This is a genomic window from Psychrobacter sp. CX16 (genome assembly GCF_057396245.1).
Window position 1 is genome coordinate 1 of the sequence record NZ_JBXYJF010000012.1, and the last position, 93237, is coordinate 93237.

Genomic DNA, 93237 nt, shown 5'->3' on the forward strand with positions numbered 1-93237 from the left:
CATTTGAGTTTGAATATGAGAACGCCTTTCGAGTTTCATCAAAGTTATGGGTGTTCTGCATAGAAAAAACCAGATACACGGGGTATCTGGCTTGTTTTAAATCATCAACCTATTTTAGGACGAGACATACAGTATCAAATCAGTATAGATAAAGGCTTAGTAAGTGCCTTCTTCTTCAATGATAACCATCTCGATTCGCTCATCTTCTGGCACTTTCATCGGCTCTTTTGGCTCTTGCGGTTTTGCAGGCTTGCTTGGTGTATTTAACCCTACAACTTCGTTGTCATTGTTGTCTGTATTACGCTTTGGAGTATTAATCGGAGCCGGCGCTTCTGCCCTTGGATTAGGCTCTGGTTGCGGCTCACTATGCTGCTGAGCCGGCGTGTGTTGTCTTTGCTCAGGCTCAGGACGGACTCTTGGCTCTTGACGTAATCTTGGCTCTGATGGTAATGCAGGCTCAGATCTTGGCTTAACCGTTGCAGGACCAGCACGACTCGCATCTAGCGCAGATTGGAACTGGGATCTGGCGATAATATCAGATGCCGCTGTCAATATCGCAGGCTGTCCAACCACACGTGCAGCAGACTGACCGCCTTGCATACCGACCACGTAGTTGAAGTTATTGCTAACGAGCATATTGTTGTTCAAAGTAATATTTTGAGACTGCAAATAGCTACCTAAATCGCCGTCGCCTTCTAATCTCTGATACGCTTTATTAGCACGAATCACATCTTTATTAGGTACCGTTAAACTAAGGCTTGCATTACAAGTGACCATACCGTTGGCATTGGCACCTTGTAGCATAGTCGGATTGGCCACATCAATTAAGATAGAACCCACAGCATTGTTTGCATTTGAATAGCTTAAACTTGCATTTGCACGCTCAGCATAGCTATTAAATAGTGCTTGAGTTTGCGAGCCAACGCTGGCTTTGACAGATTGGGTTAGCTGAGTTAATGCGATGGGGTCATTACACAGAATAGCAGGAGCAGTATCTGCTGCGTTTTCATTTTCAGCAACGACAACTTGATTCTCATCTGAGCTCGCCTCTTGCTTTTTGCTACAAGACACTGCTGTAATACCGCAAAGTAATGCGACACTTACCAGACCAGTGTGACGAGAAACACTATCAAAACTTAACTTCATCATAACCTCTTAGATTATTCGCATATAAAGATGCCAATAACTCAATTTATCAATAACTCATTTGTGATTGTTCAAACATGAACGGAGCACTCGATTGGCAGTTGCTCAATAACTTAGGATAACGCAGGGTTAGTCCATTATTACGTTAGTCGCTCAACAACAATCTTAAACATTAAAGCGTACACGTTTGGGGATAAAGTAGGTATATTACCCATATCGAGCCGTATTATACGCCAAATAAATAGCTTTTGTTAATTAGTATTACTGTAAGCGTACTTAAATTCGCCATTCTGTATCTTTATATTAACTCGCAGTAAATTCAATCAACTCATCCTCTATTTCAATCCATTTAAGAGTTCAAAATGTCTACCCTATCGTTAAATCAGATGCTTGATATCTATCCCTCTTTCCTATTAGGTCATCGCGGTGCACGTGGAGAGAGGTTCGAAAATAGTTATCTTGGGTTTGAATACACACACCGCTTAAGTCAATTTTCAAAGAATAAACTGATTGGTATTGAGTTTGATGTTCAATTAACCAAGGATAATAAGTTGGCGGTTTTTCATGATGACTCTCTGCTTAGGCTATTTAAACGACAAGCTTGGGTCAATCAGTCTGCTTATAATGAGATAAAGCGTTTAACGGCAGGTCCACATGCCATTATTCTTCTTGACGATATTCTGCCAGTATTGAGCGGTTATAAACGGGTTGAGCTTGAGATTAAGACCCATCACCGTACGCATCATAGTGAGTTGATAAAGGCACTAAATCAAACTCTAAGCCAACCCCATTTTAATGAAACAGCCCTTACCTTGACCAGTTTTGATATTAAGCTGCACGAATTAATGAGCACTCATAGATTTTTAAAGCATTTTTCTCGTGGGTTATTGGTTGAGCTTGATGAGCGTTATGCAAAAAAGCAGGCTAACGAGCTTTCCTGCCAGCTGCCAAACCCAGATACGCTTGATTTGAATATGCCCACCTCTACATTACAGCCCTTAAATCAAACCGCAAATATTGCTAGGCGCCTTGGCTGTACAGGTGTGGGCTTATATCATCCTTTATATAATGACAAGATGATGCATCTTTTTAAACGTGCGAACTTAACCACCAGTGCATGGACGGTAAATAGTATCGATGAAGCCAAACGCCTGGTTACATTGGGCGTTAACTATATTATCACCGATTATCCGACTTTGTTTTTGGCATCTTAAAGCAAGTGCTTGTTTGTTACGGCTCTTTGTAACTGGCGTATATAACACGTAAAAAATGAGCTAAGTTTTAAAATACCAGTGAATGAGTGTTCACTTTAATATTATTATCGGGTATTCTATTAGCATACCACTCATCTATATCTATAATGGTTACTTCTAGATTTAAGACAGCACTATAAGCGATTGATTGCTGATTGCCCTTAGATTTAGAGTTTACCGCTATAAAGCAAGGAATGCCTCGAAAATGTACCACAACACGTCTACCGCCCTAACTCCCTTACACAAGCTACGTAACCTCCGTGATTTATCTCTAAATGTAGCCAGTAAGGCAATATATCAAAGTGGCCAAGTATTACAGCAGTTACCGAATCTCATCGATACGTTACGCACCCACGTCTCTTTTTCCAATACTCAGCCTTTAGCGTCGCGCCTAGGCTCTGATCCAAAGAGCACGGCAGATGCGTTAGGTGTTGACCCTGAACAAGAGCGTGCCTTTCAACAAGCACCTATTAACTGGGTACCGGCCATCGTCTTGACGGCCACCCCGATTGCAGCAGCGATTATCACACCTTGGTATCTGGCAACGCATCGTGTCAGCGCACCCACTTGGGGCGTCTTTGCAGCGGTCGGTGTTTGGACCGGCCTGAGTATCACTGCAGGCTATCACCGATTAATGTCGCATCGCACCTATAAAGCGCACCCTATCGTTCGCAACTTCTTTTTGGTGGGTGCAACCCTGGCTGTTCAAGGCTCTGCTTTTGACTGGTGCTCGGGGCATCGTACCCATCACCGCCATGTCGATGATCCGATGGATGATCCGTATTCGGCCAAACGCGGCTTTTGGTTTAGTCACATTGGCTGGATGTTAAAAAACTACCCAAGCGGACAGTTTGATTATAAAAATATTCCAGATTTAACCAAGGATAAGGTGCTGCAAATTCAGCATAAATATTATGGTCTATGGGTCGTCGCTGCAAATGTGGGACTGATTGGCACTATCGGTTGGTTAATCGGTGATGTCTGGGGTACGCTGCTACTGGCTGGACTGTTGCGCTTGGTGATTAATCATCACCTTACCTTCTTTATCAACTCTTTATGCCATATGTATGGTACCCGCCCTTATACCGACACCAATAGCGCCCGTGATAACTTCTTATTGGCTATCCCAACGTGGGGGGAGGGCTATCATAATTACCATCACTTCTTCCAATACGACTACCGGAATGGTGTGAAATGGTGGCAATATGATCCAACTAAATGGGTCATCGCAGCTTTAGCAAAACTTGGCTTAGCCTCTGACTTACGTGTCGTTGATGACACAACCATTAAGCATGCCGAGATCACGATGAAGTTTAAGCAAGCACAGCAAAAGCTTGCGCCGATTACTGATGAAAAAGGCTTGCTGATTGACAACAACTTACCACGCAGCTTACAACGCTTTAGTGACCGCATTAAGTTTGAGCAAGACTTATTTAAACAAACCGTCCAAGAATGGCAAGCTTTAAAAACCAAAGCGGTTCAGATGAAAAAGGGAGAATTTTCTGACAGATTGCATGAAGTCGATGAGATGCTAAAACATCAGTATCAATTGATTGAGCAGCGTATTAAAAAGCATGACCGAAATCTTAAAAAAACTTTTCACAGCATTGGTTATACGCCTGCTTAAAGTGCTTTATGCATCAAATAACTATCCTTATAAGAAATAATAAGATTAGCAGTATTCTGACTTAAGCTATGTGACTTATAGATAGGTAGTAAATACCACCTTACCCTTTGCCTGACTTATGGTCAGGTTGAAGGGTTTTTTTATGACCTCATTTCACAGCAAACTCTGTTACCACAATACTAAAATAGAACGTAGCGTAGATTTAAATGGGTGAAAACCATCACTTTTCAATTGTTTGCTGACGCTATATAACAATAACATTCTACCCCTACTTGTTACTGCCAAGCTTTGTTATCATCTCTCTCAATGCTACTCTTTACTAAAAATAATTTGTTTATTCAACAACTTACTTTTGCTATCACACGCACATTGCCAATCAATATATCCTACAAAAGCTGATATAAATATTATGAAATTTGAAAACAGTTACGCCAAACTTGACCCTCGCTTGTATAACAAACAACCACCTACCCCACTTAGTAACCCCAAAGCTGGACACTTCAATCCAATAGTTGCAAGCCAAATTGGCTGGGATGACGACCAAGACTTAATAGATAATTGGGTCAATATCTTGTCAGGTCATTATGTACCGGATGGATTTGAGCCATTATCTATGGCCTATGCTGGGCATCAGTTTGGTCAATGGGCAGGTCAGTTAGGTGATGGTCGCGGCTTATTGATGGCTCAAGTTCGTAATAAACAAGACCAATTGACTGATTTACATCTCAAAGGCGCAGGCCTTACCCCCTACTCTCGTATGGGAGATGGCCGAGCGGTTTTGCGCAGTACCATTCGTGAATATTTATGCGGCCATGCCATGTCATCACTGGGTATTCGCTCATCAAACGCACTGGGCTTTATCACCTCAGATACACCGGTACGCCGAGAGACTATGGAACAAGGCGCTGCATTAATGCGCGTGGCAGATACACACATTCGCTTAGGTCATGTCGAATGGATTGCAAGCTTTGCGCCAGACTTATTAGGCGGCTTTACCAAGTATATGATTGAAACATATTATCCTGAGCTGACCGATTCTGACACACCAGTAACAGACTTTATCTCTGCTGTGGTCAAGCGCACCGCGGCTATGATTGCCGATTGGCAGTTACTTGGTTTTGCGCATGGTGTAATGAATACAGATAACTTATCAATCACTGGCACCACGATTGATTATGGGCCTTTTGGTTTCTTAGAACGCTTTGATCCAGGCTGGATTAATAACCACTCAGACCATACAGGACGTTATACCTATCAAAATCAGCCAGCTATCGGGCATTGGAATTTGAATGTGTGGATGATGCATTTTATGCAGCTATCTGGAAAAACTGTCATTGGCGACAAACAAGAGACCATTAGTAGAGAGACCTTGGCAGACTGTTTATCGCATTATGAAACAAGCTTTATGCAGCATTATCAGCAAGGCGTGTGCCGTAAAATGGGCTTGCCTTGGGAAGGCTTAAATGATGCAAACAGCCCAGATTATCTGTCTTTAGAACAGTCGAATGCAACTCCAGATGCGGATGATATTAATGGTACATTAAGACTGGCCTTTGACTTCTTACAGTTTGTAGAAGATAACAAGCTTGATTATACCAACAGCTTTAGAGCGCTGATTGCTGTTCTTGATGCAGACAATCATGCTTATGAAGCTCAGCTACTAGCAAATATCAACCATGAACTTGATGCTGAATCATTACAAAAATGGCAGCAGTGGCAAGATAAATATACCGCTCATGTGAGTCAGCAGATTAGCAAAACAGGCTTGCTACACGATTCAAACGATGTGGTTATTAATATTCTAAAAAACAATAACCCAGTGTATGTGCTGCGTAATGCGATGGCACAGCGGGCGATTACACAGGCAGAATCAGGTATTTTTGCTGAAGTGGACCGCTTATTTCAGTTACTGACCACACCTTATGAAGTGCAAGACACAGCAACGGATGCGGATATCACACCACCGACTAAAGATGCAAGACCTATAGTGATTAGCTGCTCTTCTTAATCATAAGCAATCGCTAGAGAAGATAAGTGCGGATTATCCATAAAAAATCTAATTGACATCGCACTTTCCTATTAAAGCCGTCCATCTGTACTATAAACAAGGGTGGTATGGACGCTTATAAAAAAACTTAATTGACGAGGCGTGCTTTAAACGCTAAGGTAACTAACGTTATCAAACCCACTACATGGGTGACGTACACCGATATATCACCCAGATGTAGCGTATTAGTAATGATGATGATTTAAATGCGCTTTGGTTCTATGGTTTACACCTATAATAATGCTAAAATACAGTGGTTAAGTACACCACTTTTGAGTCTCCATTCGTGGATTTCCTTTTTCAAGATATAATTGGTCTTAAACATGAGCGACAATACTTCTAATACCCCATCAATGCCTGCAGAGAATGACTTCAATGCGATGAATCAAGAGCAGTTTGAACAATCTGCCTTGCATTACCATGAATTCCCTGTCCCTGGTAAAATCTCTGTCACACCTACCAAACAAATCGCTAACCAGCATGATTTAGCACTGGCTTATTCGCCTGGTGTGGCTGTGCCATGTTTAGAGATTCAGCGCGATCCTAAGCTTGCTGCAAAATACACTGCCCGTAACAACCTAGTTGGTGTGATTACAAATGGTACTGCAGTACTTGGTCTGGGTAATATTGGCCCATTGGCATCGAAGCCTGTCATGGAAGGTAAAGGCGTATTATTCAAAAAATTCGCTGGTATCGACGTTTTCGATATCGAAGTTGCCCAAAATGATCCTGATAAGTTCATCGAAGCCGTTGCTGCCTTAGAGCCAACTTTCGGTGGTATTAACCTAGAAGACATTAAAGCCCCTGAATGTTTCAAAATTGAGCGTGAACTGCGTGAGCGTATGAATATTCCGGTATTCCATGATGATCAACATGGTACCTCTATTATTGTTGGTGCGGCCCTAATTAATGCACTACAGCTTATTGATAAGAAAATCGAGGACATTAAAGTTGTGTGTTCAGGTGCCGGTGCAGCAGCCATCTCTTGTCTAGACCTAATCTGTGCCTTAGGTGTACAACGCTCAAACATCTACGTTGCAGACTCGCGCGGTATTATTTCAACCAAACGTGAAAACCTAGACGAAACCAAACAGCGTTATGCGCGTGACACAGACGCCACATCAATCAATGATGTGATGGACGATGCGGATATGTTCCTAGGCTTATCAATGCCAGGTCTATTAACCGCAGATATGGTGAAGCGTATGGCGCGTGACCCAATTATCTTTGCGTTAGCCAACCCAACGCCTGAGATTATGCCAGAACTTGCTCATGCCATCCGTGATGACATAATCATGGCCACTGGCCGCTCTGATTATCCTAACCAAGTTAACAACGCCTTATGTTTCCCCTATATCTTCCGCGGGGCGTTAGATGTTGGCGCGACTACCGTTAACGAAGAGATGAAGATTGCGTGTGTACATGCTATTGCAGCTATGGCACATGTTGAAGCAACACCGCTACAAGGTCAAAAATACGTCGATACCAGCAAGAGTTTTGGTAGAGAATATCTAATCCCTGGACCACTTGAGCCAAATCTAATCATTGAAATTGCATCTGCTGTTGCTAAAGCGGCGATGGATTCTGGCGTTGCTACTCTGCCAATTGAGAACTTTGCGGCCTATCGTCAGAAGCTGTCTGCCTTTGTATACAACTCTGCATTTGTCATGAAGCCTCTATTTGCTCGTGCCAAAGAAGATCCAAAACGCATCGTATACTGTGAAGGTGAAGATCCAGACGTTCTACGTGCGGTTCAAGTTGTGGTTGATGAAGGCCTAGCCAAACCAATTCTAGTAGGTCGCCCTGCTATCATTGAATCACAAATTAGTGCCTTGAGCCTACGTTTAAAAGCTGGCGATAACATTGAAATCGTTAACCAAGATAACGATCCTCGCTACAGAGATTACTGGCAGTTCTACTACGAGCAAAACAAACGCAAAGGTGTGAGTATTGAACTGGCTCGTCGTGATGTCCGCCGTAAGACAACTCTTATTGGCTCTTTATTGGTCGAAAAAGGCGATGCAGATGGTATGATTTGTGGTACGTTCAGTCACTACAATCTACACTTAGACTATGTACGCCGTGTGATTGGCCGTCTAGATGGTGTGAGCGACTTCTATTCAATGAATGCGGTATTGATGCAAGATCGTAGTCTATTCATTGCTGATACTTACATCCACGAAGACCCAACTGCAGAACAATTGGCTGAAATGACCGTATTGGCCGTGAATCAAATGCGCCGCTTCGGTATCACGCCACGCGTTGCGCTATTATCACATTCAAACTTCGGTACCTCTAGCCGTGACAGTGCAGTGAAAATGCGTAAAGTGTTTGAGCTGTTGACTGAAATGGACGTTGACTTCGAATTTGATGGTGAGATGCATGGTGATGCAGCACTTGACGATGTGATTCGTCGTCATGACTTCCCGCACAGCGTATTAAGTGGCCCTGCTAACCTTTTGATTATGCCAACGCTAGATGCGGCTAACATTGCCTTTAACCTAGTTAAAACTGCAACCAGTAGCGCATCAATTGGACCTATCTTATTGGGTGCAAGCAAACCAGTTCATATCTTAACGCCTTCAGCAACAGCACGCCGTATCGTGAATATGACAGCACTTGCGGTTACTGAAGCTCAAGATATCGAAGCAGATGCGAAAGAGTAAATGATTGAATCGACCGACAAGTAGTTGAATACAAAGAAGCCAGCCTTGTTGCTGGCTTTTTTTAAACTTTATTTTGCTAGAGCTAGAGGCTAAATATGCAAGTATATGTTGTTGGCGGCGCTGTCCGAGATAAGCTTTTAAAACGTCGATATACCGATAAAGACTTTGTGGTAGTCGGTGCAACACCTGAGCAAATGCTTGATGCTGGATTCATTCAGGTGGGTGCAGACTTCCCTGTGTTTTTGCATCCAAAGACAAAAGAAGAGTACGCCTTAGCGCGCACTGAGCGTAAGTCGGGTAAAGGCTATAAAGGCTTTGAGGTCTATGCTGCACCTGAAGTGACTATAGAGGAAGACCTACTGCGCCGTGATTTAACCATCAATGCTATGGCTATTGAAGTCAATGGACTCAATGATGACACCCCAAAGACGGGTGAAGTCATTGACCCATATGGCGGCGTGGAGGACATAAACAATAAAGTACTGCGTCATGTCTCTGAGGCCTTTAGTGAGGACCCATTGCGTGTATTACGCATTGCTCGGTTTTACGGCCGCTTTTATCAGCCGCAGGCAGAACAAAAATTTAGTATCGCTCCTGAAACATTGGCGTTGATAGACAGCATTAATCAGACAGATGAGCTACATCACTTAACGGCTGAGCGAGTATGGCAAGAGACCAGTCGTGCGCTTATGCAGGGTAGCCCGCAAGCGTATTTTGACTGCCTGTATCAAGTAGGCTCCCTGCCCCATGTCATGCCTAATCTTGCTGCTGCTTGGCAACATGATGAAGCGACTAAACAATTTATCTGCCGTGCTTTAGCACTTTCAGGACAGTTAAATCTGCCTTTGCATCAGCGCTGGACACTATTAATGTTATCTTTTGCCGCGGATACTATAACCAGTCCGTTATACAAACAGCTAGGCGTACAGGCCAATATGTCAGATATTTTAGAGCACACTGCTACGGATATTAGTGCATGGTCTGACAAGCAAAAAGCGGTGGGCAATCAATTAAAAGTACCGAAGAAAGTGACTCAATTCGCGCAAACGTATAACCAATGCTATCCCTATTTGCTTAAGTATAATCAGCTTACGGCAGAGAATATTGCAGCACTTATTGGCATGACCAAAGCCGATAAAGATATGAGTACCCTATCTGAGATATTGGCTCTACATCATGTTGCCAAAACTGCCTATCAGCAGTTTGAGTTTGAGACGTTTGTTGAAGCGTATAAGCAAGTGACGATTCAAGATATTGATAGCAGTCTGCAAGGCAGCGCTATTGGTGAAGCGCTAAATGTGGCTCGGATTGATTCTATTGCGAAAAATTTATAAAAAGTTGCACTAAATACTCATCTTACCCTTGCAAATTTATAATTTTCGGGTAATATAATGCGTCTAATCAAGCAAGTTCAAATGCTTACTATTAGGGCCCATAGCTCAGTTGGTTAGAGCAGAGGACTCATAATCCTTTGGTCGTAGGTTCAAGTCCTACTGGGCCCACCAAATTTTGATTCAAGGCTTACCGTCATATTCGGTAAGCCTTTTTTTATGGGTGTTTCGTGGGATTAACGAGTATATAAGGGTATGGTGAACAATATAGAAAGTTAGTATATTTGTTGGTATAAGCAAAACAGACTAATCGAACCATTTATTGCAGGTTCTACAGCAAGAACAGCAGTAAGCTTAGTCGATGTCAACAAAACCACAGCCAGTTATTACTTTCTTAGGCTAAGACTGCATATTTACAAAAATAGCCAAGAGCCTGGTATATTCGAAGGTGAGACCAGATAGCATTGTCTGCACTGATTCATTTAAAAGCTATAACGCATTAGACATCAGTGAATTTACTCATTATCGTATAAACCACTCTAAAACCTATGTTAATAATAAGAACCATATTAATGGCATAGAGAATTTATGGAACCAAGTTAAACGGCATTTACGTAAGTTTAATGGTGTTCCAAAAGAGCATTTTCACCTCTATTTAAAGGAGTGTGAGTGGTAATTCAATCACAGTGATCTAAAGTCGCAATTATTGAAATTAAAACAATGGGTTAAACAGGGTTTGTTAAGCAAGATAGATACAGGCATACCATATTAATTCTAGGTAGATTAAAGAATGATTATGTTTGAAACTGAAAATTTATTTTTAAGATCATTTACTAAAGAAGATTTAGATGAAGCTATTTCGCTATTTCATGATAGGGATTTCATGGTATTTTCACCTAATGGAGCTTTAAATATTGAAGACGCTACAGACCGTTTTTATGAAATTTTAGAACATTATGAAAAATATGGTTTTGGAAAATTAGCCATTATATCTAAAAATACGAGTAAGATTATTGGCTACTGCGGTTTTGAGGTATGTATACTAGATGGAAGAAATGAAGCAGAATTAGGGTTTAGATTAATCAAAAGCGAGCGACGTAAAGGATATGTCATTGAAGCGGCTTCTAAATTAATAGAAGATATGAAAAATAGGGGCTTTCAGAATGTATTAGCTTTCTCCGAAGAGCTAAATTATCCTGCTCATAATCTTTTAAAGAAACTAGGATTTAATAAAACATTCTTATCTAATTTTCTTAATATGAATGTTGTCTTCTTTAGTAAGAGCCTCTAAATCATTTCCATTCAAATGATGCTAGTTATATGAGCAAACAAAAAATATTTTTTAGTGGAGGGTTGAGCCTTAATTTATAGGCTAATGGCCTTAGTATACTAACTTGCTGAAATAGTCTAAATTCAAGTAACTCGACTTCACCATCGAAGCTTTCATCAGCTTCAAGTGATAGATAATAATCAATAACAAGTCTTATCTTTCGATAGAATAATATAGATGAATTTGGTTGTATACCGAGTATATCAGCCGCTGAACGGTCTGTTATTTCAAGTACTAAATATTCAATTAGCCTTAACTGTACTTTTTTACTTAATTTACAACGGGTTAACTTCATTGTAGTAGTCTAAAACATAGTGCTTATCTACTACAGCTCCAAATACACTACTTATCGTTTTTTTGCAGTATTTTTACTTATGGGTTTAAGAGAATACCTGTGCAAAAAATGATTGTTTATATTTAGCGGGAGCTATTGTCTTCCTAAAATCAAATATCAAATAGCTTCTTATGGTGCACATTATGGTACACAATATTTATATTTGGTATTTAGTTGTCATCATGTATCAGCAGATGACTTAAACCGATTAGGTGCTATCTTAGATACCATCATGACTACAACCAGTGTTCATATTGTGGCAATGACTGGCTCCTACTTCCGTGGCGACTCCGTTCCCATCTTGTCAGATAAAAATGACTTATTTCTTTGTTAACAGCCAACCCATATAAATCGTTGATTGAAAAAACCGTATCGGCGTATCAAAACCTGCTTCCCTACACAGCTCAGTAAACCGCTGTCCGGATACGTGATGCAGCTTGTTCTCAAGACGGTCTAAACGAAATGCTATGACGTCTTTATCCATATCGCTAGGTAGCAGCTTTTTTAGAACCGATAAATTCTGTTTGATATGATTTTGGTCACCATTGATATCAAAAACAATCAACGGTGCTTGTGGTTTAAGCCGAGTGGCTATGTCTCTTAATAATACCAACTTGTCGCCGTTGTCCTCCAAAAAGTGTAACACTAGTAATAATGTAGCGGCATCGTACTGTTTAGCATCGACCTCAACACTAGCACTTTGTAAGTCGGCAACCACGCCTTCGACTATACTGACGTTAGGATAATCTGCTAGTTTTTGTCTCGCCTGCGCTACCATGTCTGGAGACGGGTCGATACCTGTGAGTTGCCAATCTGATGACGCCTCAGCCAATACTTTGATTTCATTACCCGTGCCACAACCTGCTATAAGAACCTCATTATGACCTATTTGATGAGAACGTAATAAGTCTGGCAGTAAACTAACAAATTTGTGATAGCAAGGTATCCATGTCTCCACAAAATTATCATAGTGCGTGGCTCTATCGCCTTCAAATACTTCGACGCTATTCATTACTATGTCCTTTTTTAAGTGACTTGAATTTAGGATAAGGAAGCTTTCTATTGGCGCTTTATCATATGAGAGAGGATAAGTAAGTGTCTGAGGACACATAACCGAGTGCATGGTGGAAGGCTATGCCTGTAGAGGGTTGCCACGACGTTACATTGAGCCTATGAATTCATGTTTTTGGATTATTTTACGATAATTATTATTACAGTATTGACTGCTCTATCTGAATGTACGATAAGCACGTTTGTTACTAATCACCATCGTTAAGGCCTTACACACCAAATTAGCCATCATGCGCTTATTCATGGCGTAACCGACCACTTCTTTGGTGTACAAATTTTTTACTCCAGCCAAATACAACCAGCCCTGCTGTGTTCAAACGTAGGTGAGAGATGTTGAAGTAGCAACTCACTCGAACACAGCTCTCGTCTGGCATTGCTACCTAACTGAAGTAAAACTCTTTCCGTTATAGTCGGGACGGTTTAAATATCTCATGCTTATATCTTTCGAACTATTCATTGGCTTGTAATATACGGAAATCCATAATTTTTAGTGCCGACTTTTGTTAGGTAGCGGCGAGAAAGCTAGAGCTTGTGCAATTAGAGCAACTGTTTCATGAGCATATCCATTACTAGAATAATGAGCGTACTCGACTCAAATTAAAAGGACTGAGCCTGTGTAATACAGAACTCAGTCCTTGTTTTAAATTAAAACGACCAACATTTGTAGGTCAGTTCATCACCGCCCTCTTTTTTATGAATAATCTCAATTAAGATTAGTAGTCGATGGTATAACTGATACCATAAGTCGTACCTTGTGAGGGTAGACGGTTCATAGCTCCATAGGTCGTCTGATGATAAACGTTCAAGTAGTCTTTATTTAGTAAGTTGTATACCCCGTAATCGACTGTGCCTTGTCCTTTAGGCAGTTTCACCTGACCTACCAAATCAAAGGTAGCATAGCCTGATACTTCATTTGCCTTGGCATCAGGGTCTTTGCGCTGATCTTTATAAGCTTTGTCTGTGCCATCAATAGCCAGTGCTTGCAAGCGGATATTACTGCCATTGTTGAAGTTATATTGCGCATAGGCCGTGCCTTTAAACGGTGATATACGATCCGCACCAAGCTCTAACCAGTCGCCATCTTTTTTGTATTGACCACGCGTATAAGCTAATGTTCCACCCAGTTGCCAGTTGTCACTTAACTTTTGGCTAATAGAAGCTTCTGCTCCGTAGACACGTTCATCGGTATCCACAACCTCAACCGTATAATTATCTGTAAATCGAACGGTTTTGTCCGATTCATTATAAAATCCGCTCAACTTAGCATTGGTATTACCGTGCGTGCCTTGCCACCCAAGCTCATAGTTATCCACTTCAATCGGCTGCACATTATCTGAGTTAACAACGAAACCTGAACGAACATCACGTAGGGCACGCTGGATATCAGCAGTAGTAAAGCCTTGTGAAAAGTTGGCAAAGATTTGATCTTCTGGCGTAATCTGATAGCTGGTGCCGACATTAAATAAGGTTTTATGATGGTCAGTATCACCAGCTTCTACTCTGCCTGCTTGGTAATCAATACCATATGCATTTGCTACAGGGGCAATACGGGGGTCGTGAAAATACTCTTCTAGTATCTGCTCATAAATGGGGGTAAAGCTATCGGTATCTGATTTGAGCTTTTGATAACGTACCCCTGCGCTAGCATGCCACTTATCTGTAAAATCTATATCAGCGTTGACAAATGCACCAATTTTATCAATAGTCGTATCTGGCCCACCATAGTAAGTACGGCCATTGGGTTCAGCTACTAAACCATTGCTGGCCATAAATTTATTTAAATCTTGACCATAATACGTCTGCTCACTTTCTTCACGCTCATAATCTGCGCCGTAGCTTATAAGTGTTGGCATATCTTTAATATCAAGCTCAGTTTGCATGGCGGCGCGTACACCCTTCACTTCGATATCTGCTTCTGACTGTGTCGCAATCACAGCGGCACCTGCTAACTTTTTCAGCGTATCTCTATCAGCTAACCCATTGGCTACCCATTCACCGATTGCCTGAGTGCTTGCGTCTTTACCAGATGGATAAAACCGTCCTTTTTCATCTCTATAATACCCCGTAATACTTAGATTAGAGTTTAGAAAGTCATTATTATTATAGTTCAGGTTAACTGAGGTTTTACGGGTTCTTGGCTCATGTTCAATGTGCGCCCCATCGATAGCACGCAGTGAAGGTGTAGCGCCAAATAATACTTCTAAATTATCGCCATAATCTGGGCCATAATCTGTGTCTTGTTCATCATTGTAATAGGTGACAGCTAAGTTTAGGCTTTGCGATTCATCAATATTTGCCCCCACATTCGCATTCACACTAAGCGACTGAGTATCTTGCTGATCGGTCTGGTTAACATCTGGGCTAATACGATTGCCATGACTATCAAATTGCCCGCCCTTGTCCTCATAATCAACATCTAAGCGCCCCCAGATATTATCACCACCATAGGCTAGAGTTTGACCGACATTATAGCCTAGTGAATCAGAGTCAAAATCGCGAGCAGCGCTCATACCGATACGAGTTTGACCTTGAAACCCCTCTCCTTCCACCGACTTGGTTACCAAGTTAATGAGGCCGCCTGCAGCGCCTGAACCATAAATACTGGTTGCCCCTGATAGTACTTCTACTCGCTCAAGTTGCGCCGGATCAATACTATTTAGCTCTCGTGATAAATTACGTGACCCTGTTAATGGCACACCGTTTAATAAAAATTGAACTGGTCTACCATGCATGGTGGTGCCATAGTTACTTGTTCCACCACTACTGGTACCCAAGCTTGGGATTAATTGTGCCAATATATCACCGGTGGTACGGCTGCCCACAGCTTGAGCATGTATATCTTTTTCTCTAATAACCTGAGTCACCGCCGGCATTTCACTGATTTTTTGTGCAAGTACCGTCCCTGTTTTTGCGAATCCTGTTACCACCACCGTATCAAGTGTCGCACTTGGAATATCTGCCGCTTCCTCAGCTGATAAGTTAGTGACTTTAGCTGCATTAGTGGTCATCGAATTTGATTGAGAAGTCGTATCATTTTGAGCTGAGGTAACATTCGCATCAGTTTGTGCATAAAGTTGCTGACTAATACATAAACTTAGAACAGATAATGCAAGGTGATGATTCTTCATGGAATAATTTCCTCTTGTTGGGCTTATTAAGTTTTGCTGGCAGATAATCGACTGACCAACCAAAGTTATCTTTTAAATCGCAACCTGTCCTTCCGAGATTAAAACTAATAAAGCAGGTTACTAAATACTGTTACAATTAATACTATTTGAATTAAAAAGGTATTAAATACGTAATTTTAAATACAAAAGCTATTCTAAATGATAATCATTATTAATTCTATAGTTTTATGAAACATTTTGGCAATTTCTTTAATTCTTGTTATCAGCTTCAAGTTTTTTAACCAGCTGATCCAGTTCATTATTTTGATAAGCACTCATAAATAATTGCAGTTTTGCGTCGTCTTTTTGCTGCTTTTGTTGACACCTTCTAAGTAAAGAATGTGCAAGTGGTAATGGCAGGATAAATACTCCATCACTATCCATCACTGCCACATCTCCTGAACTTATAGCAATCGTCTTGCTATCACCTATTTGGTAGTTCAAATCACAATGTATCTCACCCTGTTCACCCTGAGATTTATAGGTAGTCAAAGCACTAACCCCCGTTGCAAACACAGGAAAATCCAGTTGCTTCAGTGCCATAGAATCTGTCACTTTTCCTAATACGATGACCGCACTTAACTGCTCATATATGGCAGCACAAGTGCGTAAAGCCCCCCAACATGCTTTATCCCCTAATATCTGTGCATCAATACACAACACGTCATTGGGGTGTGCCAATCGTAATGCTTTATTAATTACGTCGGTATTGTCTGAATTCAGACGTACCGTTACCACTCGACCCGCTAGACCTTGAGTGCAGGCTTGCAGTGGCGTTATTCCAGCTAAATATCCCTCTTCAGTGAGATGACCTATGGTTGAACTATCAATCTTTCGATACGCAGCAACAAGCGAGTCTATGGCAGAATTTGTCATTTCTTTGTCCTTAATTTTTGCTATGCGTCTGAGGTTGACGATCACTAAGCGCTTGTACGGATATGGGATTTGTCACCACACTCTCACCTGCTGGCATACTGCCATGTGCTTGTTGCCCTCTTTCAATGACAGGCAACATTAAAGTTTTATGTGGATAAAAAGGGCTGTCTAACAAGTTCTGCTTAAGTACCTGGTATTGATCGTCATCAAATTCTAACTGTTCCAGTGTTTGCTCTATTATTTCTCTCACTGTTGCCCACAACCTAACCTCAGCCAAATCATAATGAGCTGCTAAAGATTCAATAATGGCACGAATATTCACCAATATACCCAAGGACTGTAAATAAAATATCAATGCCTCAGGGGTATCTCTGTATAATCTATTTCTAAAATTAGGCGGGCTTAGATACTGGGGATCATGTATTTGATGCCGAGCAAGCCAAGGTAGATGAATACGTACCGAATCATGATCACGTAATAACAGCCCATTAAATTGATTGTCTTTTAAGACCATAATCACATTTTGGCCGTGTAACTCAGGCACAAATCCAAGACGGATGCAGCGCAGCATAGTGCCCAAAAATACCTGACAAAGATTGGCAAAGCAGTTCATAACACGTGCCTGATTGTGAATGTGAGTGGTACTCATTTGCTCACTTTGGTACTGAGAATCTATACCTTCTTGCTCTATATCTGTATCTATTTGATAATTGTCAAAATCCTCTAACAGCTCATCAAAAATATGGTGAGAGGTATGTTGCTGATGCACCAACATACCTAAGCTTGCCATGGGCAATAGACGCACAGAATCATCGCATAACTCATTGGGCAGACAACGTATCAACACCCCTAAATGAGTGGGCTTTTCTTGATAAAAGCTTGGGTTAGTTGAGCTTTTATCATGACGGTGTTCAGGCGGCATATAACCCCACCATATACGCTCATCCCATAGCCACATTTGTTGACCTAAAACAACATCACGAAGCTGGGCTTGTGCTAGCAATGCTTGGTTTTTTTCTGCATTGATAAGCTTTAAAGCTGGCAAGTATCGCTTGGAATTTAACGCATATATTCCTAGTGGTAATTTAATGCTATAGGGCGTATTGGTGCATAACAACATACTTCGCATGGATGAGCTTGCATGACTTACCAGCTGATTAAAACGTAGTTTCACGACTGTTGTTTTTGATAAATCATCACTAAAAAACGCCTCAATTTCATTTTCCATTTGCCAAGGGTGTACAGGAATCGCAATATGGCTATCAAGCACCCCTCGCGCTTGTAACTCCTGCTCTAAGCTTTGGTATTGCTGCGGATTAAGTAGGTATTGTGCAGGTGTCTTACTATTTTCACTTTGCTCTAATACAGCAGAAAACATAAGGTGGTTTTTATCCACTGCCACCCAATTCAGATAAATAGGCTGACCAAACTCAGCCATGTATTGCTGATAATCCTGCTGATTAAATCCAAGCTTACCCTTGGCTAAAGGATGAAAAGGCCGGTCTGTCAAAGACGCCCACTGTTCAGAGGCAATAAGGCTTTGATACCAATGCTCTTGGTTATAGACCAACGAGGTTATATCCGCTTGCGCTGACCACTGTAGTGCCAAAAATGAAGCTTTTAAGCTCTCTTTTAATTTGAGGACTCCCCCCTCTGGTAGCTTATCTTCTGCATTATCCATGGCTAATAATAACAGCGACAGCAATAGCTCAGCTGAGTCAATCACCTGAAACTGCCTATCAAACATAGTATCAGTTTGAGCCATATTATTGTCTGAGTTGTTCATCTCAGCACCCGTCCCCTCCTTTATGTAAGGGTTGGAGTCCGAGTACAAAACAGGCAAACAAGCCTCCTTTAATTGCCACGTTGAATTGTACCGCGAATGAATCAACAGCAGTAACTGTTCATCATTAGGCAACATAATAACCACCAATGGTGTATCATTTTTACATAGTGCATCGGTAAACTCTTTATTATAAGTTGCCGTCAGTTGATGCAGCTGGACATATACATCCTCTTGATTATCAGAATAACAGAGATTATTGTTTTTAATTTTCTGAGTCGGTTGCTTAGTAAGTTTCTGAGTAAGTTGCTGAGATAATTTAGCGATATATTCACGGCTATTGGTTAATATGACATCGTCAGAATTTAACCATTGTTCAAGTTGGCAACACTCTAGTAATTGATTTATCAATCGCCACTGTGCCGTTTCTATAGCCGTTAAATGATTTTTTGTTTGTACTGGAAATAGGCTCAACATCACATTCATCTCTTTCGCTATCAATCATAAAGGGTCTTTTGGTTATGGATTTATATTGCTGGCAGCATTCCTACTCACTACTTACCACTTTATATAGTGGATTATTGATATATTTAATGGGAAATACCGCATCACCAAACAGACGCCTTTTGGCCAAAGACTCTATACGTGTTTGCTCAGCAAAGAAATCAAATAACTTATAGCGGGCGTGATGCTCTGGATGGGCGTGTTGATAATCTTTGATACACTGTGCCACCTGTTGCCAAAACTGCTGCTCTGGATAGTCATAATGTGTTTGCATAAAAATAGCCATATCTGCAAAGGCAACAAAAAATAAACAAGCCACTGTCATATCACGAATACCGTCAGTATCCTCAGTTTCGATAAATGAACCTCTGTTCAAGGCCGCATGCGCAGCAGGTAAGCTGTAGAATTGGGGACGCAAATCTTGTCTTGTCAGATGCTCAGGGGAATAACGAATACCATCATGCAAATCTTTTAATAACACTTTAATCGGATAGCCATTTTCGTGTACCAATACAATATTTTGTGCATGGCATTCAAGTGCGACACCATGAGCAAATAACATATGAATAATAGGCAATGTCGTTACCTTAATCAGTTGCTTAATCCAACTCTCCATACCATATTGTTGTATCCAAGGGTCTATAAGCAAACTGCCGTCAGCGTTAATATAACTCACACCGTTTAAAGGATAAGCTTGCTGATTGGCTTCTAAATACTGGCTGACATTTTCTCGCCAAATTGCACCAAGTCCACCATAAATATCTGGATGTTGATAGCCTTGTCCACGTAACGTCTCATGATCCAAACTGATACCCATCGTCTCTCCCAAAAATGCAATATTTAGTGACTGTGCTGTCTCATCTTCTGCAATTAATTGGTTAAGCCATTGGGTCACTATGGCAGCGTTCATCACCGTATGCTTGGCAAGTATCCGAGTACTAGAAGTATTAATTAGATGCATACTTAGTTTCAGATAATGCTTATCCTCCGACAGCATCGTCAGTGACCGTATCGACTGCTGAGCGTGATAGGTTGCTAACGTTGGACCCAAATAAATAACCTTCTGAGTATTCAATAAAGGCTGAAGGGCATAAATAAGTGTATTTTGCCATTGCCAAGGATGCGCAGGAATCAAGCCATAATCACTCTCATCATCAACCACGTTTTTTAGCTTATCCGTCAACTTATAATAATCATTATCGCCCAAATACTGCTTTATCCACTGGTTAATAGCCACCGATTCAACACTATTACTTACCAGTAAACTACGATCTACCGCTAACCATACAACAGGCACATCGTGGGCAAACTCAGGGCCATACTGATAATTGTCATTAATATTGAACCCAATACGTGATTTAAAGCAGGGATGATAGGGGTGCCCTGCCATCAAGTAGCCCTCCAACTGAGGATAAGTCAATATATTAATATCAGTAGGCATAAAAGGGGTCATTGCTTGCGCCTGTATTTCATTGATTAGGGTATGACGCAGCTCTTTAATAAAAGAATTTACTAGCTTGGGTGACTGATCATCTGCTGTATTGGTTTGGTTTGGATAAACAGAAGAGGCTCTAATATTTAATATAATGTCATTAATAATGCCCTCTAATGTTGCCGGTTGCTTCTCCTCTTGCTGTACACGCATCACGTCTACGTCGTTAAAGCGAATCAAATCAAAGCTATAATGGATATAACCTTCAGCCACATAGCTAATCTCATTAGATGCCTTAATAATAAAAGTGTGTAGCGTATTGGAATGCAAAGCATTGGTTTCACTTGATGCTACCGGGCTGTGCTGATAATCCAAAATATCTTCAAACAATAACGCTTGTAATAATTGTTTGATGACACGCTGTTCTATCTGCTGCATCTGCATCTTAGACAATACTCTCGGCACTTCTGGCTGTACACCCGCCCTACTATTATCAAACGTACTACTGTCCTCTTTGGTTTGCTTTAAATCATGCTTTATTAGCTGGGTTTGCCAAGGCCAAGTTGCCTTTAAGAAATCTGTAGATTGCTGCTCATGTTTATCAACACTTTTTGAAATGCTAATATGCTTTGATTGTTGCATGGATAACTCCCTAATTAACTTTATGAAGACAGGTATGTGCCTCATTTATTTTGTTTTGATTTAATGTTTTTTTGATTTAATGTTTTTTTGATAAACAATAATAAAGATACTAATGATAATTATTTACATATATAAATAATAAAATGCTAATCATGACTTTAACTATAAAAACTAACTAGGGTAATTTACGTGCGGAAATGAAGGTTACTAACAGCATAACCGCCAGCCCTAAAAAGACCTCTTGCATAGATGCTATTAGCGGATTAGATAATAGATTAGGTAACCCATTAGGAAATATACTGGTAATCAAGTCAGCCATACTTAAACTTGGTAAGAGGTGAGCCAACAGACCCAGTCCGCCACCATTGATATATAAGGTCGCTAGGGTGATAAAGATTGTTGATATGATGCGTCTACTGATGTTATTTAGCGCTGCACCATCCGTCACCAGATGCTTATCCAAACTGCCTAGCCCTACGGTTGTGGTTGGCAAATAAGCCAGTCCCACACCCACACCATGTATACTCATAATCAGCATAATCAGCCATATATTAGGCGCAAATAAGCAAACAGCGAGCAGTAACATTGCTACACCACTAATGATGACACCCGCACTACCAATGCTTCTAGCACCATATCTATCAACAACTTTACCAGCAATATGAGTCGTAATACTGGCAATTAAGGTTGCCACCATTAACACCACACCTGTCCACATCGCACTTTTATGCATCACCTCTTGGATAATAATAGGAAGGAATAAGAGCCCCATCATCAATCCAAGTGTTTGGGTGATACTTAAAATAATGCTGTGCAAATATGTTTTATTAGCAAACAAACTCACATTAAGTAACGGACTTGAATGCTTACGCTCATAGCGCCACCAAATCCCAGCAGTCACAAAAAATGCAACCACAGACATCCCTTGAATAAAGCCATTCGATGCGCCAATCTCTAGATGCGACTTTAACGCATTGAGCCATAATGTTAGTGCCATCAGCCATACAACTAAAGCAATAAAACCTGCCATATCAAATGACCTATCTCTATATTGCTCTTTTTGAGTCTGTGACTCAGGCAATGATGGCATCCACCATACCGCCATAGCGACCACCAGTACGCTAAGCGGTAGCGTTATAGCAAATAAAGTCCACCACTCAAAATGTGCCACTAAATAAGCACCCATTAAGGGGCCTATGGCTAAGGACAACATAATCACAATCCCCCACAATGCCATAACGCGGCCCTGCTTGTTGCTTGGATATATTTGGTACAGTAGACCTATTGATAACGGAATAATCAAACCACCTGCCAGCCCTTGAATGGCTCTTGCCACAATAATAAATGCCATACTGGTTGCCAACATACCTGCAAGCGACCCTGCCATAAATCCGATAATAGCAACGACATATATCCGCTTAAAATCAAAGACTTTACTCAAGTAGCCGCTGAGCATTAACCCCACACTCATCGCTAGCACATAACCATTTAATACCCAGCCACCCATCACAATATCCACTGAAAACACAGACATAAATACGGGAATAGCAGGATTTAAAGCACTATTACTAAAGCTAACCACCGTACCCCCTAGCAATAAGATCCATAGTACACGCCGTACTTGGCTGTCACCCAGCAACTCAGGGGGGCTATTTTGGGATGAGGGGCGCTTTTTAGAGGATAAAGGGCGCTGCTTTAAAAGATTTGTCATGATAAGATTTCAGTACCAATATAATGCAAGAACATTGGAGCAAATTAAAAAAAACACTGCTCACTTTAGCTTGACATCAAGAATCTGAGGCTTCGCCATAAAAACCTAAATAGCCTCTAGAATCATAAAACTCATCACGATGACAAAAATAAAGAGCTGCCTTTTTTTCAGGCATATCAGCCAAGCGCTGAATTTTATAAGCAAAGCTATCTGCCACCCATTTATACACCTCAATTTTACTATCAGGTTCGGTGACAATCTTTTTAGCATCGGTATGCTCAAAAATAAATCGAGAAATCATCATTCCTATCGGTCTTAAATAACCCCGTCCCACAGCATCTGATTCACCGAGTAAAATGTGCCATCCCATATCGGTAGGTTTTGCTTTGTAGTATAAAGACAATCGATCACGATAAGTTTCGTAAATCTCGGTATAACCGATGGGTTTGTTATCACATAATATAATGTAGAGACGCTGATGGTCATCGACAATCATTTTCTCAAAATGCACCTTTAATAGTGGCATTGGCAAATGCAGTTGCCACTGATCCACTACATGTTCAGCATGCATCCAGCGGTACAATAAAGACATATCCTCAGGATAATTTACGGGACGTAAGCCAAACTGTTTTTGATTGACATGAACGGAGAACGTATCGGGTAGACTTTGAGCAATGCTTGGCATATATACGGTCCTATAACTGATATATCATTAATAAAAATCTGAATAAATGGTTAGGTTCAAAAGTATTTTGTTAATACGCTTATGATTTAAGGTAGCCTATTTAGGGTTCGCTATTTAAAGACTAACTACTCAACGATAATTGGTTCTGTGAAACACCAAATCCTTGAAATACTGTAAGTGCTTCGGTGTCATATACCTGCTCCCCTTGCAATTGATTAATAATATATCCTGCCCGATACGCGCCCAGACCCAAATCTGGTGCACCTATACCATGTGAATGAATTTCCTGATTTTGTACAAAAACCTGCCCCACTACCCCACTCTCTTGAACATCTTGCTGTTTGTGTTGTTGTGTTTGCGGTTGCATAGCGTCTTTAAATACCAAGGTATAATCTAAATTAATCTTAGGTTGCTCAAACTCATCATATTCAATATCTGGCTGTAAAGGACCTAAACAGCTGGGGAGTCCATGACGATAGCCTGTACCAGCAATCACGCAGTCATATTGAGCTATGAACTGACGCTTCTGCTCACGCTGGTTTATAGTTAATTCTAGTTTTATATCACGAGTATTTTCATCGTCAGAACCAGAGTTCACAGTTTTTGCATCCATCACTTCACAGTGTGCAAGCAAGTTTGAATAGGTTGGCTGATTAGCAATACTACGCTCATAAAGCCGGATATAAATATCTCTAATCGTGCTAAACCCCATACCCTTATAAAGAAGATCTTGTTTTTTTAATACAGAATACTTGGTGCTATCTGGCAAATGATAAAAATAATCGGTATAAGCAGGGCTAAAATGCTCAAGCCCTAATGGAGAGTACTCCATTGGGAAAAAACCCGCTGAACGGGTCAACCAATCTAACTGGAACCTTGGCTGACCATGCACATCAAACTGCTGATCTAACAAAGCTCGATACACTTCAGCAGAAGACTGCCCCGAGCCCAATACCAATACCTTAGGCTGAGTATCTGACTGGTTTATTTGCTCATAATTGAAGTGATTTGCAAAGTTTGCTGTATGCATACAGCGGTGTGGAGCTTTGTCTGCTAGTGGCTGTAATACCGCTGGTAAAGTAGCTTGCGTGCCTGTGCCAATAACTATATTTTTGGCATGATAGGTTTTAATGTCTCCTTGTTCATAGACACGCACGATATATCCTGTCCGATCCTCCATGCGTGTAACATCTTGTACCTGAGCATCGAATACCAAACTGTCTAACTGCCCCGCTACCCATTGGCAATAGTGATTATATTCTTGACGGAAAATCTTAAAATCCTCAAGAAAATAAAATTTTAATAAGCGGTGATGGTGATGCAAATAGTTTAAAAAACTATACCGACTAGTGGGGTCAATGAGTGTCACCAAATCTGCCATAAACGGAACCTGCAAGGTGGTGTGTGGCAAGATCATTCCCTTATGCCAATCAAAGTTTGGCTTTTGCTCAAAAAACTTGCCCGTTAATGTTGGCTGTTTATCTAATAACGCCGCCAAACTTAAATTAAATGGCCCAACACCTATTCCAATAAGATCTAACATCATTCACCCCACATTTATTATTTTATGAACGTTATTTATAATCTAGTTACTTTAGCTGGCCACTAATGGGTTCGGGATATCAACATAAACTGACTGTGTTTCTACAGGTGCCGTTAATTCATCTAACGCATATAACCGTGTCAATAAATTTCCCTTGAAAGGTAAAGTAGGACTACGTAATAGCAAGTCAAACAATGAGCGATGTGGATACTGCTGTTCAAGTGTCATCAGACATTGCTTGAATTGCTCCAAAAGCATATCTTCACTTACCAAGCCTGTACGGGCAATAGCAGTAATTAAACCAAAGATACTATTACCGACTAAATAATAGACCACTCGTGAATCTGCAAAATCTTCAGGAATCACACATTCCGCTTCACTGATAAGTTGCGGATTGGCATCAACCAAGGCCCCCGCATACTCAGCAATATAACCAAAGCCCTGATTGTCACGTGCCCAAAACTTAGTGGGATAACCGTCTTTTAATTCAATTAGACTATTTTGCTGATGCACCTCAAAACCTATGCCTTGCTCATAATACATCTGAATAAGTGGCACAAAACCAACCTGTAAATAAGTATCAAACCACTGGCGTGCAATTTGTGGTAGAGGCTCATTGGTGCGCTTATGAATACCTTTAAATAAAGTGGCAAAGCGGTTGGTCAGACGCATTGGATGGTCTTGGCTCAAGCTTGCTAAATTAGTAACGGAGGTCTTAGCATCAAAAGGATTGTCACGTAAAATACAGATGGTTTCATTAACAATAGAGCCATCTATAGTTAGAGCAATCCAAGCAGGATCATTGAGCACCTCTATACTGGGGTATTGAGTTTTTAATTGTTTACCATAATCGCTACGCCATATACGGCAAGCGTGCATTCCTCGGTAGCATTCTTTAGGTAAGTTAATACGCACTGAATTGGTAATAGCAACCGACAACGACACTTTAAACATCCAAGGTGCCTTAAAGGCAGCCAATGTACGTACTGATGTGGTTGGGTGTAAATACCATCCCATCTCACCCATATCAAACAATTCGCCATGCTCAAGCAAATGCTGATACCACTCTTCTTGTTGCAAAAATCTTGCCTGCCATGGATGTAAAGGTAATAGCTTATAATGGGGATATTGCTCAAGTAACGCATGCTGATAGGGACTCATACTATTAGCGTCACTAGTCATATTATCAATAAGCTTCGCTTTTAATGCCTCACTTATACTATCCCCATCGACAAAATCTTCAGCAATATACTTTGGATCTACCAACCAGTAATGTAGCTGAGTTCGGCTTTGTGTCTCTGGTGCATATTTTGCCCACTCTTTATCATAGAACCCCGCCCTGCCCTTGGGCGTTGGGTGCATAGCATGACCATAGATTAGGTTTTGCTCTGTTTCTATAAAATCCAAATCCTCTTCCACAATGTCATCAATCTCATCGCTACGATGTGCCAGAATAGTTTGTAGTCCCTCATAACTCTCAAGCCAGCGTTTCATCACTCCATTGCCGTCAAGTGTACTGCCATCCCTAGCCGTTTCTTTGTTTTGACGATAAGTTAAGTCTTCAATAATTAAAGCGGCAAGGCTGGCAGGTGCCAATTTCTCCCACGAGCTTTGTTTTAAAATAGAAGGGGTGTCTGCTAGGCGGTGTTGACCCAACTGACTTACATTATCTAAGGCAACTGCCATAGTGATGTTGAGAGGTTCAAGTGTGAACACTAAAATAGGCTTGCCCTGACCCAGTTGTTTTTGCTGTGTCGTTTGTTGCGGGCTATCAATCACTTTGCCTAGCTGTGTTTCAAACGCATACGCATTAATTAGGTTTTGAAGTACTAATCTATCGAGTGTTTTTTGTTGAATCATCTCTTTATCCTTCAGATTTTTTTAAATTGTTTTTATCAGTATTGTTTTCATTAATAATCACTTGCCCGATTGTGCTGATATCATCCAAAATATTTTTGATATCCGATACCTTTGTTTCAGGATTTAAAATCGTAAACTTAAGGCAAAATTGCTGTTTATATTCAGTCGTCGCGATATTAGCCTGATTATTAATCAGTAACTGCTGAGCGATTTTTCTATTTAACACCGTTAATACATCCCTTGATGGCTGTTTATCTGTAGCTGCTATGGGCTGTAGTTTTAATGAATTAACATGACTTAATTCTATTTGATGCGGAAAATAATAGAACAGGACGCTACTGATTAAAGGTTTTTGAACCAGAACAAAATCTGGATGCATTTCAATCACATCAGCTGCTTGCTGAGCAGTATCAATACACTGATCAATAAGCCTGCCATAACCATTCGTCCCTAACAAATCTAGGGCCAGCCAAAGTTTTAAAGCATCAAACCGACGTGTGGTTTGCAATGAATAGGTCACCAAATTAGGGATATTGTCTTGATCATCATCGCTTGGATTTAAATAATCACTGTGTTGACGGATACTTTTAAAATGATATTTGTCTTTTAACAGAAATGCGCCACAACTTATTGGTAAGAAAAAGTGTTTATGAAAATCAAGAGTGATTGAATCTGCTTGATCAGTGCCTTCAATCCAATCTTGATATCGTTGTGACAAAAGCAATGCCCCACCCCATGCCGCATCAACATGTAACCAAATATCATGTTGCTGGCAAAGACCTGCTATAGTTGGCAAAGGGTCTATTGCCCCTGCATCTGTTGTCCCTGCCGTTGCTACAATAGCTATGATGTTGCCAGCACCATACCTCTGAATTTTTGAATTTAGATCTTCAATATCCATTACCCCCTTTTCATCAGTGGCAATGGTTTTTACCGAATTTCTTCCCAGCCCTAATAAGTTAGCATTTTTGGCAATTGAAAAGTGAGCTTGGTCTGAACATAAAATAAACGCTGGTTTTTGCCCAGTAAGACCGTCTCGCTGAATATCAATACCTTGCTTTTGATAAAAGCAATTGCGTGCCAATAGCAACCCCATCAAATTACTCTGAGTGCCCCCACTGGTAAATACTCCACCAAACTCATTATCCTTCTCAGCACCTGCTTGAGCCTGAAAACCACATAACTGACATAACCAGTCAATAAGTTTTTGCTCAATATAAGTGGCCGCCGGACTTTGATTCCATGAATCCATACTTTGGTTGGTGGCTGAAATAATTAGCTCAGCAATTTGACCAACAACCAAAGTCGGTGGATGCAAATGCGCCAGACAATGGGTATGAGATGTTGCGACACAATTAGGAAGCAGTTGCTGTTCTATATCTGCAAATATTGCCTGCATATCACGTCCTTGGGATGTGATATTTAAATTAAGTGCGTCTTTTAATTGTCCACAATCCCCTCCTAAATATAGGTTGTTTTTATCCAGCCATTGCTTAATCAAACGACCGGCTTGCTGGATATCGGCAAGGTATTGTGTACTGCTTTTATGGGTTAAAATTTGCAAAACATTCCTCATTATCGGCTATAGGGCTGTCATGACTAAATAAGTGTTGAAATAAGATATTATGCTCGATGCCCACTTTTAGCGGGTATCTTTTAGGGCCTTCTGTAATTTTTGTAAAACCTGGTTTAACTCAGATTCCGTAATATTCAATGGGGGTAGAAAACGAAGCACTGACCCCATACGTCCACCTTTTTCAATGACTAAACCTTGCTTGAAGCAAGCTTGCTGAATTTTTGCAGCCATCTCTCCATCTGCAGGATGACTACCATCAGCTTGTTCTTGTGATTGTGGATTAACAATCTCCATTCCAATCATCAACCCTTTACCCCGCACATCACCAATACGTGGCTCACTTTGTTGTAGCTGTTGTAATTGGGTCATAAACCAATCACCCATTGACGCCGCTTGCCCTGCCATATCGTTATCTTTTAAATAGTTCAAGGTAGCAAGCCCTGTAGCCATCGCTAATTGATTGCCTCTAAAGGTTCCAGAGTGATTACCTGCCTGCCATTTGTCATATTGTTTCTTGATGCCTAATACGGCTAATGGCAATCCACCACCAATTGCTTTTGACATCACAATCATATCGGGATCAATATCTGCATGCTGATAGGCAAACCAACGTCCTGTACGGCAGAATCCTGTTTGCACTTCATCTATAATTAACAAGATATCAAGCTCTTTAGTAACTTTACGGACGTGTTTTAACCATTCAATAGGCGCTGGATTTACGCCGCCTTCCCCTTGTATTACCTCTAAAATCACTGCTGCTGGCTTTGTAACCCCACTTTCAACGTCGGTCAAAAAGTTTTCAAAATATGCCATATGGGCATACAAGCTTTGCTGTTGAGGCAATCCAAATGCACTGCGGTAAGTATTAGGATAAGGTAAAAACTGTACCTGCCCCATCAATCCTTCCACCCCTTGCTTGGGATTAAGATTGCCTGTGACCGCCAGTGCCCCATGTGTCATACCGTGATACCCCCCGCTAAAGCTAATAATGCCTGAGCGTCCTGTTACTTTTTTAGCAAGCTTAAGTGCCGCTTCTACTGCATCAGCTCCTGTAGGACCACAAAACTGCAAGCGATACTCTGCGTCATCAGTCGCCAAAAGTTTATACACAAACTCGCTAAACTCATCTTTTAGTGGTGTGGTGATATCTAAAGTATGCATAGGCATATCACTGTCTAATAACTGCTTGATACTTTCAGTTACTACAGGATGGTTGTGCCCCAATGCCAATGTTCCCGCACCCGACAAACAATCAATATATTTATTACCTTCAACATCCGTAATCCATGCACCTTTCGCAGACGCAATAGCAAAGGGCAATTTACGAGGGTAGCTTAGTACCTCAGATTCAAATTGATGTTGACGATGTAGATAACTTTGGTTGTTTCTTTTTTTTGCTGATAAAGACAGATACATAATGAATCCCATATGGTTTTAGCAAATTATGGTTTTGATAACTTTGGCTCGAATGAAATTGTGAATAAGTCATACGCCATTTTTTTATGAAAGTAGAATCTACTTAACATTAAAAAAAGGATATTTATGATGTTACTCATAAACATCCTTTTTATTGTAATGATAATCATTATCAATTGTTGAGTGTATTTTTACTTACATTGCATCTGCTGTCAACCAAAGATTGGATTATTTTTTTAGAAAAGTAAAGAGAGTTAATCTCTACTAACTTATTGATATTAAATAACTAATTATTATAGTAAGCGTCAGGAAAGAAAACCAAATTAAACTCATTTTGGGCCAAATGGGAGCGCCCATTTACTTTAATAAAATCTGAGACTGTCAGCGACCGCAGGCTTCTTATTGGCAAAACTGCGGCCGCGGCGTGCTGTCTTATTAACACGGTCAGTTAGGCTTTTGGTGAGCTATTGTCATTATGAGTGTACCGTACTGCGGCGAATGAGCCATATAAAGTAAAGCCCGCCTATAATGGCGGCAATGGTGCCCGCCGGTAACTCATAAGGGAAGATAATATAACGGCCTATCCAGTCGGCCAGCACCATCACCCCTGCACCCAATAAGGCTGCTAATGGCAACTGTTTTTCAAGTTGAACAGCGCCCAAAGAGGTCGCTAAATGCGGCACCATTAGTCCAATAAAGCTCAGTGGCCCTACCGCCAAAGTACTGACTGTACTAAGCGCAGCAACCACAATTAATAGTGCCAACCGATAAGCGCTCACCTTAACGCCTAAGCTACGGGCAACCGGATCGCCTAGCCCCAATATGCGTAAAGGCTTAATCAGGAACATACTGAGCGCTACAAGAATCGCAGCAGATACAATCAAATACCAGACAGTCTCTGGACTGGCGCTATAGGTCGTGCCAGATAACCAACTGAGCATGGCTTCAAGCCTTGGGTCACCAGAGAGTTTTACCATGCTCATGACGCCATCCATCATAGCGGCAATTCCGATACCGACCAGTAATAAATAAGCAGGCGTGACTTTACGTGCCAGCCAAATAATGAGGAGCAACACTAACATCGCTCCTGCTAATCCCGAAACGACCAAACTCAGGGCACCTGCTTTGACACCCAACATAGGCAATAATAAAAACCCAGTAATCACGCCTAAAGCCGCACCTGAGCTAATACCTAGCACCTCAGGGCTGGCCATTGGGTTTCGAGTCAACGTTTGTAATAAGACCCCTGCTGTCGCTAACATCACTCCTGTAGCAGCAGCACTGAAGGTACGCGGCAATCGGTATTGACTGGTTAACGCCCAATCGGTACTTAATGTAATACCTGAGATGTCTTTTACCCATATGCTGACAACCGCAATCAGCAGCAGCAATCCCACTATCCAAAGATGCCAGCTAATTGCTTTACGCTGCGGGCTTAGCATAGGGGTAATCGGCGCCACACCCTGACGTCTTTGACGTAAAATAAGCCAAATAATCAGTGGTGCGCCTAAAATACCGGTGATAGAACCTGCCGGTATCGGCATACCAAGCACAGGCTCTAAAAGCAGCCCTACATTACTGGTGAGCCAAAGTAATAAAGCACCGAATCCAAAGGCTGCGATCAATCTACGCCCAATATGAGCAATACCTAATGCATTGACCAAACTGGCAGCAGCCAGACCAATAAATCCAATCAAGCCCACTTCACTAATGACCAGCGCCGTCACGATAGCAGCGATGCCAATCACCACCAAGCGCAAAGCATTAATAGGCACTCCCAGCCGCTTCGCTTGCATATCATCAAGACTCATCAGCGTTAATGGCTTTAATAAAGGCACGCTAAGAGCCAGTAATACGGCGGTTGTAATTGCCAGTTTCACACTGGTATGCCAGTTATTCTGAGTCAAAAACCCTGCTGCCCAAGACAACACACCCACACTGCGCTCGGTAAAAAACAGCACCAAGGTACTGGCCATAGAGGCCAATAAAATATTGACCACTAGACCGGCTAATACTAATATCAGCGGATTAAACCGACTCGGTGCCGATAAGCTAAAGACCAAGGCTAAGCTAAATAAAGCACCAACAAAGGCAATCCAAACACCACCATAAATGGCCAAGCTTGGCACGAACAAGGTAGCGACCAATAAGGCTAATTGAGCGCCTGTACCAATGGCCAAGGTGGTATCAGAGGCAAGTGGGTTTTTTACCAGTTGCTGTAATAGCACACTGACCACACCCAGCAGACCCCCTGCCAATAAAGCCACGACACTGGTTGCAACCAGTTTTAGCTGTATTGCCATGTCCGCAACATCAAGCGAAAAGCTTGGTTTGAACAGATCCATTAAGGGCTGTGACCACAGTGTGTTGATTAAGACAGCACTACTAGCACCAATGCCAAGCAGCAATAACAATAACAATGCCCAAGCCCGCCAATGCTTAACCTCCACTGCTGATGACAAAGATGAGGCGGTAAGCGTGGTATCTGCCACTGCTTGTGTTTGAGACGATTGAGACTTTTTATGAGTAGTTTCTGGGTTAGGTTGACGGTTATTTGATGTCATGCGCGCGGCCTCCAACTAAAGTTGCTGAGGCAAGATTCTCTGCCAAGCTTGTGAGTGATGCCATACCACCATAAATCCATATCGGCGGCAAAATAGTCATACAGCGACTATTGGCAGAGGTACTAGGATTGACACCATACCCCAAACGCTGCCAAACCAAACTGTCTTGGATTTGTTGCTGCGTTATTGGATTAAGCGGCCTAATTATCAACAAACACACATCAGAATCAAGCTGGGTGAGATCCCCCATTTGGATGGGCACAAATCCCCAACTATTGCCTTTATCCAGCGCCACCAACTGAAGATCCATTTGATTGAGCACCGCATTAAACAAGCTATTGTTTGAATACATCCTCATATTATTGGCATCAACAAACTGAACGACAGCAAACTTTTTGACCGCAGGATATCGCTGCTGTAGTTGCTTTGCTGCCTGCTCAATACGCCGCTGACTCTCATCGATATAATGCTCTGCTTGTGCTGGATTATTAATCAGCGTGCCAAGCTCACGAGTCGGCGCTGCATAATTAGACCACTGAGCAGTGTCATCTTGACTGGCAAACATTACCGACTGAGCTGGGACGTCCCCATATACCCCACGTGAGTGCTCATAAAAAAAGTTATCTATGATTAAATCGACAGGCAACTGCGCTGCAAGCTCAGCATTTGGTAGGTAGCGTATACCTAAATCATGCACAGAATCTGGTAGTTTAGGTTCAGCGACCCATTGATCCCAGACCCGGATATCTCCAGTTGCAATGGGTGGGTAACCCATGGCTGTCAGCGTTGCTGCTACGCCCCAATCGGGTGACACCACATTAAGCTTAGCAGCATCTGCCCTAACTGAAGCGGCATGCGATTCCGCTTGTTCTGGGGCCGGATCCGCCCTACTATCAGCTTGAGCGCAGCCTGCTAATGCTAAAGCAGCACAGCCAAATGTGAGCAGCTGTTTAATAGCGGTGTATTTAGTAGTGATAAGGGAGGGGAATCTAGCTTTAGTGAGACCGTAAGTAAAGGTAGTTGGCGTATCTGGAGCAGCTTTATTAGGGGTAGAGGGCCTGTTATGAGAAAAATACATAGGGACTTTCATACTACACCACTGCCACAGGTTGACCATTAACTGGATGGGTTAATAGCTGCATATCCACATTAAAGATATCTTTTAGCACGTGGGGCTGCATGATATTGACCACTGTATCATCGTGGCATATATGACCTGCTTTGAGTGCGATGATACGATCCGCATATTGAGCAGCAAGATTAATATCATGCACAATCATAACCACACCTAAGCCTTGTGCATTCACCAGATCTCTGATCAGCGCCATCACCTCTACCTGATAGCGAATATCCAATGCCGCCAGTGGCTCATCCAATAATAAATACTGTGTATCTTGAGCCAAACACATCGCTAACCATACCCGTGCCCGCTCACCGCCTGATAAGGTAGAGACAATACGATCAGCAAAGGGACTAACTTGGGTTAAGCGCATCGCTTCATTGACTTTATCACGGTCTATTTTGCTAGGTTTTTGCAGCCACTTTTGATGCGGATAGCGCCCTAACATCACAAGCTCACTGACAGTAAAAGAGGCGGCATCAGGCAATTGCTGCGGCAAATAAGCCAGCTTTTTTGCTAAATCCTTATTCCCATAAGCACTAAGCGGCATATCATCCAAACTTAATGACCCTGCACTAGGTGACATCTCACCGGCCAACGCTTTAATTAAAGTGGTTTTTCCCGACCCATTATGTCCAACTAATGTCACCAATTGATTGGGAACAATCTGACAATGAATATCGTCTAATAAGGTATTGCCTTGCCGAGTAATAGAAAGCTGTTGGGCTTGTAACATAGAATTGCCGTATATAAAATAAAGTGAGTAGAAATAAAGCGATACGAGATATATTCATCTAATCGATGTATTATACATTACGAATGATAATAAAAACAATTCTCATTATTATGGAGTCCCTAGTACTAAGCTCTATAGTAATGCTCTATAGTAATGATAATCATTATCTATTATAATCAACCAAATAACAAACGACTTCACACACACGCTTATCGAGAGATTGTATGTCCAAAACCATCAATTCCCCAAGCACACTTTCAGATGTTCATCATCACTCACTGACGCCTATTAATCATCCCGAAGCACAGCATATCCTCAATCATATTAATGAAGAGCATACTGAAGATTTGTCTGACTTAATACGTGTGTTCCATCAGCTACAACCATCACAGCTGCAAGACGCTCAGATAGAGTTGATTCAAATCTATCAGCAAGGATTTGATATTCAGGCACAGCTAGCCACTGATACCTCAGCAAAGCTTTGTTATTTTATTGCCTTTGACTCCCCTATCGAGCGCATAGAGGAGTTACAGCTACAATTTTTGCTGCTTAAACAAAAAGCAGATAAACGAATTGGCAAACAGACCATCAAACTAACCGATAAGTACTTTGAGGTAAAAGAGCGCTATTATGTGACTAAGAATATGCTGCGCTTGGTCATACGCCCATTATCACAACCTCTTGAAAACAAGCAGCAGGACGAGCAGCATGATGACCCTCACCATCAGCCACAGCTAGTAGATACGGTGCCAATTCAAGAGGCTGGGTATGCCTACTTATTTGATTTAGCGACTTTTGACCCTGTTTCATTTGAACCGGTAACTAACCGCACTATTACTGCGAATACCGATACTGTAGATATTGAGCATTCGGCAGTCACAACCGACCAGTCTGCAACCACAAAAGACACTGCGAATAAAAAAGCTAAAGTTCGCCAACACTGTTATTACACCTTGCGTAAGGCATACCAAAACGAGAGCGACTCTAGTAAATCATTGGCATGGATTGATATTTTTATTCATGGTGATACGCCAGGCGGAAACTGGGCGATGGGACTACAAGCAGGAGACATCATCAAAACCAAACGTGAGATCCCAGAGAAACTGACTCATCTGGGTGTGCTTGATAGTGGCACAAACACCCTTTCAACAACTGATGCAAAAGTCAGTGACGATAACGTGCCAACGCGCTGTCTATTGATTGCTGATGAAACCTCAATACCCACAGTAGCGAGATTATTAGAGCTTTGGGCACATCCCACACCGCCGCTGATTATTTGTACTACGCAAGACCCGGCAGATCAAGATTACCTTGACCAAGCTGACCTCAGCGACACTCTAACCGCTAGACCTATTATCTTGCCACTTAAGACGAATGAGGAGGATTTTGAGACATTGGCTAGACGTATTGACGCCTATTTGGCAGATTATTTAAATGAAAACCCCACACATATACACCGAGTATGGGGTGCTCTTGAAGCCAGCACCACCAAGCAGTTACGCCGACTATTACAGTCAAGATTGGGGCTGACACGCTCAGAGGTAGTTATTAAGGTGTATTGGCGCCGCTAGAGTGAATGTATGCTCACCTAAGTGACCAAATGAAATCATCAAGTACATGGTACACAGTATTAAAGAACAACATGACATCAGCCTCTACCCTACTACTCCCTTACTTGAGGCGATGGCGCTTGACCATATACTTGCCCAATAACGGCAAACAAAACGCAGGTAACTGATACGCACCCAATAGCGGTAAAAACAAAGCACCCATGAACGGAACGGTGATGGTATAAGCAAACAATACATTACGACCACCGCACACTACTGCCGCCACAATGGCGTTTTCATAGCCAAAACGTCGATAGACAAAATAGGCACTATAATAGAAGAACAGTGCCAAAACCGAGCTTAACGTCAATAATGACAGCGCCTCCCAAGGATTGTTATCAAATGTCTGACGAAACCCTGCCATGAGACCAAGTGGAAATAAAAGCAGTAGCAAAATATTAAACTGAGCTATTTTTGGATAATAGCGCGCCAAAGTAGCTGGTGCAATAAGACGGCGTGCCACTACTGCAAGCAGTATAGGCATTACGATGTATATCACCAAGCGCTTGAAGTAAGTTGCCAGATCCAAATGGGCGTCTGTATTACCCAATAGCCATAGCACTGCCAGTAAGGTAACCGGCATCACCAAAGTAGCAGCAATGGTTTTAGCCATAGCTAATAGCGCATCAAAGCCCACCGCATTAACCAGCGCACCACTCCCAAACAAAGGCGCAGTGGCCGCTAACCCTGCTATGGCCAGTAGAAAATCACCATGTACACCGAGCAGATAAGCAATAGAGACTAATAATAGAGTCAAGCCAGCACTTTGCAGTACAGCAAAAACCCAAACATAACGGCTAATGATACGCTTCAATAATGCGCCCTGATCGATACCCAGTAAGGTAAAAAACATTAAAAAGAACAGTACTTCTGGCAAATAAGCCAAGACCCTATTGGATAGTTCAGGTGAGATAAAGCCCACGACAGCACACAGTGGCATAATTAGGGTGCTATGACATGCAATAAAACGAAGCATGGGCCTTTACTTCCTCTAAAAAAACAGCTTAATATTATATCAAACATCGTGAGTTATATTAGACATCGTTAGTATTAGACGTTGATAATTAAATTGTTACGTATTTTTGAGTATAAACACGGTTTAGCTTAGGGCGTGTAGAACATTCGCAAATTAGCACTGCTGATAGCTAAAATTGTTTCAGACTAGGCGTAAACCGTAGTTAATGTCTAGACCTTGACTAGGTTTGCAACAACGTCTGGGGCGATTTTAGCATCAGCCTCACTCGAGCACAGCTCTCGCCTTGCGAACGGGCAAAGCAGTGCTTTGCTTAATCCGTTCTCAGGGGCGGGACTCTTTTTTGCCAATATATTGCGAAATTGTCTAACTTAGAATGACTAAGCGTCAAAAATTTCACTGCATATTGACTAAAAAATAGTCGCCGCCAGTGCCATGGTCGAATGTTCCACACGCCCTAAACTTTTTTGCAATAATTGTCCTAAAACCATCCATCATAAAAAAACTGCACCGCTCTCATATGAAAGCGATGCAGTTTGCAGAATTATTAAGACAATCAGTATTAAAACTTAATGGCTAAGCCATTTAAGCACTTATTAGCCTCATTACTTCTGACTTTTTAGATACTCTAATATAGTATCAGCATCAGACACTTCGAACGGATCGGTTGGGCAGTTGTCGCCGTAACCTGGCTCAACAAACATTTTCTTGATTTCTTTGTTATCGACAACCATCGAATAACGCCATGAGCGCATGCCAAAGCCTAGGTTGCTCTTATCAACTAACATACCCATTTTACGAGTGAACTCGCCGTTGCCGTCAGGTAGTAAGAATACTTTTTCACGGCCTTGTTTTAGTCCCCACTGATACATAACGAACGCATCGTTTACTGATACACAAACCACTTCGTCCACGCCTAGCGCTTTGAACTCATCATAAAGCTCTTCGTAGCGGGGTAAATGGCTGGTTGAACAGGTTGGGGTGAATGCGCCAGGTAATGAGAATACCACTACTTTTTTATTAGCAAATAGCTCATCTGTGGTTAAGTCATACCATTTGAATGGGTTTTCTCCACCGATAGACTCATCACGAACACGGGTTTTAAAGGTGACGTCAGGGACATGAGTAATCATTATTATCTCCAAATTAAATTATTGTGTTTTTGTTCTCGAACCTCTTAGATTATATATTAACAGTTATACCAATCGTTGTTCAAACCTTTAACGACGACACCTTTAAGATATCAGATTTCTAATCACTTCGACGGAATGCTTAGTAGCTTTTTGGTTAGTATAAAATATAAAACCATATCTTTTGACCAAACTTTATTTGCAACGTCGTTTTTCCTAGATATTCAGTAAATATTGTTTAAATTTAACCATTCGATTCACAACAAAAAAGGGAACAGTAAATTTACTATTCCCTTTTTTAACCAACAAGTATTAGACCTACTCTAAATCTTCGAAGTGTCCTCGAATATACGCCTGCCCTTCACTATCTAAACATTCATCGAGCGTTCGGCTCCACTGTGGGTTTCGATCTTTATCAATTAATAACGCACGCACCCCTTCACTGAAATCAGGATAGATCACACAATGCAGTGCCACATTGGCCTCTAATGCCATGACCTCTGATAGTGATAAATTATGCGCACGCTGATACATTTCGTAAGTAATTGCCTTGGTTACGGGGCAGCCGTAACGGTAATTACCGACTGCTACTTTAAACCAATCGCTATCGGCGCATTTAGGGAAAAATTTCTCAAGCTTACTGTCTGATTGCAAAATAGCATCAATTTTATCTAGGCCACCATAATTCATTAGCCGCTGAATTGAGGGCATAAACTTTGCGACATTGCTTGGTGCAAACTCGATGCTTTTGCTAGATTCGATGCTAAATTTATTTAGAGTATTTGTGGCAACATTATGCAGCTTAGCTCTTAGATTTTTTATATTCTTCTCAGCAAGCACACTACTCCAGTCAGCTTCGCACAAACAGCGTAGCATGACATCAAAATCTTGGCTGCTGGCTTTAAAGTCAGCCAAGTTACACAGTAAAGCATCATTAGCATTGGCATCCGCACCGGTTAATCCCATAAACAAACCGGTCTTGGCTGGGAATCTTTGTAAAAACCAGCTGCCTGTCGCATCAGGGAACAGTCCAATATTCACCTCTGGCATGGCAGCGCGGGTGGTCTCAGTCACAATACGGTGGCTACTGCTGCTCAGTATGCCCATACCGCCGCCCATCACAATACCACTACCCCAAATGATAATTGGCTTATAATACTCATGCATTTGGGTATCAAGATGGTACTCATTGGCAAAGAAGGCCACTGCTTCAGGCGGTGCAATGCCCTCACCGTCCCATTGCTGGCGTGCTTGATACAATTGGCGAATATCGCCGCCCGCACATAAGGCACGCTCGCCTGCCCCGCGCACTACAACAGCAACCAAATCTTGCTGATTCTCCCATAACGCCAGTTGCTCACTCATCAGCTGACACATCTGGGTGGTCAGCGCATTCAATGATTTTTCACGGTTTAGAGTAATCAGACCTATCTGTAAGTCATCTTTAATAGGAATCAGCTCAAACAATACTTCCTGCTCTGTGATAGATGCAGATGACTGCGATGACACTGCGATATCAGTAGCCTCTTTGCCCTTGGCTACTGAACTTTTGTTATTAGTTTGCATGTGAATATTTGCCCCAGTTTAAATAGCTTTATTTGTATTAAAGGATAAAACTGATGATTGTTTGAATAAATTTACGACTTAATAATGAGGTTATTTAACTTCTCATAACCTCTCTGAGTGTGATAACTGCCCATTATCAGACACATTTTTAATAGGGGGCTATACTAGCATATTGGCTTTTATACAAAAAGCCGCAGCATCACTACCACGGCTTATAAATATTACTCAAGGGTTCAAACATCAGCTTAATAAAGCCAGTTGAATTTAAAAAAACCTTAAATAGTCGTTTGACCCGCGAACATCTCACGCATCAGCTTTTTATCATGCTTACCGACCGATGTTTTAGGTAAATCATCAACAATCTTATACTGCTCTGGCACACCATACTTAGGAATCATGCCTTTTTCAGCAGCTTTTTCGGCAATGGCTTTGATATCCTCAACCGTCACATCCTGACAGTTAGGCTTCAACACAATTGCCGCCAGTGGACGCTCGCCCCACTTCTCATCACGTACACCAATCACTGCCACATCAGCGACTGCAGGATGCAAGGATAAAATGGTCTCAATCTCTAAGGAAGATATCCATTCACCACCCGACTTAATCACATCTTTTAGACGGTCGGTGATTTTTAACGTGCCATCTTCGGTCATAAACGCAATATCTTCAGTATGCATATAGCTGCCTACCCATAGCTCATCACCGGCATCGGCATTTTTGAAGTAGCTTTGAGTGAGCCAAGGCGCACGTAACACAAGCTCGCCGGTTTGCTTACCGTCATGTGGCAGAGCATTACCGTCGCCATCCCAAATTTTGGCTTCTACCATAATCACAGGCTTACCAGTCAAGCTGCGGCGTTTGGCATCTTCCTCAAGGCTCAGCTCTGGATCATCTGATCTAAATTCAGTCAAACTTATCAGCGGTGCAGTCTCTGACATGCCATAACCAGTATAAACCTCGATACCTGCCGATAACGCCGTTTTTGCCAAGCCCTCAGATAAGCGTGACCCACCAATAATCATCTTTAGACCATTAAAGCGCTTGCCTTCTGCATCAGCTTGCTTAAGTAGCATCTGCAAAATCGTCGGTACACAGTGAGTAATACTCACCTTTTCCGTTTCAATTAGCTTAAGCATCACATCAGGCGCATAACGACCCGGATAAACCTGCTTCATGCCGAGCATGGTTGCGGTATAAGGAAAACCCCACGCCAGCACATGGAACATCGGCGTCATCGGCATATACACATCACCAAGTACTAAGCCTTGCTTCTGTGGCAATACACCCAAAGTTGCCGCTTCTGCTAATGCATGCAACACCAACTGACGGTGACTAAAGAAAACACCTTTTGGATTACCTGTGGTGCCAGATGTATAAAAAGTAGTCGCGATAGTATTTTCATCAAAGTCTTGAAACTCAAACTCATCACTGGCATCGGCAAGCAGCGCTTCATATTCACCAAGCAAACGCTCCTGATTGATACCAAACACCCCATCACTGCTGGTGCCATTGTCATCAAGCCAAATGATATGCTCAATCGATGAGTTCTCAAACTGATAATCCTTCACCATCGGCGCAAACTCAGAGTTTAGCAGTAACACTTTCGGCTTGGCATGGTTGATGGTGTACAGCACTTTCTCTGGGGACAATCGAATATTAACGGTCTGTAGCACATACTGCGACATCGGAATCGCAAAGTAAGATTCCAAAAAGCGGTGACTGTCCCAGTCCATAACCGCAATCACGTCGCCTTTCTCAAGATTTAGACTATCCAATACATTTGCAAGCTTCGCAATACGCGTAAACAGCTCGCTATAGGTCATGCGTTTTTTATCCGCATAAACAATTTCTTCATTCTGAGAGGTGACTTTTGAGCGGTTTAATAACTGCTTAATGGTAAGAGGGAAGTTATAGGCTTGCGGGGCGGCATTATAGTTATTTATCATTTTAAAGTCCTTTTTGAGGAGTATATAATCGGTTGTTGTCATACATCCACTGTAATACATTCAGGCGTTTATTTCTATAACAGACTGAAAAAGCAGATGAAATTTATTGCAAAGTTTACCATTAGGCTACCTATTTTTGACGCGCTTCATCACTTCTAACATAGATTAACTATCCCTTTCTCACTTCAAATATAATCAATTGATAATGGCAACTTACCACAACCAAAAGTTGAGATTGATGTCATACTGGCTATAATACCCTTCTGCTTATTAAACAAGCATAATAATTATAAAATCCACCTCTCTGATACAGACTGATACTATGCCTAAGCCAGACTTATCTCGCCTCGACTCTCTCCCATCAGCTGACACAGGCTTTGACGCCGAAAAATTTGACAGCGATGAGCTAATTGATCCTGTAGCCGATGAGTTAGAAAACACGGTACTCAGACTCAGCGATTATCTGGCAGCGGTTGAGCTGGTGGTCAAAGAAACTTTTAGCCACAGCGTTTGGGTTAAAGCGGAGATTCGTAACTTGTCCAGCAAGGGCGGGCATTATTACTTTGAACTGGCCGAAAAAGACGACGATGGCAAAGTTATCGCCAGTTGCCGAGGTAACTTATGGCGATTTAAAGCGGCACGTGTATTGGCTAAGTTTGAACGTGCTACTGGTATGGCGTTAGAGCGTGACGTTACTGTTCTACTTAATGTAACAGCAAACTTCCATCCGCTCTACGGGTTTTCATTAACTATTAATGACATTGATCCCAGTTATACCTTAGGTGACTTGGCTCGCCAATATGCAGCCATGTTGGAACGACTTAGCGCTGAAGGCCTACTCAGCTTAAACAAGCAAGTGCCTACCCCATTTGATATTGAGCATGTGTTGGTTATTGCGCCCAAAAAGGCTGCTGGACTTGGCGACTTCCGAGCCGATGCCGATACGCTGCAGCGCACCGGTGCTTGTCACTTCCACTATCATTATGCCACATTCCAAGGCAATCATGCGCCCAAAGAGATACGTCACGCCATTACCAAAGGCATGCTCACCTTTAAAAAAGAATACGATTGCCTGCCCGATGTCATGGTGATTATTCGTGGCGGCGGTGCAGTTGGCGACCTAGCCTATCTGAACGATTATGAATTAGCTGCTTTGGTTGCCGAACAGCCTATTCCTGTATGGGTTGGTATCGGTCATGAACGTGACAGTGTCATTTTAGATGAGATTGCGCATACCAGTTTTGACACGCCATCAAAGGTGATTGCCGGTATCGTTAATCACCTTGCCAGCCTGATGCAGCGTACTCAAGGCTATGCTGATGCCATTCAGCGTATTAGCCAGCAGCAGTTAACTCATGCGGCTATGAGTACCGAGCGTCAATTCTCATCCATCCAAAGTCTAAGCACCCATAACCTGCAGCGTTGGCAACATCTAAGTGACCGCCACTTTCATAGCATTGAGCAACACGCCAAGTTCCAATTGCGTGAAGCAAGCATGACAACCGAATCTAACATGCAGCGCATTCAGCAAATGAGCTATAGCCACTTATCACGTGCCAGCACTTCGATTGATGCACTGCATCAAACCACCAAAGAAAGCAGTCGTAAGCTGCTTTCTGATGCTGCCCAACAAGTGCGTTATTATCAGCAAGTAGTCTTAATACAAAACCCTGCCCGCCTGCTTGACCAAGGTTATGCCTTTGTTCAAAACTCAGAAGATAAATACCTAAACTCAGTCACTAGCGTTGAAAAAGGTGACTTTATTAAAGTGGCCATGAGCGACGGTGAGTTAAATGCAGTGGTTTATGCTGTCAATAAATATCCAGATGCGGATACGGATTCTACCGAAAATGACCAGAGTTAAACCCAAGCTACAATCTGCTTCACTTTTATATTGATTTTTAATCTACCCTCTCAAAACATATTAACTTTTATCATTATAAGGATTCTATTATGGCCACACGTACTCGTAAAAAAGCGACCCCAAAAACATTCAAAGACGCCTATCAAATTCTAAAAACCAATGCCGAAGAATTACAAAACTCAAATGAGCCCGACATCGACAACCTGATGAATACAGTTGAGCAGTCCATCGCCGCTTATAAAGTATGTCAAGCACGTATTGAAGCGGTACAACAAGCGCTTGATGCCGCTTTTGACGAAGAGGTTGTAGAAGATGAGCCTAGTCAGGATGATGCGACTGAAACTGAGAGTTCAGCTGAGTAATCTGACTTGCTGTTATAGATAAACCTGTAAAGCTAAGGCGCTTAATGAATATTCTAATCGCACCAGACTCATTTAAAGAAAGCCTAGACGCTATTGATGTCTGTAACGCTATTAAAGAAGGCTTTAGTCAGGTTTATCCTAATGCAGAATATCACTTATTGCCACTGGCTGACGGCGGTGAAGGCACTTCAAGTGTCTTATCCTATGTATTAGATGGCAAGTGGCAACAACTTAAAGTACATGACCCTTTGATGCGACCCATCACTGCCAAATACTTTTTAACTGATGATGGCATGGCGATTATTGAAGTCGCTGAAGCATGCGGATTGCACTTATTAACACCAAGCGAGCGCAATCCATTCATTACGACCACTTACGGTGTCGGTGAAATGATAGCGAATGCCATTGGCAAAGGCGCCACGCAATTGCTTATTGGGCTTGGTGGTAGTGCGACCAACGATGCAGGTATTGGCATGTTACAAGCGTTAGGGGTCAAAATATCCGGCGCTAATAGCAATCTGTTAAGCGTAGGCGGTGCAAGTCTTATTGATATTCACACTATCGACCTCACAAGTTTAAAAGACTTACTGTCTACTGCCAAAATTACGGTGGCTTGTGATGTGACCAGTCCACTGTGTGGCCCTACTGGCGCAAGTCATGTGTTTGGTACGCAAAAAGGCGCCTCTTCTGATGACGTGCTCCATTTAGATAAAGCGCTGGCTCACTTTGCGTCTGTGACAGAATCTGTTGCTGCTAGTTCAACTGGCGCTCACAGCATTAACGCCAACTGTGATAAGGTTGAGGGCGCAGGTGCAGCAGGTGGCTTAGGTTTTGCATTTATGGCTTACTGCCAAGCCGAATTAAAATCAGGATTTGATACGATTGCTGAAGCTATTCAACTAGACCAGCACTTAGCGAATGCTGACTTAGTCATTACCGGTGAAGGTAAACTTGATGCCCAAACTGCTATGGGTAAAGTCGCCAGCGGTGTGGCATTGCGAGCCAAAGCTATTGACCCAAGTCTGCCTGTTATGGCTATTTGTGGAAGCGTTGATCGTAATTTGAGTGCTCGAAACCACACCGAAAGCCCAGTTTTTGATAACGCACCATTTGACGTTGTTCTACCTAGTATTCTAAAGCTTGATAAATTAGAAAATATACTGGCAGGCGCTTACTCTAATTTGGCGCAAACGGCTTATCAGCTGGCCACTTGCTTGAAGCTAGGACAACACTTTAATCGCTGAAATAATTTAAAATTCACATAGATACACAGGAGAACTCTAAAACTTAAGAAGCCTAAACTTTTATTATCCACCTTATTATTAATAACTGTTGCCGTCACTGGCTATAACTTTACACATATAGGCTGCTGCTAACTTAGGTAATGCAGATGCGAAAAGAGATTACCATTAACTGCTTATCTTCACCTGCGTTAACAATACAACCTCATCACAAGCCCATTCTAATGCTACAGTTATCACTGACATCAATCTCTTTAAAAAGGGTCTAAACGGATTGATGCAGGATGCCAAAGCGTTTAATGGTAACACTCAGTCTATTTATCAGTCCTTTGATTATTCAATCGATAAAGCCAGAAGCGATATGACAGAGCCTCTTGAACGTGTACTAAATACTAAAGATGCGACCCAATATCCAGAGCTTGCAGATAATATCTAGCTGTTTTTAATTTTTAATGACTATCATGGTTCGTTTAAAACCAAATATACCAAACCAAACTCAATCTATAAGCTAATGACTAATCTGGTCTGACCCAGGCCACTCAACAAGGAAGTAAGAAAACAAAATGACTATTAATAAACCAGCCACTCAACAAGGAAGTGAGAAAACAAAATGACTATTAATAAAGCAAATTCAAAAATCCACCCTCACAAGAGACTTATCATCACAACTTTAGTCAGTTTAAGCTTGGGGATGACCACGCTGGCCAGTGCTGAAGTAAAGCCATTAGAGATATCTGAAACCAAAACTTATAAAGCGCTCAGCACATCGCAGCAACAGTCGATGACGCAAGGTCAATCTTCAGCAGACGTTGCCATATTTTCACCAGATGCTATTCATCATCCATTATGGGCCAAAAATGGCATGGTAGCCGCGCAAGAAGCTTTGGCCTCAGAAGTTGGCCTGCAAGTCTTAAAAGACGGTGGTAATGCAGTCGACGCCGCAGTTGCTGTCGGCTTCGCTTTAGCAGTCACGCTACCACGTGCTGGTAACATTGGCGGGGGCGGCTTTATGATGATTTATGATGCCAAAACAGGTAAAACGGTTGCTCTAGATTATCGTGAAAAAGCCCCTGTCAAAGCCTATAAAGATATGTATTTAGGGGCAGATGGTGAAGCAGATTCAGAGCTTTCACGCTTCCATGGCTTGGCCGTTGGTGTACCAGGCACAGTCGCAGGTTTGGTCACCGCTCTTAAGCAGTTTGGTACGATGCCGCTTGACAAAGTGATGGCGCCATCGATAGATTTGGCCGAAAACGGTATCGAAGTGACGCCAGGGCTGGCTGATTCATTAAATGCATTAGAAGATAGACTCAAAAAATGGCCAAGCAGTGCTAAGATTTTCTTTAAGCCTGACGGCAGCGCTTACGAGGTTGGTGAGCGTTTTTATCAGCCTGAGCTTGCCGAATCTTTAAAGCGCATTGCGACACAAGGCGCAACTGGATTCTATCAAGGTAAAACCGCTCAGCAAATCGTGAAAGCTGTTAATGACGCAGGCGGTATCATGAGTATGCAAGATTTTGCAGATTACAAAGCTGTCATGCGTGACCCTGTTCGCGGTACCTATCGTGGCTATGAGATTGCTTCAATGCCTCCGCCGTCCTCTGGTGGCGCTCATATCGTACAGATTCTCAATATATTAGAAGGCTACCCGCTCAAAGAGTACGGCCACAATAGCGCCCAAACCATTCATCTTATGTCAGAGGCGATGCAGTTAGCTTATGCCGACCGTGCAGAGTATTTAGGTGATGCAGACTTTGTGGATGTGCCTTTGACTGGCATTACATCTAAGGCGTATGCACAGCAATTAAGGTCTAAAATCAATCCTGATAAAGCCGCGCCAGCAAGCCAAATCAAACCTAACAATCCAATGCCGTATGAAAGTGATGAAACTACTCACTTTTCCATCGTCGATAAAGACGGTAATGCAGTTGCCAACACCTATACTTTAAACTTCTCTTACGGCACAGGCTTGGTCGCAGAAGGCACAGGTATTCTGTTAAATAACGAGATGGATGACTTCTCGGCTAAGCCGGGTACTGCCAATGCTTATGGGTTATTAGGTAATGAAGCCAATGCCGTTGCCGCTAGTAAGCGTCCTTTATCGTCAATGAGTCCAACGATTGTATTCAAAAACAGTCAGCCATACATCGTTACGGGAAGTCCAGGTGGTAGCCGTATCATCACCACAGTAACTCAGGTGATCTCGAACGTCATCGACCACGATATGAATATCGCTGAAGCCACTCATGCACCGCGTATCCATGATCAGTGGATGCCTGATGAAATTCGTATCGAAAAAGCCTTAAATGTAGATACAATCAATAAACTCAAATCGATGGGACATACCATTACACCAAAATCTACAATGGGTTCTACTCAATCGATTATGGTGACGCCTGAGGGCAAATATGGCTCGACAGATCCTAGACGTGTTGATTCAGCAGTCGTTGGTTATTGATAATATGGTTCATTAAAGCGCCTATTCGTTTAACATAACTGTCATAGAGAAGGGTCTGTTATTATCACTAAAATACGTTAATATAACCCTATTGGTAATAGGGAGTAAATATGAGTGATATTATCTCTTTTTTAATCGTTGGGTTAATGGGGCTTGCACAGATACTATTGCTAGTGGCTATTGTGTTTGCTCTTATAGGTTATGTTAGTAAGCAAAAAACTGAACAGACCAAATATTATGAAAAAGCAGCCAAATTCTTGCTCGCCTATACTTTATTTGGTGTGGTCGGGCTAGGCAGTTGCTTCGGCCTAATCTTATTAAGTGGTTAAAACCTGACATGCCCATAACTGACATGCCCATAAATTAAGTCATTATCAGTAATCACTCTATTTAAACCAAACTAACGGTTCATTAATTTTGACTGGCCAATTGACACTTTTAAACTGGATAGCTGCATGGTATTTGCCTATACGCCTTTATCGCCACAGACTGCCCACATACTGCATTTTATATTTGAGTGGCTTGCCTTATTGGTCGGTGTGCAGAGCTATCGTTTCTTAAAAAAGCATCAAGTAAATAAAAGTCAGGCCAAACAGCAAATCCTACCCGCATCGCACAGCACCCCTACTACTCAGTCCGCCATTATTCAAAAAATCGATACTCAACAAGCTAACGTCCAACATGCTAGCCTACTGTCTAAAGGCAATTTTGCGGTCGCCTTAGGCTGTATTTTAGGTGCTGCAGTCGGCAATAAGCTATTATTCTTAATCGAAGTACCACAAGCTTGGGCGCAATTTGGCTGGTTATCATTAGCGCTCGGTCAGACTATTGTCGGCGGCATGATGGGTGGTCTCATTGGTATTGAGATTGCCAAAAAACTGGCAGGCATCAAACATTCGACAGGGGATTTATTTATCATCCCCTTTTGTTTAGGTTTAATCGTCGGCCGAATAGGTTGTTTTTTGGCAGGACTTAATGACGGTACTTTTGGCGTAGCCACTGGCCTACCGTGGGGAATAGATTTCGGTGATGGCATATTGCGCCATCCCACACAGGTTTATGACATGCTATGGGCTGTGACCATGCTGCTCTTTTTTTACATGACCTACCCCAAATTAAAACCTGTCAGCGGGCTTAGCTTTAAGTTATTGTTTGTCAGTTATATGCTATGGCGCTTATTCATAGATGGCTTCAAACCTGTGCCCTACGCTTATTGGCTCGGCCTATCTGGCATTCAGTGGGCGTGTATACTAGCGCTAATTATCTATAGTCCATGGGTTATTAGAGATATCAGAAAGCTATATGCTTATTATCATCATCCATTAATCGCTTAATCCAGTTATTTTTATCTTTTTATTTAAGGCAGTCTCCGCTTATGTCTCGCAAAAATCGCCCTTATGAGTTTTACGATACCACAAGCTCCGTTTGCGCTACCTGCTTGTACCCTGTAGAGGCCAAGATTATCTTTAAAAATGATCAGGTTTATATGGATAAATGGTGCCCCACTCATGGCAAAGAGCGGGTGCTTATTATGGATGATGTGGACTATTATCGCAGCTGCCGCGAAGTCTATGTTAAACGTCCTGAGATGCCTGAATACTTTGCTACGCCCATGCAATATGGCTGTCCTTACGACTGCGGACTGTGTCCTGACCATATGCAGCACTCTTGTCTAAGTATTGTTGAAATCACCGATGTGTGTAATCTAGATTGCCCAGTGTGCTTTGCCGATTCGGGCATGAGTCGTGAGGCAAATTTGCCTCACCTATCTTATAAACATAAGTCTCTTGATACCGTCAAAGCCATGCTAGATACTGTCGTGGCTTGTGAGGGTGAGCCTGACGTGGTGCAATTATCCGGCGGCGAGCCAACCATGCACCCGCAGCTGTTTGAGATATTGGATTATATGCAGACGCTGCCTATTCGCCATATTATGATTAATACCAATGGTATTCGATTGGCCAAAGAGCCTGAGTTTGTGTCAAAGCTTGCTGACTATGCGTATCGCCTCAAGCAGGCCCCTAGCAATAAAACGCCCAAAGCGCAGCAACCGAATAAAGTCCAAGGATTAGAGATTTATCTACAATTTGACTCGCTCGATGATGCCCATATGCAGGCACTGCGCGGCGCAAAACTGGCCAAAATTCATCAACAAGCATTGGCCAACTTAGAGCAGCATAATCTGTCGACCACCTTAGTTGCCACTATTAAGAAGGGACTTAATGACACGCAGCTGGGCAATATTATTAAGCATGGTCTTCAATATCGCTGCGTACGTGGGGTGAGTTTTCAGCCACTCTCAGAATCGGGGCGCGTAGCATTAGACGAGGCGATGCTTGATAGCAGTAAACAGCGCCTAACCGTCTCAGAGCTGCGCCGTAAAATTGCCGAACAGTCGACTGTCTTCACTTTGCAAGATATCGTGCCTGTGCCTTGTAATCCCGATACGCTAGCCATGGGTTATGCATTGAAGACTTATGATGATGCATCTACGCCGAATAAGACTTCCACAAATACTGCACAAGCTCACGTTGCACCACTCACCCGCTATCTGACCCCAGATATTATTATGAATGGTGGTGGTAATACCATCTTATTTGAGCAAAACCCAGAGGTACAAGCTCAAGCAAAACAGCAACTGTTTAAAGTATTAAGTACCAACCATTCCCCAGAATCGCAAGCGGACTGCTTATCTGAATTACTGTGCTGCTTACCTAAAATTGATGCGCCGCATTTAAGTTACGATAACGTATTTCGAGTTATGATTGTACAGTTTATGGATGCTCAAAACTTAGATATACGGGCATTAAAAAAGTCCTGCATTCACTTTGCGCAGCCTGATGGTAAGATGATTCCTTTTGAAAGCTTTAACCTATTTTACCGCGATGACAGACAGCATAAACTGGCTGAAATTCGGCAAACACTGTCTAAAGGTTTTGCTGCAAGACAAGCTACTTCGGAGTTGACCATGGGCAATCAGTCTACTGACAATAATGATAATCGAATTCAAATAAAATCGTTATATGCGCTGTATACCCATGATTAATTAATGATTAAAGTCGATTAATAAAAAAGGGTGAATCATTTAATGACTCACCCTTTTTATTTTGGAGATTGAATTATCCCTTACTTATGGGACCCGCCTGAGCTATAGCCCGTGCGGCCGCTGCTGCCACCGCTATTGCTACTACCGCCACCAAAGCTGCCTGGAATGATGATTAGACCACCACCGCCACGTGTCGTTGCTGCTTCTTCATCTGGATTTGGCCCAGTTGCTGCAGGCCTTGAAGCGGCACCAATCATAAAGCTTACAATCAGTGCCAGTACAATAATGACCACAGAAAGGCCTTTTACGCCCGCTGAATGGTAGCTAAACGGACTGGTAACAACCTCTTCACTGACGTCATTTTTCTCGGATTCACTTGCCCTAAAATAAACGATGTAAATCAAAATAGCACCAATAATACCGACAATCAGTGAACCACCAGCCAAAATCCAAACAGCCACTTGCAAAATAGCATGCCAAGTGAGCATACCTTTTAGGCTGCCTTCATTAGTAAAGCCATGGCGCGCTAAATCTGCATCATTTTGACTCAGATAGCTACCAAACCACTGCTCAAGCTTGCTATAAGGCACTGGCTTAGCATGCGTGTAAGTAATTTCACGCTCAGTTTGCTCCGATGTAATGAGCTCATCGCCATTGGTATAATCAATCAGTAAATCGCTGTCATCAGTCTTAACTTGCCAGTTAAAGGCACCCATCGCAAAAGTAACACGATTGCGATAACCTAAGTCCACTTGGCGCCACTGCTTATCGTTATAGATGAGCTGGCCACGTTCAGCTACTGGCATTTCACTTAATACTCGTGCAACATACCAGCCGCTAGACTCCTCAGATAGCCATAAGAAACCATCTGTTAAGCTATATAGCAGATATTCTGTCCAAGAGGCGAATTCTCCCACCTCTTGTAAGCGCATAATACCGATAACCACATAATCATGATAGCCATCAGCCTCTGCTCGCTTGGTATCAGTTATGGCAAATTCACCAACATCAATAATATCTGCTGCAGAAATACGCGCTTTAGCACCCAGCGGCAAGCTACTCTCGAAGTGCTGCATTGCCGAATGCATGGCAATAAGTTCAGCTTTACTGCCACTCAATTTGCTTTCGCTATGACAAGCTGGGCACACTAAATATTCGGTGGCGCCTGCCACATAAGGTATCGGGCTACCACAATTGGGACAATCAATTTTGCTAAGCGTAATCGAATCACCTGATCCTGCTGAAGATGATTGACTGACTTGCTCATTAATCTGCCTATCGTCTTTAAGCATCTGCATATTCAGTGCGCCAAGCTCTATTGCCTGCCCTTGATGCACCACAGGAGAAGAGTCTGGACCCTCCTCTGCATAATCTAAGGTAATAAAATCGCGTTTATACTGAGCATCAATAACCCAGGTTTGCCAGCCTTCACCGACCACAAAAGGCAGCTCGCCTTCGCCAGCAATAGCATAAGCCTCACGTCTATCATTGACCTGATAAACGGTGTCTTTAAAATTGACGTTATCATTAATCGCCAAATCATCATAAGCGGGTAATTGACTCGTCTCACCCTGTCCAATCGTTAAACTATACTGACCTAATGCTTCAGACAACCAGCCACTACGTCCATCGGCAAACTGTACATACCACTCGTTCCACACGCCTTGTCCATACTGCAACTGGACACGACCAATCACAGCAAAATCGCTTGATTCAAAACGACCCACACTACCGACTTGTAGTGGCGAGTAATCCTCAATCGTTAGCGACTGCTTGCCTTGAGCTTTGAGCGCATCGCCTTCACGCAGCACTGTGGTCTGGCAATATTCACATACCGCCATTACTGAGCCTGGTGAGGCAAATTCTACCGGCGCACCACAAGATGGACAAGCTGCCGTAAACGTCAATACATTGAAGTTACTGGGCAGCTTGGACGCTGGTTTTTTGTCGCTATTAGATGGGGTGTTTTTATCTATCATTGAGTCAACTGAGTTAGAATCTTCGTTTTCGCCTCATCATAATCTGCTTGGCTGATAAGACCTTGGTCAAGTAATCCTTTTAGCTGGCTAAGTTTCGCTGTAAAGTCAGTTGCATCTTGTTGCGGCGCTGCTTGCTGTTGTGCAGCTTGTTGTGGCTGCTGTTGCTCAGCTTTAGGTGCCATTGCCTCACTCATCACCTGACCCATGTTCATACCAACGCCTAGACCGGCACCGATACCTGCCATACCGCCTTCGTTTTTGGCGGCATGTTGAATCGCTTCGGCCGTTTGATAACGAGTATAGGCATCCATATCACCAATCATACCCATTGAAATACGCTTATCCAATGTTTTCTGTAGCTCTTCTGGCAATGATACGTTTTCGACCACAAACGATTCGATTGATAAACCATATTTAGCAAAATCAGGCTGTAGCTCTTTTTTTACTTCATCGCCCATCAGTCCTTGGTTTGCCGCTAAGTCAATAAACGCTACCTGGCTTTTACCCAAGCCTGACGCCAAATCCGAAACGATTAAGTTGCGCAGCTGTGGTTCGATTTGCTCTGCACGGTAGCTGTCATTCATACCAGTAATGGTCTGATAGAACTGAGTCACGTCGTTAATTTTGTACGAATACATACCAAAGGCACGCAAGCGAACCATACCAAAATCTGAATCACGTACAGTCACTGGCTGCGCTGTGCCCCATTTACGGCCTTGCTGCAGGCGAGTGCTGAAGAACAACACATCAGATTTAAATGGAGAATCAAAACCCATGCGCCAGTTTCTTAAGTTGGTCATAACCGGTAAGGTTTCGGTTGTCAGCTCATAACGCCCGGCAGTAAAAATATCAGCGATTTGACCTTCGTTAATGAACACCGCCACTTGCCCATCACGTACGGTTAATGAAGCACCACTTTGGATTTCATTATCCGCCATAGGGAACTTCCACATTAATACATCGTCATCTTGCCAATCCCACTCGATGGCATCAATAAATTGCTTTTTAATAAAACTTCTAAGACCCATGATCTCTATCCTTTGTATTGATTTATAAAATTTCTATCGTTGACTGTTCCGACTGATATTTAAGCATGTAGTGCATGTCTGTCATCAGTCATTCATTATGAATTTCTTTTCATATGTTTAGGGTTTGTCCTGCTTTTAAGACAAAATACCGGCATTAATGATACCCAGTACCAGTCCGCTAATACCTAATAAACCGCCAACGGCCACATTGTTTAGACGAATATGCTCTGGCACATTACCAATGACTTTAACCATAATAAAATAGCCGGCAATCTGTACTACCATAGCGATAGCGCTCCAAATGATAAACGCCATAAATCCGGTGTTATAAATGGCGCTGGCCGCTAAAGGCAGTGAGAAGCCAACCATTGTTCCGGCAAAGCTAATGGCAGCAGCGCCTGAGCCTTTGCGGATGAGGGCGATTTCATCATAAGGAGTGATGGCCATATAAATGACGGCAAACAAAATCAGCATCACCACACTACCACCAAAGTAGAAGGCGTAGTAAAGGAGTTCGGTTTGTAAACTGTCAATAGTCTGCATGTATTGTGTCCTAAGCTTTTTACTTATTTTAAAGGTAGGTTTTAGGTATAAGCATGTTTATATATCACTATGAGCGCCTAAATATTTAGCTTACTACCTATCAAAATAAGTCTAAAAAATAAGTAAAAGAGGCTAAATAAAAAAGGGTCGAATAATTGACAGCTTAACACTGCCTATTGAGATTAAGCAACAGGCTAGCTAGGATATTCACTTGCTAACTATCAGATAAGCACGAGATATAGATAAGCACCAGATAGCCATTAGATAAAATCATCCCTGCTTTGGCTAGCTACTTTATATCAGTGACCCTTACTATATACTAAAGTAATTACAATGATTTACTGTTGAAAGTTGTTCGGAATCTGATGCTGTCGTGAAACACTGTTAACATGGTGCTGCTTTGGCTCAAATAGCTGCAAACAGGCATTAAACAAAGCATCTGCTTTTGAGCTATTCTCATTAGCCACATTACACACATAGACATCCATGGTCACCGTCTGATATTCACCCCAAGTGTGCAAGCATAAGTGTGATTCAGCAAGTAATAAGGTTAACGTTACACCACTGGTTTGCGTCTGAGTAGTTGATTCCTCACTGACATTCTTTAAATCAGTCTTATCCTGCTCATCACCTTCGGCTACGTACTGCGCAAACTCATGTACTGCATGACCAACCAAGGTTAACCCTGCCTGCTCTACCGCCTCAGTTAATAAGCGCAATAATGGCTGAGTGCTGGTTAATAACTCGGGGGCGCACTGACATTGCCAGAATTCTGCCAAAATATGTTTACCCGTCATTGGATTGGTTTCTGGATGAGACGGATGGCTTACTTGGCTTAGGTTGGCATTGGTATTGGTATTGGCGTTGATATTAGTATTGTTTCTAATGCTTAGGCTATTTTTCATTTAATCACTTAGTTTTATTTTTACTATTGCTATCTACTAGCATTCATCAACCTTACTATAGGCTATCGAGTTCTAGTAAATTTTGTTTGATGAATGCTAAAAACACCCCTCACTTTCATCGCCCTCTTTAGCCTATCAATACTACCTGCTGAACTGCCCTATTCATCTGACCAGTCTTGCACATAATAATGCACCAGTATTTGCTTATCTAAGGTGTTGGGCTCAACCTCAATCGGCTGCATATCTGGCGGGAAGGTAAACATCTCACGGCTTACAGAGGGAGTTAAAAAGGCCATTGGTAAATCATAGTGGGTAGGTGGCACAAAGGTCGTATTCGGACTGCCTACAATAAATCCCCACTCGCCAAAAGAAGGCACATAAGCATGGTACGGTGTGGTCTTAAACCCTGAGACTTGTAACGTCTTATCAATTGACCAAAATGATTTTGGTGCATAATAAGGTGAGGTCGACTGCACCACCACCAGTCCTTCCGCCGTTAAATGGTCATTGACCAAATGGTACATTGGCTCAGAATATAGCTTGGCTAAGCTATAGTGCGACGGGTCTGGTAAATCGATGATAATGGCATCAAATGTGTCTTCATTGTCCTCAAGCCACTTATAAGCATCAGCGTTAATCACACTCACTTTTGGATCATTAAGCGAATTATTATTAAGCTTTTGAAATCTTGGTGTATCGGCAAAAAACTGCGTCATCTTAGGGTCTAAATCAACCAAAGTAATATGATTGACCGTATCATACTTTAGAACCTCACGCGCTGCCATTCCATCACCGCCGCCCAAAATAAGCACATCAAGTTTCGGCTTGGTCGCTTTGGTGCTATCGCTTAACTTTTGCATAATCGGATGCACTAAGGCTTCGTGATAGCGGTATTCATCTCGAGTAGAAAACTGCAAGTTGCCATTTAAAAACAGCTGTAAATGGCCGCTCTTTTCGGTAACAATCAAACGCTGATACGGAGAATTGGTCGCAAAGATAACCGGCGCTTTAAATAGCTTTTGTTCCGATAGTCCCACCAAACGATCAGCGAAGATTAAGCCTACCAGCAGCAATATCATTGCTACCAGAATACGCATAATCAGCCGGCTTCTTATTTTGGCATGTGTCGCACGCTGCTGTTTTTGCTCACTAATACTTAACCCTTGAGTCGCAAGCACTGCCACTTTAGGGTAAAAATGCCAAGCTGTCCAACCGGCAACCATTACGTTCAAAATACCAAACAACACCGCTGATCGAGCCAGACCTAACATAGGCGCTAGCACTAATGGAAACAGCAAAGACACGGCTAAAGCGCCTAGATAATCAAAGGTAAGTACTCGGCTGACCAGCTCATGAAAGGCTTGTTTTTGCGAATTAAAAATGCGCATTACCAGTGGGATTTCCATACCCACCAAGGTACCAATACAGACCACCAGCGCATATAGGATCGTCTTAAACGTTGGTAGCCATGCAAATGCCAAAAACAGTCCGATAGCTGATAGACCACCGACTAACCCAACCAATATTTCAATCTCGATAAAGCGCTGTAACACCTTATCTTCAGGCACATATTTGGATAAATGTGAGCCGATACCCATCGCAAATAGATAAGTACCAATGATGGTCGAAAACTGTAGAACAGAATCGCCGAGCACATAGCTTGCTAAAGCCCCAGCAATTAACTCATAGGCTAGACCACAGGAGGCAACGATAAATACCGACAACACCAGCAATGAGTCGGTTTGCAACCGCTTAAACGACAACTTCATAACGTAATCACAACGTATTCATAACTCACTATTTCTTATTATTTGACTGATTGCTACATGGTTTATTGTTATATAGACCGGTTGTCATTAGACTTATTATTTGACCTTAACTTGGTCGACAAACACGCCATAGCCAGATTGTGGCATCTTATCCACAGGAATAAACTGCAACGCCCCACCATTAATACAATAGCGTAGCCCTGTTTTGTCTTTTGGACCATCATTGAACACATGACCTAAGTGCGAGTCTGCTACTCGTGAGCGCACTTCGGTACGCACCATATTATACGCATTATCCTCATGCTCAGTAATCACTTCAGGCGCAATCGGCTGCCAAAAGCTTGGCCAGCCACAGCCTGAATCATACTTATGGGTCGATAAAAATAACGGCTCACCGCTAACCACATCTACATAAATGCCAGGCGCAAATAAATGATCGTACTCATGGCTAAAGGCACGCTCGGTACCTGCCTTTTGGGTAATCTCATATTGTGATTTGGTCAGGGTGTTTTTTAATGCGTTTTTGTCAAAATTGGCATAGCGTTTGGGATCTAACGCTTCAGCGACTGTATTGGCTGGCGCAAGTTTGGCTGTTTTGCTACTTGGTTGAATCTTATCATCGGCTAAACTGATATCAATATGACAATAGCCATTAGGGTTTTTGGCCAAATAATCTTGATGATACTCTTCGGCTAATGAGAAGTTTTGTAAGGGCTTATTCTCTACTACAATCGGCTTGCTGTACTTTGACTCAATGGAGTGTAGCGCTTGTTCAACCACCGCTTTATCACTCGCATCAGTGTAATAAATACCAGTACGATATTGTATACCTCTATCATTGCCTTGTTTATTTAAACTGGTCGGATCGATAACACGCAAATAATATTTTAAAACCGTTTCCAAATCGATTTTATCGGCGTCATAGACCACTTTAACGGTCTCAGCGTGACCTGAACCGGCTATCACTTGTTCATAGCTGGGATCTTGGTATTTAGGATTGCCATTGGCATAACCAGAAATCGCATCCACTACCCCATCGACCCGCTCCATATAGGCTTCTAATCCCCAAAAGCAGCCACCGGCCAAATAAATGGTCTTGGTATTAATCGGTGCACCATCAGAATTGTAATAGACACCATTTTTATTATTAGGCGCATCTGATTTGGCGCTTTGGCTAGACTCAACCCCTGCTTGAGCCGGTTTGGCTTTGCTGTTTTTAAGATCTGCAAAGTCATTGTCGGCGTTTTCCGCCAAAGCATAAGCCTGCTCTTCAGTCAGATTACCTTTAATCAGACGCACTAAATTGCCCTGCTTATCCAAAATTGCCCAACTTGGATACACTTGCACACCCATCTGTTTAATTAAGTTGCCTGAGTTATCAATCAATACTGGCAGCTGCGGATAATCTGCCTGCACGCCAGCATACCACTGGGTAAAATCTGCTGACTCTTTTTCATTTAGATGACCAGGACTGGCGACCGTCACCACGTTCAGCCCCGCAAAGGCGGCATCTTTACGCCAAGTTTCAGTTTCCTCAAGTGTCCCTAAGCACAGCGGACACCAACTTGCCCAAAACTTCACTAAGGTCGGTTTGGTCGGGTCTAGTACATCTGCCCCAGTATTGCCCAGTCCTTCAGTCAACTGCGGTAAGGCATTTAATTGATTAAGCACATCTGTGGGCAGCATATCACGGCTGGTTTTGCCACTGTTAGCAGTTTGGGTACTGTGCGCTGAATGGTTGTCAGGATTGACATTGCCACAGGCTGGTAATAGGCTGGTGCTAAGCATCACTGTCGCTATTAACATTATTGATTTGCTTGCTGTGGTTTTAAATTTAGTTTGATTATTTATTATCATGATATGCTTTACTGTCTATTTAGTTTTCATTGCTATGAATGCTTTATATTACATTTAAATGGGTGTTTGGTTTTATGTTTAAGAGGATATTTGATGCCGTGTTTAATGAGTTATGTCGCTGGTATCTTTATTACACTTAACACTATTGCGTAGACAGTATAGTATAAAGAAAATAGCGCCTAATAGGGTATAAAAAAATGATACAGTGATGACTGTTATTGTTGCTAAAGATTGTAATCTGAACACAAAATTGTAGGCTGGATACAACAAAACAGCAGGGCTTGTAAACATTACTTAAAGACACCTGACTTAAAGACATCTGCGACATCTTTACTAATTTTGGATTAATACTATCCTTTCGCCACCATAAAGCGCTCAACATAGGCATCAGCGGGATTGTCCTGCAATTGCTGCGGTGTACCGGTTTGTACCAGACGACCGCCATTTAGGATACTAATGCGACTGCCGAGCTTAACTGCTTCATCAATATCATGGGTAATAAACACGATGGTTTTGTTCAGCTTGTGCTGCAGCTCAAGCAATTGATCTTGCAACTGACCTCGTATTAATGGATCAAGCGCTGAGAAAGCCTCATCCATTAAGATAATCGGTGTATTTACTGCTAATGCACGTGCCAAACCCACTCGCTGCTGCATACCGCCTGAGAGTTCATCAGGATAACTGTTCTCTACACCCTCTAACCCGACTTCATTGAGCCAATACCGCGCTATCTCGTGACGCTCAGATTTTGGCATCTTACGAACTCGCAACCCATAAGCCACATTCTGAATCACCGTCATGTGTGGTACTAGACCAAAGTGCTGAAATACCATACTAACATTATTTTGGCGAAACTGTTGCAGCGGCTTATCGCTGAGACTAAGCACATTTATCACATTAGGCTGATCGGCTAACTGCTCAGCACTGTCTAAATAATCAGGCGTACCTACGCTATGCTGAGTATCTATCCAAATTTTGCCCTCTGTGGGGTCAATCAGACGATTGATATGGCGAATCAAGGTTGATTTACCTGAGCCTGATAACCCCATAATACAGTGCAGCTCACCCGCCTCAATGCTGAGATTAATATCGTATAACCCCACCGAATAGCCGGTTTGCTCACGCAGCTCCCTACTACTCATGCCTTGTTCTAAGAGCTTTAGCGCTTGTTCAGCTTTATTGGGACTGACATCAAAGACTTTACTGACGTTTTCTAATCGAATGTGGCTCATAGCGGTGTTCTTTTTATCAATTAAGTTGTTTTTATATTCTAATTTTCAGCTTATTTTATGCTTAGATGGTTTAGTTTTTATTATGATGACGCAGCTCATCACGTGCGCGTCGTCCTTGACCAAAGGCTTGAGTAATGCGGTCAATAATAATCGCCATAATCACAATCGCTGTCCCTGCCTGTAGGCCTTGACCAATATTTAACGTCTGAATCGATTGCAGCACATCCTCGCCAAGCCCTGGCGCACCAATCATAGAAGCCAATACGACCATCGACAACGACATCATTACGGCTTGGTTAATACCGGCCATAATACTGGGCAGCGCTTGCGGCAATTTAATCCAAATTAGCAGTTGTTTATGATTACTACCAAAAGAGCGCCCAGCCTCTACCATCTCATGCGGCACTTGCTTGATGCCGAGCATGGTCAGGCGAATTAACGGCGGCAGCGCATAGATAACGGTCGCAAATAATGCCGGTACTTTACCGATACCAAACAGCATTAACACCGGAATCAAATACACAAAGCTTGGCATGGTCTGCATCACATCGAGCACCGGCGTGACTATACGGCGTAAACGATTGCTACCGGCCATCAAAATACCCATCGGAATGCCGATTACCATGGTAACAATCACTGAGACAATCAGTAGCGCTAAGGTCTGTACTAATGCTGGCCACAGTCCAAATGCACCGATTAAAAACAGCCCTATCGCACAGGTCGCTGCAAACCACAGCTTACGAGTTGCTAGCCAGCCCAGCAACGCCACTAGTCCAATAATCAGCCAAGGCGGCACTATCGTCATTAACCTTTCTATCGGCAGCAATAAATAGGTTAACGTTACTTGGCTAATCGAGCGAAAGATATCGCCGAAGTTTTGAACCACATAACTGAGCGAGTCATTTAACTGATTTTCAAATGACCACTCCGGGAACCAGCTAAAGGCGGCGGCATCACTATTAATAGCGTCATTACTCTCACTATCGACTGCAGGACCGTCTAAAGACACACTAAGCGCTGCGGCTAATTTTTGTGCTGCCTCAGGGGTTAGCCACTGTTGCCACAGTTGTGGGTTTTGTTGCAAAAATAACTTAGCTTGCTCCTCCCCACTGCGCTTGTTTTCACTCATCTCCAAAATAGCACTATTTAATGTATCAGGACTAAATTGCACCTTCTTAAAAGCAGTGACCAGTTCTGGATAATTATTTATAAAAGGCGTAGAGACAGCAACCCCTAAGTTTGATACGGGGAAGCCTGACACACAATCCGTCTGACTGTTCGCATCAAGTAGCTTATCCCAACACTGCTCATCGTGTTTGGCAAAAGGGATTTCGGCAAAGTCATATTTGGCCATCAGGCCCGTTGGCTGCCAATAATAAAACAGCAATGGTTTACGCTGCTCAAAGGCGGACGATATGGCTGCATCTAATGCTGCACCGGTACCAGGGTGTACATTATTAAACTTAACCCCATCACTATTGGCTGTGGTCAAACCGGTATTTTTAAGCAAATGAGTATTAAATACTTCACAAGTCCAACCAGTTGGGCAATTTAAGAAACGGGCATTAGATGGGTTTTCAGGATCAGTAAACAGATGGGCGTATTTGGGCAGGTCTTGATAGCTTTTAAGCCCAGGATTATCCTCAATCACATAATTTGGCACATACCAGCCTTGAGTTGCTCCGCCTTCTAGAGTATCACCTATCACCGCCGCCTTACCTGAAGCAATCGCCTGTTCCATAATTGGCGATCGCCCTACCCATTGCTCACCAATCACTTGTATGTCATTTTGCGATAGCGCACTCTCTAGCGCCGGCCCAGTACCTGGCACTAACTCAGTATCACAGCCATAACCATCTTCTGCAATCATTTGCAGCACCGAGGATATGAATTGACCACTCTCCCACGTTAATGAGCCAAACTTAACCGGTGCACTGTCTGCCTCACCGCAAGCTGCCATGGCCGGTGTTGACCAAAATGACAAGCACAAGAGCATTAAGCCTAATAAGGAGAAAGGTTTAGAAAAACGTTTGGATGATGAGTAATGTGCGCGCAAGAGAATACCTATTTTTATTATTATAGTTTGTGGTCGTCAATGATATTAAACGATAAAAGCTAATACTGATTATGCCCTTAATCGCCTGTCTTGGTTATACCTCACTCCAACAAAAATTACCAATGCAGAATGTATTTTGAGACAGCTTTAATCCTTATTACTAGGATAATGTCTGTTTATTTAATTGTCTATTTAATCCAAGCTCACCTTACCACGTAACACCTTAGTTCTACCACGTTGAACTTTATTATCAGTGCGTCTGCGCTTAGCATTACGGCTTGGTTTGGTTGGGCGTCGGGTTTTATTGACTTCGGTGCCCTTTAAGATAAAAGCTTTTAAACGTTCGATAGCATCAAGCTTATTACGTTCCTGCGTACGATATTGCTGCGCTTTGATAATTAGCACGCCCTCTTTGGTAATCCGGCTGTCTTTGCTATCAAGTAGTCGCTGCTTGAGGGCATCACTCAGGCTTGACGCATTGATATCAAACCGTAGGTGAATCGCGGACGATACTTTATTCACATTTTGCCCGCCGGCGCCTTGGGCACGCATCGGATTAAGCTCTACCTCTTTGTCACTTAGCTCAATACTGTTACTGATAAAAATCATGGTTCTCCTTAAAGCATAAGCTTATTATTTTGCATTGAATTATAAATGATACGGCTTTTAATATTCGATTACTAACCTCTGGCTTAACTGTCTATATGTCATATGAATAAACAGATAGCCAATAGCCAGTAATCAAAAAGCCCTTCTATAATAGAAGGGCTCATGTTGGTATCACTGTTTATTTAATGCAGCGGTTTGGTTAAAGCGTTTATTTATTTAAAAATTTCAAACCTTTTCTAAACAACTTGCTATACGGCGGTAGCATAATGCCCATTGCATTGAGTTTAGATTGTACAAACACAGGCTTCATATGACTGAGACGCTCAAAACCCCATTTGCCATGATAAGCGCCTGTGCCTGAATGGCCAACACCCCCAAATGGCAGCTCATGCTGTGCCACATGCATAATCACCTCATTAATGGCGACACCGCCCGATACCGTGTGTTGACGAACAAAATCAATCTCATTGCTGTCTTCGCCGAACACATATAAAGCCAATGGTCGAGCACGGCTATTCACAAACTCAACGGCATCACGCACACCATTTACATGTACTAATGGCACAATCGGACCAAACAACTCGTCTTGCATCACATCAGCGTCTGTATCCGGATTCACCACAACGACTGGCGGCATCAAGCGGCTTTCTGGATTGGCAGGCACGTCCGTTAAAGGCACCACTTGCTCTTTTGGCAAGGCGTCAAGATAGCCTTGCAAACGATCAAAGTGACCGCTATCAATAATACGGGTATAATCATTATTGTTGTTGATTTTTGGATAATGCTTTTTGATCCACTCTTTAGCTAATTTCACAAACTTGCTATGTAGTGACGAGTTAATGAGCACATAATCCGGTGCGATACAGGTTTGACCAGCATTTAAGGTTTTACCCATCATAACGCGGTTCACCACATTTTCTAAATTGGCATCATCCAATACGATAACTGGCGATTTACCACCAAGCTCTAGTGTTACAGGCGTTAAGTTCTTGGCAGCAGCAGCCATGATTTTTTTGCCGACACTGGTAGAGCCAGTGTAAAGCATATGATCAAATGGTAATTCACTAAATGCCACCGCGATATCCACATCCCCGACCACAATCGATATCAAATCTGATGAGAAGTACTCGCTAACTGCCTCGGCAAAGGCTTCAGCAAATAAAGGCGCTGACTCGCTCATTTTAACCATGATACGGTTGCCGGCAGTCAAAGCATCAATCATAGGGCCGACAGATAAAAACAGTGGATAGTTCCAAGGCACCATAATGCCCACTAGGCCTAACGGCTGTGGCTGAATCTCGTTATGAGCTGGACGATATAAGGTAGAAATACCAGAACGACGCGTTTTCATCCAAGATTTGCCGTGTTTTTTGGCATGCGCAATGCCTTGGAAACTTGGGAATAGTTCGGCAAAGCTAGTTTCGTCTTTACTGCGGTTACCAAAGTCTTGATTTATGGCATCTGTAAAGCGCTGCTTATTTTCACTAAGCATGATCTCTAAACTGTCTAACGACGCTTCTCTATCGGCCCAAGTGGTGATGGGCTTTTTGCGTGTTAAGGCAAGCATATGCTCGAATTGTGCTTGCAATTGAGCTTTTGTGGTAATAATACTTTGACTCATTCAAATATCCTTTTTGATGTTGACTACTTTATAAGCTAATAGATTCTCTGCTTAATAATATAATTATATACACAGACTCCAAACCTTAATAAATGCAAATCTATACATTTATTTAAAAGTTTAAAATAGCATAAAAAAGACCGGACTTGTGCTTTAAATAGTTCAAAATAGCCTGCAAGGGTTAATGCTGCTCACCAGGTAGTATACGTGCAAAGCTTCTTTGTAATATATTAGGCTTAAAAACTGCCAGATAACAATCATATTGTAACAATGGTATTTCTTTTCACTATAGCGGGCTCTGTAGACGCATGATATGCTATAACTCTTCTATAAAACAATCGCTGATTATGACTTCAAATATTACCAAAATAAAAACCGTCGCAGACACCACGGCTAATACACGCCAGCCTACCTTACAAGTGCGTACGCTAATCGATGCCGACTATGAAAGTACGCATGCTGATATGCTGCGTATTACCCTAGATCGCATTGAGAAAAAGAAGCAAGGCATTGTGACTCCCGATGAGCTTTGGATTGTCGAGCACAATGATGTGTACACCTTGGGTCAAGCTGGCAAGGAAGAGCATATCTTATCTCGTGGCAACACCCCTATCATTCAAACTGACCGAGGTGGTCAAGTTACTTGGCATGGCACTGGGCAGCTAGTGATGTACTGGCTGATTGATTTAAACAACACTGGCTGGACCGTGCGCGACCTAGTCTCTCATGCCGAGCAAAGCATTGAAGATGTGCTAAATACGGCGCTACAATCACAGCCTACCAGTCAGGAGTTCTACGCCAAAGCGCGTAAAGAGGCTCCTGGCGTCTATATCTATAATCGTGAAGAGCTTATGCTAGGTAAGATTGCCTCGCTTGGCTTTAAGATTAAACATGGCTTTAGCTATCATGGTATTGCGCTGAACATAAGCTGCAATTTATCGGCTTTTAATGCCATTAATCCTTGCGGCTACGCGGGTATGCAGATGCTTAGATTGGCAGACTTTGTTGATTTGGCTCAAGCAGATGCCAATGACCCAACAGTACCGGCAGGTCTAGATATTCTACCTAACACCATCACTGAGTTTCAGATTACCCAAAACCTTCTTGATAATATTATGCAGCGAGAAGCTGGCACAATTAAGCTGCGCAAAGCAGCAGATAATGTAACAAGCCATGCAACAGAACATAAGAGTTGATATATGCTCCCTACTGATACGACGGATAATAATACGACAGTCAATAATGACACAGCGGACACGGAAACAAATACTGCTAAGCCCAATGACATTATGGCAGACCCAAACACACTGGTTTTAAATCAAATCATCGCAGATACCGAAACGCCGTGGCAGATACATAACTGTAAGATTATTGATAAAAGCATCACTCAGGATGAAAAACTGCCCTTTATTTATCACTATGATGCACTACCCGATGATATTAAAGCACTGCATCAATTAACCCCTGACCTTTTAAAGCAGTTTCAAACCCCCATGTATGCTAGTGAGGCAGCCGAATTATTAAAGCTTCCTGCCGATATCATTAAAACGCCATGGCAGGTCAAAGTGACTGGTACGCTAGTGATGTTCTGCGAGCGTCTACAAATTGCTCTGCGCTTAAAGTTTACCAATACTGCCAAAGCCCGTGATCCTGTTTATACTCAAACCGCAGAAGATGCTTTAAAAGCAGCGATGCAGAAATGGCACTTTTATGGTGACGTGTTTGTGATTAATAAAAGCAGCCGTCCGTTGGTAATGACACTTGATGAGCAGTGGATACATATTCCGCGCCTTGATGAATACCAAGTATTGCCGGCAGAATACGCGTTGTCTGCTTTAGCTTTATTAGAGGAACAAAAGTCCTCACTACCCCAACTCTCTGAAGCCATTGAACTACGCCTTGTTTAACGCTCGTCTTTGGTTAAGCTTTATATTATGTCAATAGAATCATAATATTAGTTTATACTTGATGAATATTTTTTGCTTTTACCAAAATCGCATTTATACGTTACAATGACTATTACCTATTCAATGTCTACAATAAACGCCTATCCCTAAGACAAAAAAGGATGTTATATGCAATACCGCTCTAAGACCTCTACCTCAGGCCGTAATATGGCAGGCGCCCGTGCTCTATGGCGCGCTACTGGCATGACTGATGGTGATTTTGACAAACCGATTATTGCCATTGCTAACTCATTTACTCAATTCGTTCCAGGTCACGTTCACCTAAAGGATATGGGTCAATTGGTCGCACGCGAAATCGAAAGAGTCGGCGGCGTTGCTAAAGAATTCAACACTATCGCTGTCGATGACGGTATTGCCATGGGTCACAGCGGTATGCTGTACTCGCTACCAAGCCGTGATTTAATCGCTGACTCTGTCGAATATATGGTGAACGCTCACTGCGCAGATGCGTTAGTGTGTATCTCAAACTGCGACAAAATCACCCCAGGTATGTTAATGGCTGCCATGCGCCTAAACATCCCAGTTATCTTTGTATCTGGCGGTCCGATGGAAGCGGGTAAAGTATTGGCGGAAGATTTAGCGCCAAGCCACAACCTTGATGCACCTGTGAATGAGGATGGTAAAAAAATCCGTAAGCTTGATCTTGTCGATGCCATGATTGATGCTGCTGACGACAATGTAAGCGATGCGGATGTGTTAGAGATTGAACGCTCAGCTTGCCCAACTTGTGGTTCATGTTCAGGTATGTTTACCGCTAACTCGATGAACTGCTTGACTGAAGCTTTAGGTTTATCACTTCCAGGTAACGGCTCATTGCTAGCGACTCACGCCAAGCGTGAAGCTCTATTCTTAGAAGCCGGTCGTCGTATTGTGGATTTAGCTAAGCGCCGCTATGAACAAGACGATGAGTCAGTTCTACCCCGCTCTATTGCCACCAAACAAGCGTTTGAAAATGCAATGAGTCTTGATATCGCGATGGGCGGTTCAACCAATACAATTCTGCATTTATTAGCGGCAGCGCACGAAGCAGAAGTTGACTTTAAGATGGCTGATATTGATCAGTTAAGTCGCCGTGTGCCATGTTTATCAAAAGTTGCACCAGCAACTCAAAAATATCATATGGAAGATGTGCATCGCGCCGGTGGTGTATTGGCGATTTTGGCCGAGCTTAACCGTGCCGGCCTACTTCATACAGACCTGCCAACCGTTCACGCCAAAACCTTGCAAGAAGCACTTGAGATGTGGGATGTGATGAATACAGAACATCCAAACCATGAAGCTGCTCGTGATTTATATATTGCAGCGCCAGGTGGCGTACGTACTACTCAAGCATTCTCGCAAAATAAAGCATGGTCTAATCTTGACTTAAACCGTGAGTCTGGCTGTATCCGCTCTGTTGAAAATGCTTACTCAACTGATGGTGGTCTAGCCGTACTGTTCGGTAATATTGCCGAGCGCGGCTGTGTAGTAAAAACGGCAGGTGTTGACGATAGCATCCTAACCTTTACCGGCCGTGCACGTGTGTTTGAATCACAAGATGCTGCAGTAGAAGCTATTTTGGCGGATAAAGTAGTCGCCGGTGACATCGTCATCATTCGCTACGAAGGCCCTAAAGGTGGCCCTGGTATGCAAGAGATGCTCTATCCGACTTCTTATTTGAAATCAAAAGGCTTGGGCAAAGAGTGTGCTTTATTAACCGACGGTCGTTTCTCTGGTGGTACTTCTGGATTATCCATCGGTCATGCCAGCCCAGAAGCCGCTGAAGGTGGCGCTATTGGTCTTGTGAACGAAGGCGATACCATTCATATCGACATTCCAAACCGTACCATTAACTTGGATATCTCTGATAGTGAACTTGCTCGCCGCCGTGAAGAAATGGAGGCACGTGGTAGCAAAGCATGGAAACCTGTCAGCCGTGAACGTCATGTGACTCCAGCGCTGCGTGCTTATGCAGCAATGACCACCAGTGCTGATACTGGCGCAGTACGTGATGTGAGTCAAGTTGAGCGTTAATCAGGACGGATTAACCTGACCACTTTTATTGCTCAGTACACTTATGATAAAAAGTCAGCTTCGGCTGGCTTTTTTATTGCTGTCTGTTTTACCAAAATATAACGCTTAGTGCTGCTCGTTTACCTAAATAGGATGTTAAGTGTCTGTGTATTCAGTCATCATTTTGCTCTCATTATTTTCGTCTAAATCTAGCTGAACACTCCTACTTTCTTTCACGACTGAGACATTGAACACCCATGATTGAAAACTATAACCAATTCTTACTCGTTTGCGGTATCGCTTTTTTATTCGGTGCTCTAGCGCCTGTGCTACTAAAACGTATTCCAGTATCGCTGCCCATGCTACAGGTGAGCTTCGGCTTACTGATGGGGTATTTTTGGACCTCGCTGCCTTTTTTAAATCCGGTAGAAAATGGCTTTTTGGTTGAGAAGATATGTGAGCTCGTGGTATTAGTATCTTTAGTTGGTGCGGGTATTAAGATTGATACACCGCTAAAGTATAAGAATTGGCGCCCGACCTTAAGGCTTTTATTGGTCACTATGCCCATTTGTATCGTGATCATGGCAGCACTGGGTTATTACGTCTTTAGCTTAAGCTTAGCGGCATCCCTTTTATTAGGCGCAGTATTAGCGCCCACCGATCCGGTATTGGCATCGAGTATCCAAGTTGGGCCGCCAAACTCAGGCTCAGAGGATACCTCAAGATTTACCTTAACCTCCGAAGCGGGATTAAACGACGGCTTGGCCTTCCCATTTGTGTATCTTGCCATCAAGATTGCAGAACACTATGGCAAGGCTGACGGCTGGTCATCAGAGCTGTTATTCGATTGGTTATTACATGATGTGCTATGGAAAATTGCCGCCGGTACTCTAGTTGGTGTGTTAGTCGGTAAAATAATGGCTAAACTTGTGTTTGGCAAAAATGCTGAGAATACCATCATGTCTCAAGGCTACGTGGTCATTGCCTTGACACTATTGTCTTACGGCATTGCTGAATTCATTCATGGTTATGGCTTTATCTCCGTATTTGTCGCCGCTTTTGCGTTCCGCCGCAGTGAGCATGGTCACAAATATCACAGCGCCTTACATGACTTCTCTGAGCAATCTGAAGGGCTACTCATGTCATTGGTATTGGTCGTCTTTGGTATGGCACTGGGTCAAGGATTAGACTCTGGGGTTGAGCTCACTTGGCAAGTATATGCGGTCAGCCTATTGTGCTTATTTGCTATCCGCCCTATTGCCGGCTGGATTGGACTAAGCGGACTACAAATCCCTCATCAAGAGCGTTTTATCATTTCAAGCTTAGGCATTCGAGGTATTGGCTCGTTTTATTATTTGGCCTATGCGCTGAACAAAGATGTGTTTGCACTTGATGATGCCACAGACTTATGGCTTATCTGCGGTATGGTCATATTAATATCCATCTTCTTACATGGTATCAGTGCGCCAATGCTGCTTAAACGCGCCAATATTATAAAGACATAGAGAGTATTCCGCTCTATGTCTCTTTACCTGAATGGCTATAGGACTTATTTCTCGAAAAGGATGGGCTATAGCCAGTCCATCATCGCTTCGATAATAGCAAACTGGCGCACATCGGTGCTCATTGTCACATCATAATTATGTACGTAAGCGACAGCTAGGTTTCGCTCGGTATCACACCAAGCCACCGACCCGTTATACCCCATATGACCAAAGGCATGCTTTAGGTTCTCTTGCGACTGGCAGCGGCTAAATAATCGATGATAACCAAGACGCCAGTGCATACTCTTCGGTGCATCAGCCGCCATTATCGCATCTTGTCCTTCGACGTATATTGTCGATAGCTTATTAAATATCTCAGGACGAATTAAGGTCTTACCTTGCCATACGCCTTTATTGGCCAGCATTGCATACATGGTTGCCAATGCCTTTGCCGATGCCACATTATTAGCGGCAGGTATCTTCGCCATTAACGCATCTGCTCTGTAATAATCGAGCCCCTGATGACCTGTCGGCTCAAGCGCGTGTCTGAAATCCTGCACGTTAATACTGCGCATATCAAAATATAGCTTGGCTATCTCTAGCGTTTTAAGCGCAGGTTTTTCACCTACTGCTTTTGCATTGCCATCATCTGTATTTGATAATTGTTGCCAACACTGATAACTAGGCAAGCTTTGATACGCCGCTATAACGTCTTGTGTATCATTACGCAGCATTGGCTTAGCATTGCGAGATTTTGTTTGATGCTTGGCCTCCTTCTTTTCAGCATTTACTTGAATAAGAGTGTCAAAATCATTGAAGTTTTTGGCCAATGTCGCAACCTGACCAACTTTTGACTCAGGTACACCAAAGTACAGACCACCTTCAACTCCTAGTGGCTTAGCTAAATAAGTCTCTAACGCTTCGTTAAGAGGCAGGTTTGTCACCTTCTCTACCAAACCGCCCAGTACCCATCCAGAGACTAGAGCGCTATAAGCACTCTGTGCTTTTTCATTCTCTGGCTTTTTGGCTGGCATCTGCTCGACTCTGCTGAGCATTAACGGCCAATCGAGCATATCTTCAGCAGACTCGGTCACTGACTGCACATCAAACAGACCAGCTCTGTGGGTTAATGCATCTTTGACGGTAATCGACTGCTTATTATTTTGCGCAAACTCAGGCCAATACGCGGCAATAGGCGATTCATAGTCAATCATCTCTTGTGATGCCAAGATATGAATCAGCGTCATCAACACGCCTTTACCGGTCGAAAAATTTAAGGACAGCGTATCTGAGCTCCATTCTTGATAAGGAGTCGCTTTACCCACGCTTACCTCAGCGATAATGTTGCTCTTATGATAGACCACTACCGATCCACCTGCCGGCGCGTCGTCTAATTGTAGCGAGCTTATGAGATCAGATAGTCTGTCTTCAATATTTTGAGTTTGCATAAATACCTCTTTTATTTTTATAATTTAAGATTAGCATTCAGCCATTATAGATAATTATTATCAATGATAGATACTAAACCAGCGACCTTTGAAATTGCAACCGTTATAACCAAAAAGACATCCATATTGGATGTCTTTCTAGATAACTTTTTTTAGTACATCGACGACAAGCATAGGTGTTTAGAACGGATGCAAGCCATTAATACAGAAGCATTGGCTTAACGAGGTACCAAAAGGCGCATACGCACCTCTTCTTCTAAACTTGTTAAACCGTGATCCTTACCTCTTTGTAAAGCGGTATCTAACTTACGACCACGTAGCCAACCTGCTCTTAATGCCACGCAAGCGCCAACACGGTTACCAGAACCGCAGTGCAACAAGGTCTTCTTGCCATGATGCGCACGTAACGCTTTATCAAACTCAAGCAAGTTTACCTGCTTTAAATCATCAGCGCCTGAGATTGGCAAATGAGTGTACTGTATACCATGAGCTTCTACTTCAGCCTTCTCATCGAACGTCAGCTCACTTTCAGGCTGGAGATTGATGATATGCTCGATACCCGCTTCTGCTGCTTTCGCAACTTTTTCAGGTGTCATCTTACCTGTGACAACCGTATTGGCATCCGGAAACTTAGCATTATCAAAGCTTTCTGCTAAGGCATCTTGTAAAGACTGAGGTTGTTGCTCTTCTTGGCTTTCGGATTGTTGGCGCTCATCTGCCATGTTTGCTCCTTAGTAGTCGTGAGTAAGTGACTGCATCTAATACCTATATAGTGAATAAACTATGCTAAATAATCATCATTAGTCTATTTTTCAAGCTTTTTGATAACGCCTGCTAAATGCGGCTTGTCATTTTTGGCACTATATAAATCAAAGCTGACTTCACCAGACTCATCTAGCTGACGTAAGTTATCACCGATAAGCTCAACTTCTGATGGCAATAAGATTGGTAGTTTAAAGGCCACATCAACAGTATAGGCTTCTGGTAAATCCATTAAGCTTAAGCATTTTGCTTTAGACCACATACCATGAGCAATTGCTTTTGGGAAGCCAAAGGCTTTAGCAGTCACTGCATGTAAATGAATCAAGTTAAAGTCGCCAGAGATCTTGGCATAACGACGGCCGATGTCTTCTGGCACAGCAAAGATACTGTGCATATCGTCCTGCTCTGCTTTTGGCTTTTCATTAACTGTTTTTGGCTTCTTATCTTTACCAGCGCTGTCTGTTTTCTGACGTGACAGATAAGTCGATGTACCTTCCCAAATCAGCTCATCACCGTTATGCACTTCGGTGACAAAATCAAACTGTTTGCCTTTATCATGGTCACGCAAATTAGCAAAGCTGACCGACATAGATACGACTTCAGAGTCTGCAATACGGCGATGCTGAGTCACTGAGTTCTCAACGTGTACTAGACCTAACATGGCAAACGGGAACGCTTCGTCAACCATCATATTCATCTGCAGCGCTTGTGATAGCACGGCAAAATAAGTTGGTGGCACTTGCCCAGTATTGGCAAAGCCGCAAATACGGCGATAGTCTTGAAGATTTGACTGATCGATTTTTAATTCATCAACGGTGTAAGTTGCTTCCGGTAAGGTGTCTTTTTTACCTTTTGGCTTTTTGCTCACAACAGGTAATAAAGATTTGATGATTTTGCCATAGGTTTTATGGGCTTCCGGTAGACTATTAAAATTACGGGTGGTCATATGAAATCCTTTTTTCTCAATGAAATATTCTGTCAATATTAATATGACAAAAAGAGCCATCAACTTTGATGGCTCTTTTATTGCTTAAGATAAGTGGCAGGCCTAAAAGAAATCAAATAATTGATATTCAAGCATTACGCCACTTACCTATCTTTTAGGCTTAATTTATCTGAAAAGCAGATATTAAGCGCCAAGCAAGCTTTGGCCACAAACACGTACAATGTTGCCATTTACGCCGCCAGAGGCAGGTGATACTAACCATGCTGCTGTTTCAGCAACGTCTACTGGTAAACCACCCTGGCTCATAGAGTTCATACGACGACCCGCTTCACGGATAGCCAGTGGAATAGCTGCTGTCATTTGTGTTTCGATAAAGCCTGGAGCAACGGCGTTGATTGTGATTGCTTTGCCGTCTGCTTTTAGCTTTCTTGCTGTCGCTTGTACCAGACCAATAACGCCCGCTTTAGAGGTTGCATAGTTGGTTTGACCTAAGTTACCAGCGATACCTGAGATTGATGACACACAAACGATACTTGCATTGTCGTTTAATACGTCATGGTCAAATAGGTAATCGTTAATCATTGCGATACTTTGCAAGTTGATATCGATAACCATATTCCACTGCTTATCATCCATATTTGCAAGTGTCTTATCACGAGTCACACCGGCGTTATGGATAATACCGTCTAAGCCATTACGCTTAGCTGCTGCTTCTGCGATTTTCTCACCAGCGTCATCTGCAGTGATGTCTACGGCTAAAGTAGAACCACCGATTTCGCCTGCTACTTTTTGTAAGTCAGCTTGCTGAGGTGGAATATCTAGGCAGATAACATGAGCGCCATCACGAGCCAATACGCGAGCCATTGACTCTCCGATACCACGGCTAGCACCAGTTACTAGAACCGTTTTACCAGCAAGAGGTTTTGACCAATCTACTTGCTCAGCATCACCAGCACCAACACGTACCACTTGGCCTGATACATAGGCAGAACGTGCAGATACGAAGAAACGTAGTGTCGAATCTAAGTTGGCTTCTTCGCCTTCACTCACATAAATAACTTGAGCCGTGATACCTTTTTTGAATTCTTTACCAACCGACTTTACAAAGCCTTCTAAAGCACGCTGTGATAAAGTTGAACCGATACGTTTGCACTCTTCTGGTGGACGACCGATAACAATAACGCGGCCTGATTGCTCAACTTGACGAGCCACAGGATGGAAGAAATCATACATCTCTTTAAGATCAGGAGCATGTGCGATATTAGTCGCATCAAAGATTAATACTTTGTATTTATCGCTATGACCTTCGCTGTCTTTTGACTCAATACCAGCGCTGTCTAACGCATCTTTGTTTGGGTCTTGACCAGCAACATACACTTCAGCGTGTAGATCATTTAAGGTCTTGGCAACCGCTTCACTTACACGACTGTCTTCACCTGATGCCGAACCGAATAATACGCTACCACGTACTACTTTTTGACCTGGCTCAAAACGGTCTAACTGTACAGGTAAAGGTAGGCCTAGGTTTTTAGCTACTTTCTTACCTAAAGGCGACTGTACAAACTCTCCATAGCGATCTGACATAAAAACTCCTGATTTATTTGATTGTTTATGTTAATTACTTACTTGTAATGCTAATTTTTTTCGTTAGCGCGTGCTGACCATACTCTAATAATTATATCACTAACGACAATAATGATGATAAATCATCAACTTTTCAAATTTAATAGCATGGATTAAATAGAAAACCGCGACTGAGCAGTTCATATTTTTATTAAGGAGCAGTTAGACTGATTCCTCATTTATAAAATGATAACAGCATTGAGTCTCTATATTATATAGAATGCCTTTATCTACAAATGATTGGTCCCTTAGGTAATGACATTAAGCTACTGTCTTCGCTTAACTTAGCAAATAATTATCATACCGAGATAATATACTTAGACCCATAAGCCAAGATTGCCTATTATGGCTGATATGCTAAAATCAAACCTAAGGTTATGAATAAACCTAGCAACGATAACATTATATTATTATAGAACAATATTCACCATAATGTTTATATAACAATGTTAAAATTACCACATGAAGATTACTACTCTTTAAGTAAGCATTGTATTAATGTTCGTTGTTACGGACGTAGCATTGTTTAATGATAAATTAAATGGGATTATAGTCTTAAAGCATTGAGGTCATTGTTAGTGCTTGTTAGTAATTACTATTATCCATACTCACTGATACTTTACTCACTGGTACTTTTTAATGCATTAAACCCTCTAAACCCTATTTTTTAGACACATATTAAAATCTCTGTGCCAATAAAATCTGTGCCAATAAAAATTGATGTTAAACATAAGGATATTAAATGAGCAATTCTAACCAACCAAAAAAAGATTCTGCCGTAACCTCAACTGTTGTGAGCAAAGGTGGTAAGTCATTATTAGATGAAAACACCAATAACTCAGGCAATGAGCAAACTGAACAAGCAGACTTCTCAGAGCTTCAAAGCGAGGTCGTTTCCTCACCAAAAACTCATGCTGATGAAGTGATTAGTGAAGACAGGGCTGCTAAGCAAAAAATCATCGAAAATGCGAAAGCCGAAGCTGAGCAAGAAGACAATATGTCAGCAGACGAGTCTAATGATGATGCGGCAAAAGACAGCTCAAAAACGAACAGCAAAGAAAAAGAGTCTCCTAAACAAAGCAGCGACAAAAAAGACGCTAAAGCGGATAAAAAAGAAGACGACAAAAAATCTGCTGACGATTCAGCGGCTAGCAAGAAACAAGATAATCAGCCAAACACTGCATCTAAATCAGAGACTGAAAGTAAGGGCACTGATAATAAAGATAAAGCAGCTGGCACTAAACCCACGCCTAAAAAGGAAGCTTCAATGTCTAACTCTTCTAACAACTCAACTCGCCGCGTTGCCATCTTAGGTGGTAACCGCATCCCATTCGCACGCTCAAATGGTCCCTATGCTGATGCCAGCAATATTGACATGCTAAGCGCTGCATTAAATGGGCTTGTTGAACGTTATGAATTACAAGGCGAGCGTGTTGGTGAAGTTGTGGCCGGTGCTGTATTAAAGCTTAGCCGCGATTTAAACCTAACACGTGAATCTGCATTGAATACAGCGCTTGACCCACAAACGCCTGCTTATGATATCTCACAAGCTTGTGGTACTGGTCTACAAGCGACTTTCGCTTCTGCAAACAAAATTGCACTAGGTATTATCGATTCAGCCATTACCGGTGGTGTTGATACCACATCTGACGCGCCTATCGCTGTTGGTGATGGCCTACGTAAAGCCCTAATCAAACTTGGTGCAGCAAAAACAAACAAGCAACGTCTAAGCGCTCTAACTAGCATCAATCCTAAAGAGCTTATCGATGCACCACAAAATGGCGAGCCACGTACTGGCATGTCAATGGGCGAACACCAAGCGGTAACAGCACTTGAATGGAACATCAGCCGTGAAGCACAAGATGAGCTAGCAGTTAAGAGCCATCACAACCTAGCACGCGCTTATGACGAAGGTTTCTTCGATGACCTTATCACCCCATACAAAGGTCTAACTCGCGATAACAACCTACGTCCAGATTCTTCACTTGAGAAGCTAGCAACTCTAAAACCTGTATTTGGTAAGCGTAATGCGAACCCAACGATGACAGCTGCTAACTCTACGCCGCTAACTGATGGTGCATCTTGTGTACTATTAGGTACAGACGAGTGGGCTGAAGCTCATGGTCTTAAGCCACTGGCTTATATCGTACATCAAGAAACTGCTGCTGTAGACTTCATCGGTAAAGATGGCGTTAAAGAAGGTTTATTGATGGCACCTGCGTATGCAGTACCACGTATGCTTGAGCGTGCTGGCCTGACACTACAAGACTTCGATTTCTATGAAATCCATGAAGCCTTCGCGTCACAAGTATTGTCTACTTTGGCTGCTTGGGAAGATGAGATTTTCTGTAAAGAGCGTCTAGGTCTTGATGCACCGCTAGGTTCAATTGATCGTAGCAAGCTTAACGTTAATGGTTCATCATTAGCGGCAGGTCACCCATTTGCAGCAACCGGTGGTCGTATCTTAGCCACTGCTGCTAAATTACTTGACCAAAAAGGTTCAGGCCGTGCACTCATCTCTATCTGTGCTGCTGGTGGCCAAGGCGTAACCTGTATTCTTGAAAAATAAGTCGCCTATATTACTATTACTGGTTATCTGACCAATAATGGTTAACTGATAAGCATAAAAAAGAGCTCTTAATGAGCTCTTTTTTTCGTTTGTAAGTTTTAATATCTGCAATCTTGATATTAGACACTTTGCTTTATTAGATATGATTACCCTCGATAATAATCTATTAGATAATAGACACTACATGGTATAAGTGGCTTGCAAAGAATCTGTCATGCCCGCGTTAGCTAAACGCTGTTCGATTTCCTCGTTTAAGCTCTGCCCCAACTTGTTATCTGCTGCTATCTGAATGGCAATACCCTTAGGCCGACCCGCTTGCGATTTTGTATTAATCCAAACCACATGCCCACTAATAGCAATATCTACTTTTGCATCTGGTAAGCGGATAAGAACGCTAGCACTATCACCCAACTGATACTGGTTAATAGCAACCGGAATAAACATCGCCCCGCCCATAACAAAAGGAAGATAGCTTGCATATAGCTGCTGCACATCCTCAATATCGTAGTGTAATAATGGCTCTGTTTGTATCACATCTATGTTACTTTCTCCTCATAGCAGAATAATCCCTATCCGCTATGTCACTCATTATAGGACTGCCAATGCAGACATAATGCGATCATAAGCGACTTTGTCTTGTACATTTTGATGAATCGCTTGCTTAATATCATTCATCACTGACATCACCTGTTGTATGGCATCTAACTTAAGCGCTATTACACTGTCATAGCCCTCTAGATTTAAGTCTTGCTGTAAGGCAGGTATGCCCATACTTTGACGACTAAAATCCATCAACATAAATTCTGATAATCGAATAAAACTCTCTAGACTTAATGTCTTTTGCCAGTAGTCGCTAGCAGCAATGCTACTTCGCTTACCAACCCGCAATGCCAGCCATGCTTTAATCCACGTCTCACGATAGGCATACCAATCGCAGCTTAGCATATCCAACGCTGCTAAAGGTGCGCCATTGGCAAGCTTTAGTGCCTGCTCAATTTGCTGCTGCATATCGTCATCATTTTGCACATTTACCAAACCTTGAGCACGTATGGCTTGAGTAAGATAAGCTTTTACGCTGTCTGCTTGTATATGATCGATGGCCACCTGCTGCACTCGGCTTTTAATAGTGGGCAGTAGTTTGGTCGCCATATCGGTAATTAATAATAGATGGATGCCCTCTCTGGGCTCTTCTAATGTCTTTAACAAGGCATTAGCCGCAGCAACCGTCATTGTGTCTGCATTATCAATCACACACACGCGTCGTCCCATACTACCTTGACTAATAAAGGGCTGCAACTCCCTAATATCATCGACTTTTATTGAGGACTTAGCAGGCTTGTTAGTATCACTACCCTTCGCGCTTTTTTTACTCTTTGTACGAGTTTTACTATTAGCCGTATCGTTTGACTCGTCATCACTGCTGACTGGCAGGCTCGACATCGGCAATACTTGCAAATCAGGATGCGTCCCTGACATCAGCCACTGACAGCTTTGACACTGCCCACAAGCACCTTCAGGATGATCTAGGCGATTATCACACAAAAGCCATGCCACAAATCGCCAGACAAAAGCCCGCTTACCAATGCCTTGCATGCCAGCAAATAGCAGTCCATGCGGCAGGCGCTCATAACGGGCAATCAAATGCTGCCACGTCTGCTGCTGCCATGGCAATATGGGCGCAAAATATACGTCGGTTAAGCCATCCTCTGGATGCATCATAGTAGTGCCTGTTATGTTATCGAAAGGAGCCTCTGTCTTACTCTAAACTATTGGGCTTTATTGTAGCTCGCTAATGGGCATTTGATTTAATCGCTCTAAATCTTGCTGTGTATCCACTCCTGCCGGTAATTGTAACGCTGCTTTAGTAATGGCAATTTTACCGCCGTTTTCAAGCACACGTAGCTGCTCTAAACTCTCTAATCCTTCTAATGTACCTTTAGGCCATTGAACAAAATCTTGCAATAGGCGTACCCGATAAGCATAAATACCCAAGTGGCGGTTGGCACTGTTTGGCACATTGAAATGAGGAGCCTGTAATGAGTCAGATTCAGAGTTGTTATCGTCTTGATTATGCAACTGCTGTTTATTAGCCAGTGCCATCGCATGGTCGCGATCACAAGGAATAGGCGCTCGACTAAAATATAACGCATGGCCTAAGCTGTCTGTGACGACCTTAACCGCTGATGGGCGTAAAAATTCTTCATACGTTAAAATAGGCTCATATAATGTAGACATCACACAATCTGGCTTATCGATTAACAGGTCCTTAACCTGCTCTAATAGCTGCGCTGGTATCAGCGGCTCATCGCCCTGCATATTTACCACAATATCATCCGTATCCCAGCCTTTAATACGGGCTACTTCACTGAGTCTGTCTGTTCCTGATTCATGAGCAGCATCTGTCATCACCACATCATAACCGGCTTCTCGGCACACATTGGCAATACTTTCATCATCGGTCGCAATACACAGATCATCTGCAAAGGTTGCCTGACTTGCCTTTTCAGCTACCCACAATATCATTGGCTTACCATGAATCTTTAACAGCGGCTTACCAGGCAGTCGGGTGCTTCTAAGGCGTGCAGGAATAACAATATGTACTTTTGATTGTGATGAAGTCGATGTAGACTCAGTAGCACTCATGATAAGTCTCTCTTATTATATGATTAAAAATATATCGATAAGCCTATGATATTAATTTATTCTATTCCTAAGGCGTTAATCTGCTTCATTAAAGTGTGATAGCAATTTTCTGAAAGCGTGGCACGTACCGGTAATACCCAAATAGATAACTGATGTAAAGAGGTGTTATTAGCGACCAAAGGCTCAATTTTTACTGCATCTTTTGAAGTAATCACAATTGGATAATCGGCTAACGTATCTAAATCACTGACTGCAAAATTATGATGATCTGGCATCGGCTTTTCGATGACCTTAAATCCTAGATGGCGTAATGTATCAAAAAAACGTTTTGGATAGCCAATGCCACTGACTGCATATACCGTTTTTTGATTATTGGCAGAGCTGATATCTAAGCTCTGAGATTGACTGTTAGTAGAATTATGATTTCTAGCACTATTATTCAATGGCTGCAACGGTGCAGGTGCTAAGCGCATAATCAAGGGCTTATCAGGTTGGTTGGCTACGGTTGATGCCTCGCTTGCTGTCGCCTGATGATAGATAACTGTCGCTTCTTTTAGACGACTAATTGGCTCACGTAAAAACCCAGTCGGCAGCAGCTGCTTATTACCAAAACCCCTATCACTATCGACCACTATCCATTCAATATCGCGTTGTAGCTTATAGTGTTGCAGGCCATCATCGGCGATAATTAATTGTGTCTCTGGTGCATGCTGTAATACGCACTCAATAGCAAGTTGACGATTTGGGCAGACTGCCGTTGCAACGCCTGTCTCTCGCACAATTAAGCAAGGTTCATCACCCACTTGGCTTGGCTGACTATCTTCGGTAACCAATGCTGGCATGAGGGACTCGTCGCCGCCATAACCTCGACTGATAACCCCGACTTTAATATTCTGCTGCTGTAAATACTGTACCAGCTCAATAATTAGCGGCGTCTTACCACTACCACCCACCGTGATATTGCCAATAATCATAACCGGTACAGGCGCACGATAGCTTGACAGCAGCTTTGATTGATACAGCTGACGTTTTACAAAAGTGACACCGCCATATAAGGCGCTTAATGGCCATAGCAACCAAAGCCACCTCGCTTGCTGTTGCCAAGCCTGAACTAAACCAAGCTCTATACTAGACTCAGATTTGGTAGGCTTATTTGTCTGCTGCGAACTTGTTGTCATAATAATTGCTATTAAAGGCGGGTTATAAGAGTTTCAGATAGTTTATAATAATAAGGCAGCTTAGATAACCCAAACTGCCTTACTACTTATTATGTTATTATGAATACTTCAAATCACAAATCATAACGCTTATAAACCGTTATTTTCTTGTGTATTGTATTGGCTTTCCGCAAAGTCTCTATCATACATTTGCTTGTATTGACCACCGAGTGCCATCAACTCATCATGACTACCTGATTCGACAATATGCCCTTTATCTAATACGACAATCTTATCAGCAGAATCAATCGTGGTTAGACGATGCGCGATGACCAAAGTGGTTCTGTCTTTCATCACATTCTCTAACGCTTGCTGAATATAATACTCAGACTCATTATCTAGCGCACTTGTCGCCTCATCTAAAATGAGTATCGGGGCATCTTTTAGTAACGCACGTGCAATAGAGAGACGCTGACGCTGACCACCTGAAAGCTGCAGACCTTCTGCACCAATTGAGCTATCGTAGCCATTCGGCAAATTCATAATAAAGTCGTGTGCAAAGGCCGCTTTTGCTGCAGCTATAACTTTTTCTTCTGATTTAGAAGCCAAATCTCCATAGGCAATGTTGCTTCGTACAGTCTCATTAAACAGCACAACTTGCTGATTGACCATAGCAATCTGTGAACGTAATGAGGTTAACGAAATATCATTAATCGGTAAGCCATCGATATAGATGGTACCACTGGTCGGGCTAAAGGTACGGGTTAATAAATTAACCAAGGTCGTTTTACCAGCGCCGCTTTTACCCACAAAAGCAACCGTCTCCCCTTCTTTAACTGATAGATTAAAATCAGCCAAAGCTACCGTACCATCGGGATACCGCAAAGACACATTTTCAAAACGAATGTTACCCTTAACAGTACCTGCGGCGACCCCAACATCTTCTTCTTCTGGTTCATCTAATAAGTCAAATATGGACTTACCCGCAGCAATGCCTCTTTGCAGCTTTTGGTTCACATCTGTTAAGGAGCGAACCGGTTTACTTAGTAAGCCTGCAGCCGTTAGATAGGAAATAAATTCACCGGCTGTGGTATCAGCAATGACTTCTGGACGCAGCGCTAGCCAAATTACAATCGACAAGGCTAGCGCCATTAATAACTGAACTGCTGGTGTGTTAATACTACTGGTAATGACTATCTTCATACCCTGTTTCAGGTTTTTAAACGACGCTTTGTTAAAACGCTGTCTTTCATAGTCCTGACCGCCGTAATTCTTCACAACCTGATAGCCAGTAATCACCTCATTGGTGATATGGCTCACATCGCCCATGGTTTTTTGAATACCTTTAGATAATGAAAGGTATCGTTTTGACGCAATTCGAATCAACCACAGAATAGGCGGTAATACTAAAAACAGAATAAGCGTCAAGCGCCAGTTTGAATACAGCAAAAACCCAAGTAATCCAACAACTGTCAGTCCATCACGCAGCATAATCTTTAAAGAATCGGTGCTGGCTGCAGTAACCTGCTCGACATCAAAGATAAGCTTGGAGGAAATCGTACCAGAAGGATTGGCTAGATAAAAAGAGTTAGGCAGTGTCAGCAGTTTATTAAACACTTCCACACGCATCTTATAGACTAAGTTACGTGAAATAAAAGCCGCAAAATAATTACCCAAAAATGAGCCGATGCCTCTAACAAAGAATAGCAGGACGATTAAGAAAGGAAATATATTTCGCTGAGTTTGGGTACCATCATTGATAGCATCTGTAATAAACTGAATGAGTTTGGCAATGCCGACTTCTGTCGCTGAGTTAATCGCAAACCCAAGTATGGTGAGCAAGATTGCCCACCAGTAGGGTTTGACATACTTTAATAATCTAAAGTAAGTTTGGATATGAGTGATTTCTGGTCGATCGGCTTTTGGTGATTTTTTTAAGGGTGAGGGCTGGCCTAGATCAGGCTTTTTACCAGAGGTAGGCGCGGACGATGCGTCTTTATCTGCAGAAACTGTCATCATATGCCCTTTTTAAATTTATATACTTTCCACTATCTTACAGTCGAATCATTACTAGATTACTTAAGTAGTTACTTAAAATGCTGCAATAAAGCATCAAGCTCTTCTGGACTATGAAAGAAAATCTCCATACTGCCCTTGCCGCCTTTTTTCTGCTTTAATTTTACCGTCGCGCCCAAATATTCTGATAACTGCTGATTTAGCTTATCAATTTCTATGTTGTCCTGACCCTTTTTGGTTTTTTGTGTTTTCTCAGGATTTAAAATAGATTTCACCAGCTTTTCAGCCTCACGAACCGTCATAGAGTTTTCTATGATTTTAACAGCGATAACTGGCTGCTGCTCGGAAGATAAAGACAATAGCGCACGTGCATGGCCCATATCCAAATGGCCTTCACTTAAATGCTGTTTTACATCTTCATGTAAGTGATTCAATCTCAATAAGTTAGATACCGTGGTACGCGCCTTGCCCACCACTTCAGCAATCATCGCATGACTCATACCAAATTCAGTATGAAAACGCTGTAATGCAGCGGCTTGCTCAATCACTGATAAATCTTCACGCTGAATGTTCTCAATAAGCGCTAAGGCAATGGCAAGCTCATCAGATAAAGCACGTTCAATGGCAGGGATTGTCGTTTGACCGGCCATTTTAGCAGCACGCCAGCGGCGCTCACCGGCAATAATCTCATGGGTAATGCTGTCAGATGCTTTTTCTTCAGAGGCAAGTAACGGGCGAATCACGATCGGCTGCATAACACCGTGCTGCTTAATCGATGAAGCCAGCTCCGCCAATGCCGTCTCACTCATATCACGTCTGGGCTGATATTTACCTGCCTGCAACCGCTCTACACTCATTTGGACTAACGTCATCTCTTCATCAGAGATGTCACTTGCCACAGTCTCTTTGGCGACAGCAGCTTTGCTTGTAACAGGCTTCTTTCTAGCAACTGGTTTTTTAGCTACAGCGGCAGTAGGCTTTGCTGGTTCAGAGGACGGCTCGCTTGCTTCTTCACGCGCAGTTTGCACGTCATCACGCAAGGCAGCAGCTGTGATTGCTTTTTCTTTTTTAATAGACCCGAGTAGAGCATCTAACCCTCGGTTTGCAGCTAATCCACGCTTCTTGGCCATGTTGGTTTTCCTCTACTACCCGCTACCTGATCTATAAAGTTAATAGTTTACAATATTTTATTACTATAAAACCAAAGATGATGATGTATTTGTTACCCGACTTCGGGGGAGGTTCATTTTAATGAATTGTGCGAAGCTTGCAAGGGCAATCATCACTTATTCTGATGTTAATTTAACACCTCGCCAATAAGCCTAACAAATTCGGACATACTTTTACACTTACCAAGCCGTTAAAATGGCCTAATCTAATTTAGTTAGCCTGTAGTTCATTGCTTACTACGAGTCAGTGGCGCGCTGCTTGCTTTGACGAATAATTTCTGTCGCAAGTTTACGATATGCCTGCGCCCCTTTTGAGCTTTTCTCATAATCAAGAACGGGCATACCGTGCGCGGGCGCTTCTGCCAATCGAATATTGCGCGGGATAATGGTCTTAAACATCAAATCACCAAAGTGCGCCTCTAATTCTGCAGAGACATCATTTGCAAGCGTATTGCGTGAATCAAATAATGTTCTTAATACGCCTCGGATATGTAGCTGTGGATTAAGCTCTTTTAATCGATCAATTGTCTGTGATAAGTCTGCGAGACCTTCAAGCGCATAATACTCACACTGCATCGGAATAATGACGCCTTGAGTCGCCACCATAGCATTAATGGTCAGCAGGTTAAGGCTTGGCGCACAATCAATAATAATATAATCATAACCCTGCATTGACTGCATCGCCGTCTCTAGCAATAGATGACTGTCACTTTTACCCATTAAGGTGATATCAATACCAGATAAATCGCGGTTCGCACCCACGACATCAAAACCTGCCGGACTAGGATAAGTGGCGTCTTTTAAGCTCACCCCATCAAGCAGTACATCGGCAATACTTAATTCAAGCTCACGCTTATCAAGGCCAGTACCTGTGGTGGCATTGCCTTGAGGGTCTAGATCTATCAGCAACACTTTTTTGCGTCTGCCAGCCAAGCTTGAAGCCAAGTTTACCGCCGTAGTTGTCTTACCTACACCACCTTTTTGGTTTGCAATTGCCAGAATTTCCATAGTGTTACTCTTGTTACCTCAATAAAAGCAGGTTGGTTTAAAAGTTAATGAATTAAGTTAGATTTTTCTATTGAGCTCAGTTAAATGTCTGGTCTCATTTAGATAAGGGACACTTAGCGGTATATTGGTGATATCCCAATCTTGTTTTAGGCCTTCAGTATCTGCATCATCAGGAACCAGACCCTTCATCGCTTGTAAGCAGCCATTGACTGCCATTCTAGGTGCAGAAGCTGCCACAAAATCACTCAAGCTGGCAAAAGCGCGTGAGGTAACTACATCGAATTTCTCAGACTCTTCTGGATTAAAGTTTTCAATACGACTGGCAACCGGTGTGACATTTATTAGTCCAAGCTCACTAACAGACTGTCTAATAAAGCGGATTTTCTTTTGATTGCTGTCTAATACCGTAATGTCACGCTCTGGCTGACATATTGCGACGACCACACCAGGCAGACCTGCCCCAGTCCCAATATCAAGCAATCGACCTGACTTAAGATACGGTAAAATTGCTAAGCAATCGATGATATGCTTTGTTAACGCCTCTTCAGGCTGTTTAATCGCAGTTAGGTTATAAGCCTTATTCCAAAACAGTAGCTTATCTAAATACAGCAGCAGACTACGGCGCTGCTCTTCACTCACCTCAATCTTTAATTGAGTAATGGCATCAAGCAAGCGCTTATCAAGGGTATCTAGTTGATTGTTTATGACATTAAATTTAGCAGTATTCATCATCTTATCAGCACTCTACTGTATTACAATATACTCGAACCGTATCTTTTAACAAGCCAAGCAGCATAGCGAGTCATTATAACACGTTCACGATTTTTTTAGATGGTATCGCGACTTTATCATGCGATATACTCAATAATAATTTTCACACTTTGCTTTGCATTTCAACATTGAGTTAACTATGTCTAACCCTTCCAAAAACAATTATAAACCGTCTATTAAACATAAAAATACCGTAACCCAAATCAAGCAGCGCTGTAAAGTTGGCGTCTCTAAATTAAAAAAATACACAGACAGTACCACCCTGCCCGCCTCAACCAAACTGGCCCCAAAAGCCAAATTAGATTTCGGCCAAAACCGTGCGGTACATGCTATAAAAACGGCCTTCGATATTCCTGCTACCGGCTATCATGTATTTGCGGTTGGAGAAAATGGACTGGGTAAGCGCACTTTTATCACCCGTTATTTACAGCAGCAAGGACATAAACAATCAGCGCTTTGTGATTGGGTGTACGCACATAATTTTTACAATCCCTTACACCCCTTAGCGATATCCCTACCTCCTAAGGCTGCACCAGAGTTACAGCAGCAATTATTGATGATATGGCAAACGCTCACGCGGGTTTTAAATACGAGCGTCTTAAATAATAGCGAAGCATCTTATGAGCAAACCGCCAAGCAAACGCTGGCCCCTTTATATCAAAAACTAACTAAAACCTACGCAGATAATCCCAAACTCCTTAATTACCTAAAAGCAATGCAAGAGGATATGATTGCCAATGCTGCGCTCATTGCAGAGGGAGATGATAAGCGATTTTCGGTGGACAATCAGCGCCTATTACCTGACCGCTATTGCTTAAATATCATGGTCAGTCAAGCCAACACAACAACGCAGGTGCGACTACGCCATACTCGTGATGCTGCGCCTATTATTTTTGAGCCGTATCCTAAGCTCACTAATCTGATAGGCTGTATTGGGCAGACTCTACAATCTGGTAGTACCCTGTCTAACCATATGATGATTGAAGCAGGTGCGTTACATCAGGCCAATGGTGGCTATCTATTAATAGAGGCCAGTCATTTAGCTGAGCATCTTGACGCATGGCAAGCGCTGAAACGCACTCTGCAATCTCGCAGGCTTACCCTATCTAATTATCGCCAAACTGACGCTTTAGGCGGTATTGGTTTGCAACCTGAACCCATTCCTTTAAATCTAAAGGTGATTTTATTGGGCGATCCGGATTTATATGATCAATTTGCCGAACGTGATTTGGAGTTTAACGCGACCTTTAAGATACGGGCTGATTTTCATGATGAGGTCAGCCGCACTCATGCTCATGAAGTCGCGATGAGCTCAAGAATGGTAGATATCATTGCTAAATATGACTTAAATCATTTCGACAATACTGCTCAAGCGGTTGTTATGGAGTATTTAAGCTTACAATGTGAAGATCAGAACAAGCTTAGCCTGCATACCGATCGCCTTATACAATTAATGCTAGAGGCAAATCGCCATGCCAATACGGAAAAATTAAATTTGGTTAGTACAGAGCATATCAAGCAAGCACTTACCGATATTACTTACCGCGCGGGCTACTTAAAAGAGCTGTATTTGCAAGAGATTACCGATGGGCAGCAGCTTATCAGTACCAGCGGCAAAGCAGTCGGTCAGATTAACGCCTTAACCATAGTTGATTATGCGGATAGTGAGTTTGGCATGCCTGCCCTATTAACCGCTGTGGTTCAGCACAGTGTTGGCTCAGGTGATATATTAGATATTGAGCGTGATGTTGAGCTTGGCGGTAGTTTACACGCCAAAGGTATGCTCATTATGAACAGTTATCTGCGCGCTTTATTTAGCCCCTATCATCCACTCAATTTCACCGCATCACTGGCCTTTGAGCAAAGTTACGCGCATATTGATGGCGATAGTGCGACTCTTGCCGAAGCCTGTGCGCTGTTGTCTGCCCTTGCCGGCGCGCCTATCGCTCAGTCTTTAGCGATTACCGGCTCCATGAATCAGTTGGGCCGCGTGCAAGCAGTTGGTGGCATTAATGCTAAGATTGCTGGCTTCTTTGACGCTTGCTCACACCAAGGTCTGTCCGGTCATCAAGGGGTGATTTTACCGCATGCCAATATTTCTCAGTTAATGCTTCGAGATGATATTATTGAAGCCGTTAAATCCAAGAAGTTTCATATCTATGGCGTTAAGACCTTAAGTGAAGCGTTAACTATTTTGGCAGATATTGCGGTTGATACCACCACCAAAAAAGGGCACTACCGCAAATCAAGTTTGTTTGGCAAAATTATTAAAAATCTTAAGAAGTGGGAAGAGCAATTAAATCCGCCAGAAGGTGATACGAATGACACATCCGATACGTCTACCAATGAGACACAGCGCTTAAAATCGAATACAGATAAAAAATAATCACTCATGCCTTTGATATTTGTTTGATGACTTTGTGTCTATAGTTGAGTGATAAGCGATAAAGTATGCTATTTTTAGCTTTATTATAATATATTTAGTATTATTTCTAATCAGTCGCGTGGTCACTATTCTAGGTCGCCACGTATCATCGCCCTCACTTTAAGCTGGTATTGATAAGCAATATAGACGTAGAGTTGGGCTGTTATAAATTACATAATAAATGATGACTAATATGACGATGAGCAAGGACAATACCTCACAGACTGCTGCCATGCCGAAGCCGCCTACCAATAGTACGGCCACTACCGCCAGACAGTGGGAACTGCTAAACCTGTTAGAACGTGGTAGTTGGCGCGGTACCCATCATTTACATGAGCAGCTGCGTCTGGCCAATTTCGATGTCAGCTTACGTACTGTACAGCGAGATTTGAATGCACTGTCCAAACGCTTTCCTATCGAAAAAAACAATGCCAATCCACAAGGTTGGCGCTGGAAAGAAGATGCCCCAGTACAAAGCTTGCCGCATATGAATCTATCTCAAGCGGTAGCCTTTAACATGGTCGAGGCTAATTTAGCCCAGCTATTGCCGCCAGCTATTTTAGATGAATTATTCCCGTGGTTTGATTTGGCACGTCGTCAGTTAAAAGATAGCAAAATCACTCACAACTGGCTTGATCGCGTACGTATTGAACCGGCAACGCAGCCGCTTATTGCGCCTAAAATTTGTCGCGACTGTAAGGACGCCATTTATCAAGCGATTTTCCACGAATGTCAGATTAGCGCGCGCTATACCCGCCGCAATAAAGATGAGCCTGGCGAATATCAGCTTAACCCTATAGCCATTGTGCAGCGCGGTGTGGTGATTTATCTGCTGGCAACTAAAGTTGGCGATGCTGAGCAAATTATTCGCACCTTTGCCCTACACCGTTTTACGGAAGTGACCGTAGAGGAAACCAAAGCGGTAATTCCGGCAGGCTTTAATTTAGAAGCCTATCTAGATTCTGGCGGTATGGGGTTCGCGCATTATCTATTCAAAGACTTACCTAATCATGGCAAAAACACCAAGATAAAACTGGTATTCAATGGTAAAGCCGGTACCAGCTTGACGGAAAGCCAGTTAAGCGATGATCAAGTGGTCACTGAAGACACTGAGAATAATACCCAGACCATTATCGCCACTGTTAATCTAACCTCGCAATTGGTATGGTGGCTGCGCGGCTTTGGCAAAAAGCTGACCATTATTGAGCCAGAAATACTGTCTCATGCAGTGAAACAAGACGAGCATTTTGATCAATAAGCTGATATTCAAATGCACATCCGATTATTTAAAGTTGAACTGATTAGGGTAATTACCTAAATATAGCACTGCCCTAGTCGGCCGACCGATATTAAAATGTTATAATCTTTGTCACTATCTTAGAACCTGTATTCACAAGCTATAATTGGCTCTTTTTGCCTAAAACAAGCCACTACTTTGTTAAAACTCGGCTCGAATAGAATGACTATTCAACCCAATTTTTCCTCGTATTGTCTCATTTTATTCTAAAAATACCATAACTGTAGCTTATGAATACAGGTTCTTATAAAAACAATCATCATCTTTATCCTTATGATTAATTAGGAGTTCTACTTGGCCGCTTCAAACCATACTGCCGCAGACACAACAGCTAACCAACCTATTGACAGTAGCCCTTTATCAACTGACGCTGCGCCTTTATCAAATTTACTCAGTGAACTCTCTATTCGAGGGAATAGCTTACTATTTGGTCTGAACTTCAAATATACCGAAGTCACCAAAAAAGGGTTTATTAATCGCCTAAAGAAAAATAAAGAAACCATGGATATTGATTTATCTTGTGTGATATTCGATGATAAATTACAAGTGGTCGATACGGTATGGTTTAAACAATTACGCGACGAATCTTCCGCAGTACGCCATCAAGGAGATAGCTTAGACGGTAAGGATCGCGGCGCAACTGCTGAGCTTGACCGCAATGTCGATGTTGAAACCATCGAGATTAGATTACCGCGCTTAGCTCAAAATGCCGAGCACATTGCTCTATTAGTATCTAGCTATAAAGGGCATCCGCTTAATAAGCTTGAGCGTGGCAATATCTATATTAGCGATGATGAAGGCAATGAAATTTACGCCTCAGATTTGACCTTATTAGGTACTGATAGCAGCGCATTATGTGTGGCGGTACTAAGCCGAGAGTTGGGCGAATGGCGCTTTACGGTCAAAGATTTACCGTTAACCGGCACTGATATGGACGACATGGCAAAGCAAGTTAGCAAAGACTTGGCTCGCATATACGCTTAGGGTCTACTTTTAGTCGTTTGACTTAGATATCGAAGCACTGAGATATTGAAGTATTAAAATCAAACAAACCGGCCGAGAAACACTAGGGCGTATCCTCATTTTGAAAATGGTGATAAAAATAAGATAAATCGCAGTCAGACAAAGAAAGTAATGCCGTAAATATCGAGATATTTACCCGTTATTTGAGGCAGTATGACAAGATTTAGCTATTTTTAGCCCATTTAAATGTAATCGTACGAATTGAGGACACGCCCTATAACAATAGTATTTCTCGGCCGGTTAATGTTTAAACTGATTAACTTATCAATTGATAGATTTCTAGTTTATAAATGCTCACCACAGTGTGGGCAATAGTTTTTCTTATCAAGCTCCGCTAAGCGGTCTTCATACTCTTTCTCACGTAACAGCTGCGTAATCACTTCATCTGCTTGGTCTTTGTTGAGTCCAAGCTCACGTCTGATTTGATCAATTTTGTATTTGTCTTTGGTCAAATCCATATGCTCATCTTCAAGCAATAACTCGCGAAAGCGCTGCTCTAACTGCTCTCTACGCTGTTCAAGCTCAGACGCCAAACCAGAGGCAAGGATACCGGCCGGTAATGCGGCTAGACCAACACCCAAGATAGTAATCACCGCACCCAAGAATTTGCCCATAGTGGTTACAGGAATAACATCACCATAACCAACCGTGGTCAATGTTACCACTGCCCACCACATCGACTTCGGAATCGACTCAAACACCTCAGGCTGGGCTTGGTTTTCAACCACATAAATACCACTTGAGGCCGTAACAATCATGATAATTAGAATAAAGACAACCGCTTTAAACGATTCTTTTTCTTTGTGCAGCACGATTAACAAAATTCGCATTGCCGCAAAATAACGGGTTAGTTTGAGCAATCTAAACAGTCTTAATACCCGTAGGAAGCGTAAATCAAAGGTAACAAAATAGTTCACAAAGGCGGGCAAGATTGAGATGATATCAATGATTGCCCCTGGACTTTTCATCCAATTCCAGCGTCGCCTCCAATGCGGAATACTCGGATCTTTGTCCGCATCACGCTCTACAATCGCCCATAAACGCAGCAAATACTCTATTGTAAAAATCGCAATTGAGAAATTCTCGAACGCAGTAAAAAGTGCTTGGTTAGGAAAGTATATACGGTCTACCGACTCAGCAATCACAGCCGATACATTCAGTAGAATTAGAATAATTAAAAACTTATCAAAAAATCGGCTCAACGGCGTTTGATAAGCTTCATTTTCAATAATGTCATAAATTCTGTTTCGGAACTGTTGGTACATCTGATTTTTAATCATATTACGCTAACTAGGTTGTCCACGAAGCACTATATTATAGAGGACAGGTGGCGCTTATACTAATACCTTTATCAAAAAAGCTTGGCTAAGCTCATAGATATAAAAAACCTCTGACTGGATTATCCAATCAGAGGTTTTAGATATTTATGATTTTCTAAAAGTTAAAGCATTTACTATTACAGTAAAATGCGACGTGGATCTGCCAATAACTTCGCAATATAGCGGGTAAATACTGCTGCATCTGCACCGTTAATCACACGGTGGTCATAAGATAAGGATAAAGGTAACATTAGACGTGGTTCAAACGTGCCCTTCTGCTCATCCCAGCGCGGCTGCATGGTGGCCTCTGACACACCTAGAATACCAACTTGTGGCCAGTTAACTAGCGGCGTAAAGTAGGTACCGCCTAAGTTTCCTTGGCTAGAGATGGTGAAGCTTGCGCCTTGTAAATCTTTAGTGCCCAGTTTCTTATCACGCGCTTTAGCAGCAAGTTCGCCGATTTCAATGGCAATCTGCTTTATGCCTTTATCTTGAGCATTTTTGATAACGGGCACAATCAAGCCATCATCGGTCGCCACAGCAATACCCATATTGACCGACTTTCTAATGTGAATTTGAGTATTATCATCGCTTAAATGACTGTTAAATTTAGGATACTGCAGTAGCGCATAAGCAGTCGCTTTAACAATAAAGGCCAAGATAGTTAAACCAACACCTTCAGCTTTAAATTCAGGCTTAAGCTCTTTACGCAGCGCCTCAGTATCCGTAATATCTGACAAGTCAAACTGAGTAACCTGTGGTAAATACGTATTATAGTTAAGCTGCGGTATTGACACTTTTTGTAGACGACTTAAGTCTTGCGTCTCAATCTCGCCCCAAATCTCTGTGTTACTCATATCCGGTAGTGACGGTAGACCAGAACCCGTACTTACGGCAGCAGAGGTAGCTGTTGTCTCTTTTTTCATGTGCGATTTAACGTAATCAAACACATCTTCTTTTAAGATACGCTCATTAATCGCACTGCCCTCAACTTGAGTAATATCAACACCTAGCTGACGTGCCAACTTACGTACTGCAGGACCTGCATAAACATCGGCTAACTTGCCATTAACTTCTGCTTCGCTTAACGTGGCTTGAGATTTTGGGCTACCTTTTGAACCAGCATTGGCTTTCGGCGCAAGCTTAGCCGCTTGAACGTCTGATTTAGCACTGCTTTCTGGTTTTTTAGTGCCGTTACTTGATTTTGACTCTTTTTGCGCAGGTTTCCGCTCTGATTTCTTATTATCACCTTTTGAGTCGCTGCCTTTTATAACAATATTGTCCCGTCCTAAAATAAGTTTACGAAAAGGAAGCTTATAAATGGACAAAGCAGAAAGATCAAGGGTTAAACGAACACAGAAAGATTACACACTCGGCTTTAAATTAGCTATTGTAGAGCAAGT

General features: G+C 42.4%; 65 protein-coding genes, 1 tRNA gene and 4 pseudogenes. 25 read left to right on the forward strand and 45 right to left on the reverse strand.

Annotated elements, in window-relative coordinates:
* Positions 1-156 precede the first annotated feature (156 nt).
* On the reverse strand, positions 157-1149 hold the full coding sequence (locus AC2SLM_RS05970) for a hypothetical protein (protein WP_486552589.1): 993 nt from the start codon (positions 1147-1149) through the stop codon (positions 157-159).
* A gap of 359 nt (positions 1150-1508) precedes the next feature.
* Between AC2SLM_RS05970 and AC2SLM_RS05975 the strand changes: the two genes are divergently transcribed.
* From AC2SLM_RS05975 to AC2SLM_RS06010, 8 genes and pseudogenes are all read left to right on the forward strand, one after another.
* Positions 1509-2360, forward strand: a complete 852-nt coding sequence (locus AC2SLM_RS05975; RefSeq protein WP_486552590.1) for a glycerophosphodiester phosphodiesterase — start codon at positions 1509-1511, stop codon at positions 2358-2360.
* 244 nt (positions 2361-2604) lie between these two features.
* On the forward strand, positions 2605-4026 hold the full coding sequence (locus AC2SLM_RS05980; RefSeq protein ID WP_486552592.1) for an acyl-CoA desaturase: 1422 nt from the start codon (positions 2605-2607) through the stop codon (positions 4024-4026).
* Between the two features lie 409 nt (positions 4027-4435).
* The gene (locus AC2SLM_RS05985; protein ID WP_486552593.1) at positions 4436-6034 is read left to right on the forward strand and encodes a protein adenylyltransferase SelO; all 1599 of its coding nucleotides are present in this window, start codon (positions 4436-4438) and stop codon (positions 6032-6034) included.
* A 362-nt stretch (positions 6035-6396) separates the two neighbouring features.
* Entirely contained in the window at positions 6397-8739 is a 2343-nt protein-coding gene (locus AC2SLM_RS05990; protein WP_486552595.1) for an NADP-dependent malic enzyme, read from the forward strand.
* A 95-nt stretch (positions 8740-8834) separates the two neighbouring features.
* On the forward strand, positions 8835-10073 hold the full coding sequence (locus tag AC2SLM_RS05995) for a tRNA nucleotidyltransferase/poly(A) polymerase-related protein (RefSeq protein WP_486552596.1): 1239 nt from the start codon (positions 8835-8837) through the stop codon (positions 10071-10073).
* Positions 10074-10167: 94 nt separating this feature from the next.
* Positions 10168-10244: transfer RNA gene (locus tag AC2SLM_RS06000), tRNA-Ile, on the forward strand.
* 108 nt (positions 10245-10352) lie between these two features.
* Positions 10353-10842, forward strand: a pseudogene (locus tag AC2SLM_RS06005) (IS1595 family transposase).
* 24 nt (positions 10843-10866) lie between these two features.
* Positions 10867-11361 carry a GNAT family N-acetyltransferase gene (locus AC2SLM_RS06010; protein WP_486552598.1) on the forward strand — a complete coding sequence of 165 codons (495 nt, stop codon included), beginning with the start codon at positions 10867-10869 and terminating at the stop codon, positions 11359-11361.
* Between the two features lie 121 nt (positions 11362-11482).
* Here AC2SLM_RS06010 and AC2SLM_RS06015 read toward each other — a convergent pair.
* The 16 genes and pseudogenes from AC2SLM_RS06015 to AC2SLM_RS06090 form a co-directional block, all read right to left on the reverse strand.
* A pseudogene (locus tag AC2SLM_RS06015) lies at positions 11483-11695 on the reverse strand (IS1595 family transposase); the annotation flags it as partial.
* 358 nt (positions 11696-12053) lie between these two features.
* Positions 12054-12746, reverse strand: a complete 693-nt coding sequence (locus AC2SLM_RS06020) for a class I SAM-dependent methyltransferase (RefSeq protein WP_486552600.1) — start codon at positions 12744-12746, stop codon at positions 12054-12056.
* 150 nt (positions 12747-12896) lie between these two features.
* A pseudogene (locus AC2SLM_RS06025) lies at positions 12897-13118 on the reverse strand (DDE-type integrase/transposase/recombinase); the annotation flags it as partial.
* A 400-nt stretch (positions 13119-13518) separates the two neighbouring features.
* Positions 13519-15933, reverse strand: coding sequence for a TonB-dependent receptor (locus AC2SLM_RS06030; protein ID WP_486552601.1), 2415 nt, complete (start codon positions 15931-15933; stop codon positions 13519-13521).
* A gap of 249 nt (positions 15934-16182) precedes the next feature.
* Positions 16183-16848, reverse strand: coding sequence for an RraA family protein (locus tag AC2SLM_RS06035; RefSeq protein ID WP_486552603.1), 666 nt, complete (start codon positions 16846-16848; stop codon positions 16183-16185).
* Positions 16849-16858: 10 nt separating this feature from the next.
* A complete protein-coding gene (locus AC2SLM_RS06040; RefSeq protein ID WP_486552604.1) occupies positions 16859-19108 on the reverse strand; it encodes an IucA/IucC family protein in 2250 nt (749 codons plus the stop codon).
* Positions 19109-19178: 70 nt separating this feature from the next.
* On the reverse strand, positions 19179-21209 hold the full coding sequence (locus AC2SLM_RS06045) for an IucA/IucC family protein (RefSeq protein ID WP_486552605.1): 2031 nt from the start codon (positions 21207-21209) through the stop codon (positions 19179-19181).
* A 175-nt stretch (positions 21210-21384) separates the two neighbouring features.
* Positions 21385-22920 carry an MFS transporter gene (locus tag AC2SLM_RS06050; RefSeq protein ID WP_486552607.1) on the reverse strand — a complete coding sequence of 512 codons (1536 nt, stop codon included), beginning with the start codon at positions 22918-22920 and terminating at the stop codon, positions 21385-21387.
* Positions 22921-22996: 76 nt separating this feature from the next.
* Positions 22997-23605: a GNAT family N-acetyltransferase gene (locus AC2SLM_RS06055; protein WP_486552608.1), complete on the reverse strand. Its 609-nt coding sequence runs from the start codon at positions 23603-23605 to the stop codon at positions 22997-22999.
* Positions 23606-23726: 121 nt separating this feature from the next.
* The gene (locus tag AC2SLM_RS06060) at positions 23727-25151 is read right to left on the reverse strand and encodes a lysine N(6)-hydroxylase/L-ornithine N(5)-oxygenase family protein (protein ID WP_486552610.1); all 1425 of its coding nucleotides are present in this window, start codon (positions 25149-25151) and stop codon (positions 23727-23729) included.
* A gap of 48 nt (positions 25152-25199) precedes the next feature.
* A complete protein-coding gene (locus AC2SLM_RS06065; protein ID WP_486552612.1) occupies positions 25200-27008 on the reverse strand; it encodes an IucA/IucC family protein in 1809 nt (602 codons plus the stop codon).
* A gap of 4 nt (positions 27009-27012) precedes the next feature.
* Positions 27013-28572: a pyridoxal phosphate-dependent decarboxylase family protein gene (locus AC2SLM_RS06070; RefSeq protein ID WP_486552613.1), complete on the reverse strand. Its 1560-nt coding sequence runs from the start codon at positions 28570-28572 to the stop codon at positions 27013-27015.
* Positions 28573-28650: 78 nt separating this feature from the next.
* Positions 28651-30000, reverse strand: coding sequence for a diaminobutyrate--2-oxoglutarate transaminase family protein (locus tag AC2SLM_RS06075; RefSeq protein WP_486552614.1), 1350 nt, complete (start codon positions 29998-30000; stop codon positions 28651-28653).
* Positions 30001-30473: 473 nt separating this feature from the next.
* Positions 30474-32564 (reverse strand): Fe(3+)-hydroxamate ABC transporter permease FhuB, encoded by a 2091-nt coding sequence (gene fhuB, locus AC2SLM_RS06080; RefSeq protein WP_486552615.1) that lies wholly within the window; start codon positions 32562-32564, stop codon positions 30474-30476.
* Complete coding sequence (locus AC2SLM_RS06085; protein ID WP_486552617.1) at positions 32551-33642, reverse strand: ABC transporter substrate-binding protein; 1092 nt, start codon at positions 33640-33642, stop codon at positions 32551-32553. The genes fhuB and AC2SLM_RS06085 overlap by 14 nt, the downstream gene beginning before the upstream one ends.
* Before the next feature lie 13 nt (positions 33643-33655).
* Positions 33656-34420, reverse strand: coding sequence for an ABC transporter ATP-binding protein (locus AC2SLM_RS06090; protein ID WP_486552619.1), 765 nt, complete (start codon positions 34418-34420; stop codon positions 33656-33658).
* A gap of 224 nt (positions 34421-34644) precedes the next feature.
* On the opposite strand from AC2SLM_RS06090, the gene AC2SLM_RS06095 reads away from it, so the two are divergent.
* Complete coding sequence (locus tag AC2SLM_RS06095; RefSeq protein WP_486552621.1) at positions 34645-35991, forward strand: SIP domain-containing protein; 1347 nt, start codon at positions 34645-34647, stop codon at positions 35989-35991.
* 100 nt (positions 35992-36091) lie between these two features.
* On the opposite strand, the gene AC2SLM_RS06100 is transcribed toward AC2SLM_RS06095, so the two are convergent.
* From AC2SLM_RS06100 to AC2SLM_RS06115, 4 genes are all read right to left on the reverse strand, one after another.
* The gene (locus AC2SLM_RS06100) at positions 36092-37006 is read right to left on the reverse strand and encodes a lantibiotic ABC transporter permease (protein WP_486552623.1); all 915 of its coding nucleotides are present in this window, start codon (positions 37004-37006) and stop codon (positions 36092-36094) included.
* Positions 37007-37608: 602 nt separating this feature from the next.
* Positions 37609-38136, reverse strand: coding sequence for a redoxin family protein (locus AC2SLM_RS06105; protein WP_486541239.1), 528 nt, complete (start codon positions 38134-38136; stop codon positions 37609-37611).
* A 315-nt stretch (positions 38137-38451) separates the two neighbouring features.
* Positions 38452-39699: an enoyl-CoA hydratase/isomerase family protein gene (locus AC2SLM_RS06110; RefSeq protein ID WP_486552625.1), complete on the reverse strand. Its 1248-nt coding sequence runs from the start codon at positions 39697-39699 to the stop codon at positions 38452-38454.
* Positions 39700-39974: 275 nt separating this feature from the next.
* The gene (locus AC2SLM_RS06115; RefSeq protein ID WP_486552627.1) at positions 39975-41645 is read right to left on the reverse strand and encodes a fatty acid--CoA ligase; all 1671 of its coding nucleotides are present in this window, start codon (positions 41643-41645) and stop codon (positions 39975-39977) included.
* 322 nt (positions 41646-41967) lie between these two features.
* Between AC2SLM_RS06115 and xseA the strand changes: the two genes are divergently transcribed.
* From xseA to AC2SLM_RS06155, 8 genes are all read left to right on the forward strand, one after another.
* On the forward strand, positions 41968-43509 hold the full coding sequence (gene xseA, locus AC2SLM_RS06120; protein ID WP_486552629.1) for an exodeoxyribonuclease VII large subunit: 1542 nt from the start codon (positions 41968-41970) through the stop codon (positions 43507-43509).
* 89 nt (positions 43510-43598) lie between these two features.
* Positions 43599-43871: an exodeoxyribonuclease VII small subunit gene (gene xseB / locus AC2SLM_RS06125; protein ID WP_486541247.1), complete on the forward strand. Its 273-nt coding sequence runs from the start codon at positions 43599-43601 to the stop codon at positions 43869-43871.
* 44 nt (positions 43872-43915) lie between these two features.
* Positions 43916-45115, forward strand: coding sequence for a glycerate kinase (locus AC2SLM_RS06130; protein ID WP_486552631.1), 1200 nt, complete (start codon positions 43916-43918; stop codon positions 45113-45115).
* 274 nt (positions 45116-45389) lie between these two features.
* Complete coding sequence (locus tag AC2SLM_RS06135; RefSeq protein ID WP_486552633.1) at positions 45390-45548, forward strand: hypothetical protein; 159 nt, start codon at positions 45390-45392, stop codon at positions 45546-45548.
* Between the two features lie 255 nt (positions 45549-45803).
* Positions 45804-47570, forward strand: a complete 1767-nt coding sequence (gene ggt / locus AC2SLM_RS06140; protein WP_486552673.1) for a gamma-glutamyltransferase — start codon at positions 45804-45806, stop codon at positions 47568-47570.
* 110 nt (positions 47571-47680) lie between these two features.
* Positions 47681-47899: a hypothetical protein gene (locus AC2SLM_RS06145; protein WP_486541253.1), complete on the forward strand. Its 219-nt coding sequence runs from the start codon at positions 47681-47683 to the stop codon at positions 47897-47899.
* A gap of 126 nt (positions 47900-48025) precedes the next feature.
* Positions 48026-48904, forward strand: coding sequence for a prolipoprotein diacylglyceryl transferase (locus tag AC2SLM_RS06150; protein WP_486552634.1), 879 nt, complete (start codon positions 48026-48028; stop codon positions 48902-48904).
* 41 nt (positions 48905-48945) lie between these two features.
* The gene (locus tag AC2SLM_RS06155; protein WP_486552635.1) at positions 48946-50616 is read left to right on the forward strand and encodes a radical SAM protein; all 1671 of its coding nucleotides are present in this window, start codon (positions 48946-48948) and stop codon (positions 50614-50616) included.
* An 80-nt stretch (positions 50617-50696) separates the two neighbouring features.
* Here the strand turns inward: AC2SLM_RS06155 and AC2SLM_RS06160 are convergent, their stop codons facing one another.
* The 10 genes from AC2SLM_RS06160 to AC2SLM_RS06205 all read right to left on the reverse strand — a co-directional run bounded on the left by AC2SLM_RS06160 (position 50697) and on the right by AC2SLM_RS06205 (position 64215).
* Positions 50697-52595 carry a DUF4178 domain-containing protein gene (locus AC2SLM_RS06160; protein ID WP_486552636.1) on the reverse strand — a complete coding sequence of 633 codons (1899 nt, stop codon included), beginning with the start codon at positions 52593-52595 and terminating at the stop codon, positions 50697-50699.
* Positions 52592-53623: an SPFH domain-containing protein gene (locus AC2SLM_RS06165; RefSeq protein WP_486552637.1), complete on the reverse strand. Its 1032-nt coding sequence runs from the start codon at positions 53621-53623 to the stop codon at positions 52592-52594. The genes AC2SLM_RS06160 and AC2SLM_RS06165 overlap by 4 nt, the downstream gene beginning before the upstream one ends.
* Before the next feature lie 135 nt (positions 53624-53758).
* A complete protein-coding gene (locus tag AC2SLM_RS06170; protein WP_486552639.1) occupies positions 53759-54166 on the reverse strand; it encodes a DUF350 domain-containing protein in 408 nt (135 codons plus the stop codon).
* A gap of 338 nt (positions 54167-54504) precedes the next feature.
* Positions 54505-55071: an S-adenosylmethionine decarboxylase family protein gene (locus AC2SLM_RS06175; RefSeq protein WP_486552641.1), complete on the reverse strand. Its 567-nt coding sequence runs from the start codon at positions 55069-55071 to the stop codon at positions 54505-54507.
* 158 nt (positions 55072-55229) lie between these two features.
* Complete coding sequence (locus AC2SLM_RS06180) at positions 55230-56840, reverse strand: polyamine aminopropyltransferase (RefSeq protein WP_486552642.1); 1611 nt, start codon at positions 56838-56840, stop codon at positions 55230-55232.
* A gap of 96 nt (positions 56841-56936) precedes the next feature.
* Positions 56937-58646: a bifunctional peptide-methionine (S)-S-oxide reductase MsrA/peptide-methionine (R)-S-oxide reductase MsrB gene (msrAB, locus tag AC2SLM_RS06185; protein ID WP_486552644.1), complete on the reverse strand. Its 1710-nt coding sequence runs from the start codon at positions 58644-58646 to the stop codon at positions 56937-56939.
* Between the two features lie 401 nt (positions 58647-59047).
* Positions 59048-59929 carry an ATP-binding cassette domain-containing protein gene (locus AC2SLM_RS06190; protein WP_486541269.1) on the reverse strand — a complete coding sequence of 294 codons (882 nt, stop codon included), beginning with the start codon at positions 59927-59929 and terminating at the stop codon, positions 59048-59050.
* A 70-nt stretch (positions 59930-59999) separates the two neighbouring features.
* On the reverse strand, positions 60000-61925 hold the full coding sequence (locus AC2SLM_RS06195; RefSeq protein ID WP_486552675.1) for a glycine betaine ABC transporter substrate-binding protein: 1926 nt from the start codon (positions 61923-61925) through the stop codon (positions 60000-60002).
* A gap of 252 nt (positions 61926-62177) precedes the next feature.
* Positions 62178-62594, reverse strand: a complete 417-nt coding sequence (arfB, locus tag AC2SLM_RS06200) for an alternative ribosome rescue aminoacyl-tRNA hydrolase ArfB (RefSeq protein WP_486552646.1) — start codon at positions 62592-62594, stop codon at positions 62178-62180.
* Between the two features lie 208 nt (positions 62595-62802).
* Positions 62803-64215, reverse strand: a complete 1413-nt coding sequence (locus tag AC2SLM_RS06205; protein WP_486552648.1) for a coniferyl aldehyde dehydrogenase — start codon at positions 64213-64215, stop codon at positions 62803-62805.
* 347 nt (positions 64216-64562) lie between these two features.
* Here AC2SLM_RS06205 and lipB point away from each other — a divergent pair, with 347 nt between their 5' ends.
* From lipB to AC2SLM_RS06225, 4 genes are all read left to right on the forward strand, one after another.
* The gene (gene lipB / locus AC2SLM_RS06210; RefSeq protein WP_486552650.1) at positions 64563-65411 is read left to right on the forward strand and encodes a lipoyl(octanoyl) transferase LipB; all 849 of its coding nucleotides are present in this window, start codon (positions 64563-64565) and stop codon (positions 65409-65411) included.
* A 3-nt stretch (positions 65412-65414) separates the two neighbouring features.
* Positions 65415-66122, forward strand: a complete 708-nt coding sequence (locus tag AC2SLM_RS06215) for a hypothetical protein (protein ID WP_486541277.1) — start codon at positions 65415-65417, stop codon at positions 66120-66122.
* Between the two features lie 168 nt (positions 66123-66290).
* Positions 66291-68195 (forward strand): dihydroxy-acid dehydratase, encoded by a 1905-nt coding sequence (gene ilvD, locus AC2SLM_RS06220; RefSeq protein ID WP_486552652.1) that lies wholly within the window; start codon positions 66291-66293, stop codon positions 68193-68195.
* A 236-nt stretch (positions 68196-68431) separates the two neighbouring features.
* Positions 68432-69679: a cation:proton antiporter gene (locus tag AC2SLM_RS06225; RefSeq protein WP_486552654.1), complete on the forward strand. Its 1248-nt coding sequence runs from the start codon at positions 68432-68434 to the stop codon at positions 69677-69679.
* Positions 69680-69744: 65 nt separating this feature from the next.
* Here the strand turns inward: AC2SLM_RS06225 and AC2SLM_RS06230 are convergent, their stop codons facing one another.
* The 4 genes from AC2SLM_RS06230 to AC2SLM_RS06245 all read right to left on the reverse strand — a co-directional run bounded on the left by AC2SLM_RS06230 (position 69745) and on the right by AC2SLM_RS06245 (position 74398).
* Complete coding sequence (locus tag AC2SLM_RS06230) at positions 69745-71106, reverse strand: serine hydrolase domain-containing protein (RefSeq protein WP_486552656.1); 1362 nt, start codon at positions 71104-71106, stop codon at positions 69745-69747.
* 218 nt (positions 71107-71324) lie between these two features.
* Entirely contained in the window at positions 71325-71828 is a 504-nt protein-coding gene (locus tag AC2SLM_RS06235) for a protein tyrosine phosphatase family protein (protein ID WP_486552658.1), read from the reverse strand.
* A gap of 83 nt (positions 71829-71911) precedes the next feature.
* Positions 71912-72814: a MaoC family dehydratase gene (locus tag AC2SLM_RS06240; protein ID WP_486552660.1), complete on the reverse strand. Its 903-nt coding sequence runs from the start codon at positions 72812-72814 to the stop codon at positions 71912-71914.
* A gap of 183 nt (positions 72815-72997) precedes the next feature.
* Positions 72998-74398: a 3-oxoacyl-ACP reductase gene (locus AC2SLM_RS06245; protein WP_486541289.1), complete on the reverse strand. Its 1401-nt coding sequence runs from the start codon at positions 74396-74398 to the stop codon at positions 72998-73000.
* 781 nt (positions 74399-75179) lie between these two features.
* Between AC2SLM_RS06245 and AC2SLM_RS06250 the strand changes: the two genes are divergently transcribed.
* Complete coding sequence (locus AC2SLM_RS06250) at positions 75180-77006, forward strand: acetyl-CoA C-acetyltransferase (RefSeq protein ID WP_486552661.1); 1827 nt, start codon at positions 75180-75182, stop codon at positions 77004-77006.
* Positions 77007-77186: 180 nt separating this feature from the next.
* Here the strand turns inward: AC2SLM_RS06250 and AC2SLM_RS06255 are convergent, their stop codons facing one another.
* From AC2SLM_RS06255 to rsmG, 8 genes are all read right to left on the reverse strand, one after another.
* Positions 77187-77540, reverse strand: a complete 354-nt coding sequence (locus AC2SLM_RS06255; RefSeq protein ID WP_486552662.1) for a PilZ domain-containing protein — start codon at positions 77538-77540, stop codon at positions 77187-77189.
* Positions 77541-77594: 54 nt separating this feature from the next.
* Positions 77595-78722: a DNA polymerase III subunit gene (locus AC2SLM_RS06260; protein ID WP_486552677.1), complete on the reverse strand. Its 1128-nt coding sequence runs from the start codon at positions 78720-78722 to the stop codon at positions 77595-77597.
* A 60-nt stretch (positions 78723-78782) separates the two neighbouring features.
* Complete coding sequence (gene kdsB, locus AC2SLM_RS06265; protein ID WP_486552663.1) at positions 78783-79649, reverse strand: 3-deoxy-manno-octulosonate cytidylyltransferase; 867 nt, start codon at positions 79647-79649, stop codon at positions 78783-78785.
* A gap of 56 nt (positions 79650-79705) precedes the next feature.
* Positions 79706-80827, reverse strand: a complete 1122-nt coding sequence (lpxK, locus tag AC2SLM_RS06270) for a tetraacyldisaccharide 4'-kinase (protein WP_486552664.1) — start codon at positions 80825-80827, stop codon at positions 79706-79708.
* A gap of 129 nt (positions 80828-80956) precedes the next feature.
* A complete protein-coding gene (gene msbA / locus AC2SLM_RS06275; RefSeq protein WP_486552665.1) occupies positions 80957-82825 on the reverse strand; it encodes a lipid A export permease/ATP-binding protein MsbA in 1869 nt (622 codons plus the stop codon).
* A gap of 68 nt (positions 82826-82893) precedes the next feature.
* A complete protein-coding gene (locus AC2SLM_RS06280) occupies positions 82894-83952 on the reverse strand; it encodes a ParB/RepB/Spo0J family partition protein (protein ID WP_486552666.1) in 1059 nt (352 codons plus the stop codon).
* Between the two features lie 276 nt (positions 83953-84228).
* Positions 84229-84999, reverse strand: coding sequence for a ParA family protein (locus tag AC2SLM_RS06285; RefSeq protein WP_486541303.1), 771 nt, complete (start codon positions 84997-84999; stop codon positions 84229-84231).
* Between the two features lie 57 nt (positions 85000-85056).
* Positions 85057-85731: a 16S rRNA (guanine(527)-N(7))-methyltransferase RsmG gene (rsmG, locus tag AC2SLM_RS06290; protein WP_486552668.1), complete on the reverse strand. Its 675-nt coding sequence runs from the start codon at positions 85729-85731 to the stop codon at positions 85057-85059.
* A 178-nt stretch (positions 85732-85909) separates the two neighbouring features.
* Between rsmG and AC2SLM_RS06295 the strand changes: the two genes are divergently transcribed.
* The 3 genes from AC2SLM_RS06295 (at position 85910) to AC2SLM_RS06305 (ending at position 90476) form a co-directional block, all read left to right on the forward strand.
* Complete coding sequence (locus AC2SLM_RS06295; protein WP_486552670.1) at positions 85910-88156, forward strand: Lon protease family protein; 2247 nt, start codon at positions 85910-85912, stop codon at positions 88154-88156.
* 232 nt (positions 88157-88388) lie between these two features.
* A complete protein-coding gene (locus AC2SLM_RS06300) occupies positions 88389-89453 on the forward strand; it encodes a helix-turn-helix transcriptional regulator (RefSeq protein ID WP_486541309.1) in 1065 nt (354 codons plus the stop codon).
* A gap of 333 nt (positions 89454-89786) precedes the next feature.
* On the forward strand, positions 89787-90476 hold the full coding sequence (locus AC2SLM_RS06305; RefSeq protein WP_486541311.1) for a TerD family protein: 690 nt from the start codon (positions 89787-89789) through the stop codon (positions 90474-90476).
* A gap of 323 nt (positions 90477-90799) precedes the next feature.
* On the opposite strand, the gene AC2SLM_RS06310 is transcribed toward AC2SLM_RS06305, so the two are convergent.
* Both AC2SLM_RS06310 and AC2SLM_RS06315 read right to left on the reverse strand, forming a co-directional pair.
* Positions 90800-91795 (reverse strand): ion transporter, encoded by a 996-nt coding sequence (locus AC2SLM_RS06310; RefSeq protein WP_486552672.1) that lies wholly within the window; start codon positions 91793-91795, stop codon positions 90800-90802.
* Between the two features lie 176 nt (positions 91796-91971).
* Positions 91972-92925, reverse strand: a pseudogene (locus AC2SLM_RS06315) (2-oxo acid dehydrogenase subunit E2); the annotation flags it as partial.
* Positions 92926-93237 lie beyond the last annotated feature (312 nt).

Coding starts and splice junctions, on each gene's coding strand:
- AC2SLM_RS05970 (WP_486552589.1), bottom strand. CDS start 1,149: ATGATGAAGTTAAGTTTTGATAGTGTTTCTCGTCACACTGGTCTGGTA.
- AC2SLM_RS05975 (WP_486552590.1), top strand. CDS start 1,509: ATGTCTACCCTATCGTTAAATCAGATGCTTGATATCTATCCCTCTTTC.
- AC2SLM_RS05980 (WP_486552592.1), top strand. CDS start 2,605: ATGTACCACAACACGTCTACCGCCCTAACTCCCTTACACAAGCTACGT.
- AC2SLM_RS05985 (WP_486552593.1), top strand. CDS start 4,436: ATGAAATTTGAAAACAGTTACGCCAAACTTGACCCTCGCTTGTATAAC.
- AC2SLM_RS05990 (WP_486552595.1), top strand. CDS start 6,397: ATGAGCGACAATACTTCTAATACCCCATCAATGCCTGCAGAGAATGAC.
- AC2SLM_RS05995 (WP_486552596.1), top strand. CDS start 8,835: ATGCAAGTATATGTTGTTGGCGGCGCTGTCCGAGATAAGCTTTTAAAA.
- AC2SLM_RS06010 (WP_486552598.1), top strand. CDS start 10,867: ATGTTTGAAACTGAAAATTTATTTTTAAGATCATTTACTAAAGAAGAT.
- AC2SLM_RS06020 (WP_486552600.1), bottom strand. CDS start 12,746: ATGAATAGCGTCGAAGTATTTGAAGGCGATAGAGCCACGCACTATGAT.
- AC2SLM_RS06030 (WP_486552601.1), bottom strand. CDS start 15,933: ATGAAGAATCATCACCTTGCATTATCTGTTCTAAGTTTATGTATTAGT.
- AC2SLM_RS06035 (WP_486552603.1), bottom strand. CDS start 16,848: ATGACAAATTCTGCCATAGACTCGCTTGTTGCTGCGTATCGAAAGATT.
- AC2SLM_RS06040 (WP_486552604.1), bottom strand. CDS start 19,108: ATGTTGAGCCTATTTCCAGTACAAACAAAAAATCATTTAACGGCTATA.
- AC2SLM_RS06045 (WP_486552605.1), bottom strand. CDS start 21,209: ATGCAACAATCAAAGCATATTAGCATTTCAAAAAGTGTTGATAAACAT.
- AC2SLM_RS06050 (WP_486552607.1), bottom strand. CDS start 22,920: ATGACAAATCTTTTAAAGCAGCGCCCTTTATCCTCTAAAAAGCGCCCC.
- AC2SLM_RS06055 (WP_486552608.1), bottom strand. CDS start 23,605: ATGCCAAGCATTGCTCAAAGTCTACCCGATACGTTCTCCGTTCATGTC.
- AC2SLM_RS06060 (WP_486552610.1), bottom strand. CDS start 25,151: ATGATGTTAGATCTTATTGGAATAGGTGTTGGGCCATTTAATTTAAGT.
- AC2SLM_RS06065 (WP_486552612.1), bottom strand. CDS start 27,008: ATGATTCAACAAAAAACACTCGATAGATTAGTACTTCAAAACCTAATT.
- AC2SLM_RS06075 (WP_486552614.1), bottom strand. CDS start 30,000: ATGTATCTGTCTTTATCAGCAAAAAAAAGAAACAACCAAAGTTATCTA.
- fhuB (WP_486552615.1), bottom strand. CDS start 32,564: ATGACATCAAATAACCGTCAACCTAACCCAGAAACTACTCATAAAAAG.
- AC2SLM_RS06085 (WP_486552617.1), bottom strand. CDS start 33,642: ATGTATTTTTCTCATAACAGGCCCTCTACCCCTAATAAAGCTGCTCCA.
- AC2SLM_RS06090 (WP_486552619.1), bottom strand. CDS start 34,420: ATGTTACAAGCCCAACAGCTTTCTATTACTCGGCAAGGCAATACCTTA.
- AC2SLM_RS06095 (WP_486552621.1), top strand. CDS start 34,645: ATGTCCAAAACCATCAATTCCCCAAGCACACTTTCAGATGTTCATCAT.
- AC2SLM_RS06100 (WP_486552623.1), bottom strand. CDS start 37,006: ATGCTTCGTTTTATTGCATGTCATAGCACCCTAATTATGCCACTGTGT.
- AC2SLM_RS06105 (WP_486541239.1), bottom strand. CDS start 38,136: ATGATTACTCATGTCCCTGACGTCACCTTTAAAACCCGTGTTCGTGAT.
- AC2SLM_RS06110 (WP_486552625.1), bottom strand. CDS start 39,699: ATGCAAACTAATAACAAAAGTTCAGTAGCCAAGGGCAAAGAGGCTACT.
- AC2SLM_RS06115 (WP_486552627.1), bottom strand. CDS start 41,645: ATGATAAATAACTATAATGCCGCCCCGCAAGCCTATAACTTCCCTCTT.
- xseA (WP_486552629.1), top strand. CDS start 41,968: ATGCCTAAGCCAGACTTATCTCGCCTCGACTCTCTCCCATCAGCTGAC.
- xseB (WP_486541247.1), top strand. CDS start 43,599: ATGGCCACACGTACTCGTAAAAAAGCGACCCCAAAAACATTCAAAGAC.
- AC2SLM_RS06130 (WP_486552631.1), top strand. CDS start 43,916: ATGAATATTCTAATCGCACCAGACTCATTTAAAGAAAGCCTAGACGCT.
- AC2SLM_RS06135 (WP_486552633.1), top strand. CDS start 45,390: ATGCAGGATGCCAAAGCGTTTAATGGTAACACTCAGTCTATTTATCAG.
- ggt (WP_486552673.1), top strand. CDS start 45,804: ATGACCACGCTGGCCAGTGCTGAAGTAAAGCCATTAGAGATATCTGAA.
- AC2SLM_RS06145 (WP_486541253.1), top strand. CDS start 47,681: ATGAGTGATATTATCTCTTTTTTAATCGTTGGGTTAATGGGGCTTGCA.
- AC2SLM_RS06150 (WP_486552634.1), top strand. CDS start 48,026: ATGGTATTTGCCTATACGCCTTTATCGCCACAGACTGCCCACATACTG.
- AC2SLM_RS06155 (WP_486552635.1), top strand. CDS start 48,946: ATGTCTCGCAAAAATCGCCCTTATGAGTTTTACGATACCACAAGCTCC.
- AC2SLM_RS06160 (WP_486552636.1), bottom strand. CDS start 52,595: ATGATAGATAAAAACACCCCATCTAATAGCGACAAAAAACCAGCGTCC.
- AC2SLM_RS06165 (WP_486552637.1), bottom strand. CDS start 53,623: ATGGGTCTTAGAAGTTTTATTAAAAAGCAATTTATTGATGCCATCGAG.
- AC2SLM_RS06170 (WP_486552639.1), bottom strand. CDS start 54,166: ATGCAGACTATTGACAGTTTACAAACCGAACTCCTTTACTACGCCTTC.
- AC2SLM_RS06175 (WP_486552641.1), bottom strand. CDS start 55,071: ATGAAAAATAGCCTAAGCATTAGAAACAATACTAATATCAACGCCAAT.
- AC2SLM_RS06180 (WP_486552642.1), bottom strand. CDS start 56,840: ATGAAGTTGTCGTTTAAGCGGTTGCAAACCGACTCATTGCTGGTGTTG.
- msrAB (WP_486552644.1), bottom strand. CDS start 58,646: ATGTTAATAGCGACAGTGATGCTTAGCACCAGCCTATTACCAGCCTGT.
- AC2SLM_RS06190 (WP_486541269.1), bottom strand. CDS start 59,929: ATGAGCCACATTCGATTAGAAAACGTCAGTAAAGTCTTTGATGTCAGT.
- AC2SLM_RS06195 (WP_486552675.1), bottom strand. CDS start 61,925: ATGCTCTTGTGCTTGTCATTTTGGTCAACACCGGCCATGGCAGCTTGC.
- arfB (WP_486552646.1), bottom strand. CDS start 62,594: ATGATTTTTATCAGTAACAGTATTGAGCTAAGTGACAAAGAGGTAGAG.
- AC2SLM_RS06205 (WP_486552648.1), bottom strand. CDS start 64,215: ATGAGTCAAAGTATTATTACCACAAAAGCTCAATTGCAAGCACAATTC.
- lipB (WP_486552650.1), top strand. CDS start 64,563: ATGACTTCAAATATTACCAAAATAAAAACCGTCGCAGACACCACGGCT.
- AC2SLM_RS06215 (WP_486541277.1), top strand. CDS start 65,415: ATGCTCCCTACTGATACGACGGATAATAATACGACAGTCAATAATGAC.
- ilvD (WP_486552652.1), top strand. CDS start 66,291: ATGCAATACCGCTCTAAGACCTCTACCTCAGGCCGTAATATGGCAGGC.
- AC2SLM_RS06225 (WP_486552654.1), top strand. CDS start 68,432: ATGATTGAAAACTATAACCAATTCTTACTCGTTTGCGGTATCGCTTTT.
- AC2SLM_RS06230 (WP_486552656.1), bottom strand. CDS start 71,106: ATGCAAACTCAAAATATTGAAGACAGACTATCTGATCTCATAAGCTCG.
- AC2SLM_RS06235 (WP_486552658.1), bottom strand. CDS start 71,828: ATGGCAGATGAGCGCCAACAATCCGAAAGCCAAGAAGAGCAACAACCT.
- AC2SLM_RS06240 (WP_486552660.1), bottom strand. CDS start 72,814: ATGACCACCCGTAATTTTAATAGTCTACCGGAAGCCCATAAAACCTAT.
- AC2SLM_RS06245 (WP_486541289.1), bottom strand. CDS start 74,398: ATGTCAGATCGCTATGGAGAGTTTGTACAGTCGCCTTTAGGTAAGAAA.
- AC2SLM_RS06250 (WP_486552661.1), top strand. CDS start 75,180: ATGAGCAATTCTAACCAACCAAAAAAAGATTCTGCCGTAACCTCAACT.
- AC2SLM_RS06260 (WP_486552677.1), bottom strand. CDS start 78,722: ATGCATCCAGAGGATGGCTTAACCGACGTATATTTTGCGCCCATATTG.
- kdsB (WP_486552663.1), bottom strand. CDS start 79,649: ATGAGTGCTACTGAGTCTACATCGACTTCATCACAATCAAAAGTACAT.
- lpxK (WP_486552664.1), bottom strand. CDS start 80,827: ATGACAACAAGTTCGCAGCAGACAAATAAGCCTACCAAATCTGAGTCT.
- msbA (WP_486552665.1), bottom strand. CDS start 82,825: ATGATGACAGTTTCTGCAGATAAAGACGCATCGTCCGCGCCTACCTCT.
- AC2SLM_RS06280 (WP_486552666.1), bottom strand. CDS start 83,952: ATGGCCAAGAAGCGTGGATTAGCTGCAAACCGAGGGTTAGATGCTCTA.
- AC2SLM_RS06285 (WP_486541303.1), bottom strand. CDS start 84,999: ATGGAAATTCTGGCAATTGCAAACCAAAAAGGTGGTGTAGGTAAGACA.
- rsmG (WP_486552668.1), bottom strand. CDS start 85,731: ATGATGAATACTGCTAAATTTAATGTCATAAACAATCAACTAGATACC.
- AC2SLM_RS06295 (WP_486552670.1), top strand. CDS start 85,910: ATGTCTAACCCTTCCAAAAACAATTATAAACCGTCTATTAAACATAAA.
- AC2SLM_RS06300 (WP_486541309.1), top strand. CDS start 88,389: ATGACGATGAGCAAGGACAATACCTCACAGACTGCTGCCATGCCGAAG.
- AC2SLM_RS06310 (WP_486552672.1), bottom strand. CDS start 91,795: ATGATTAAAAATCAGATGTACCAACAGTTCCGAAACAGAATTTATGAC.